We start from the raw sequence: 99708 nt of genomic DNA on the forward strand, positions 1-99708 counted from the left end.
ATGAGTTGTCGGAAAAATACCCTTCAACAAAGCCGGAATCACCAAAATCAGAATTATAAAAACTAAAATCACAAATCGTAAAATAAATAAAAATGGCAATAATCACCATATTAGGCGCCGGAGCCATGGGCTCCGGTTTATGTACACCGGTAAGTAAAGCCGGTTGGGAAGTTAGGTTATGGGGCACCTGGCTCGACGATCATTTATTGGATGCCTGTGAAGCAGGCAAACCTCATCCAAGAACTCAAATACCTCTTGCAAAAGGAGTTAAACTCTTTCGCTCCAAAGATTTACCAAACGCTTTGGAGGGAGCAGATGTCGTGGTGATGTCGGTTGCCTCAGTAGGAGTTCCTAAAGTTACCGAAATGGCATTAGAAGGAATATCCAAATCAAAAGCACTTTGGTTAACCTCTAAAGGATTTTGTCCCGATGAGAAAGGAAAAATCCAACTTCTCCCCGAAGCTATTCGCACTCTAGCTAAACAAAAAGGAATACAAATCCCTCCTATCGTTGCAATTGCCGGACCGGTAAAAGCCAACGAGTGTGCAGATGGTAAACCCACGGCTACCATTTTCGGATGCAAGGATATTGAAGTTTCACGAAAATATGCAAGAGAAGCCAGAACAGAGGTTTACTGTATTGAAGCAACCGATGATGAAATTGGAGTAGAAATCTGTGCACCCATGAAAAATGTGTACGCCATAGCTCTGGGAATTGCTGACGGACTCGAAGAAGGCACCGGGTTTCCTCATCATAATTTAAAAGCAGCTACTTTCAGTCGTGCTATTAAAGAGATGTCTTTATTGGGTCAAGCTTTGGGTGCTCGCATGGAAACAGCCTTCGGACTTCCCGGAGTGGGTGACTTGGAAGTTACCGGATTATCGGGAAGAAATAAAGTGTACGGAGTACGTATAGGAAGAGGTGAAAATGCAAAAGATGCCCTGAAAGAAATGGATCGTTTGGAGCAAACGGTGGAAGGAGTACCGGCAGCGGGTCTTGCGGCTAAATTAGTTGAGCAATCAGCACCTCAACTTAAAGAAGAACTGACTTTGTTGAAAGCTGTTAATGAGGTTTTAGCCGGAACTAGTCGACCTGTAGTGAATGTGCTATCAGAAGCAGTACTTCCTAAAAAGCCTTAAAGTTAATCTTTGAAAATTTCAATATACTTGTACTATTTAGTCAAAAAAGTTCCTGGTAATTCAGGAACTTTCTGTTTGCTATTCGTTTTGATTTTAATTAATAAAAAATATTATTCTAAGTTGGTTTAAAGGATATAATCAAAAGTAATTTAGTTATATGCATAACTATTTATTATTTTTCATATATATTTCTATATTGATTTTTTTAGTTTTTAATCTTAATTCTTAAACTTTAAAATAATTTAAAATCATCTTGATTTATCTGTTTTTAAATAAATTCTTATTTATCTTAAAAGCTTATTTTACATATTTTCAGGAATACAAATATTATCAAAATACAATTAAATAATATTTAAAAAGGCAAATATATGGTTTATGAGATAGCAATAAGATTATTTTATATGTATGTGTTTTTTAATCAAACACTCTAAAAAGTATAAAATTTAAATATAGTATAGGATCAATATTAGTTATTCTTTAATCAAAAAGTGAATTTCAAATCTTACTTCTTTAGGAATTATAAAAAAGAACTTGATGAATACAAAAAAATCGTGAGTCTCATTGAATCAATTTAAAAATGTAAAAAATAATTAAGAATAATAGTATTCCTGAAGATGAAAAACTTACCTAAAAAAAACATAAAAAATGAAAAAACCCGTTCTATAAACGGGTTAAAAAGTGGAGATGGAGGGATTCGAACCCTCGTCCAAACAAGCAATACGCAAGCTTTCTACATGCTTAGTGAATTATTAATTTTCGGCTGATTGCTGAGAATTCACACCCCACAAGCAGCTTATCATCTAAATTTTCGAACAAAACCCGATGCGTGTCCTGTTCTATCTCCGCATTCCCGTGCCTCTTAACCAAACGCCGCAGAGAAGGGCTTTTGAGAGACATTTAGCTTCCTTACCTGGTAAGGAGATCGCTTGGACTTACTATAATTCGGTCGTATTAAGCAGCTAAAGCGTATTCTTCGTTGCCAGTTATAAGTTTGTAACGGAATTTTAACGAGATTACCTTACGTGACTCGACATGCTTACTTACCCATTGATCTTGCTGTCAAAACCGGTCATCCCCAATGGATAATTCTTCAATTTAATTGGCAAATATAATCATTTTAACTTAATTATAAGTCAAAATGGACCCCGTATTCCTTTAAGCACTATATATATTCAATTATTATTTTTAAATAAAATCAAAGATTTTAAAACAAAATAAGATATAAAACCATAAATCTAAGCTTTAACTAAATCAATTAAAAACAGGGGGATCGGTTTAAAATTTCATCATAACAAAATTGACAGTAAAAAATAATTTTCTAAATATTTTTAAAAATAGAAATTATCTTTTTATTATAATTATAAAAATTTAAATCCTTAAAAATAAAACAATATATCATAAAGAATTTATAATTTATATATATTTCAAAATAGATAATATGATTTTTTCAATAAAAAATAAAAAAAAAGAGTTTGATTTAGAATGAAAAAAACTAATTTTGTAACTATTAAGAAAAAATTCATATATGAAATTCATAGTTTCAAGCGGAGAATTATTAAAAGCATTACAATTAATAAGTGGAGTTACCGGAGGAAACTCATCTTTACCTGTATTGGAAAATTTTTTATTCGATCTGGATTCTGATAAATTAACCATCTATGGATCTGATGGTGAAACAACCATGAAAACCAGTATTGAAGTTCAAAGTACAGATAAAGGAAAAATTGCGGTTCCTTCAAAACTGCTTACCGATACAGTAAAAACTTTTTCCGAACAGCCGCTTTCCTTTTCACAAGAAGGAAATCAACTAGAAATTGTGGATGAAAAAGACAACTATTTCATAGCATTGGATGATGTAGACCAGTACCCTACCTTACCCGAATTAGACACTGACAGGTCTATAACCATGAAAGCCTCCGTTTTAGGAGAAGCGGTTGCCAATACTATATTTTCAACCGGTAATGATGCCATGCGTCCCGTGATGACCGGGGTATTATTCCAATTTACCAATTCGGAATGTCGATTTGTAGCTACCGATGCTCATCGCTTGGTAAAATATACTCGTAAAGATGTTTCTGCGAATGGAGATATAGAATTCATCATGCCCAAAAAACCGCTTACTCTATTGAAAAATGCTTTGATTGCATATGATGATGAGGTTATTATTGAATTTAATGAAACCAATGCTAGGTTCACTCACAATGAAACTCAATGGGTTTGTAGGTTGATAGACGGTAAATATCCTAATTACGATGCCGTAATCCCTAAAGAGAATCCGAACGTTTTAACTATAAACAGGCAATTATTTTTAAGCTCTCTAAAAAGAGCCGCCCTTTTCTCTAATAAATCAACTTCGCAAGTACGTTTAGCTTTAAATGGAAATTTACTTAAGCTAAGCGCTGAAGACGTTGATTTTTCAAATAAAGCGGATATGAGCCTTCCTTGTGATTACAATGGGGAAGAATTGAAAATAGGATTTAATTCCAAATTCTTAAATGAAATGCTTAACAACATTTCATCGGAAGACATTACTCTTGAAATGTCCACGCCCAATCGTGCGGGAATTATTAAACCTGCAGACGGATTGGATGAGAACGAAGACATATTAATGTTGGTAATGCCTGTTATGCTTAATAACTAAATAAATTTTAAAATATAAACCACTTTTCTCGCTCTTATGTAAATAAATTATTTACATAAGATTTTTTTAATATAAATAGTTAAAATCAATGAAAATTTCTTATAATTGGTTATGTAAATATATTAAGACTGATTTATCTGTTGAAAAAATAGCTTCCATACTTACAGACACAGGTTTGGAAGTGGAAGATGTTGAAGAAATTGAATCTGTCAAAGGCAGTCTAAAAGGTGTAGTTGTCGGTGAAGTCATTGAATGTGAAAAGCACCCGAATGCAGACAAACTGAAACTAACTAAAGTGAACTTAGGGGATCAAACCGTTCAAATTGTTTGTGGGGCACCTAATGTTGAAAAAGGCCAAAAAGTACCCGTAGCCACTATTGGTACTACTTTATATTCCGAAGACGGAAGCGAATTTAAAATTAAGAAAAGTAAAATACGAGGGGAAGAATCTTTCGGAATGATTTGTGCCGAAGATGAATTGGGCTTAGGCAAAAGCCATGAGGGCATACTCGTACTTGATACTAATTTAAAAGTGGGTACTCCGCTCAATGAGGTGATCCATGTTTCTAAAGATTATTGTATTGAAATAGGGCTTACTCCTAACCGTACGGATGCTATGTCTCATTATGGGGTAGCTCGTGATTTATATGCGGCGCTTAAAAGCAGAAAAATCAAGGCTGAATTGCAACCAATCACTTTCGAAAATTTCAAATTGGATGAAGCAAAAGGAAATCCAATTAGTGTTGAGGTAGAAAATCAGCAACTCTGCCCTAGATATTCGGGTATATATTTAAAAAATATTGAAATTAAACCTTCTCCTGATTGGTTACAAAACCAATTAAGAATCATAGGATTATCTCCTATAAATAATGCAGTAGATATAACTAATTATATATTACATTCCTATGGACTTCCTCTTCATGCATTTGATGCCGATAAAATTGGCGGTCAAAAAATAAAAGTGGGAACGGTACCGGAAGGAACTACGTTTACTACATTAGACGGAGTAAAAAGAAATCTATCCGATTCCGAATTACTTATAAAGGACGCTCAGGATACTCCTTTATGCTTAGCCGGTGTGTATGGCGGATTAGAATCCGGAGTTTCCAATGAAACTAAAAATATTTTTTTAGAAGCTGCTTACTTTGATCCGGTTTCTATAAGAAAAACCTCTAAAAAAGAAGGATTAAATACCGATTCTTCTTTCCGTTTTGAAAGAGGTGTAGACCCTAATTATACCCTGATTGCTTTGAAAAAAGCCTGTGAGCTTTTTAAAGAGTTAACCCATGCAACCGTTGTTGGAGAAATGATAGATATATATCCCAATCCAATAAAAAACGTAAATACTATTTTAAGGTATCATAAAATCGATCGAATATTAGGAAAGAAAATCCATAGAGAACAGATTAAAGAAATCTTAAAATCATTAGAGTTTACGATCATAAGCGATACAAACGAAGTTTTGGATCTTATAGTACCGGCCTATCGTGTAGATGTGACGAGGGAAATAGATGTTATTGAAGAAATTGCACGAATCTATGGGTACAATCAAATTGATATTCCTGAAAAGTTTTCGTTTGCTTATGAAAATAAAAATGCCTTTGATGAAGAATTTCTTGAAAACACGATTGCTAATCAATTAAAATATAATGGTTTTAACGAAATCATCAATAATTCGTTAACGGCTCGTAGAGATGAAAACACCCAATACGTGGAACTGGTTAACCCTTTAAGCACAGATTTGTGTGTAATGAGGCAATCCCTGGTATATGGAGTATTACAAAGTATATCATTTAACAGCAATCGTAATCAGAAAGAAATTAAGTTTTATGAATTCGGTAAAACCTATTTTAAAAATTCCGCGGGAACTTATATTGAAAATAAAAAACTTTCGGTAGCTTTATTCGGAAATTTCCAGGAAAATAATTGGATTATTCCTCAAAATACCTCTACTTTTTTTCATTTAAAAGGAATTGTAAGCCAATTACTTACCGGTTTTAATATATCCATTGATGAAAAACCGTTAGAGTCTTCTTCTCTGTATAAAGACGGCATCGAACTTTTTGTAAATGGATCTTCTTTAGGTAAATTAGGAAGTATCAATCCTAAGCTTTTAAAAGAATTCGGATTAAAAGGTAATGTATTTTATGCAGAATTGGAATGGGAAAAATGGGTGGATCTTGCCTCTAAGAAAAAACCTTATAAATTAGCTGAAATCCCTAAATTTCCGGGCTCAACCCGAGATTTAGCTCTTTTACTGGATAAAGATATAAAATATTTTGACTTATATAAAGCAGCCTTTGAAACAGAAAAAAAATTGCTTCAATCCGTAAATCTTTTTGATGTTTATGAGGGCAAAAATCTACCTGAAGGCAAAAAATCATACGCATTGAATTTCTTCCTTCAAGATGAAAATAAAACCCTTACGGATCAAGACATTGATAAGGTTATGAAAAAGTTGTTAGATCGTTTTTCAACCCAGTTTCATGCCGAATTAAGAAATAATTAATGATGAAAATATGCATAAAAATGTTGTAATTCTAGGGGCCGGAAATGTTGCTTATCATTTAACCAGAGCCTTACTTGAAAATACGGTGAATGTCGTACAGATTTTCAACAGAACCCTGGATAAAGCACAAAATTTCGCAGAAGATTATAATATTAATTATACAGATAAAATTTCAGAAATTGTTAAGGCAGACATCTATATTATCTGCACTTCAGATAAGGCCATTTCCGAAATATCTTATTATGTACCATTTGAAGATTGTTTAGTTGTCCATACTTCCGGATCGATCCCCTTATCTGCGCTTAAGGGTAAATACAGAAAAGGAGTCTTTTATCCTTTGCAAACCTTTTCAAAAAAAAGAGCGTTGGAATATGATAAAATTCCTTTTTTTATTGAAGCAGAAAATAAAGACGATGAAACTATTCTTTTAAATTTGGCTAAAAGAATTTCTGATGAAGCCTATGTTGTTGATTCAGAAAAGCGATTGAAAATACATATGTCGGGGGTATGGGCCAACAATTTCACTAATCATCTACTTTACATAGCCAATGAAATTTGTCGTAAACAAGACATACCTTTTGAGATTTTAAAACCTTTGATAAAGGAAACTTTTGAAAAAATAAATGATGACATTTCTCCGTATGACGCTCAAACAGGACCGGCAAAAAGAAATGACCAAGTTGTTATCCAAAAACATTTATCTATCTTAGAGTCTGATTCGAATTTATACCAAATCTATTCTCTACTAACTAATTCCATTTTAGAAACTTACCATGATAAATTATAAAGAAAAGCTCAATCATATTAGCGCATTCGTTTTTGATGTAGACGGAGTTATGACCGACGGATCCATCATTCTCATTAATAACGAAATGATAAGAAATATGAATACTAAAGATGGGTTTGCCTTACAGTTTGCTGTAAAGAAAGGTTATAAAATTGCCGTAATTACCGGAGGAAAGGATGCCTCTGTAGTGAGCCGACTTAACTATTTAGGTATAACTGACATCTATCTTGATTCTAAAGATAAATGGGATGATTTGGAAGATTTTCTTTACAAATACGGATTGAAACCGCATGAAGTTTTATATATGGGAGACGACCTGCCCGATTATGAGGTGATGAACCAAGTGGGAATTGGAGCAGCTCCCAAAGATGCTTGTCCCGAAATTCTTTCTATTGCAGACTATATTTCACCTATTAAAGGCGGTAAAGGTTGTGTGAGAGATGTGATCGAACAAGTTTTAAGAGTAAAGAGCGATTGGGATTATCTCGAAACAAAAGATACTACCGCTTCTATATAAACAACTTATTTATATAATTTTTAGGATGTAAAATTTATTTAGATCCCTAAATAAAATAACCAATATTTTTACCTCTTTGATAGCAATGGATAAAATTATACGCTTTCAATCATGTTATTCAAATTTAATTTTCATCCTATCTCCAAAATTTTTACACCACCTACCATCTCCATCAACTATATTGTTTTAATATAATTATTTGCACAATAAATACGATTTATTATAAATAAATTAGTTTTTATCAAACATACAATCTATAAACTGCAAAATTTGAATTATAAATGTTAAAAATTATTAAATAATTATATTAATTAAATTTATAAGAAAATTTTTGTTTCAAAAATATGGATAAATTTATTGCATGGTTTAAATCTTTAAACTTTGAATATCTTTCAATACTAGGGGCTGTTCTTTATATACTTGTTATTATTTATACCATCTTTAAAATAATCAAAAATACGGAAAATCCATCCAAAGCAATCGGGTATTTACTTATAGTTATTATCCTTCCCATTATTGGGGTAATATTATATTTTTCGATTGGAATGAACTACCGATTGGAAAAATTGTATAAAAGAAAATATACACACGATCGAAACTTCTATCAGATACTCAGAAATCAAATAAATGAACATACCGAAAAGAGAATCAACAAATACAATAAATTACTGGAGGGTAAAACTCATTCAATAAGAATGTTACTAAAAGACACTTCTTCTGCCCTTTATGTAGCCGACAATACCAAGTTGCTTATCAATGGTGAAAATAAATTTAAAGAGGTTATTGAAGAATTAAAAAAAGCAACGAAACATATCCATATTGAATATTATATTTTTGCTGATGACCGTATTGGAAACGAAATTAAAGACATTTTAATACAAAAAGCCAAAGAAGGCGTAACCGTACGATTTATTTACGACGATTTTGGAAGCCATTCGTTGAACAAAAGAATGATAAAAGAATTGCGTGAAGGCGGAGTACAAGCCGCTGCTTTTTACAAAATTAAACTTTATGCTTTTGCCAACCGAATGAATTACCGCAATCACCGTAAAATAATAATCATTGATTCTAAAGTTGGTTTTATTGGCGGAATTAATGTTGACGACCGATATATCAATACCCCGAACAGCAAACTATTTTGGCGCGATACCCATTTTATGGTGAAAGGAGAAGCGGTGAACGGACTTCAATATAATTTCATAACCGATTGGAATTTTTGTTCCGGAAATGACGTCGATCCTTTTGACAAAGACTACTTTCACGCGTCTAAAGATATCACCACTAAAGACGAAAACCCCGAACTTCTTCAGATTGCTGCCAGTGGTCCGGATAGCGATCGAGCAACCATAATGCTTGTATACAACGGAATTATAATGTCCAGCCGAAAGAGGCTTTATTTAACGACGCCTTACTTGATCCCTAATGAAACTATTGTTAATGCTTTAAAGTACGCAGCTTTAAGCGGAGTGGACGTTCGGATTTTGGTTCCGTATAAATCGGACAGTATCATTGTGAATGCAGCTTCGTGCGCCTATTATAAAGAGTTATTAGCCTCGGGGGTTCGAATTTACAGGTATACGAAAGGATTTGTACATGCTAAAACCATAATTTCCGACACCAATCTTTCCGTTATAGGATCAGCTAATTTGGATATGCGGAGCTTTGATTTAAATTTTGAAATAAGCGCCTTAGTTTACAGCGAAACCATTAACCGGGAACTTTATGATGCTTTTATGGAAGACATTGAAAACAGTACGGAAGTTTCCTATAAGGAATGGTTAAAACGAAACCGATGGGTAGATTTAGGTAATTCCATAGCCAAACTTATATCACCCCTTTTATAAAAAAATGATTAGTTAATTCTTCAAGGTTAACAAATATTTTAGGGTATAGCAATCCCTATATAGGGTAATTTAATTGATCTGTATTTTTTAAAAATACGTTTTTTTTAAAAGTTATAAATCGCTGATTGTAATACAATAAATTAGTTTTACTATACAATTAAAGTCCATTTAAGATAGACTTTTTTTTCGTATATTCGCAAATCAATTTTTTTCGCATTTGTTTTAAAAGAAAATGAGCAATAAATTTCAAGAATATAAAGAATTAAATCTAAATAAATTTGCAGACGAAATTTTAGAATTTTGGAAAAAAAATAATATTTTCCAAGAGAGTATAAAATCTCGTGAGGGCAATCCCCAATTCGTATTTTTTGAAGGACCTCCTTCAGCTAACGGAATGCCGGGCATTCACCATGTAATGGCTCGTACCATTAAAGATATTTTCTGCCGATACCAAACATTAAAAGGAAAACAGGTCAATAGAAAAGCCGGTTGGGATACCCACGGTTTGCCCGTTGAACTTGGAGTTGAAAAGGAATTAGGTATTACCAAAGAAGATATTGGTAAAAAAATAACTGTGGAAGAATACAACAAGGCTTGTAAAGAAGCAGTTATGCGATATACCGGTGCTTGGAACGAACTAACTCAAAAAATAGGTTATTGGGTAGATTTAAATCATCCTTATATTACTTACGATCCCAAATATATGGAAAGTGTTTGGTGGTTGTTGAAACAAATTTACGATAAAAATTTACTTTATAAGGGCTATACTATTCAACCCTATTCTCCTAAAGCAGGTACAGGGCTTTCCAGTCATGAGTTGAGTTTACCCGGTGCATATAAAGATATTACAGACACTACCATTGTTGCTCAATTTAAAGCAATCAAGGAAAGCACCACTTTATTTAACGATATTCAGGGCGATGTATACTTCTTGGCTTGGACTACCACACCGTGGACCTTACCTTCCAATACGGCGTTGACTGTAGGAGGATCTATTGATTATGTATTGGTAAAAACATTTAATCAATATACTTTTGAACCCATCAACGTTATACTCGCTAAAGAATTAGTAGGAAGTCAGTTTTCAGGTAAATTCGTGCCTGCTGAGTCTGATGCCGATTTTCAAGAGTATACATCTGAAAATAAAAAAATACCTTATCGAATTCTTGCCGAATACAAGGGAAAAGATTTAGTTGGAATAAAATACGAACAACTTCTTTCTTGGACATTACCGTATGAAGATGCGGACCGGGCATTTGTAGTGATTGATGGAGACCATGTGACTACTGAAGACGGTACAGGTATTGTTCATACTGCTCCTACTTTTGGTGCAGACGATGCGAAAGTTGCAAAAGAACACGGGGTACCCGGTATGTTGGTTCTTGATGAAAATCAAAATCCTGTTCCTTTAGTGGATTTACAAGGTAAATTTATTTCAAGTTTACCTGAACCTTTTGCAGGAAAATATGTTCGCATTGAATATTATACCGATAACGAAGCTCCGGAACGTTCAACCGACGTTGAAATAGCCATACTTTTAAAGACCGAAAATAAGGCTTTTAAAGTAGAAAAATACAATCACAACTATCCTCATTGTTGGAGAACAGACAAACCTATTCTTTACTATCCTTTGGATTCTTGGTTTATAAAAATTACGGAAGTTCGTGATCGAATGACCGAATTAAATCAAAGTATCAATTGGAAACCTAAATCAACGGGAGAAGGTCGTTTCGGTAATTGGCTGGAAAATGCTAACGATTGGAATCTTTCCAGATCAAGATATTGGGGTACTCCCCTTCCTATTTGGAGAACTGAAGATGCTAAAGAAGAAATCATCATTGGTTCTATTCAGGAATTGATTGATGAAATGGAAAAATCCGTAAAAGCCGGATTTATGTCTAAAAATATTTTTGAAGATTTTATTGTAGGTGATTTTTCCGAGGAAAATTACAGTAAAATAGATCTTCATAAAAATATTGTAGATCAAATAGTTCTTGTTTCAGAGAGTGGAAAGCCCATGAAGCGAGAAAGTGATTTGATTGATGTATGGTTTGATTCAGGAGCTATGCCATACGCTCAATGGCACTATCCTTTTGAAAATAAGGAATTAATAGACGAACGAAAATACTATCCGGCAGATTTTATTGCTGAAGGGGTAGACCAAACTCGCGGTTGGTTCTATACTTTACATGCAATCGGAACCATGATTTTTGACAGCGTAACTTATAAAAATGTTGTTTCCAATGGGTTGGTTTTGGATAAAAAAGGAAATAAAATGTCCAAAAGTAAAGGAAATGCTGTTGAGCCTTTTGAAACCTTGGCTATGTATGGGCCGGATGCTACTCGATGGTATATGATTTCCAATGCCCAACCTTGGGATAATTTGAAATTTGATTTGGAGGGCATTGACGAAGTACGCCGTAAAATATTCGGAACTCTATATAATACCTATTCATTCTTTGCTTTATATGCCAACGTGGATGGATTCAGTTATAAAGAGGATGATATACCTTTTAAAGAAAGAAACGAATTAGATCAATGGATCCTATCCGAACTTAATCTTTTGATAGATGAAGTGGATTCTTTCTATACCGATTATGAGCCAACCAAAGCTTTACGAGCAATTAATACTTTTGTTATAGATAATTTAAGTAATTGGTATGTGCGATTATCAAGAAGACGTTTTTGGAAAGGAGAATATTCCAATGATAAGATTTCTGCTTACCAAACTCTTTATAAATGTTTGGATACTATTGCTAAGTTAATGTCTCCTGCAGCACCTTTCTATTCCGATAGATTGTATCAGGATTTAAACGCAGTTACGGGAAAAGAACCTTATGCATCGGTTCATTTAGCTTATTTCCCTGTTAAACAGGAAAATGAAATCGATTATTTATTGTTGGAAAGAACTCATTTAGCACAAAAAGTTACCACTATGGTATTTTCTTTGCGTAAAAAAGAAAATATAAAAGTTCGCCAACCGTTGCAAAAAATTATGATTCCTGTTTTAAGTAAAAATGACAGGGAAAATCTCGAATCCATAATACCTATAATAAAACAAGAGGTCAATGTAAAAGAAGTTCAATTATTGAACCCTGAAGAAGCTTCTGATATTATTTTAAAAGCCGTAAAACCTAATTTTAAAACGTTAGGACCTAAATTAGGCAAAGATCTTAAAGCCGTTAGTCAAGAGCTCCAACAATTATCTTCTTCTCAAATTGAAGAGTTGGAAAAGAACGGGGCTATAACTTTGTCCGGCTACGAACTAAACTTGGATGATGTTGAAATTCGCACACAAGATATTACGGGATGGTTGGTTGCCAACGACGGCAAATTAACCGTTGCGCTCGATATCACTATCACACCTGAATTAAAATCTGAAGGAATTGCTCGAGAATTGGTAAATAAAATTCAAAATCTCAGAAAAGAGAATGGATTGGAAGTTACCGATAAAATATCTTTAGAAATTCAGGCAAATGAGGAAATTGAAAAATCCGTTAACGAAAATATGGAATATATATGTTCTGAAACATTAACACAGAAATTAACTTTTGTAAGTAACACTACCGATGGGACGGAATTAGACATTAATGAAATTAAAATTAAAATCGTACTAAAAAAAGTGTAATTATGACTGAAGACAGACTTAGATATTCTGACGAAGAACTTGAAGAATTCAAGATACTTATTCTTGATAAAATTGAAAAAGCAGAAAATGATTTAACTATGCTGAAAGAAGCGTTTGTTAATGATTTAAATAACGGAACGGATGATACCTCTCCTACTTTTAAAGCTTTTGAAGAAGGTTCGGAAACCATGAGTAAAGAAAGTAACTCCCATTTGGCGGCTCGTCAAGAAAAATTTATCCGTGATTTGCGAAATGCTTTGATACGAATTGAGAACAAAACGTACGGAATTTGCAGAATTTCCGGAAAATTAATAGGTAAAGAAAGATTGAAAGCAGTTCCTCATGCTACCTTAAGTATTGAGGCTAAAAACAATCAATAGTAAGAATGAAGAAAGTCTTATGGATAACATTTTTTATCCTTTTATTAGATCAAGTATCAAAAATTTACATTAAAACGCATTTTCATCTTCATGAGGAAATAAAAGTTTTCGATTGGTTTTATCTTACGTATGTTGAAAATCCCGGTATGGCTTATGGAGTGCAACTTGGAGGATTTATAGGTAAAATAGGCCTGAGCTTATTGCGTTTGGTATTAATAGGCTTAATGGCTTTTTATATCAATAAATGGTCTAAGAAGGCTAATACTTGGTATTTTATCATTCCGGCAGGATTAATTTTTGCGGGTGCAATCGGGAATTTGATTGACAGTACTTTTTATGGAGTCCTTTTCGATTCGGGTACAACTTATAACTCGGTTGTGAAGGATTGGTACGGATATTCGGGAATTTCCAAGCTTAATTTTAAAGGATATGCTCCTCTATTTGGGGGATGTGTCGTGGATATGTTTCGTTTTCCTCTTATAGACACTTATTTGCCCGAATGGTTTCCTGTATGGGGAGGTGAAAGGATTCAATTTTTTAATTATATATTCAATGTTGCCGATTCTTCCATCACTCTCGGAGCGATATTTCTCATAGGTGTTTATTTCTTCAAACCCGGTATGTTTCCTAAAGAGTGGATGAAATAGTTTTGTATAAAAAAGTACTCCATTTTGTATTCTTATGCGGGTTCTAATCTTTATATGGTATAATAAAAATGCATAAGTTTTTGCACTTTATATTTTAAATGTAAATTTGCATTTTATCATATAAAATATACCATGAGAGTTTTAACAGGCATACAAAGTACGGGTACTCCACATTTAGGCAATATTTTAGGAGCCATTGCACCGGCTATTAAGTTAAGCAAGGATCCTTCTAATGAATCTTTTTTCTTTATTGCCAATTTGCATTCCATGACGCAAATTAAAGATGCTGAAGTCCTTAAACAAAATACGTATGAAATAGCGGCAACCTGGCTCGCATGTGGTTTGGATATTTCCAAAACTTATTTTTACAGACAATCAGACATCCCCGAAGTAACGGAACTTATGTGGTATTTGCTTTGTTATTTCCCCTATAGCCGTTTGGCTCTGGCGCATGGATTTAAAGATAAAGCCGATCGATTGGAAGATGTAAATTCCGGGCTGTTTACTTATCCTATGCTTATGGCTGCGGATATTCTTTTATACGATGCACAAATCGTTCCGGTAGGTAAAGATCAATTGCAGCATTTAGAGATGACTAGAGATGTCGCTCAAAAATTTAACCACGTACACGGCGATGTTTTGGTAGTCCCTGAAGCCAAAATTCAAGAAAATACGATGTATGTCCCCGGAACTGATGGAAATAAAATGAGTAAATCCAGAGGAAACACGATTCAAATTTTTGCTCCTGAAAAAGAGTTGAAAAAACAAATTATGTCTATTGTAACCGATTCTACTCCATTGGAAGAACCTAAAAATCCGGATACTTGTAATGCGTTTTCTATATTTAAATTGGTAGCCACTCCTGAAGAAGTGGAAAATATGAGAGAAAACTACTTAGCCGGTGGTTACGGATACGGACATGCTAAAAATGAATTATTTAAAGTTCTTCTACGTGAATTTAGTGAAGCCAGAGAAAAATATAATTACTATATGAATCATATTGATGAACTTGAGAATATTCTTAAAGAGGGAGCTGAAAAAACAAAAAGCATAGCATCTGAAACACTCAAAAGAGTTAGAAAGTCTTTACAATTTTAAAATTTTTCAAAAAAAATTGCAGCAAAAAGATCTTTTGCTACAATTTAAACTAAACTAATTAAACTAATATTTAAATTCTTGTGTAAAAGGATACAATTTTAGTTTAATTATTTTTTTCCTGCAATTCTTTATAATAGATTTTATCTATAGCTGTATTTAATATTTTTATATAAGCTATATTTAGTATATATTCACATAACCGCCCTCGATATCTTTTTTAACTACTTCCGCTCCTCCATAGACATTAATATCTCCCCCATCTTTTATTTTGGTTTCAACTAATCCATTAGAATAAACAGATGCTGTTCCTCCGGAAGTAACTGCTACTGCAATTTTATTTGAGCCCACTTCTTTTGCATCGTAGGTGCCCCCGGATGTAATTTTAATATTTTGATGGTTTGCCAATCCAGAAATTTTGATTTCTCCTCCGGATTTTAGCTTGGCATGTATTTTGTTTACTCCAACAAGAACGGTAATCTTCGAACCTTCAGTAGCTCCGATATTTAATAGATTTTCTTCTAATTTATCATGACCGGTTATGGTTGATCCTTCGTAAGCATGTATATTATTTAACTTTTTATAATATACCTTTACGTTTACCTCATCGTCGTTCTCTAATTTCAACGTATCCATTCTAACAATTAATTCTCCGCCTTTTTTAACGATTTTTACGTCATCTTTTTTTACTCCGCTGATCTCTACTTTTTCTTCCGGTGAGGAAAGTAACGTCACAGGAATTTTATCATAAACACGCAAAACGGTAAAACTTCTTAAATTTTTAACTATTGCCTGAGCAGAAACAATCTGTATAAAAATTATCGCAAATAAAACAAATAAAAATTTCTTCATATACTTTTTTGAGATAGAATTCAATAATTAAGCCATAACTTCATTATGATTACTATATTATCAATAAGTATATTCTTATAAGGGGTATTGATGATTAGTTTAGCCTAGTAGTGCTTTTTTCCATTCTTCTTCTTTAAATCCTACTAAAATAAGAGAATAACTTATCACTAAGGGACGTTTTACCAACATTCCGTCGGTAGATAGAAGTGATAAGAGCTCGTCTTCGCTGCTTTTTTTTACTTTTTCTTTAAGATTTAATTCTTTATACAGTTTGCCTGATGTATTAAAAAATTTGTTTATGGGCAATCCTGATCTTTGATACCATTCTTTTAATTCTTCTTTCGTTGGACATTCTTTTGCTATATTTCTTTCTTTAAATTCTATGGTATTATCTTGTAACCATTTGATTGCTTTTTTACATGTGCTGCATGTGGGATAGCATAAGATTGTTATTTTCATTTCTTATATTTTTATGAAGTCAAATTTACTTTTTTTATGTGTCTAAAGTCTATTAATAATAGTTTAAAAATTAGCAAAGGGGTAATTATTTAAATTTAACTGGATCATTAGCTTTCAATTAAACCGGCTTTAAATATTGCTGGATTGATCAAATTAAGTAAACCTTATTAAATGAGAATTACTACAATACATAATCGGTTTTTTGTAATGTGAACATTAATGATCCACGTTATAATTTTAAGGTAAAAAAGTTTATAAAAATTGAATGCAGGAACTTTCTTTTTAATTGAACATTTCAATAATTCACTTTTTTCTTATAACCTTTCTTCTTTTGAAAATGTTACTCAATTTACAATAGATAATTTATCAATATTTCCTTTACTTTGCCCAACTGCTCCTACATTCATTATCGTGGAATTCCAACTTATTTATTAAATTAATCTAATTCAACTACTTTCATTGATTTTACCCTTGTACTTCCTTCGTATAATTCTATTTTATATAAAAGATATTTAGGTTTTTCTTTAAAAGATTCATAAATAACAGGAATTACTACATTTGCTTTATTTAGTAAAACATTAGCTTTATAAATTTTCATCCAACTATCTAAAGGTTCTTGTATTTTGATAACATCAAAACTACTATCACATATATCCTTTTGTAAATTTCTTTTGGCATATAAACTCTACATTCTTTGCAATTGAGAAACAAGTTCATACCCTTGAATTGTAATTGAGAATTTATCTTCAATGAAATAAACCCTATAGTTTTTAGATAATGAATATCTCAAGTTTAATATTGATACACTATCCTTCTCTTTTTTTATATTAAAGAAAACTATTTGACTATTTAAACCCATATTAAGAGAAGTTGGTTGTACTATAACTATATGACATTTTTCATCACTTTGTAATTCTTTAGAGAAAAGAATTGATTTATAAACCTCTTCTTTAGCCTTATTTACATAAGATAATTTAAGTGTATCTATTTGCCCATATAAAAATATATTTATCAAAATAATACTAAGAAAAATTATAAATTTCATCTTTCCCATTATATTTTAGCTTTATAACGTAATTCATTTGAACTAATTTTAAGTAATTGTTTTCATTAATGATTCCTATACCTTGATTTTTTGGATATTTTTTAGGTGGACTAGGATAATTAGTATCTCGACTATCTATTTCAGATTTATATAATTCATCACTTCCATTTAAAAAACCAAATTTCATTTCAACATTTCCCGCCTGACTAACATTTACGGCACAACCAACATATGATTTTTTATCAGGAATTCCTATTTCTCTTCTTTTTACATTACACAATTTAGCTTATGTTTGTACTGGACCTAAAGTATTTTTTCTTTCTGTGTTAACATACCATATTGATCAGTTAACTTTAATAATATATGTTCAGTAAATTAATATTAATGGAAAAGCCGAAGTTATAGTATTTAGAAAATTTAACTTTCTTAATAAATCATTACATCAATCTAAAACATAATTAATCGAGCCTTTTATATTATTCGAATTTTAAAATTTATCCTACTACCTTTTCTTTTAATAAAATATGTTTCAGAAAAAATTAGTAAATACCACAAAGATTTCTTTACCTTAAAGAACTTGGATATAAAAATGAATTATAAATACAACAACTTTCATTATAAAAGTAATTGTGTAAAGCTTAAACTTTAAAACGATATATTTAAATTTGATAAATAATGCATAGAATATGGGGTTTATTATTCCAAATCGCTCAAGTCAAGTTCTGGATAATGTTCTTTTGCATATCTAACAAACTCATCAAGCGACCCTTGAAATCTTATAACAAACTCAATAAGTTCATCTTTCTGTTTTCTATATGCTTTGTAAATTTTCTTTACAATAGCTTTTTTAGTACCATCTTTCATCTGTGATATAAATTTAGCATCGGAAGGAAGTGGATTCTTATTATTCAGTATTTCAATTGAAAGATAATTTTTCGCTATAAACCAATTATATAAATTTGAATATTCACGTCCACCACTTATGATAAATTTAGGTAATAAAATAATGTATTTACCTTTGTAAAAAGGTAGATTAACACTTTTAACTTCCCATTTTTTAGTTATGGCATTATAGAATTCAATAGAAACAGAACTTACTGATATTTTATATTTTTTGCATATTTCAGAAGTGAAACTGGCAAAAATATCTCTACAAACATTTGCTATAATATCAGACATTATATCCTGTCCAATACCTTTTACTAAGAGTAGTACAAAATGAGCATCATTCGTAACGTTAACATTTTGTTTGGCAAATCGGTTATTTCTTAATGCATCAAAAATAGTGACTGCCCTTGTATTTGAAACTGCTTTTCCTTTGTTTGTTCCCGAATATCCTAAATGATATTCATTAGGCTCGTGTAAATGAGATAAGAACTCCTTACCCTCAATTGATTTATTTGGCTTTATAAAATCGCTATTTAGCTTGGATAAAAACTGGTGCATTTTCTCATAAATATCTAATGCTAATTTATTTCCTAACTTATTGTTTTCAATTAAGAAGGGACAAATAAATGCTGTTAAATCCTCATCTATTGGAATATTTACAAAATCAATATCTTGTTTCTTCAATTTTGTAAAATGACTGTTAAAAGTATTTTTCATATTAGTAATTCATTAAATTTAATTTTTATTAAAAAGGGGCGTTTCACCCCAATCGTTTTTTTATTTGTTCTTGATGATACTAATAATCCGATAAATAACAACATTACAAAATCTTTGATTGCTAATAATTTTGCATTTACAACTATCAAATAAATGTAACTATATTCATATCAAAAAATTACATCATCTTTAATTTATAAAAATTTCTGTATAAACAATAATTTTTAAATTTATCAATATGCTTTTCACTTCTGGTTGAAAAACTTAACCAAACACTTTCTAAGTTGTATCACTACTTTTCTTTACGGACAACATTGAATGGTTTGTTGTTAGAAGTTTTAACATCCATAAATCTACCCGTGTTTGTGTCACGTTTTACCCAAGAATTAGTTTTTGGGTTGTAGGTTTGTGAACGTTCTCTAACAGCTCCTTTTCTTGAATTGTCCCTTGGTGGATTTGTCGCCATCGTTTACATTCTTTTTGTTAGACAATCTCCATTCAGAGTCGTGGAGTTTCACTCATGATTTCTAATATATGATATTAAGTTATCTAAATAATTTTTATCAGTTTTATTTCTGTCTTTTTTCAAATATTCAGTTATACCCTCTTTAACATAATATACATTTGCTCCTCGTTGCCATTTAGGATTCCTCCCATAAAATGGTTTTTATAGAATATCCTATTTTTAATAAATAAATCACTTCTTCTTCAGTTCCTACGCTACCCGACGAAACTGTTTCTCCATAAACAATATGAGGTAAAACTTTCCTTACATTTCCATTTGAATCTCTATTTACGTGAGATATTAAATAATCAGCCCATATAGCCATAACAAATTCTTTTTTATTATGTTACATATTGTAATGCTATTTAATTTTCATAAATTGCCATATTATTGGAAATTTTTAAAGAACTTTTAGCATTATATTGTAAATGGGTATAAATAACCGAGAAATAGCTACTTCTAAAGAAATATGCGCTGCCATTGAGAAAGCTATGACAAAAGAGTTTTATGAGTTACTAGTAAAGTATTCTCTAAAAAGATTAAGTACTTTTTTCAACATTAAATATAATTTTGAAAAAGGAATAAGAGGAATTATGATTCAAGATATGATTCAAGAAACTTTAGAAAGATTAATAAAGGAAGGGGGTAGAAATTGGTATAAAGATAAATTTGAAGATATTAAATTGCAAATCATTAGTTCACTTGACAGCGTAATATCAAATACTGTTTCTACACATTTAGAGAAGGATAATAAAACATTTGAAATTTTTGAAAACGATGAAATAGAGATAATTGATAATGAAGAATATAACAATCTTCTTGAAATTTGTCACGAAGAACTTAAACGATTAAATTCAACAGACCATGAAATATTACTATTTGAACCTTACATAATTCAAGGAATGAAAAGACAAGTCATATCTGAATTATTAGGAATTTCATTAAATGAACTTACAAACATTAAAAAAAGGTTAGATAGAAAATTACCATTACTAAAAAATAAATTAAAGGGATTGGGATATGAAAAGTAATTTTATAAAAAAGATAGACAAAGTAATTATTAATCAAACTTTAGAAAATGATTTCACATCTTTAGATGCTGAATTAGAGTCATTGGAATATAATATAGATGAGATAAATAATTTTTCTGAAAAGATGTATAAAAGACAATCATTTTTATTGAAAGGAATGATTAACAAGCAAAAAGATATAAATCTTTTAGAAAAGGCTTCTCTAATGCTTCAACAAGCAATAGAAGAAAATATTGATAAACCTGTGAGTTATTTAAAAAATTTAATTCAAAATAATCAATTTCAAGTTCAATATAGGAACCTTGAAAGTTTAACTATTGATGAAATTAAGGAAATCATAAAAGACCAAAACTTATTAGAACTTTTAGAGAAATTAGAAAATGAAGACTAATAAAAGAGGAACTCTAAAAGCAAGAGAGTTACTTGAAGAAATTGGATGTGATGATATTTCTGATTTATCAATGGATATGCTGGTTTCGGGTCTTGGTGCAACTTTAATTATGGAACCACTAAAAAATTCTGATGGAAAAATAATAAGAGGGAATAGTAAAACTTTAATCAAAATTAATTCTGAAATCCCTTACGAAGAAAAGATTCGGTTTACTATAGCCCACGAAGTAGGTCATTTTTTACTTCATGACAAATTAGATTTAGAGGTTCACAACGATAACAATAATACATTAAACTGGTTTAAATCAACTGAACAACAAGCAAGAAACGGAATACAGGAATGGGAAGCTAATGATTTTGCATCAGAACTATTAATGCCCGAAAAAGTGTTTAGGAAATTTGTGGAAAATAAAAAATTTTCGCCATACCTAGTAAAAGAAATAGCTTCACATTTTAAGACAAGCCTTACTTCTGTTGTTTATAGATTAGTTTCTTTAAACATTTATCCGTTATTCATCGTTTCAACTCATAATGGGAAAGTATCTTATTGGAATAAATCTGAAAATTTCTGGATTCATGTTAAAGATATTACAAAATTAGCACCTCCTAAAAATTCGGTTACACAAGAATATATTGAAGCTGATTATGATTTTATTTACAAAGACACTGAAAAAGCACAACTCATTTCAAAATTTGTATGGTTTGAATTAAAATCTTTTGAAGAGGATTCTAATTTTTATGAATATTGCATTCCTAAAAAACAATACAAATCAATTATTAGTATAGTTTGGGAAGATTGATTACTTTACAGGTTTAATTTAGAATTTATCTTCTTCTCCTTCTATCTTAATTTCATTAGTACTGTTAACTAGTTCTGATAAAACTATAAATTCATATCTTTTTATGTATTTACCTAAAGTTGAATATTTCACCTTTAAATTCTCTTTTTTTAATCTTAATGTCCCATCATTTTTTATTTTCTTCTCTATCTCATCTAATTTATATCCATATTCAGACTTATCAACATAATATATTGAACAATAAACATCATTTTTTATCCCTATTCCTTGTGTGGTAGTTTCTCCTAAACCAAAACCAACTATATATTTATTTGTTACATCTACTTTATAATCTTCACATAATTCATATATCGCATTAATATTAGAATGCCCATCTAGTTGAATCACTCCTGTTAAATCACCATACTTTGTATTAACATATTTTTTTATTAAATCTAATTTATTAGAATCCATAATTTTACAATATTTAATTTTTAATAATTTACTATTAACAAGGTAAAAATATTATCTTATTTGAGCAAAATTTTTTTTATACTATAATATTTTATAAATTATAATTCATTCAGATTAGATGCTATCATTTTTCCTTCATAATTTTTGCCTGAATCATCGGAATAAACCATTTTTACCATAACAACAAGACTATTTCAAGAAATCACAAATTATTTCACCTTCCGATAACCTTAGAATTCTATTTATTAATTTAAAAAAGAACAAACTAAGAAAAAGTAAAGCTTTCTTATTGTACATCATTTTAATCCACAACTTTTACTGATTCAATCTTTCCCTTTTTTAGAAAATGTGTCCTTATTAAGCATATATTTTTTCTATTTCTTTATTTTTTTTATTAAAGTAAATAATCATAAGACTCACTTTCAATAAGTTTTAAAAAAAATAAAAATATTTAGCTTAAATTTATTAACAATTAATATAAATTATAATATATAATGAAAATGCTTTTTATCTTATTATATCTCTTTCCTCTTTTATACCACTTATTATTTCTTTGATTATTTCTAATTTACCTTTATCATTATATCCTATCTTAATTTTGAATAAATAATATTTTTCTTTTTCAAGAAACATATGCCCTTTTGATAACGATTCATATTTTACAGGAATTACAACCTCATAATTTTCATATTTATCATTGAGTTCGATAGGATGTTTACTATAATATTTCTGATATATCTTTATCCATTTATCTATGGGTTCGTATATTTTTATTATATCAAAACTACTTTCACATAAATCCGTTATAAAATCAATTTTCTGAGGAATATATAAACTATCTGTATTTAGAAGTGCAGAAATGTATTCTCGATCAAATTCAACACCCAAAAATTTTCTTGGATCCTCAAATATCAAGTATTTTTTTGGCAAATCTTTTCTTAATTCTTTCACTGATACACTATCTTTAGTTATATCTAGATTTGTATAATAAAAACCTAGAGAACCGCCTGTAGAATAGCCTTTAGGATAATAATCCATATTTAAAGAAACCGAATTAATTCCTACTACATGGCATTGCTTATTGCTTTTAAACTCTTTGGAAAGTATAATTGATTTATATACCTCAATTTTTAAATGATCAATTGGACTAACATCTACATTATTTATTTCTCGACTGCTTATTTGTCCTTGCAATATATAGATAAAGGAAAAATTAATTAAAATCGATAGTTTCTTCATATACATGATAATTTATAGTTGTTAGAAATCTTAAAATAAATAAGTTATCAATATTTCCTTTATTTTGCCCAACTGCTCCTACATTCATTATCGTGGAATTTCAACTTATTTATTAAATTAATCTAATTCAACTACTTTCATTGATTTTATCCTTATACTTCCTTCGTATAATTCTATTTTATATAAAAAATATTTAGTTTTTATACTATAAATAATTTTTTTGTACGATTAATATAATAAAATTTTTAGTTTTTGAATGGAAGTTTATTTATAACGTTATCAAATTGAAAGTAATAAGATATCTTCTGAAGTTAACTATTAATTATAAATATAAAAAACTATTATGAAGTTGTGTATTTTTTGAATTTGATTTCAAATTAAAATTAATTTTAATCATTTTCAATAAGTCAATAATTCAAACCCCTTAGTTGTGACTGGATATATTACTTTTTTATTTTATTGATTTAAATAATTTAAGATAAAAAGATAATAATTAACCATTAAGAATTTGGGAAGAAAAAGTATAGGATAAGAAACAATCAGAAAGAAAAATATTTCCGTAACCCGTATTTAGAAAAGGATTTATTTTATGATTGTTTCTCTTGGATTTTTTGATGCCCCAGCCTATTTCCCAATACAAAATTTACCAAAAATATTTCCTAGCAGTTCATCATTAGAAACTTGTCCCACGATTTCCCCGAGGGCTTCCAAGGCACGTCGCAAATCAATGGCAATCAATTCGCTGCTTAATCCGTTTTGTAAACCTTCTTTACATAAAAGTAAAGATTCTCGCGCACGAATCAAAGCATTCACATGACGTACATTAGTTACAATTGTTTGAGAAGTAGACTTTTGAGATTCTATATACGAATACATGTTTTCTTTAAGTTCTAAAAGATCTGGATTTTGCTTAACAGAAACCATCAGTACTGTATATCTATGTAAAATTTCATCGGGAATTTCAGAAACAGTAAATTTGCTATTCTTATCCAGCTTAGTTAAACATACAATGATAGATACGTCTTCTCTCTGAAATTTAATAAGATCAGATTTTATCTCTTCCCAATTTAACTCTGTTACATCTGCCAAATATAATATAATTGTGGCTTCCTTAGCCTTTTCCAAAGCCTTGGCTACCCCGATAGCTTCTATTTGATCTTCCGTTTCCCGTAATCCCGCCGTATCTATAAATCGAAATTGAATACCATTAATAACTAACGATTCTTCAATGGTATCTCGAGTAGTTCCCGCAATATCGCTGACGATGGCCCTTTCCTCCTGTAATAAAGCATTTAACAAGGTTGATTTTCCTGCATTTGGCTTACCTAGAATAGTAACCGGAACCCCGTTTTTAAGAGCATTCCCGTAAGAAAATGATTCGATTAATGGATTAATAACCCCTAAAATCTTATCCATCAATTGTACTAATTGAGAACGATCGGCAAATTCAACATCTTCCTCTGAAAAATCCAATTCCAGCTCTAAAAGTGAAGCTAAATCCAATAATTCAACTCGTAATTCCTTGAGAAGAGAGGAAAATCCTCCCCTCATTTGAGATAAGGCCATGTCGTGACTGGCTTTATTTTCGGCCGAAATTAAATCGGCAACTGCCTCGGCCTGACTTAAATCTATACGTCCATTAAGAAAAGCACGTTGTGTAAATTCACCTGCCAGAGCTAATCGACACCCTTTTTTAAGTAATAAGGAAAGAATTTGCTGTTCAATATATTGGGAACCGTGACATGTAATTTCCACCAAATTTTCTGCCGTAAAAGTTTTAGGAGCTAAAAAAACGGAAACCATCACTTCATCAATCGTTTCATTTTCATCTTTAATAAAGCCATAATGAACCGTATGAGAAGGTACCTCATTTAGATTTTTACCCTTAAAAACAGAATTAACTAAAGAAATTGAATTTTTACCGGAAACCCTGATAATTCCTAATGCCCCTGTTCCCGGTGGAGTAGCTAATGCACAAATAGTATCTTCAAACAACATTAATATAGATAATAAAAAAACTAGTTAGGTTTACAAAGTTTATCAATATAAAGCTTCCCTTGCAGGTGATCGAATTCATGTTGGAAAATAGTACCGGTATAATCTTCGGCGCGACTTCCACCTAAAAATTTATGAGTAACCTTTTTTTCATTTTGGTCCGTATATTCCACCTCAATCCAGGCATAACGTTGCGAAGTTCCATATCGGTTAGGTACGGATAAACATCCGTCATTCTGAAAACATAGTAATTCGGTGGAATGGGAAATAATCCGTGGATTAATAGCAACTTCTACCGTTTTTTCTTCCTTATCCAATCGATAAAATAAAAAAACATTTCGATTTACTCCAATTTGAGGTGCTGCAATTCCTACTCCGTTTTCTTCCAACATAGTTAAGTACAGCTTCTTTATCAGCTGCTCCAAGTCTTTATTATTGTGTATTTTTTTTATTCGTTTAGAAGGTTTTCTAACAATCAGTGAATCCTCTTTGTGATTTATCTTTAAAACTCTTGCCGGAGAATCGGGTGACTGATAAATAATTGCTTTCTCTGAAGAAGTAAAACAACTTCCGCAAGATGTTAGTATGACAAACAATGCCAGATATGCTATTTTATACATTTTTTAAGGTTTGAGTTTTTTTGGGTTGTTGATTTTTATCAGTATTTTATTTTTACTATCCAGAAGTGTAGAAAAAAACTCGCTCATCTTTTGATACTCTTCTGAATCCTGAGGATTTACAAATGAATATTCCTTACCGGAACATAAGACTATCTTGTATTTAGTATCTTTCCCATCATACAAACGTTTACTCTCACCGCTTTTAATTTTTTCAAGTAAATGAATATCTAAAGTAGATTCTAATTTTTCCCAAACAACTTCAGGCGTTTTTTCCAGCTCTTTTGCGCTTGTGTTCGTTCTTCTGATAATTGAATGATACGAACTATTCTCTTGAGTAATCATAAAAGATTCTTCCCAACCATTCATCCCTCCGTAATTAGAATACTCAACTTTGCAAAGCTTATCCTTGCTAACCGTTTTAGGTTGCTGAGATTTACAAGCAAAGCAAGTAACCAGCATGATAACTAAATAGATAATTCTTTTCACTTTAGAATGAAATGCTTAAACTTTTAATTTTTTTTGAAAAAGCTGTCTACAAACTCATATTTATTAAAGGGTTGGAGATCTTCCATTTTTTCGCCCACTCCAATATATTTTACCGGAATTTTAAACTGGTCGGATATACCGATCACTACTCCTCCTTTGGCTGTACCGTCTAATTTGGTAACCGCTAAAGCACTAACTTCGGTAGCTGCCGTGAATTGTTTGGCCTGTTCAAATGCATTTTGTCCGGTGGAACCATCTAATACCAATAATATTTCATGAGGAGCATCGGGAATTACTTTTTGCATAACCCTTTTTATTTTACTAAGCTCATTCATTAAATTAACCTTATTATGCAAACGTCCCGCAGTATCAATTAATACCACATCGGCACCTTGCGCTTTGGCAGATTGAACGGTATCAAAAGCCACAGACGCAGGATCTGATCCCATGCTTTGTTTAATTATTGGAACCCCTACCCTTTCAGACCATATGACTAATTGATCTACGGCTGCCGCTCGGAACGTATCCGCCGCTCCTAATATAACTTTCTTTCCTTGTTGTTTAAATTGATAAGCAAGTTTTCCTATAGTCGTTGTTTTTCCAACTCCATTAACTCCCACTACCATGATAACGTACGGTTTTTTATCCTCCGGAATTTCAAATTCAGAATCAGAACTTTTATTTTCTGCCAATAAATTCATAATTTCTTCTTTTAGAATTTGATCTAATTCTGAAGTATTCATAAATTTATCTCTGGCAACCCGTTCTTCTATTTTTTTTATTATTTTAAGTGTGGTTTCAATTCCTACATCCGAAGAAATCAGCACTTCTTCCAATTCATCAAGAACCTCATCATCGACTTTACTTTTTCCTGCAATAGCTCTCCCAATTTTATCAAAAAAAGATCGGCTAGATTTTTCCAATCCCTTGTCTAATGTTTCTTTTTTCTCTTTTCCGAAAATTTTCTTAAACCAACTCATATAGGATATATAATATAACAAAAATAAAAAAAAAATCATTCACAATGAAGTGAATGATTTTTTTAAAACCTTAAAAACCTATGTTATGAAAACTATTTCTGTTTTAAAAATGTGTCTACGTTATCCGCATTCACAACTTTTTCTTCAAAAACGTAAGCTCCGGATTTAGGAGACTTAACCATTTTGATCACTTTGGTCATTTTTTTAGATTCTGTACGTAATGTTGCTACAACCTTCTTTGCCATGACTAAAATTTATTATTTAATTTCTTTGTGTATAGTATATTTTTTTAACACCGGATTGAATTTTTTCAATTCAATTCGTTCCGGAGTATTCTTTTTGTTCTTAGTTGTTATATAACGAGACACTCCCGGCATTCCACTCTCTTTATGCTCAGTACATTCTAAAATTACTTGTACTCTATTACCTTTCTTTGCCATTTTAATTTTAATTTTTAGTAATTGATAAGACCTTGTTTACGAGCTCTTGCTACAGCTTCTTCAATTCCTATTTTATCTATAATTCTTAAACCATGTGCAGATACTTTTAAAAATACCCAAGCATCTTCTGATGGTAAATAGAATTTTTTCTCCATCAAATTTATTTCAAAACGTCTTTTTGTTTTGTTATTGGCGTGCGACACATTATTTCCTACCATTGCACGCTTTCCTGTTATTTGACAAATTCTAGCCATTATCTTAAATCTAAATAATATTCTTTTTCCTTGAATCGGGTTGCAAATTAACAAATTATTTTTGACTCTACCAACTTTTTTACTTTTTATTTTTTGATATTGTGTTTCCTTTTTAGGGCATTCTTATTTATTTTATTTAAAAAGGTTTTGGATATCGCATAAGCCAATAATATTCCCGCCAGCAGCAATGCCAATCTGGCGATTACATCGCCGTATTTTACATAAGTTGTAAGTGAAGTATTTAAATTAATGTCCCCCCTTAAAGCCCCCCGTTTTCCATAGTCTAATTTTTCTACGATATCTCCCCGTTGGTTTATAAATGCTGAAATTCCACTATTGGCTGAGCGACCTATATCTCTTCTGGTTTCAATGGCTCGTAATCGCGCATAAGCCAACAGCTGCTTATGTCCTTGCGAATCGCTCCACCAAGAGTCATTGGTCATTATAAATAATGCGTTAGCTCCTTTTTTCACGAATTCTCCAACGTATTCTCCATATATGCTTTCATAACATATTATGGGAGCGGCTTTTAATCGATTCTTCGAATTTGTGAATATAGTCGGCTGGTCTTGTACTCCTAAACTTTCCATAGATCCGCCAAAATTCATCATATACTCTCCTAGTATAGGCTTTAATACGGATGCATAGGGGAAATGCTCTACTCCTACCACTAATTTTGACTTATTATAATATTGAACCGGATCATTCAAATTTACCTGTACGGCAGAATTATAAAGATCAATCCATTGGTTATACTGTTTGAGATAACGGGCTGTAGGAGTTTGTTGTTGGGTAAAATATTCAGCTAACGATCCTCCCGACACCAAACTTAATTGAGGATAATTTTTCATCCATTGCTTTATTTGAGTTATGTAGATATCGTTTTCAAGATTGTTTACCATTACGAATCCATTTCCCGGAAAAGCAGTTTCAGGGGCAACTACAAATTGTGTAGCAGGGGTTATTTCTTTATCTACTGTTTGTAATAATTCTTGAAGAATTACAGTTCCGTCCAAACGATACTTATCGGCATATGGGTCAAGTGCCGGTTGGGCTAAAACCACTTCTATTTTCTCAGAAGCTTTTTCATGATACGATTGATATCTAAGGAGGGAAATAGCCAGGGGAATTCCTATAATGGCCAGGTTATAGCATAGAGATTTCCATATATAGGTTTTATTATGCGTAACTTGATAAGCTCGTAGGTAATAAAAGAATATCAGGTTTGATGTTAACACCCATAAAGTTCCGCCCAAAGTGCCGGTTACTTCATACCATTGAATGACTTCAGGATAATTAGCAAAGGCATTTCCTAAATTAAGCCAGGGCCAGGACATTTCCCAAGTTAGATGAAATTTTTCAAAACAGATCCAAAGGGTTGGAAAGAAAATAATCCCGAAGCGAGTACCTGTTTTTCTTTTTACAAAATGAAAAAAAGTAAAAACGAAAGCCATTAACAAACTGTTTACGAATAGAGGAAACAAAAATGCCATCCAAGAATGAGACCCGTCCGGATTTTGGGCGAAATGTAGCCATTGGGTTGCTCCCCAGTTCCAAAGGAAAAAGGCTAAATAGGAAAATCCAAAAACCTTCCAATCGGAGAATTTTTCTTTTTTTACAGTAATATCATGTTCAACCAATAAAAGGGGAACAAAAGCAATAAACAGCAAAAAGGGAAAGCCATATGCAGGCCAAGACAGAGCAAGAAGCAATCCACTGACTATTGCCGGAATAAATCTTTTCATATACTTGTAAAAATAGTTATTTTTGAGTTTTTAAACGCTTCAAATCTATGAATAAATTATTTTTTATAGTTCTGCTCTCCTTGATTTTACTTTCGTGTAAAACTCATTACAGGGAATCAGTAAATACCTATACTACCCCACCCGAAGTAGGAATCCTTACTTCCGATTTACCCAGATACAGCAAACCTCCGGCATCCGTAAATCCTGTTAAATTAGATGAGTCTCTTCCTTCTTTAAAAAAAGACAGCATAGTTACTTCTGAGGATACCGTTTCTTCTGCCTACCACACAATTAATAGAGAAAACCCTTTAATTCAAACAGTTCCGGTATCCACCTTTTCATGGGAAATAGGAATACGCCAAACGCAGATTGTTGATGTACGAACATTAGTAGAATACAAAAGTGGCCATATATATGATGCTGTTAATATGAGTGTAGACGATCCCAGTTTTGAAAACCAAATTCAAGAATTAGATAAAAACAGCCCGGTAGCCGTTTATTGTAAATCCGGAATACGAAGTTTTTATGCGGCTAATGTTTTAAAAGATCATGGGTTTCAAATCATTTATAATTTAGACGGCGGGCTTAACAGCTGGTTGAAAAATGGAAAGGAACTTGTAAAGTAAAAAATAATTTTAATCATAAAATATATGAAGTCTATCTCAAAAATCTTAATTCTATGTTATTCAATTGTTTTACTTATAAGTTGTTCCATACGTGAGGAAATTACGTTCAATCCTGAAGGCAATCTTACTTATTCTTATTTGATTGATGCCGGTGAATTTATGAAAATTATGCCCGATAGTCTGAATAAAGGCATTTATAAAGACACTCTAATTTCATTCAACAACTTACTTACTCAAAAAAAGGATAGCATATCAAAATTATCGCTCGAGAATCAAAAAAAGGTAGAAGCACTTAAGCCCCTATTTATCAAAGTGCACCAGGATGAAAAGAAAGGGGAATTTTATGTATTGATTTACGGGGATTTTACCAATAGTGCGTCTTTAAATTCCGCTCTCGCCGCTTTAAATTCTATTGATAATTCAAAAAACAACCCTTCCAAAAACATGGAATTTCTAACCAACTCAACTTTTCATTGGAAGGGCAACGTATTTAGTAAAAAGTCCGTGAAATCCGAAAGTTTAAAAAATGATTCTGTGGCTCAAAGCATTCTCCCCTTATTCACGGGTGGTACTTTTAAAACCATTTATACGTTTCCGAAAGAAATAAAGAAAGTAAACAATTCTTCGGCCGTAATTTCTCAAGACAAAAAAAGTCTTTCTATGGTATTTGATGCTTCCGAGTATTTGGCTGCTCCTCAAAAAACGGATTTAAAAGTGGAGTTGGTAAAATAATTACATAAAAAATTAGTACTTAGTACAATTTTTATTTTATACTTTTCGCAATGAAGCAACAAGATGCCGGTTTCAGTTGTAAAATCTAAAACAGCCTCCTAGTAACTCATTTACATTTATTTACATATTTTGTACCTTTGCGTTGTTAAATAGTAAATGTGTACTATGAATTCTCAAACTCAGATAAAATGCCCGAATTGTGGAAATGTAATTGATGTGAATGATATCCTTAAACATCAATTAGAAGAATCCATAAAGAAAGAATACCAAGAAAAATTTCTTTCTTCTCAAAAAGAGCTTCAAGAAAAAAACAATTTATTGGAGCGGCAAAAAGAAGAATTTGAGGCCAAGAAAAAGAAAGAGAATGAAATTTTTCAGGAAAGACTCTCGAAAATAACCAAAGAAAAGACTCTTGAAATTGAAAGTTATCTGAAAAAGAAAATTGAGGAAGAGAATCAAGAACGCATTTTTCTTTATGAAAAAGAATTAGCCGAAAAATCTGAAAAGCTTCAAGAATTAAATAAGATGCAAGCGGAGATTTTCAAATTAAGTAGAGAAAAAGAAGAGTTGAAAGCCGTTTTTGAAGCAGAAGCTCAAAAAAAATTAAATGATGAACTTCTACGAGAAAGAGAAAAAATTCGCAAACAAGAAAATGAAAAAAATGAGTTAAAGTTTAAGGAGTTACTTAAACAACTGGAAGATCAGAAAAGGCTCACCGAAGAAATGAAGCGAAAACAAGAACAAGGATCCATGCAATTGCAGGGAGAAGTTCAGGAATTAGCTATTGAAGAATGGTTAGCTCAAAATTTTCCTTTAGATACTATCAACGAAATAAAAAAAGGGGTCCGTGGTGCCGACTGCCTTCAAATTGTAAATACCCGTGAAATCCAAAATTGCGGCTCAATTTATTATGAAAGTAAAAGAACAAAAGATTTCCAAAACTCATGGATTGAAAAATTCAAAAATGATATCCGTGAGAAAAAAGCAAACACCGGAGTTCTTATTACTGAAGTAATGCCTTCAGACATGGACCGAATGGGAATGAAAGAGGGCATTTGGATTTGTACCTATAATGAATTTAAGGGGTTGAGTGCCGTTTTAAGACATTCCATCATTCAATTCAGCACCATTATTAAATCCCAAGAAAATAAAGGCGATAAGATGGAAATGCTCTACGATTTTCTTACCGGAAATGAATTCCGTTTACGTATTGAAGGTATTGTTGAAGGATTTACTCAAATGCAAGACGAGCTTAGTAAAGAAAAAAGGGCTATGATGAATATATGGTCCAAACGAGAAAAGCAAATCGAAAAGGTAATCGAAAATACAATTTCCATGTACGGCTCCATTAAAGGAATAGCAGGAAATGCAATTCAAAATATACAGGCTTTAGAATTAAATTCTGACGAAACCTTAGGCTTTGATGAATAAATAATATACACAATACTAAAAAATATACTTCTTTATATATAATTTAGAATTATATTTGCAGTACTCTTCAATAACATAACCTAAAAAAAAAGTCTATGGAAAAAAATATCTTTGAAGGCACTCCTATTGAAGATCTTCACCCAAATGACATCGCAGAACAACTTGAAGAGCTTTCCGAAAAAGATCGGATTTTAAACTTTTTTCTGCTTCCTCGTAATCAAAAAACGGATGTTTTTACGTATTTAGATCCTAAAATTCAACAAGAATTGTTGCATGGTTTAGGTAAAAAAGACATTGCCGATTTGTTAAACGAAATGGCTCCGGATGACCGTACAGAATTTTTTGTGGATCTGCCGGACGATCTTATTAAAAACACCATAAATTTATTAGACGAAAACGAGAGAAAAATTGCTTTACAGCTTTTAGGATATCCGGAAGACAGCGTAGGACGTTTAATGACGCCCAATTATATACAAGCTAAAAAATACTGGACAGTAAAACATACCTTACAACATATTAAAAAATATGGAAGGAAAGCAGAAACTCTAAATTTCATTTACATTGTCGATGAGAATGACAAGTTACTGGATGACATCAAAATAGGAAAGTTATTACTTGCCGATGATGACAGTAAATTGGAAGAATTAGGAGATGACAATTTCATTGCTTTAAAAAGCATGATGAACCAGGAGGATGCCATTCGCGTTTTTGAAGATTATGACCGAAGCACCCTTCCAGTTATTTCCGAAACCGGGGTATTGGTTGGTATAGTTACCGTGGATGATATCTTGGATATTGTTAAGGAACGTGATACGGAAGATATACAAAAATTTGGTGGTGTGGAAGCTTTGGATATTCCTTATCGTGATACTCCACTCTTAACTTTATTTAGAAAACGGGCCGGATGGTTAATCATACTTTTTCTTGGAGAAATGCTTACCGCCAGTGCTATGGTCCATTTTGAAGAGGAAATTGAAAAGGCCGTGGTTTTAGCCCTTTTTGTGCCTCTAATTATATCCAGTGGGGGAAATTCCGGATCTCAAGCGGCTACCCTGATTATACGGGCTATGGCTTTGCATGAAATCAAATTGAAAGACTGGTGGTACGTTATGAAAAAAGAAATTTTTTCGGGTCTATTATTAGGGATCACTTTAGGAGTAATTGGTTTCATCAGAATACTTATATGGCAAAATCTTAATTTTTACGATTATGGTCCTCATTGGTTGCTCATCGGAATTACGGTTGCTACTTCACTTATCGGAATCGTATTATGGGGAACTCTTTCCGGTTCTATGATTCCTTTCATTTTACGTTTATTTAAATTAGACCCTGCTACTTCCTCTGCTCCTTTTGTGGCAACGATGGTGGACGTAACCGGATTAATTATTTATTTTACTATCGCTTCTCTTATTTTAAGTGGTGTGTTACTCTAAATTTATTCTAATTTACGTAAATACGTTAATTGGTATTCAGGAACTAGTTCGGGATGTATGATTTTAATGAGATCCGATAATACTTTATCCGCATAAATGCTTCCGTACTCGTAGTAGTCATTAGCGAATGATTGGTTTTCTTTGTTATTTAATGCATATACGTTTCCTGATTGATATGCTTTAAACCATTCATAGTTTGTATTGGAATTTAACAAATCTCTTTTGGATTTAAAATTACTGGTTCCTATCCATAAATCGGCATTTTTAGCTTTACTTAGTACTTCTTCAAAAGTCATGGGAACAGATCCTGAATTTTTATTATCCTGCCATAAATAATGAGCTCCCGCATCTCTGAAAAGAGTAGCTAAAAAGCTTTTTCCTCCTGCCATATACCAGGAATCTCCATACATAATTCCGGTAAAAACGGTGGGTTTCGTACTAATATGAGCCGATTTTTCTTTTAATTTTAAATAGTTTTCTTTTACTATAGAAAAGATGCTGTCGGCCTTTGGGAGCTGTTTAAAAACTGTTCCGAATAATTTTAGATATTCTGTTTTTCCTAGTGGGTGTAATTCCATAAATTCTTCTACATAAAGAATTTTAATACCCTGTTTAGACAGTTGATTTAAAATTTTTTCATAATTGGGGTTATGTCCGGATATAATTAAATCTGGTTTTAAAGCTAAGATTTTTTCAAAATTCAACGTTCCGTCATTTCCTATATCTTCGATGGTATTGTTTTTAATTTTCTCTTTGATTTTTGGATTATAGAAATAATGGGGTGAACAAACACCTACAATGGAGTTAATCTCTCCCAATGCATCAATATACGCCGAGGCAGAAGTAGTAGTAATTACACATCGTTTACTTTTATAATGCTGGGGGAAAACTAAACGACTGCCCGCAGATGTTATAATTAGTTGATTATTTTCGTTTTGAATTGAAAAATTAGTCGCGTATTCGTTTTTAGAAGCAACGGATTTTTCAAAAGATTTTCTGCAAGAAAATAAGACAATTGCAAATACACAAAAAATGAATATTTTCCTCATAAACAATTCATGATTTTCGTTACAAAACTACTTAAAGTAAACATTTTTTTAATTTATAAATACACATATTTTTATTTTAGCAGTATATCGATTCAAATCTTATATATTATCCCAAAATTAAGACTTCCTATTTTGAACTTTTTTTGAACTTTCTATTATAATCGTTTTTTTATTCATTACTATTTTAAAATTTAAAATCTTTAGTTATATATAATATATAAGAATATAGATTTTAGGGATATATAAATATATCAATTATTATAAAATTTATAATTTTATTGTTTATCCTATATTTTTTTTGATATTTTTTTATTATATTTTAAATCTCGGGGAGAATTATCGCTCTCCCCGTGATATTTATTACTCATATTAAATTTATAATATTTTTTGAACTATTTTTATCTATGAAGAGAAAGATATATAAAATATATAATATGACTTAAAATGGATAGTTAAAATTTATTGAAATAGCTACGATAATTTTAAAATTAACTATAATAATTATTAAAAAACAAATGCCAAAAAAAGTATTTTTTTGGCATTTGAAATTTATTTACTCTTTTTGATTAAATAAATTATTACAAAATTTTAGTGTTAATAAACCCTGATTACGAATTTATTACATCAAATGTAAGAAATTTAACCTTTGGCTGTTACCGTAATTTAATAATTAAAATAATAATTTCAAAATAGATGAATTATTCACAATATATATCTTGTATTATATTTTATCTCTTAAAAAATAAGATGAAAAAATAATAATTATCAATAAGTATAAAATTTACATTATTTATATTAAATAAAAATTATGTTAAAAATTAATATTTTAAAAACAAACCCATTATTTTATCCATCATTTTATTGAAAATCATTGTTTTATATACCTAAACAAATTAAAATATGAGATATTGAGCTTAGTATTTCTTATATTTTTATGAAATTATATATTCATAAAATTTATAAAAACTAAAATTAATGTTTGATTCATTTTTATTTTTTATCTTAGATTAGCTATTATGTTTATAATTAATTATTTGTTTTCATTAAAAATTAATTTTATTGCTGTTTTAATAGAATGATAAAAGCAACAAAACAAGAAAAAGACATAGCTCTTGAAATATTACATTGTGCTTTCTTTAATGTACTTATTCCAAATTCAATTAACTTCACGATAAAAAAGATCATAAGAGGCATGAAAGATTAATAGCTCCAATGGATTATCAATTTCAAATGTCAATGAAATATGGAGAAGTTTTTATTTGTGATGACAAAAATGGCTATGTATTATATATCGATAAATATATTCCAGTTTACAAAAGATTAGTTGGGAAATTGAACTTCTTTTAAAATGTATAGGCATTGAGAATACTTTTAAAACCCTGAAAAAGAGAAAATATTTAAAAACTCCTACCCTTTTAACTTTTGATAAATTAAAGGAATTTATTAATTATCATATGGTTAAGTATCTTAATATAATCGGCTCATTACTCAAATCCGTTATTTTCAATGCTATATTTGTCTAATAATCAATAAATCACAAAATAATGCAGAAAAATTTAGATTACTATTCATGACTATATTAAAAGGAGGATAAATATTTAAAATGATTGTGGGAGAGATAATTCCCAAATAAAAAAACCGCTAATCTTTTGAATTTCAAAATGATTAACGGTCTTTGAGTACCCCAGACGGGACTTGAACCCGTACAGCCTAATGGCCACAGGATTTTAAGTCCTGCGTGTCTACCAATTCCACCACCGGGGCATTAGTATTTTTAGTATTTTAATTATCAAACCTGAGCGAAAAACGGGACTCGAACCCGCGACCCCGACCTTGGCAAGGTCGTGCTCTACCAGCTGAGCTATTTTCGCGCTTCAATTAACGTCTTTCTTGTAAATTGGTTTGCAAATATAGAATTGATTTTTCTTATCTGCAAACTTTTTTTTCATTTTTTAAACTATTTTTACTCTTACATGATTTATACCATTAGTATTCAATCTATTAAAAAATTACTAATTTAGTAACGCTTAGGCTAAAAAGGTTTCAAAACTTCTATTTATATCTGATTTATGCATCTTCAACTTAAAAAAAAGAATAGAATTTTTATTAATTGTTTATATTTGTCGAAAAGTTATTCAAAATTTAAAAGTGAAAGCAAGAAAGGAATTTACAGCGGGTATAATAGTAATTGTAACTTTATTAGCCTTTTGGTGGTTGTTTAAATTTTTAAAAGCGCAAAACGTTTTTACAAATCAAAACACCTATTATGTAAAATATAATAAAGTAGAAGGCTTATCTAAATCTAAAAATGTAAATATAAACGGCTTAAAAGTCGGAATGGTGGAATCTATCATTCCTGTACCAACCAAAACTAAAAATATAAGCTTTATTGTAGCAATAAATGTTGATAAAGATTATAAATTTTCTAAAAATTCTGTAGCTCAAATAGTTACCAGTTTTATGAATGGTGCAGAAATTAATTTGGTTTTAGCTGAAGATCAAGCAGAAATAGCAAAAACAGGAGATACTTTGAAAGGAAGTTTATTGCCGGGCCTAATGGATTTAGCCGAAGAAAAGATAAAACCAATTAGTGATAATGCCAATAAAGTTTTATTAAGACTGGATTCCACTCTAGCTTCAACTAATAAACTTCTTAATGAAAAAAACCGTCAAAATATAGAATCTTCTTTAGCAAATTTAAATCAAGCTATAGCAGAATTCAATAAATTAGGTAAAGGGGCTAACCAATTACTGGCTAATAATTCTTCAAAAATTAATTTAGCTATTGATAATGCCAATAAAATGATGGTAACAACCAATACTACGGTTGAAAAATATGGAATGATGGCTGATAAGATCAATAAAGCAGATTTAGATGTTGCCGTTAAAAAATTAGAATCAACGTTAAATAATCTTAACGAAATATCCGGTAAAATAAATTCGGGAGAAGGCTCAATGGGCAAACTAATAAATGATCCCGGTTTATATACTAACTTAACTCAAGCTTCGAAAAATTTAAGTGTTTTATTGGATGATTTAAAAACCAATCCAAAAAGATATGTTCACTTTTCAATTTTCGGAGGTGGCGGAAAAAAGAGTAAATAAGAAGGAACAGCCAAATAATATAGTATGTTATAAGGGTTGAATATCCACTAATACACTATTTATGGATTACATACAGAGCATCATATTCTTACTTCTTGCATTTGCAGGAATTGGATTGTTTGTTCGTAATATCCTTAAAATAAAAAGAAATATATTATTAGGTAAAGCAGAAAACCGTTCGGATAATCCCTCCAAAAGATGGAAATTAGTTTTACGTATTGCCATTGGGCAAGGGAAAATATTAGCCCGTCCGGTTGCCGGAATTTTACATCTTGTTGTATATATTGGATTTGTCATCATAAATATAGAATTAATTGAAATATTTGTTGATGGTATATGGGGAACCCATCGGTATTTCGGAAAAATTCTCCCCTCTCCTCTTTACAATTTGACAACCGGAACGGTAGATATTCTATCATTTTCTGTTTTAATTGCGGTAACCCTATTTTTTATACGGAGAAATATAATCAAAGTTCCAAGGCTTAATTCCAAAGATTTGCTGGGTTGGCCGCATATGGACGGAAATCTTATTTTGATTATTGAGTTCTTAATGATGCTTTCTTTGCTCATTATGAATGCTGCCGATTTTACTCTTCAAAAAAAAGGTATTTTATATTCATGCGGATTTTTTCCTATAAGCAATTTCATATTTAATAATGTATTTTCGACCTTTTCAGTTGAAAGTTTGTATATAATGCAAAAATCAGCCTGGTGGTTTCATTACCTCGGGGTTCTCTTTTTTTTAAATTACTTATATTTTTCCAAACACTTACATATCCTATTTGCTTTTCCAAATACTTATTTTGCTAACCTTCAAAAACAAGGTCAACTTAATGATTTGGACTCTGTAACTAAAGAAGTAAAATTATTATTAGATCCCAATGCTGATCCTTATCATGCATCAACGGAAGAATCATTACCTGAAAAATTCGGAGTCAGTGACGCTACTGATTTATCTTGGATTCAATTATTGAATGCATATACCTGCACTGAGTGTGGAAGGTGTACATCAAGTTGTCCGGCAAACTTAACCGGAAAAAAATTATCTCCAAGAAAAATCATGATGGATGTTCGAGATCGTATCGAGGAAATCGGTAGAAATATTGACAAGAACGGGAATTTTTTAGATGATGGAAAACAACTTTTAGGTAATTATATTACTCCTGAAGAGATTTGGGCTTGTACAACTTGTAATGCTTGTGTGGAGGCTTGTCCATTATTGATAAACCCACTTTCCATACTAATTGATTTGCGCAGATATTTAGTAATGGAGAAAACAGCTGCTCCTAGCGAATTAAATTCTATGATGAGCAATATAGAAAATAATAATGCCCCCTGGCAATTCAGTCAAAATGATAGAGCCAATTGGACTAAAGAATAATTTTAATTTATTTTTGTAAATAAACGTAAAATATGGATCGACCTATTAAAACTATGGCAGAATTTAAGGCAGAAGGAAAATCCCCTGAAATACTTTTTTGGGTGGGATGTGCCGGAAGTTTTGATGATCGAGCCAAAAAAATAACAAGATCATTTGCTTCTTTACTTCAAAAGGCCAATATTGAGTTTGCTATTTTAGGGCAGGAAGAAGGTTGTACCGGAGATCCGGCTAAAAGAGCCGGAAATGAATTTCTATTTCAAATGCAGGCCTTGATGAATATTGAAGTTTTAAATTCATATGAAATAAAAAAAATTGTTACCGCTTGTCCTCATTGTTTTAATACTCTAAAAAATGAATATCCTCAATTAGGAGGAACATATGAAGTTTTACATCATACACAGTTTTTAGTTTCTCTTTTAAATGAAGGTAGAATAAAAGTTAAGGGTGGAATTTATAAAGGAAAAAAGATAACTTTCCATGATCCCTGTTATTTGGGAAGAGCTAATGATGTGTATGAAGCTCCTCGTGAATTGTTGGCCCAATTGGAAGTTAATTTGTTAGAGATGAAAAGATGTAAAAAAAACGGTTTATGTTGCGGTGCGGGTGGAGCACAAATGTTTAAAGAACCGGAACCCGGTAACAAAGATATCAATGTTGAGCGAACAGAAGAGGCTTTACTACTTAATCCCGATATAATAGCAACGGGATGTCCTTTCTGCAATACGATGCTTACAGACGGTCTTCAATCAAAAAATAATAACTCTCAAATCTATGTTAAAGATTTAGCAGAGTTGTTAAATGAAAATTTAAGCTAATCTTATCCACCTCTCCTACTTATAAATCTTTTTTTATTATAACTGTATCTTATTCAGTTAAATATATCATAATCTGTCTTAAATATTTATTTTTTATTTTGAAATATTATTAGTTTATTTGCTTTAAAATAAAATATTTATTCCATTAATTACTATTTATATTATATATCAAATTAGAAAAAAACTATTATATTGTATTAAAATTATAGTTCTTGAATAGTAATCTTTAGTAGATCAATTTCTTTAAATTTATCATAAATCATTTAAAATTAATTACATACACCAAGCCAATAAAAACCACCTCATGAGAAAAACTAACCGAAAAATATATTTTGTTATCCTATATTTATTCACAGCGATAGGTATATATGCTCAACATATTAATGAAAAGAATAACATACACGAAGATTCCCTATTATCCAAAGAAAAAAAAGATTCGCTTAAGATTCAAGAACTTAAAATGCAAGTTCAGGAATTAAAATTAAGTCAAATTGCCCTTCTGAATGAAAAGAAAAATATGGGAAAAACCGATTCCCTAAAAAAAGCATTACAAAAAAAACAAATTGACTCATTACGGGCGATCACCAAAGGGTATCCTGTTGTAATCGATAATGACACTTTATTTAATTTATATGCTCGGAGAGGCGGCGTAATGCCCGCAGACCGGGCAAGTAAGGTAAAGGAAGTAATAATAGCAGAAGGAAAAAAACTTAAGCTTAAACCCGATTCTATATACATGTATGAAACCGAATACGTTACAGATATTATGTCCGGAGAAAAAGTTATAATTACTTTATCGGATCAAGATGGTTTATGGCAAAATACCACTCGTCAAGATCTTGCCAAAAAATATACAGCAATTATTTCTAAAAAAATATCTGAATTACACTCCAAATATGGTCTTCAACAAAAAATTAAGTCATTTTTAATTTTATTTTTAGTCATTATTGCTCAAATAATTGCCATATACTTTACCCAAAAATTATTTATAAAAATTAAGAGTCGCCTCAAGAAAATAATTAATGAGAAATTCAAAGCAAATAAATTTCTTACGAATGATCGACAGGAAGTTTTATTGGTTTCTATAACAAAAGTTACCAAATATTCATTTATCATTGTCCAATTAATTATATCTATTTTTATCATATTTTCGATTTTCCCTGAAACAGAAAAATATGTATATCACATGTTTACTTTTATGGGAAATCTTGCTAAAGATATGGGAAATACCATTATACATTATATTCCCAATTTAGTTAAGATAATTTTTATATATCTAATTTTCAAATACATAATAAAAATATTAAAGTATTTTTCAGGAGAAATAGCTGAAGAAAGAATTAAAATCAAAGGCTTCTATCCGGATTGGGCGCATTCAACGTTCAACATACTTCGATTTTTACTTTATTCTTTTATGTTTATTATGATTTGGCCTTTACTTCCTAATTCTAATTCTCCCGCCTTTCAAGGAATTTCCGTATTTATCGGTCTTATTATATCATTAGGATCTACTACCGTAATAGGAAACTTAATGTCCGGATTGGTTATTACTTATATGCGTGCATTTAAAATCGGAGATCAGATTAAGCTGAATGATACCATTGGTAATGTCGTAGAAAAAACACCTTTTGTAACGAGAGTTAGGACTTCAAAAAATGAATTAATTACTATTCCTAATTCTTTTATTCTTTCCTCTCAAACAGTTAATTATAGCGCTTCGGCAAGAAATTACGGGATTATAATATATTCAGATATTACGGTGGGTTATGATATTCCCCGCAAACAAGTGGAAGATTTACTTATTGAAGCAGCTACTAATGCAGAAGGAGTGTTAAAAAATCCTGCTCCATTTGTATTGGTGAAAGAATTGGAAGATTTCTATTGCTGTTATCAGATTAACGCCTATACGGATCGGGATTTGGCTATGCCTAAAGTTTATTCAAATCTTCATAAAAATATTATGGATCGTTTTCATGAAGAAGGAATTGAAATTTTATCGCCTCATTTTTATGCAGAACGCGATGGTAATGAAATTGTAATGCCCTCCCAATACAAACACCAATCCAATGATTGAATTGATACAATATAATAAAAAAGGCCTTAAAAAGGCCTTTTCTTCTTTTATTTTTATAGTTTAAATTGGGAATCGTCTAGTTTAGGGTTTATTTTATAGCTGGTTATCGTTTGAACCGCTGTTTGACCGGGTACTTTGGTTTTTATTTTGGTGGAGAACTTATATCCTTCAAAATCTTTGTAATCTGAATATTCTTTTGATACAACTTCATTTTCTTTTATAGTTTCTTCTTTTACTTTAAATCCCGTTTCAACATCGAAATAAAGAATAGTTTTAATGGGTCCTTCTGTAACCGTAATTTTATAAACTTCTTTACCGTCTAAGTTTTTCTTACCTTCTAACACCGCATTATCTTTGGTTATATACAATTCTGAAAAAATCCCTTTCTTAACTTTCATTTCATTTAATTCATCTTTTTCACCGGTTGCGGGTAAATTTGAAAATAATTTTTTTCCGTCAAAACCTTTAATAATAGTTTGACCCATGATTGATATTTTAGATACAAATTTATTAGGTGCTTTGTATTTAATTTCTAAATCAGCAGGTTCCGGCAACTGAGCAAATGTTATTTTGCCCTCAGAAATCAAAGTGGTTATTTGTTGTAATTTTTCTTTACTACCGGCCACAGCAACATAATAATGATTTAAAACGGATTCTAATGTTGGTTCTTTTTCAATCTCTTTGGATAAGACTGTACAATGAGTACCGGTTACTACATTTGCTTTCGCTATAAAAGAAATAACCAGTAATAAGGTAAGTATTTTTCTTTTCATTTTTTTATTATTTAAAAAATTAATATGTATTATTTAAAATTGATAATTTACAGAGTTATTAATAAAACAACCATTGAATTCAGCCGGTATATTTAACTGTTTTCTTATTCATAATTTCTTTTCAGAATTATTCATAAATAATGACCCTATTTTAAAATATTCTGAACATTTAGAGACTTAGGCTTCCAATGTATTATCTTTCCCTTTGTGCTATTACCTCCTTTAAAATATTTAAAACCCCATCTTCATCATTGGAATCTGTTTTAAATTTGGAAATTTCTTGTAATTTAGGATGTGCATTTTTCATTGCATAACTAAAATAACTTTCCTGCATCATTCCTATATCATTTAAAAAATCTCCAAAAGCCATAGTTTCTGCTTTAGATATGTTTAATATTTCTTGAACTTCTTTTAAAGCAAATCCTTTATCGGCATTTTTAACAGAAATATCCAGCCAAAATTTACCTGATACTACTACTTGGTAATTTTCGCTAAGGTGTTTTACATAAGGTAAAATATTTTCTTCCGAACCTACACTGTTGTATATCGCCATTTTAACTATCTGATCATCAATAGGCTCCTGAAAGCTCGGAATAATTTTCCTTTTAGGATAATAGGGAGCTATTTGTTTTTCAAATTCCGAAAATCCCTCTTCAATATATGCACTTTTTATACCGCATAAAAGCATTTGAGTATTAGGTAAGGGACGTATCAATTGGGCTACTTCATGGATAACATTTTGATCCAATTCATGGATAAATAACTGCTTTCCTCTGTGTACTACGTTTCCTCCATTTTCAGCAATAAAATATATTTCATTCTTAATTTTTTCAAAAACCCCTAAGAGACTGTCGTATTGTCTTCCACTTGCTACGACAAATTTTATATCCAACTTTTTCAGTTTTTCATATATTGTAAAGAACTCTTGATTGAGTGTATAATCTGAATGAAGCAGTGTTCCATCCATATCTGTAACTACCAGTTTTAACTTACTATAGTCCATATATTATTTTAGTTAGCTTTTAAATTATGTTTTATTGTTAATCCGTTTATAAAATCTGAAATCCCCATTCTTTTCTTTCCTTCTAATTGAACTTCAGTTAAAAAATAGAATCCATCGGCGGCTGCAATTTTAAATGTTTTTTTGCCTTCAATACATACAGTTCCAATATCTAGAATATGTTTTTCAATTTTATAATGCCCCTTATAAATTTTTAATATTTTAGACTCTCCATTTATCGACAAATGGGTAAAAGCAGCAGGATAAGGACTTAAACCTCTTATTAAATTGTGTATATTTTCTAAAGGTGCATCCCAATGTATTTGACAATCTTCTTTAAATAATTTAGGAGCATATTTGTATTCAACCCCCTCTTTTAAAATTTGTTTTTGAGGTTTTAATGTTCCTTCTGAAAGGCCTTCAAGAGTTTTTACTACTAATTGTTTTCCTAAATTTTTTAGTTTATCATGTAAAATTCCGGCGTCATCGGAATCTTTAATTTCTGTCTTAGCTTGCAACAAAATTTCACCGGTATCAATTTTATCATCAATAAAAAATGTGGTAACGCCCGATTCTTTATCTCCATTGATAATAGCAAAGTTAATAGGTGAAGCTCCTCTGTATTGAGGCAATAAGGATGCATGTAAATTAAAAGTTCCTAATTTTGGAATAGACCAAACTTCTTTAGGCAATAAACGAAAAGCTACAATAACGATTACATCCGGATTTAATTGTTGAAGCTGATTTATAAATTCGGGATCTTTCATTTTTGCGGGTTGGAACAAAGTCAAATCTTGACTTACTGCATATTTTTTAACGGCTGATTCAGCCACTTTTTGTCCTCTTCCCGCCGGTTTATCAGGGGTAGTTACTACTCCTACTACTTCATATCCGGATTTTATTATTTCTTCTAAAGGAGCTACAGCAAACTCCGGAGTTCCCATGTAGACTATTCTTAGAGCTTTTCTTGTCATGTAAAATTCGCGTATAAATTTTGTATAATACAAAGGTAAACATTGTATTTTTTGTATTATACATTTATCACTTTTTTATATTTATACATTTTACATTTTCGTTCTGAAAAAAATCATTATATTTGCAGTTCAAAAAACGAAAATTTTATGTATGCAATTGTAGAGATAGCAGGGCTTCAATACAAAGTTGAGCAAGACCAAAAATTGTTCGTAAACCGTTTAAAAGCAAATATTGACGATGAAGTTACTTTTGACAAAGTATTGCTTACCGATAACGGTTCTGTAACAGTTGGCGCCCCGGTTATTAATGGAGTGACAGTAGTCGCTAAAGTTTTAGATCAAGTAAAAGGAGACAAAGTAATTGTTTTCAAAAAGAAAAGAAGAAAAGGTTACAAAGTAAAAAACGGTCACAGACAACAATTTACTCAAATTCAAATCGTTTCCATAGGTGGTGCAGAAGCTCCTAAAAAGGCTGCAAAAAAAGCAGCTCCTAAAAAAGAAAAAGAAGCGGAAGTTAAAGAAGTAAAAGCAGAAGATTAATTTAAAAAAGTAATTAAAGCATGGCACACAAGAAGGGAGTTGGTAGCTCCAAAAACGGTAGAGAATCACATTCCAAAAGATTAGGAGTAAAGATTTTCGGTGGTCAAGACGCCAAAGCAGGTAACATCTTAGTGAGACAAAGAGGAACAACTCATCACCCAGGTGATAATGTTGGAATGGGAAAAGACCATACTTTGTTTGCTCTTACAGATGGTGTAGTAGTTTTTAGAAAAAAACAAAATAATCGTTCTTATGTTTCAATACAACCTAGTACTGAAGCTCAAGCTTAAAAAATTTAATACGATTATATTAAAAATATGAAAATCCGGTAATAACTACCGGATTTTTTTTATTTATTGATATTTAAATAAAAATCGACTTTATTGGTTTAAGTTTAAATCAACAACAACTAAAAAATATTAATAAATAACCCGTAGGATTGAATTTTTAATTAGTTATCTATGTACTATAATTTTTTTAAAATAATCTAATGGGGACATTATGAATTTAACAATTTTAAATGTTGCCAGATATAAACAAGTAATGACAATTAGAGCTGTAACACCTAAATTTAAGAGTAAGCTTGGGTTAAAATTCAATAGAGGAAATAAGCCAACATAAAAAAAATTTAATATAATGTGATGCATCAAGTAAATTTCCAACGTTTTAGAACCATATTTACCCAGGGTATCCGGTATTACATTTATAATTCCAATTGAAACCGTTATTGCTAAAACATACACTAAAATCCTATATAAGAATCCTTCATATCGGGTTTTATAATTTTTTATGTAAGGATCTTCCCCGAATAAAGAAATCAAAAATTCTTTATTTACAACGAAGTAAATACTAATAAATACTACAACCAAAAATAATATTGCATATAATTTATTAATATTCCTTATCCTTCCAATACTGACTTCCTTACAAAAGGCGCCAAGTAAAAAATAAGGAAAAAAGGTAAATATTCTGAACATGAATATTTCGGAATCTAAGAATCCTACGCCCAAAGGGAATAAAAAAGAGATTAGTAAAAAAGTTACTTTTGAAACCCTATCTTTTGCGATTAAAAATAAAAAACGCCATACTAATAATCCAATGATATACCATCCTTTGGGTTTAATAAAAAAAATTAACCAATTTTTAAATCCTGCAAAAATTAGAGGAAATGAATAAATAAATTGGAAAATGGTAAAAGTAATTATTAATGATATAAAAGATTTTTTATATTTTTCCCAAGTAATATTTTTTGAAAAATAACCGGATATAAAAATAAATAATGGCATATGAAAGGTATAAATAAAACCAAAGATTGTATCCCTTATATGCCCGTTATTAAATTGCAAGGTATGTCCATAAACCATTAAGAAAATTAATCCGAATTTTAACGAATCAAAGAGCTTATTTCTTTGCATAAGAACTATATTTCATTTCCGAAGAATGTTATTTATCTTTTAGTAACCAGAGCAAGTATTAGCTGTAGTTTTATTTATTATTATAATTTAAAAATTTTTCCGGCATTTTCAGAAGTTACAGCCCCTATTTTTTCAGGCAACATCTCATAGATATCCGAAAGTTTATCGGCAATAATTTTTAAATAGGATGATTCATTTCTTTTGCCACGAAAAGGAGAAGGTGCCAAATATGGAGAATCTGTTTCCAAAACAATCTTTTCAATAGGAATTTCTTTTAAAAATTGATCAATTTTTCCATTTTTAAAAGTAACAACTCCTCCGATTCCTAAATAAAAGCCTAAATCTACAAACTCTTTTGCCTGTTCTAAGTTACCCGTAAAACAATGAATTATGCCATACAAATTCGTATCTTTTTCTTTTCTTACTATTTCCAATACTTCATTAAAAGCTTCTCTAACATGAATAACGATCGGAAGTTTATATTGTTTAGCTAATTGAATTTGTTTTATAAAAGCATACTTTTGAATTTCCAAAGTTGAAGTATCCCAAAATAAATCCAATCCTATTTCTCCAACGGCTGCAAATTTTTCCTCGGAAAGTTTATTTTCAATAAAGGCTAATTCCTTTTCGTATGAATCTAATTTTACATCGCAAGGATGAAGCCCCATCATTAAAAACATGTTTTCAGGATATTTATTTTTAAGTTCTTCCATCTTAGGGTAATAAGATGAATTTATGGAAGGTAAGTAAAAACGTTGTACTCCATGATCCAGGGCTCTTTGAATCACTTCTTCTCTATCGTGATCAAATTGTTCGGAATATAAATGAGTATGACTATCTATTAATAGCATTGTTTAATTTGAGTATTTTTTAACTTATCTTAATAAGAATCATTCATTTTTTTTCTTAATTCCTGATATTCTTCTTTAAAAGCACCCGGTGGTAAAAGTGGCTCTAAATTCTGAATATTTTTTACAATACTATATAAAAATTTTTTATAGGCTATCGTATGGGTATTTTGAATTTTGTGTTGTAAAGAAGCGTTTACTTTTTTCACCATTTGCATGGTTGAAAATTCATCAGGTGAAATATGAGCGTTTTTAAATTTCTCCCATATATATTTTATGGCTACATCATTTGGATGAATTAAATCTTCTTTATAAAAACGATAATCCCGTAAATCATCCATCATAAATTCATACGATGGGAAATATTCACAATTATCGTACGATTCGACCACCGAATGGATGGCACATAAAAGCTTGGATTTACTTATATTATTTTCAACCAAACCATCTTTACTATGTCTTACCGGACTTAATGTAAAAAAAATTTTCATGTTTTTCTTTCCCATATCCGTCAACATTTCAATGATGTTTTTCAAAGAAGTTTTTATTTGATGTTCTGCCAATAATAATTTAGAAAAATGTGTATTCGGAATTTTATGACAATTAGCTACTATTATATCAAATTGATTTAATTTGTATACAAATGAAGTTCCTAAAGTAATTATAACCATATCGGTCTCTTGTAGAAACTTATTAGCTAAATTTATATTCTGATTGATATGAGATAACACCCTATCTTTAGATATATCATTAAAAGAAGAATGATGATCCCAACTTAAATATAATTCTTCATATTTGAAAAGTTCTGATGATTGATATTCTTCCTGGGAATAAATTCTCATGATTGCATTTTCAACAGCTAAAGGATGAAATATAACACCAAAAGGATTATGAAATACTGAAAACTTATACTGAGATAATTTATTGGAAATTTCGGTAGCGAAACAGGAACCTATAGTAAATATTTTACTTTTGTAATCAAGTTTAATTGAATTAGGATTATATGGTAATTCTGTTCTAAATATCATCTTTATTAACTTTCCCTAACTAATAAATAATCGATCAGTTTATAAAAAGCCTGTTTTTTGGTAGCATCTGCTGTAACTTTATCTAAATAGTTTCTTGCTTGATCTGAATAGGTTTTAATTAATTCTAAACAAGAATCTCCAACATTCAAATCATTAAAAATAGCTAAAACTTCGTTTACTTTGTCTATATTTTCTCCTGTAATTGTATACCAACGATTTAATTTTTGTCTCTGTTCATCATTTGCTTTTTGTCGAGCTAAGATGTATAAGATCGTTTTCTTATTTTCAACAATATCTCCTGCATGTTTTTTTCCTACGGATTCTTGATTTCCAAATAAATCCAAATAATCATCCATTAATTGAAAAGCAATTCCCAATGATTTGCCAAATTCATACATATTTTTTGAGTCCTCTTCATCTGCTTCTGCTAATAATGCGCCCATTTGAAAAGCACAAGCACACAATACAGCCGTTTTCCCGGTAATCATGTGTATGTATTCTTCATATGGCACATTCGATTGTTTTTCAAAATTCATATCATACTGCTGTCCTTCACAAACTTCTAAAGCAGTTTGGGAAAACAAATGAAAACATTTTTTAAATAATTGAGGTTCTAAGTCCTCTAACATTTGAAAAGACTTAACCATCAACGCATCCCCCGATAGAATTGCTACATTTTCATCATACTTAACATGAACGGTTTCTTTGCCTCTACGTAAAGTGGCTTTATCCATAATATCGTCATGCATCAAAGAGAAATTGTGAAAATACTCTATTCCCAAAGCGGGTTTTACAGCTCTTTCAATATTTCCTTTAAACAGATCACATGACATTAATAAAAATATAGGACGTAGTTGTTTTCCTCCTATTGATAAAATATAATTGATGGGGTCATAAAGTTGATGGGGAGGATTTGTTAATTTATGTTTATTTATAGCATCTCTAATGATTGATCTATATTTATCTAAAAAAGGCATTTTTTCGTATTTTCCTATATATATTGTTACAAAGATAAGGTTTTGTAAAATATTCTTCCTACCCTTGTGAATAAATTTACTATCAATATTTTACATTTGATAGGAATAATTATTTTTTTATAGATTATAAATATAAATAAAAAGGTATTTTTAAAATGAACACTATGGTAGAATTGGATAACATAATCCCACAAAAAGAATTTGCTAAATTTTCTACTCCTATAAATTGGAAAATAACACCTGCCCAACATTGGGCTGTCATTGGACCAAATGGAGCGGGAAAATCTTTATTAATTGATATTTTATTAGGCAAATATGCTTTACAAGAAGGTAAAATTAGTTATACTAAAAAATTTAATCATCTCTCTGATTTTATAAAAATAGTTGCTTTTAAGAATATTCATGCCCTTTCCAAGACTCAAAACAGCTATTACCAACAAAGGTGGAACAAAGGATTGGAAGATGAAACGCCCCAAGTTAAGGATCTATTATTCAAGAATACTGATTTACAATGGATGGAATATCTCATTTCCTTAGTAGGAATTGAAGACTTAATGGAGAAAAATATTGATCTCCTTTCGAGCGGAGAACTCAGAAAATTTTTAATTATTCAATCTTTATCCACTAAACCCGAGATTCTAATATTAGACAATCCGTATATTGGCTTAGATACTAAAGCCAGACAAGTTTTAGATCAGGTTTTACTCGACCTTAAAAATTTACAAAACTTACAGGTAATAGTACTCATCTCAAACATTGCTGATATTTCTCCAATCATTACTCACGTTTTACCCATTAACAACAAAACATTATTCCCAAGTAAAACCTCTCAAGAATTTTTTGAAGATAAAAAACTGCAAAATGAATTGTTTCCTCATTTTAATTATGAATTAAAAAAACTTCCATACCCTTCTAATCAACCAAAGGAAATTAGTTATAACTATGCTTTACAATTAAATAATATAAATATCCGATATGGCAACCGAACCATTTTGAAAAATATATCTTGGAAAGTTAAAAAAGGTGAAAAATGGGCATTATCCGGTCCTAATGGCTCCGGAAAATCAACTTTATTGAGTGTAATTGCTGCCGATAATCCTCAAGCATATGCCAATGACATTCTCCTTTTTGATAAAAAAAGAGGAACAGGAGAAAGTATTTGGGATATTAAAAAACATATGGGATATATATCACCGGAAATGCATTTATATTATCAAAAAAATGTAACATGCTTGGAAGTAGTTGGATCAGGATTTTTTGATACTATTGGTTTATACAGAAAATGTGATCAAGAGCAAATAAAAATATCCTTGCAATGGATGGAAATTTTGGGAATTGAAAAACTTAAAAATTCTTCTTTTCTCTCTATATCGACAGGAGAACAACATTTAGTTTTATTAGCTCGTGTATTTGTAAAAAATCCTTCGCTCGTTATTCTTGATGAACCCCTTCATGGACTGGATATGAATAATAAATTTCGTGTTTTGCAAATTATCGAAAAATTTTGTGATTCAAGAAAAGCTTTGATCTACGTGACCCACTATAAAGAAGAGCTACCTTCTTTAATAAATCATGAACTCTCCCTAACTAAAATACAATAAAATTCTATTTACAAAATCAAAAAGGTGTTTTATAGGCATGGTATGTATAAACTGTGTTGGGGACCAGTTCCCACCTAAGGGCAACCCTATAAATAAGATAATATATTAATTAGCAGAATATATTCTATTCGGTAATTAAAAATTTATTCTTGTAAAAAAACTATTAGATGATTTCACATAAATTAATGTAAATATAGTTATCATATTGGATAACCAAAACCTTCTAACATAATCAACAGCAATCAAGCATATCAAAAGAATAGCTATATATTGACATGTTAAAAATAAAAATATATTATTTGATTTTAAACGAAAAATTTTTTTCAAATAAATAAACATGCTAAAAAAATTAAACAAGTATTTAAAAAAAAGCCTAAGAGATAAATTGGATGTTTTTTAAAAATAGGGATTTTCCACATAATTACCTCATCTGTTGAATTAAAGACCCAATAAAGCTCTTTAATACTATTCAAATGATCTGTTCCAAATTTATTCCAACTGTTTATAATTATATTTATATCCCTATTGCTGCCATTAAAACAAATTCCTACTAATAAAAAAACGAAAAAAGAAGGGATTAATAATGAAATTTTCTTAATAGATACACTATTTAAATTAGTAATATTGAGACAATAAAGGATTGGAAAAAAAGTAAAAACAAAATAAGCTTCATGTATAAGAATCATAAATATGCTCATCAAATTACATATTACAATTTTTAAATTAAAAGATTTTATTTTGTTAGTAACATATAATTGGAAAAGAAAATAAACAATCAATAAAACATCTAATGTAAAAAACATTTTATATGCAATAACATTAATAAGCATAAAGCTTCCAAATAAAATATAAGGCTCTAACTTATTTAAGTAAAATTCTTTTATTATAAAAAACACCAAAAGAATTATAAGTATAATTTCAAAAATAGGTTGAAATTTAAAAGGTTCAATAGGTGTGTTATTAGCTAAAAAAAATAAAATACTTCCGAATAATCCCCTTCTAATAAAACCTGCTTCATAATTTATATAAGACCCTTTAATAATTAACCATTCATTGGAATAATAACCTATAAACTTTAGTTTAACTTCAATTAAAATAAAAAAATTTACTAATAAAGAGTTTTCTTTATCATATTCATATTTTTACATTAATTATATAAGTGAACAAAAAATAACAGTAGAAATAATTTATTTAAAATAAATTATAGTGATATTGATTTTTATTATTCATTAAAATATAATTACTAAATTAAAATATTATACGATTATTAGTTTAATAGTATTTTGAATAATGGATAAAACAATAAGATATGAACTCATTTTTTATTACATTTTGATAAATTTCAGATTTATAATTTCACAAACCCAAAAAGTAATGCCTTAAAAAAATACACAAATCAATATAAAGTAAAAATATTTTTTATTAAATTTATTTTGGCAATTAAAAAAATTATCATAATTTAGCGCCCAATTATAATTAATACAAAGAATGTCATTGTTTACTAACATAATTAGCATTATTCTGATTCTGGGTCAAGCTCAGGGTGAGTAATGCTTGTGTTGTAAATTATACAAAATATAAAAAGCCTTTCTCACTCTAAGGAGAAAGGCTTTTTAATGTTTTTTAATCACAAAAAGAAAACGATACCAAGGATGGATAAATTATTCATTTTCGACACTACTTTAAGGGATGGAGAACAGGTCCCGGGGTGTCAATTAAATACAATTGAAAAAATTGAAATTGCTAAAGCATTAGAAGAATTAGGGGTCGATGTTATTGAAGCCGGTTTTCCCATTTCGAGTCCGGGAGATTTCACTTCTGTAGAAGCTATTTCCAAAGCTGTAACAAACCCTACCATCTGCGCTCTAACCCGTGCTGTTGAAAAAGATATAGAAGTAGCTGCCGATGCTCTCAAATATGCCAAGAAAAAAAGAATACATACTGGAATCGGAACTTCTGATTTCCACATAAAATATAAATTTAACTCTACCAGAGAAGAAATCATAAAAAGAGCCGTTGCCGCAACTGCATATGCAAAAAAATTCGTTGAAGATGTTGAGTTCTATGCTGAAGATGCGGGAAGAACTGACAATGAATACTTAGCCCAAGTGGTCCAAGCAGTTGTAAATGCAGGAGCAACAGTTATCAATATCCCTGATACCACCGGATACTGTCTACCTACAGAATATGGCGAAAAAATAAAATACTTAATTGACCATGTAGATATGAAAAATGCCATCTTATCTACTCACTGCCATCAAGATTTAGGAATGGCAACAGCCAACTCACTTATGGGAGTTATCAATGGTGCCAGACAAGTAGAGGTAACGATTAATGGAATTGGAGAGAGAGCAGGAAATACATCACTTGAAGAAGTTGTTATGGCTATAAAAAGTCATAAAGAATTATCTATTGACACAAATATTAATACAAAGAAAATATACCCGGTAAGCAAAATGGTTTCCAGCTTAATGAATATGCCTGTTCAACCTAATAAGGCAATAGTTGGTAGAAATGCTTTTGCCCATTCTTCCGGAATTCATCAAGACGGAGTATTAAAAAATCTTTCAACTTACGAAATCATTGATCCTAAAGAAGTTGGAATAGATGACAATGCTATAGTGCTTACCGCCCGAAGTGGTCGTCATGCCCTTAAAAGCAGACTGAACTTACTAGGAATTAAAGTAGAAGCGAATGAATTAGCCAATATATACGAACGATTTTTAGAACTTGCTGATAAAAAGAAAGATATTAATGACGATGATCTTTTAATATTAGTAGGAAAAGAACCTAATGAAAGTAACCGTATAAAACTCGATTACTTACAAGTTACTTCCGGAAAAGGAATTAAAAATGCTGCAATTGTTACCCTAAATATAGCCGGCGAAAAATTCACTTCGACTTCTTTCGGAAACGGACCTGTAGATGCAGCAATTAACACCGTAAGAGACATTCTTAAAAAACAAATGACTATTCATGAGTTTTTAATTCAGGCTATTAACAAAGGAAGTGACGACTTAGGAAAAGTTCACATGCAAGTTGAATATAAGGGTAAAAATTATTACGGATTTTCAGCAAATACCGATATTGTGACTGCTTCCGTTGAAGCTTATCTTGATGCAATAAATAAATTTACCGTTTAACACTATATACAAAACCAATTAAAAAAGAGAATATACCATGAAAACACTTTTTGACAAAATTTGGGATGCTCATACGGTTACGTCTATACAAGATGGGCCCACCCAATTATATATAGATAGGCATTTTTGCCATGAAGTTACCAGTCCCCAAGCCTTCAACGGACTAAGAGAAAGAGGATTAAAAGTTTTTAGACCCTCTCAAACAACGTTAACTGCCGACCACAATACACCCACTTGTAATCAAGATCAACCGGTAAAAGATCCTGTATCAAAAAAACAATTAGATACCCTTTCTAAAAATGCGGAAGAATTTGGCCTTACCCTTTATGCTCTTGGAAATGAGAGAAATGGAGTGGTTCACATTATTGGTCCTGAAAATGGCTATACCCAACCGGGGATGACCATCGTTTGCGGAGATAGTCACACTTCTACACACGGTGCCTTCGGAGCTATTGCATTTGGAATAGGAACCAGTGAGGTTGAAATGGTTTTGGCTACTCAATGTATTCTTCAAAGCAGACCCAAAACAATGAGAATTAATTTTAACGGAGCCCTAAGTGAAGGAGTAACGGCTAAAGATTTAGCATTATATATGATATCTACCCTTACCACAGGAGGAGCTACCGGTTATTTTGTTGAATATGCAGGAGAAGCTATTCGAAATCTTAATATGGAACAACGAATGACTCTTTGTAATTTAAGTATTGAAATGGGCGCACGAGGCGGATTAATTGCACCGGATGAAACCACATTTGAATATCTTAAAGGTAAAGACTTTGCTCCTAAAGGAGATAAATGGAAGGAAGCAGTTGAATACTGGAAAACGTTGAAAACCGACGAAGGAGCCCAATTCGATAAAGAATATACTTTTGACGCTACTAAGATTGAACCTATGGTTACCTACGGTACTAACCCGGGTATGGGAATATCTATAACCGGATCCATACCTACTTTAGACGGATTGGATGAAACCGGTAAAATATCTTTCAAAAAATCATTGGATTACATGGGCTTTAATCCGGGAGAAAAAATGGAAGGAAAACCCATTGATTATGTATTTATTGGAAGTTGTACCAACGGAAGAATTGAAGATTTTAGAACTTTTGCAAATTTTGTAAAAGGCAAGAAAAAAGCAGAAAATGTAACCGCTTGGCTAGTTCCCGGAAGTCATCGTGTAGCTCAACAACTGATCGATGAAGGTTTATATAAAATATTAGAAGAAGCAGGATTCGAAATTCGTCAACCGGGTTGTTCCGCTTGTCTAGCTATGAATGATGATAAAGTTCCGGCAGGAAAATATGCCGTTTCCACCACTAACCGAAACTTTGAAGGAAGACAAGGTCCCGGAGCCAGAACAATTTTGGCCAGCCCTTTAGTAGCTGCTGCTGCTGCTGTAACCGGAAAAATAACCGATCCTAGAAAACTAAACTAATCCTCTAAAAAAACAAAATGGAAAAATTTAAAACAATAACATCAACCTATGTTCCACTACCAATTGAAAATGTGGATACAGACCAAATCATACCCGCACGTTTCTTAAAAGCTACTAATAAAGAAGGTTTCGGAGATAATTTATTCGCTGATTGGAGATATGATAAAACCGGAAATCCAAAACCGGATTTTGTATTGAATAATCCAACATACAGCGGGAACATATTAGTTGCAGGAAAGAATTTCGGAAGCGGTTCCAGTAGAGAACATGCTGCTTGGGCAGTTTCCGGATATGGCTTCCGTGCAGTGGTTTCCAGCTATTTTGCTGATATTTTTAAAAATAATTCCCTTAACAACGGATTACTTCCGGTAGTAGTAAGTCCTGAATTTTTATCGGATCTTTTCGAAAATGTACATTCAGATCCTAACAATACTATTACTATTGATCTGGAAAAGCAAACAATCACCAATAATAAAACGGGAAAAACGGAAATTTTTGACATTAACTCTTATAAAAAAGAGTGCCTTCTTCAAGGGCTTGATGATATAGATTACTTATTATCTAAAAAAGATAAAATTGAAGAATATGAAAAAAACCGTGTTTTTCAATACTAAATTAGATACGATTTTATCATCTCATTTTTCTAAGTAAAGGTCCCATTGGGTCTATCACGTATCATTAATAAAAACAACAGTATGATAGAAATTATGGATACCACTCTCCGTGATGGAGAGCAAACTTCCGGGGTTTCATTTTCCATGCAAGAAAAACTAAGCGTTGCCCGTCTACTCATAGATATGGGATTAAATAGATTGGAAATTGCTTCTGCTAAAGTTTCTGAAGGAGAATTTTTAACTGTTCAAAAAATAGCCTCTTGGGCAGAGAACGCCGGACACTTAGATAAGTTAGAAATATTAGGATTTGTTGACAAAGGGGTGTCCTTAGATTGGATAAAAAGAGCCGGGTGCAAAACAATCAATTTATTAACCAAAGGGTCTCTTAAACACGTAACAGAACAACTACGTAAAACACCCGAACAACATGTAAAAGATATCAAGCATGATATTTCACTTGCTGAATCCATGGGGATTTCGGTGAATATATATTTGGAAGATTGGTCTAATGGTATGATTCATTCAAAAGACTATGTTTTTTTTATGATAGATCAATTGAAAGACCTTCCTATCCAACGTTTTATGCTTCCTGATACTTTAGGAATTCTTAACCCCCTTAACACAAAACTTTTTTGTACGGAAATAGTTCATCGTTACCCGAATATTCACTTTGATTTTCATGCACACAATGATTACGATTTGGCTGTTGCCAATGTAATGGCCGCAGTAGATTCCGGAATTCAAGGAATTCATGTTACCATGAACGGATTAGGGGAAAGAGCAGGAAACGCACCATTACCCAGTGTAATTGCTGTTCTCCATGATCAGATGAAGATAAAGACTTCCGTAAAAGAATACATGTTAAATAAAGTAAGTCGAGTGGTAGAAACCTACTCAGGACTGAATATTTCATCCAATCAACCGGTAATCGGAGAAAATGTTTTTACCCAAACAGCCGGAATACATGCCGACGGGGACAACAAAAACAATTTGTATTACAATGATTTGCATCCGGATCGATTCGGTAGAGTTCGAGAATATGCCCTGGGTAAATTATCCGGAAAAGCTAATATTAAAAAAAATATTGAAGCTTTAGGAATCGAATTGGATGAAAAAGATATGGTTAAAGTAACCAACCGAGTTATTGAATTAGGAGACAGAAAAGAAATTATTACACAAGAAGACCTCCCATTCATCATTTCGGATGTTTTAAATACTAATGAAAATGAAAAGAAAGTAAAAATACTTTCTTATGCTTTAGTTTTAAGTAAAGGTTTGCATCCAACAGCATCCATTCGTATGGAAATTGACGGAAAAATGTATGAACAAACAGCTTCAGGTGATGGACAATATGATGCATTCTCTGAAGCTATCAGTCTCATTTATGAAAAATTGAACAAGGCTAAACCTATCCTTACTAACTATAAAGTAATTATTCCACCCGGGGGACAAACGGATGCGCTTGTACAAACGGTTATATCTTGGAAGTTAAATGATTACGAATTTAAAACCAGAGGACTGGATGCTGACCAAACAGAAGCTGCTATAAAAGCGACTGAAAAAATGCTGAATATAATTGAAAACCTTCATTAAAATTGGTAATTATTTGAGGAAATTAGGTTTTCAACTTATTTAATTTAAAAAATTTTAATCGTTTATATAATTTTGATGCGGAAATTATTTCCAAACTAAAATGTATTAACGCTTTAAATTTAGGTATGATGAAAATTTTTTAAACCTAAACCGGTATAAGGTTTAAAAATGCATAACAAATAAAGAATATAAATATAAAGAATATATAAAATGAAATTAAATATAGCCGTATTACCCGGAGACGGGATAGGCCCTGAAATCATAGCTCAAGCCTTAGAAGTAACTAAAGCTATATGCGCAAAATTTAATCATGAGCTTACTTATAAAGAAGCCTTAGTTGGAGCAATAGCTATAGACAAAACCGGAAATCCATACCCTCAGGAAACCCATGATTTATGTATGGATTCTGATGCCGTCTTATTTGGAGCTATCGGAGATCCTAAATATGACAACAATCCATCTGCTAAAGTTCGTCCGGAACAAGGTCTATTAAAAATGAGAAAAGAGCTTGGGTTATACGCAAACCTTCGTCCGATAAATACCTTTCCATCCTTACTACATAAATCTCCGCTTCGTCCTGATCTTGTGGATGGTGCAGATTTTATGTGCGTAAGAGAATTAACCGGAGGTTTATATTTTGGTCGTCCTCAAGGAAGAAGTGAAGATGGTAATACCGCTTACGACACTTGTGTATATACCAGAGAAGAAATTGAAAGAATTGTTAGGTTAGCTTATAAACTAGCAGGACAAAGAAATAAAAAACTGACTATAGTTGATAAAGCAAATGTACTTTGCTCTTCTCGTTTATGGAGACATGTATCTCAAGAAATAGAAAAAGAATTTCCAGATATCGAAACTGAATATATGTTTGTAGATAATGCTGCGATGCAGATTATTCAATGGCCTAAGCGTTTTGATGTTTTAGTTACAGAAAATCTTTTCGGAGATATCCTTACCGATGAAGCTTCCGTTATAACCGGATCTTTAGGAATGTTACCTTCTGCCTCAATCGGTATTCATACTTCCGTTTTTGAACCTATACATGGTTCCTACCCGCAAGCTGCCGGAAAAAATATAGCAAATCCACTAGCTACCATACTTTCTGCGGCATTAATGTTTGAATATGCTTTTGATTTAAAAGAAGAAGGAGCACTAATCAGAAAAGCGGTGGATGCTTCAATGGAACAAAAAATAGTTACCGAGGATATCGCATTCGATGGTAAAGCTTATTCAACTTCTGAAGTTGGTAATTGGATTGTAGAATATATTAAAAATTCATAGTTTAGTTAATAAAAGGGCTTTCATATAATGAGGTCCTTTTATTTCTTATTTGATTTATAAAACTTTAAAATCTAATTATAAGCAAAAGAAATTCTACTTTAAAGAATAACTGGCTTTTTCAATTAATAAATTACCTGTTTAAATTACTAATTAGATAAATAAAATTATTTAGGTTACTTGTTTTTTAATTAATTATTATAAAAAGATTCATAAATTTCAGAGTATATCCAAAATACAAAAAAAATCACCATTGAATAAATCAATACAATATAAATAGCAAACTTTAATTTATATTTTTAACATTAAATTATAATTTAATTTCATCAAATATTATTTTATTTACAAATAATATTTGGACATAACAAAAAACAATCTTAATTTTGTCCCATTATTATAAAATTTATACTTAAAACCAATGTATCAACATAACTACATACTATTACTTCTTCTCGTTCTGGTCAATATATATTAATCAGAGAAAGGGATATACGTAAAATCAATTGTAGTTATTAAAAATATTCATAAGCCCTTTCTCTTATTAAGGAAAGGGCTTAAATTTTATAAAAAATAAAATAAACTAAAAAATGAAATACCAGTTAAGAAGTCACACCAGTACACATGGTCGAAGAATGGCTGGAGCCCGAGCTCTATGGAGAGCTAACGGTATGCGCGAGGAACAAATGGGGAAGCCTTTAATCGCAATTGTAAATTCTTTTACCCAATTTGTACCCGGACACGTGCACTTGCATCAAATAGGTCAATTTGTAAAATCAGAAATAGAAGCTTTAGGCTGTTTTGCTGCCGAATTCAATACCATTGCCATAGACGACGGAATAGCCATGGGACACGATGGAATGTTATATTCTCTTCCTTCCAGAGACTTAATTGCCGATAGTGTTGAATATATGGTAAATGCGCATAAAGCAGATGCCATGATTTGCATAAGTAACTGTGATAAAATTACTCCGGGTATGCTTATGGCCTCCATGCGCCTTAACATACCGACTATATTTGTTTCCGGAGGTCCTATGGAAGCCGGTGAATTAAATAATCAACATTTAGATTTAATCGATGCCATGATTAAATCTGCAGACTCAACGGTTTCAGATAAAGAGGTGAATGCCATTGAACGATCTGCCTGTCCAACTTGCGGATCATGTTCCGGCATGTTTACGGCAAATTCCATGAATTGTTTAAACGAAGCAATTGGATTAGCACTTCCCGGAAATGGAACTATAGTAGCTACTCATGCTAACAGAAAAAAATTATTTAAGGATGCAGCTGCCCTAATTGTTAAAAACGCTTATAAATATTATCAAGAGGGAGACGAATCGGTTTTACCTAGAAATATTGCAACTAAACAAGCTTTTTTAAATTCAATGGCGCTAGATATAGCAATGGGTGGTTCAACAAACACTATTCTTCATTTATTAGCTATCGCCAATGAAGCTGAAGTAGATTTCACTATGGATGATATTGATGCATTATCAAGAAAAACACCATGTCTTTGTAAAGTTGCTCCTAATACAACTAAATATCATATACAAGATGTAAATAGAGCGGGAGGAATTATGGGTATTTTAGGAGAATTGGCTAAAGCTGATTTAATAGATACATCTACCCACCGTATCGATGGTTATACTTTAAAAGAAGCAATAGATGTATACGATATTACTAAATCAAACCCTACTAAAGAAGCATTAGATTTATACCAATCGGCACCGGGTAATAAATTTAATTTAGTAATGGGATCGCAAAATTCAACCTATTCTACATTGGATACCGATCGTTCCGAAGGATGTATTCGAGATTGGAATCATGCCTATACTAAAGATGGTGGTTTAGCTATATTAAAAGGAAACATAGCTCTAAACGGTTGTGTAGTTAAAACAGCAGGTGTGGACGAAAGTATATTTAAGTTTACAGGAACTGCCAAAGTATTTCAATCTCAAGATGCCGCTTGTGAGGGGATTTTATCGGGAAAAGTTCAATCAGGTGATGTAGTAATTATTACTTATGAAGGACCTAAAGGGGGACCCGGCATGCAAGAAATGCTCTATCCTACTTCATACATAAAATCTAAGCACTTAGGAAAAGAATGCGCCTTAATTACAGATGGTAGATTTTCTGGAGGAACTTCCGGTTTATCTATAGGGCACGTTTCGCCCGAAGCTGCAGCAGGAGGAGCCATTGGTTTGGTTGAAGACGGAGATATCATAGAAATCGATATTCCTAATCGAACCATTAATGTTAAAATATCCGATGAAGAATTGAAATTCCGAAGAGAACAAGAAATTTCCAAAGGATCAAATGCATTTAAACCGCAAAGAGATCGAAAAATTTCGAAAGCTTTAAAGGCTTATGCCAGTATGGTTAGCTCTGCTGATTTAGGAGCTGTAAGAATAATAAAATAAATGACTAAACAATAAGAGAATAAAGACTATGAATACTAATATTTCAGGAAGTGAGGCTTTAATACAATCCTTGCTTAAAGAAGGGGTAGATACCATATTCGGATATCCGGGAGGCGCTATTATGCCGGTATTCGATGCTTTATACGATTATAAAGATAAAATCAATCATATTCTTGTACGTCATGAACAGGCTGCGGCTCATGCTGCACAAGGCTATGCCCGTGCTAAAGGCAAACCCGGAATCGTTTTGGTAACTTCCGGTCCGGGTGCCACTAACACTGTAACCGGGATAGCAGATGCCATGATTGACAGTACTCCCCTGGTAGTAATTTCGGGACAAGTATTTTCCGGTTTACTGGGAAGTGATGCTTTTCAAGAAGCTGATGTAGTAGGAATAACTAAGCCGATCAGCAAATGGACGTATCAGATACGAAATGCAGAAGATATTCCCTGGGCTGTAGCCAGAGCTTTTTATATAGCCAGTAATGGTCGTAAAGGTCCGGTAGTTTTAGATATAACCAAAGATGCTTTGCAAGGACAAATCGAATATGCCCCTGCAAAAATCAATTTTATAAGAAGTTATCAACCCATTCCGGATTTAAAACCGGAAGAAATCCGTGAAGCTGCCAAACTTATCAATGAAGCTAAAAAACCGTTGGCATTAATCGGTCAAGGAGTTATCTTAAGCGGAGCGGAAGAAGAACTTAAAAAGTTTTTGGAAAAAGCTGATATTCCCGCCGCATCCACGATGTTAGGTTTATCGGCCATTCCTACTGACCACCCTTTAAATGTGGGACTTTTAGGTATGCATGGTAATGTTGCCCCAAATGTGAAAACTAATGAATGTGATGTTTTAATAGCTATAGGTATGCGATTTGATGATCGGGTAACCGGTGATTTAAAAACGTATGCTAAACAGGCAAAAATTATTCATTTTGATATTGATCCTTCTGAAATTGATAAAAACGTAAAAACTCATGTAAAAGTTTTAGGTGATGCTAAAGCAACTTTAGCTGAGGTAACCCAATTAGTAAACGAAAATAAACACACCGAATGGTTAGACAGTTTTAAAGAATATTACGAAAAAGAATACGATGCTGTAATTGAAAAAGAATTGTATCCTGAATCCGGAAGCTTAAAAATGGGAGAAGTCGTAAGAAAAGTATCGGAAGCTACCCATCATGAAGGTATTTTAGTTACCGATGTTGGACAAAACCAAATGATGGGCGTTCGGTATTTTAAATATAAACAAAGCCGAAGTGTTATTACTTCCGGAGGACTTGGTACTATGGGATTTGGTTTACCGGCTGCCATTGGTGCAAAAATTGGTGCTCCTGATCGAACCGTTTGTTTATTTGTGGGCGATGGCGGAATTCAAATGACGATTCAAGAATTGGGAACGATCATGCAATATGACATTGATGTAAAAATTATCATATTAAACAACCATTTTCTAGGTATGGTGCGTCAATGGCAAGAATTGTTTTTTGACAAAAGATATTCTGAAACTCTTATGAAAAATCCAAATTTTGAAGCTATTGCTAAGGCCTACAATATTAAATCTAAAACCATAAGCAAAAGAGAAGAGTTGGATCAGGCAATTGAAGAAATGATTAATCATAAGGGATCTTACTTATTAGATGTTCAGGTTGAAATTCAGGGTATGGTATATCCGATGATTCCGGCCGGTTCGTGTGTTACTAACATTTTATTAGGAGAAACTAACCAAATATAAATCTATGTTATGGAAACTATTGAAACTCAATTTAACTCTGTCGCCCAACAATACGATAAACAGCGAAGAAAATTAATTCCCTGTTTTCAAGATTTTTATAAAATAGCGGTTGAAAATATAAACCTTTCATCATCTTCTCCTAAAATTTTAGATTTAGGGGCCGGTACCGGATTATTATCCGAATTTGTTCTTCAAAAATATCCAAATGCTCAAATTACTTTGGTTGATCTGTCAGAAAAAATGTTAGAAGTTGCTAAAAATAGGTTTGAAACTAATACCTCTATCCATATTATTCGACAAGATTTTACCACATATACATCGACACAACCATTTGATGCCGTTGTGTCCTCATTGGCTATTCATCACTTGGAAGACTCGGATAAAATTAAACTATATAATTCCATTTTTTCTTATCTTAAAGAGGAGGGCACATTTATAAATGCAGAGCAAGTTAGCGGTGAAGATGATTATTTTTCAAAATTTTATGATACCCGTTGGAGATATCAAATTGAAAACAGCGGACTTACCGCTGATGAAATTAAGGCTTCATATGAAAGAATTAAATTAGACAAAAGAAGTCCCATACTTGCCCAATTAAAATGGCTGAAAGATGCGGGTTTTAAACATGTTGATTGTCTTTATAAATATTATGACTTTGCTGTTTTATATGCTAAAAAGTAGAAATAACCATGAAAAACAAAACGTTATATACTGTAACTATATTTTCTGAAAACACTGTAGGACTTTTAGGTCAAGTAACCAGTGTTTTTACCAGAAGATTTTTAAATATTGAAACTTTATCGGTATCGCCGTCAGCTATTGAAGGCATACATAAATTTACCATTACGGTACTTTGTGATAAAGAAATGATTGAAAAAGTAGTAAAACAAATCGACAAATGCGTGGATGTGTTGAAATCTTACTATAATACCGACGATGAATTAATTCATCAGGAAATTGCTTTGTATAAATTACCCACTCCTGAATTTTTAAAAATTGGTTCGGTGGAAAATTTAATTAGAAAATATAATGCTCAGATACTTGAAATTAACGAGATTTGTGTTGTCATTCAAAAAACAGGGCATTACACCGATACGCAAGCTTTGTTTCAAGAATTGAGTGAAAATATTAAAGTATTGCAATTTATTCGTTCTGGAAGAATAGCTGTAAATACTTCAAAAATAGAACGCTTAAGTGATATGTTAAGTGAATTAAAAATAAAAGAATCTTTAATAAAAAATTAAAAATACTAACAAGATGGCACAAATGAATTTTGGTGGAGTAATTGAAAATGTAATTACTCGTGATGAGTTTCCTTTAGAAAAAGCTAGGGAAACATTAAAAGATGAAACCATTGCTGTTATTGGATATGGAGTACAAGGTCCCGGACAAGCATTAAATTTAAGAGATAACGGCTTCAATGTAATCGTTGGACAACGTAAAGGAGGTAAAACCTGGGATAAGGCTATTGCAGACGGTTGGGTTCCGGGTGAAACTTTATTTGATATAGAAGAAGCAGCATCAAAAGGAACTATTATTCAATATTTATTGTCAGATGCCGCACAAATTGAGGTTTGGCCTAAATTAAAACCTCATTTAACTGCCGGTAAAGCTTTATATTTTTCTCATGGTTTCGGTATTACTTTTAATGACCGTACCGGAATTATACCTCCTAAAGATATTGATGTAATTTTAGTTGCCCCTAAAGGATCAGGAACCAGCCTTAGACGTATGTTCTTGGAAGGAAGAGGGTTAAACTCCAGTTATGCAATTTTCCAGGATGCAACCGGTAAAGCTAAAGACAGAACTATCGCTTTAGGTATTGGTGTTGGCTCAGGGTATTTATTTGAAACTGACTTTAAACGTGAAGTTTATTCTGATCTAACAGGAGAAAGAGGTACTTTAATGGGTGCTATTCAAGGAATTTTATTAGCTCAATATGAAGTGTTACGTGAAAACGGACATACTCCATCTGAAGCTTTCAATGAAACAGTAGAAGAACTTACACAATCTTTAATGCCTCTTTTTGCTGAAAAAGGTATGGACTGGATGTATGCAAACTGTTCTACTACTGCGCAAAGAGGTGCATTAGATTGGATGACTCCTTTTCATGATGCCACTAAACCTGTATTTGCTAAGTTATATGCAGAAGTAGCTTCAGGAAATGAAGCACAAAGATCAATCGACACCAACTCTAAGCCTGACTATCGCGAAAAATTAGAAGAAGAACTTAAGGCTCTTCGTGAAAGCGAAATGTGGAAGGCCGGAGCTGTTGTTAGAGAATTACGACCGGAAAATAATTAATTAGTATTATATAAAAAAAGGAATATGTATTTTGCATATTCCTTTTTTTATATTTACAAATTAAAATTACATTTAAATGTTTATAATTACTAAAAAATCTACTCTTCTAAATTCATCCGCATTAATTTTTCTTTTACTATCTCCCCTTTTCATAACATTATTTTTATCAAATCTATTATTTATATGTAAAATCAGCCTCTCTGGATTTACAATACTTTTTTCGTTTATATTATCTTATTTAGTTCTTTTTTTCTTAACAAGAAAAACTCATTGGTACGAATGGATTTTAACTCTTTTATTTTACCTTATATCATATTCACTTAGTATATTTTTCTATGATCTATCTGCCGATGGTCAATGGTATCATTTAGAAAGTATTATAAATCTAAAGAATGGATGGAATCCAATCTATGAAATATCAAAAACTAATGTTGCACAAATATATGTTCAATCCTATCCAAAAGGATATGAAATTATAGCCGCATCTATTTACTCTTTTACTCAAAAAGTAGAATCAGGAAAGCTTATCAATATAATTGTTCTGATAGCTTCTCTAATATATGTTTTTAAATTGCTTAAACAAACTCAATTAAGCAAGTTGAAGAGATATCTATATACATTTCTTATCTGTATAAATCCAATAGTAGTTACTGAACTATTTACCTATTATTTAGACGGTTTCATGTATTCTTGCTTAATCATACTATTTTGTTCTTTTAGTTGCCTATTGAGAAGATATAACAAAATTGATTTAGCGACTTTTATATTTACATTATCAATTTTCTCATCGCTGAAATTTACTTCTATTTTATTAGTTTTTATATTTGTATTATTTTCTTTTATATACTTATGGAAAGATCATAAATTTAAATTAAAATATATATTTCCATTTTTAATATCCGGAATAATCATCTTTCCAATAACCAATATAAATCCCTATTTCACCAATTTAAAAAATAATCATCACGTTTTTCATCCCGCATTTGGAAAAGAAAAAATAGAAAACTTACTATCCTCTCATGTAAGTTATGATTTTTACAAAAAAAACAGAATTGAAAAAGCTTTTATATCATATTTTTCTTATACCGGTGACAGTAAAAAAACAACTAACTTAAAAATACCTTTTTCATTAAAACTATCCGAAATTAAAGTTCTTAATGAAGTATCTATAACATATGGGGGATTTGGACCTTTCTTTGGAGGAATTGTTATTCTATCGACCCTTCTTTTCATTATTTCATTTTTTATTCCTTCTAAAGCTCCTTCTGGATTGTACTATCTAATCTTAGGGGTTATTGCAAGTATTTTATCATTTCCAGATTTTTGGTTTGCTAGAATGGTTCCGCAACTTTACTTATGCCCTGTTTTGATTCTTTTAATAATGGAATATAAATCAATAAATTCTAAATATCTAAAATTCGGAACTCTTATAACTCTATTATTTATTAGCACTAATACTTTAATGTTCATCATAATTTCGTTTACCTTAAATTTTTATCTTAGTCTAAATACCCATTATCAAATTTCTCAAATGAAAAAGCTTGGGAAAAAATCCCCTATTCTTATCGATTATTTTTTTAAATCAAACGTAACTAGATTGGAAGAAAATAATATTACTTATAAAGTGACCGAGATTCCTTATTCAGAAGATGATAAAAATCTACAATTCTTTGGTGCTAAAGGAAAAAATACGACCCGATTTATAGCTGAATTTAATGAAAAAGATAAAAGTAATTTATTACGATATTTAGATAATCAATATAATAAGATTTTCAATTACTATCAATCTTATAAAAAAATTAAGTGAAATTTAAGTTTCAATTCTCTATAATATATATTTTTTCTTTGTTACTTTTGCGTAGAAAAATATAGAAAATGTCAGAAATCAGAGTTCGATTTGCACCCAGTCCTACCGGATATTTACATATTGGAGGAGTAAGAACTGCTTTATATAATTATCTTTTCGCAAAAAAAAATAAGGGAAAATTTATCTTGCGCATTGAAGATACCGATCAAAACCGCTATGTTGAAGATGCCGAAAAATACATAAGTGAATCGTTGAAATGGTGTGGCTTAGAATTGGATGAAAGTCCCGAAAAAGGAGGACCCTATGCTCCATATAAACAATCTGAAAGAAAAGACATCTATAAAAAATATATCGAAGAAATACTTAAAACAGATTTCGCTTACCTGGCTTTTGACACGCCGGAAGAATTAGAAAAGTTACGAAAAGAATATGAGGAACAAGGCAAAGTATTTTCTTACAATCATGAAATCAGAAATCAACTCAATAACAGCCTCTCTCTATCGCCCGATGAAGTTCAAAAAAAATTAAATGAGGGAGTTCCTTATGTGATCCGATTTAAAATCCCGCCACACAGAACTTTGGTTTTAAAAGATATTATTCGAGGCAACTTTTCCATCGATACATCTATTTTAGATGATAAAGTGTTAGTTAAGACTGACGGAATGCCTACCTATCATTTTGCCAATATAGTAGATGACCATACCATGGAAATTACTCATGTGATAAGAGGAGAAGAATGGCTTCCTTCCTTGGCCTTACATGTATTGCTCTATGAAGCATTGGGGTGGAAATCACCGGAATTTGCCCATTTGCCTTTGATTTTAAAACCGGAAGGTAAGGGTAAATTGAGCAAACGAGATGGGGATAAATACGGATTTCCTGTATTTCCTCTTGCTTGGAAAAACGAAAAAGAAGGTACTTCTTCCATAGGATACAGAGAAGAAGGTTACCTGCCTGAAGCTTTTATAAATATGTTGGCATTACTAGGATGGTCACCGTCCAATGATAAGGAAATACTATCTCTGAACGAAATGATCCAAGAGTTTGAATTGGAGAAAATCCATAAAGCAGGAGCTCGTTTCAATCCTGATAAAGCAAAATGGTTTAATCATGAATATATTATTAAATCCAAAGCCTCTGACTTACTCCCTGAATTTCAAAAAATTTTGAAAGAAAAAGGTATTAAGACAGAAGATACTAAAGATATTCGAATCATCGAACTATTAAAAGAAAGAGTTAATTTTGTAAAAGAAATATGGGAAGTAGGTTCTTTTTTCTGGATTGCGCCTTCATCTTACCAAGAAAAAAGTTATAAAAAGGTTATTAAAGACGATACTAAAGCAATACTTACTCAATTAATTTCTAATCTGGAATCTGTTTCTTTTACCGAAAAAGAATTACATGACAAGATTCATGAATTTGTGGAAAACTCAGGATTGGGATTTGGAAAAGTTATGCAACCCTTACGTTTAGCTCTTGTTGGTGATCTTAAAGGACCGGATATTCCGGTTATTATGGAAATAATAGGAAAAACAGAAAGCTTACAACGTTTAAAAAATTTAGAATCAAAAATTTAAAAATTAGAGGTCATGAAAATCGCATTAGCTTCAGATCATGCAGGATTTGAATATAAAAATTATATATTTAAATATCTCACTGAAAAAGGAAACCAGGTACATGATTTTGGAACCTATTCGGGAGAAAGTGTAGACTATCCGGATTTTGTACATCCTTTAGCTATTGCTGTTGAGAAAAATGAATTTGATTTCGGCATACTTTTCTGCGGCAGTGGTGAAGGGGTATCCATAACCGCAAATAAACATTCCGGAATACGTTGTGCCCTTTGTTGGCAAACAGATATTGCCCGTTTAGCCAGACAACATAACAATGCGAATGTGCTTTCCATTCCTGCGCGTTTTATTGCCAAAGAATTAGCTCAGGATATAATTGATACTTTTTTATCCACTCAATTTGAAGGGGGAAGACATCAAATGCGTGTAGATAAGATATCCAAATGGTAAAGCGAATTTTATAAATATGACAAAATTTCATAAATAATCTTTGGAATAGATATTGACTTTTTATGTAATACAAAATATTGTATATTTGAAATAATAAATAACTAAGCAAATGGATTATAAAGATTACGGAAACACTCTTGAACCATCGTTTCAAAAAAATGCCATAGCTAAACAGCAAGCTACATTTATATCTAAAGTATATATGTGGATGAGCTTGGCTTTATTTATAAGTGGTTTTACTGCTTATTTCACAGCAAATTCTCCGGGATTATTAAGCTTAATGTTTGGTACTACCGGCCCTACTTTCTTATATTATGCTTTAATTTTAGGCGAATTAGGATTAGTATTTGCTTTAAGTGGAGCAATCCATAAAATGACTTTAGGATTAGCATCGGCAGTCTTTTTGTTTTATTCTTTTTTAAACGGAATGACTTTGGCTATGATTTTCTTGGCTTATACCTTTTCATCTATAGCTACCACATTTTTTATTACTGCCGGTACATTTGCTATAATGAGTTTATATGGTTATTTTACCAAAACAGATCTTACAAAATTTGGAAGAATTCTATCCATGGCTTTACTAGGTGTACTATTAGCCATAATTGTCAATATTTTCTTAAATAACTCCATGTTGGATTTAATTATTTCAGTAGTTGGAGTTTTAATATTTGTGGGATTAATTGCTTATGATACTCAAACTCTTAAAAATATAGGATCACAAATAAACTCTGAAGATGGAGAAAGTTATTCTAAAATTGCGATTCAAGGTGCCTTGTCTCTCTATTTAGATTTTATTAACCTTTTCTTATTTTTACTTAGATTTCTTGGTTCAAGAAGATAAATTTACTTTTTGAAAACGTCAAAATAGTTTATAGGTGAATAAAGTTTTTATTCACCTATTTATATATAATAAAATACCATTATTAAAACAAAATATAAATCTAATAGAAACTATAAAATTTGTAATTTTAAATTTATTTATAAATAAATATGGAGAACAATCCACAAGATAATAAAAATAATAAAAAAAAGCCCTTATTAAAAACAATCCTTGGTTTAGTTTTATTTAGCTTTTCCATCATCTTATTTATTTCATTCCTCTCATTTTACTTTAATTGGAAAGAAGATCAAAGCCAATTAACTTCTTATCTAAATAAAAATGTTACAGCACAAAATATAATCGGTAAAACGGGCGCTTACTTAGGGGAAATATTTATTTTTGATGGTGTAGGAGTTATTGCATTTTTTATTCCGTTCTTCTTATTTATTTTATCTTTTAAAGTATTATTTAATAAAGAAATTCTAAAAATATGGAAACTTCTCTCTCATGGAATTTTCTTTATTATTTGGACCCCTATATTTCTAGCTATGATTTTCGGATCTAAATGGTTGCTTTCCGGTTTGATAGGCTATGAAGTATATGACTATTTAAAATCATTATTGGGCAGTGTGGGTACAGGTATTATATTGTTACTGACCTTGTCAATATATTTTATCCTTGAATTTAATTTGAGCGTGGATCATGTAAAATCTAAATTGCATTCAACACCTTCTTTCAAACCGTCTAAAAAAGAAAAAGAAGAGGATGTTTTAAAAGAACCTTTTGAAGAAGACCAAATTTATGAGAAAATAAAAGATCCTAAAACCGTTCAATCTGAGACTGTTATCGCAAAAGTTCCAACAAAAAATGAAATTCAAGAAGAAAATTTAACAGGTACACAACAAGCCGAATCACTAATAGAAGAGGAAAGTAATCCTATAAATTTATCCAATACCAATATTCTGATAGAAGAATCTTCCCATCCTGACACAACCACTCATTCTACAGAATTAGAAATTGATATTCCTACTACTGAAGAAACGGTTGAAGATGATATTTCTCTGACTATAGAAGAAACTAAAAAAGAAGAAATTTTATCAGAAAATGAGCCTAATAAAAATATTTATGACCAATTCGGACCTTATGATCCTAAATTAGATTTACCTAAATATAAATACCCTACTCTTGATCTTTTAACTAATTATAATACGAATAATAATATAACAATAAACAGTGAAGAGTTAGAAGAAAATAAAAATAAAATTGTAACAACTCTTGCAAATTATGGCATTGGAATTTCAAGTATCAAAGCAACCGTCGGCCCAACAGTAACTTTATATGAAATTATTCCTGAAGCAGGTATCCGTATTTCCAAAATTAAAAATTTGGAAGATGATATAGCCCTTAGTCTTGCAGCTTTAGGAATTCGTATTATTGCTCCGATACCCGGAAAAGGAACTATTGGTATTGAAGTACCCAATAGCTCCGCAACGATGGTTTCCATGCGTTCGGTTATCGCTTCTCAAAAATTTCAAAAAATCGATATGGAATTACCTATTGTTTTTGGAAAAACCATATCTAATGAAACTTTCGTTACAGATTTAGCTAAAATGCCTCACATGCTCATGGCCGGGGCTACAGGACAGGGAAAATCGGTGGGATTAAACGCCATTATAACCTCTCTGTTATACAAAAAACATCCTAGTGAATTAAAATTCGTATTTGTAGACCCTAAAAAGGTGGAACTTACCTTATACAATAAAATTGAACGTCATTTTCTTGCAAAATTACCGGATACAGATGAAGCCATTATTACCGATACGACTAAAGTAATTAATACTTTGAACTCACTTTGTGTGGAAATGGATAATCGTTACAAGCTTCTCCAATCAGCTTATGTAAGAACCATCAAAGAATATAATCAAAAATTTAAGGAGCGTAAATTAAATCCTGAAAAAGGTCATCGATTCTTACCGTATATTGTTTTGGTTATTGATGAATTCGCTGATTTAATTATGACCGCCGGAAAAGAAGTAGAGCTTCCTATCGCCAGATTAGCTCAGTTGGCCAGAGCCATAGGAATTCATCTAATTATAGCTACACAAAGGCCTTCCGTAAATGTTATTACCGGAATGATTAAAGCCAACTTCCCCGCTCGTGTTGCATTCCGCGTAACTTCAAAAATAGATTCAAGAACTATTTTAGACGGAAATGGTGCCGATCAATTAATCGGGAAAGGAGATATGTTGTTTACCACCGGTAATGAACTGATACGTATGCAATGTGCCTTTGTTGATACACCCGAAGTTGATAAAATAACAGAATATATTGGTTCTCAACAAGGATATCCGGATGCTTATTTATTGCCGGAATTTTACGAAGAAAATTCAAGTGTAAGTTCAAACGATGCGGTTGAGGCAAAAAGAGATGAGCTTTTTAATGATGCTGCTCGAGTAATTGTAACCGCTCAACAAGGATCCACCTCTTTGATTCAACGTAAATTATCATTGGGTTATAATAGAGCCGGAAGAATTATGGACCAACTTGAAGCGTTCGGCATTGTTGGGGCTTTCGAAGGAAGTAAGGCACGTAAAGTTCTGGTTTCTGACCTGGTTAGTTTGGAACAATTATTGGAAAATTTAAACCCCTAAAAAAACATTACCTAATAATATGAAAAAGATATTTGCATTCTTATTTATTTGTTCTTCATTTTTAATATGGGCTCAAAAAATTGATCCGGAAGCAAAAAGACTTTTAGATACAGCTAGTGCGAAACTCAGCCAAAATTCAACATTTTACGTAAAATTCAATTATTTATATTCTATACCCGGACAAAAAAGTATATCTGAAATTGGACAGGTTTATGCCGCTAAAGAAAAGTATCATTTAATTCTGCCCAGTATTACCCAAATATATGACGGAAATAAGATTTACACTATTTCTAAGGAAGATAAAGAAATCACTTCTTCTGACAAAGAAGACGGTGAAAGCCTATCTCCTACCAATATTTTAAGTCTTTATAAAAGCGGTTTTAATATTACTTTTGAAGGAAATACAACTATTAATAATGTTAAATGTTCCGTTATTAAATTGGTTCCTATTGATACCAAAAAATCCAAATCTATACTTCTTGCTCTTTCTAATAATAAGATATTAAGAGTATCTGAAAATTATAATGACGGAAGTTCTTTAATTTTAATGATTATTGATTTTAAAGAAAATTTAATTGTAAATAAATCTTTACTTACATTTGATAAAAATAACTATAAAGATTACACACTAACAGAGTTATAAAAGATGATTAAAAAGTTAGACTGGTATATTATCCGCACTTTTTTTGGTCCTTTTTTATTTATATTTAGCGTTTTAATGTTCATCTTTGTAGTTCAGTTTGCCTTTAACCAAATGGATAAATTTTTAGGTAAAGGACTGAACTTATGGGACATATCTAAATTATTGTATTATCTGGGCTTGGATGTGATTCGTCTCGTTTTACCTTTAACTATCTTGTTGTCATCAATTATGACATTTGGTGGTTTCGGAGAGCGGTATGAACTAGCAGCAATGAAATCAGCAGGAATTTCATTAGCCCGAATAATGTATCCTCTTTTTAGTCTTGTAGTCTTACTGGCCATCTGGTTATTTTATTTCTGTAACACCACACTTCCCGAAAACCAACGTAGAGCGCGTAATATGCTCATCAATATTGCACAAACAAGACCTGCCCTTAATTTTGAAGAAGGACGATTTATTAAGGAAATGAATCCTTTAAGCATTAAAATTGGCAGAAAAAGTGGTGAAAATGATAGTGAATGGGATCAAGTATTTATTCATAAAAATGCTTCCCCTTTTGAAGATCAACAAACCATTATAGCAGATAAAGGAAATATAATTTCCAAAGATAACCATTACTTAAAAATTGAATTATATAACGGATATATATATCAAGATAACATTAAAGGTAAGAATTTAAATGAACTAAAAAAACAACCGGGTAATTCCATTAAGTTTGACACCTTAACTCAATATTACGATATTTCAGATATAATTAAAAAGTCACTAGATAAGCAATCCGAAGGGGATAATTTCAGATATAAATCGGTATCCGAATTAAGCACCTATATAGATTCTATCAAAACTTCTAATACTGTGTACTTTAAAGGGCTTGGAGAAAATGGCATGAAACTTTTGTTAGGAGAAACGAACTCGTTGGATTCCCTAGATTATAGTCATTATAATGAAGATTTTCCGTTTGAATGGTCCAACTTAGATGATAACACTAAATATAATTTAGTTAAAGCCGCCATAAATCAGGTTACTCTGTCTAAGTATGAATTAGGTTCAAAAGCCACTGAAATGAAAGCGGTTGAAAAATTTATTGCTAAAATGATTTTATGGCAGCAAAAAAATATCATTTCATATTCTGTTACCTGTATAGTATTTTTCTTGATAGGAGCTCCGCTAGGATCAATCATTAGAAAAGGGGGAGTCGGTTTGCCTGTAGTTGTAGCCATAATAATATTTATCATTTTTTATATTTTAGGGCTTTATATGGAAAATTTGGCAAAAAATCAGGTGATCAACGCCTATTGGGCTTCTTGGATTCCTAATGCAATATTTCTACCTGTTGGAATTTTTCTTACCATAAAATCCATGAGAGATTCTGAACTATTTGACGTGGATAATTATTTAAAACCTTTTAAAAGATTTATTAGTAAATTTATCAAACAAAAAAAATTAGAACACAGTAGATACCAATGATTATTACAGACTTAAAAATGAATACCATATCAGAAGCTCTTGAAGAATTAAGACAGGGAAAGGTAATTATAGTTGTTGATGATGAAGATCGTGAAAACGAGGGTGATTTTGTTGCTGCAGCTTCAACTATGACACCTGAAACTATAAATTTTATGACTAAGTACGGAAGGGGTTTGATTTGCACGCCATTAACTCAAAAAAGAGCTGAAGAACTGGACTTGGAATACATGGTCGGAAAAAATACTGATCCTAAGCAAACGGCTTTCACTGTTTCAGTAGATTTACTTGGACATGGGATTACTACAGGTATTTCCGCTTCTGATCGATCCAAAACCGTTAAAGCTCTTGTCGATGAAAATATCAAGCCAAGTGATTTTGCACGTCCGGGTCATATTTTTCCTTTAATTGCAAAAAAAGGAGGAGTACTTAAAAGAGACGGACATACTGAAGCTACAGTCGATTTATTACAATTAGCGGGACTTCCTTCTACCGGAGTTTTAGTTGAAATTATGAATGAGGATGGAACAATGGCTCGTTTGCCTCAATTAATGGAAGTTGCTAAGAAATTTGATTTAAAAATTATAACTATTAAAGACTTAATTTCATATCGTCTTAAAAATGATTCTTTGATTGAAAAAATCGACGATGAAATAATCAAAACCTATTATGGTGAATTACGATTTGTAACGTATAAAGATAAAACCAATGATCAAATCCATTTCGCTTTAGTGAAAGGTGATATTAATGAAGATGAAATCATACCCGTAAAAGTTTGTGCTAATAATGTATATTTGGATCTTTTCAAAACTCTTGCTCAAGGAGAAGAAACCATTGTAAATAGAGCTATTAATTTTATTAATGAAAATGGCAAAGGAGTAATTATTTTTATAAACAATCCTTCCAATACAGAAGTAATCGAAAATCATCTGAGCGAACTCAAAAAATACATATCGGGAGAAATAGCTGATTTTGGAATACAATCCGACGAAAGGGATTTAGGAATCGGTGCACAAATAATTAAAAATTTAGGAATAAAAAATATCAATGTATTAACAACCAATCCTAATAAAAATTTCCCTCTAAGTAGTGGATATGGAATTAAGATTGTAAATGAAATTAAAATTTAAATTTCATTCTCATAATTATAAATAAAGAAGCTATATAGTAGCTTCTTTATTTAACCAAGTATTGAATTATAAAATGATATTTTGGATCTGATTCGTTAATGACACGTAAAGGATCTTTCTTCTTATTTCTTGCTTCTATAATTTTATTTTTATACTTCCTTAAATAAATATGCTTGTGTAAATCTTCTTCTGAGGCTGTTTGTAAATTTATTTTAAGAAATTGGGATGTATCTAAAACGAAAGAATCAAAAATTTTTGAAACCATTTCAGAAGTTATATCATATACATCTTTAATTTGTTCCATCGACACAAAACCACCTAATCCTTTTCTAAAACTCAATATTCTTTTAGTTATGATTTCATTTTCAATTACGGAATTTATATCGTTAAAAGATGCTGTATTAATATCCTTTTTTTCATTGAAAATTTGAAGTACTTTTATATTTGATGTGTTTTCAATATTTTGAGAAGGAAGCTTAATGTACGATTCCAATTCTTGATATTTTACAGTTGATATCACATAACATTTTTTTAAATCCTCTTTGGATTTGAATTTTCTACCGATAGAATTTTTATATCTTATAATGCTTTCCGCTTGTTTTTCTGAAAAACCTATACGCATCCAATCGTTTACATTATATGTATTCGGGTCGAATGTTAATAACCGATACTTTTTAACTTTACTAGAATTAGTAGTTGTTTCATTAAAGCCGTTCTCCGGTAATAACAAAAAAGGATATATTTTTGCATACATTTCCTCGGAAATTACGTAGCAAGATTTAAGCTGTTCTTTAGAAGTAAATTTACCTCCAAGCATAGCCTTATAATTAATGATTACCTCTGCTTGTTTTTTAGAAAAACCTAAACTCTGCCAGTCTTCTGAATTATAATCAGTTGGATTAAAAGGTTCTATAAATTTATCTTTTTTATCCTTTACCTTAAAATTCTGTTCATTAATTTCTTCAACAAATTGTAAAGGGGTAGCATTATTATTCTCAAAGATTGAAGAAATTAAAGCATTCCTATGAATTAATAATTCTAAAATACATATAATTATGAGCAACAAAAGAACACCTATTCGTTGCTCTTTTATCATTTTAAGGCGTAAATTCATAAAAGTTAATATAAATATATAATTACAAGAGCTTAATTTTTAAAATGTTACCATTTATTATGGTAACGTAAAAAAATTATATTTTTATATTAAAAAAATGAAATACTATTTCTTTTAAACCGCTGTAAAATAATAACCTAAGATTTAAAATAGCTTAGAGGAAGTTAGCAATCCCTTTAAAATTGCGAACTCAATGGATACTTTACAAAACTATTATGTGAAAATTTAATTCAAAAATATTTAGCTATTTTTTCCTTTTTCTGCATAGCTCATATCATTAACCGATTCGATGATATATTTTCCATCTTCAAATACAACTTTACATACTGAAGCGTTTTCCAAATCCTTAACAAATAACCTTTTACCTCCCAGATTATGAAGCATTAGAGTTATACTTAATCCGTGAGACACGATCAGAACGTTTTTATTTTCCTTATTCTTACTTTCGATCTGTACAATATCCGATAAAGCTTTATGCGTTCTTTTTTCAACTGTATTAAAATCTTCTGCCATTTTCATAGGATCTAAAATACTTATGGTATTTACCGCTTCTTTATAAGTAATTTCTTTATTCTTGTCAAAGATATCATTGAATAAATCCTGAGCATTAGTGTAATGAAGATATAAAGCAACATCCTTAAACATTTCGGTAGCTAAGGCAGTTTCATACGCTCCAAAACAGATTTCTCTTAATTCAGGTTTTTCTGTAACCGGAAGTTCTTTTTGATCTGAATTTTTTAAAATTATATTGATAGTCTCTCTGGTTCTCCTTAAATCACTGCAAAAAGCTGAAGAAAATTTAACATCTTTCAATCCTTTACCCAAATTTTCTGCCACCTCAATCCCTTCTTTTGTTAACGGTGTATCACTCCAACCTTGAACTTTGTTTAATGTATTTAAAATTGTCTTACCATGACGTACTATGTAAAATGTAATCTTAGATCCCATATAAAAAATATTAGCATTTTAAATACAAAATTAGAAAATTTTGTTTGTTATAAGTATAGAATAATCATTATAGTTCACTAGTATTTCATACTGTTGATTTAATTAAACTTAAAATTAAAAAACAAAATATATCTGAAAAATAATTATTTTTAATCGTATAATTTTTAAAAAATTTTATTCGTATAAAAAAATAATTATTATTTTTGTTATGTTAATTTAGATTTTAAAAGTTAAAAATCTTAGTTATGTTATTACGCAATTTAACATTGCCGGTTAATAAAATTACCCTTTTATCTTACCCTATCTACTTCAGTAGGCAGGTTAGGCTTTGATTTTCAATTTTTCCAAAGCCGACACTTCCGTTTTTTATACAGTAATTTATCTACTACTGTTTTTTCAATTTATCCATTTACTATATTATTTATAAATAAGATGAATATTAATATTGTTGTTGCAACAGAAGAACATTATCAATACGCTGAAGAAATATGCGAAACTATTTACCAATCGGCTATTGTAAGGGGTACAGGTATTGCTAAAAGAACACCTGAATACATCCAAAAAAAAATGGATCAAAGACAAGCGATTTTAGCTCTTGATAATACAAAATTTGCAGGTTTTTGTTATATCGAAAAATGGCAGAACGGAGAATTTGTCGTCCATTCAGGATTAATTGTTCATCCTGACTACAGAGGAATAGGTTTAGCCAAAAAAATTAAACATTTTATTTTTGATTATACCCGCAAAAAATTTCCTGAAGCTAAAATTTTCGGTATAACTACCGGTTTGGCTGTAATGAAAATTAATTCGGAATTAGGATATAAGCCGGTACCCTTTTCTGAACTGACAGAAGATCCTGACTTTTGGAATGGCTGTAAAACGTGTACGAATTTTAATATTCTACAAAGTAAACAAAATAAAATGTGCTTATGTACCGGAATGTTATTCGATCCTAAAGATCAAAAAAAAGATAAGAATATATCCCATAAAAATAGTTTCGATAAAAAGGTCATTACTCATCTCAATAAAATAAAAGAAGTATTTCACTTAAAATCTAAAAAGGATTGTAATAATTCCCAAATTAAAACCATCTAAAAAAATCTTGATTATGAAAAAAGCAGTTTTAGCATATAGTGGAGGACTAGATACTTCCTATTCTTTGGTTAAACTAACTAAAGAACATGATATGGAAGTTCATACAGTTATAGTAAACAGCGGAGGATTTTCTGAAGAAGAATTAAAACAAATTGAAAAACGAGCATATGAGCTGGGTTCCAATCATCATATAACCATTGATATTACTGAAAAATTTTATAGAAATTGTTTAAGCTTTCTCATTTATGGAAACATTTTAAAAAACAATACTTATCCATTATCAGTTAGTGCAGAAAGAATATTTCAGTCACTGGCTATAGCGGAATACGCAAAAAAAATAAATGCGGAATATATAGTTCATGGAAGCACGGGAGCCGGTAATGATCAAATTCGATTTGATGTAGCCTTTGAAGTCATTTCCCCTAAATCACAAATAATTACACCGATTCGTGATGAAAATGTTTCTCGTCAAGAAGAAGTTGACTACTTACAAAAAAACGGAATAAACATGAATTGGGAAAAAGCAAAATATTCCATCAATAAAGGAATATGGGGAACTTCTGTGGGGGGTGTTGAAACACTTTCCTCTGATCTCCCTTTACCGGACGAGGCTTTCCCTACTCCCCTCTCTGAAACCACTCCTTCCATAATTGAACTTGAATTTTCTAAAGGAGAACCTATCGGATTAAATGGAGAAAAAATGAATCCGGTGCCATTAATTCAAAAACTGAATGAAATAGGAGGAAAATACGCCATTGGAAGAGATATACATGTGGGAGATACCATTTTAGGAATTAAAGGAAGAGTAGGTTTTGAAGCTCCTGCACCTATGTTACTAATTAAATCACACCATCTGCTGGAAAAACATACCCTATCCCGTTGGCAACTCTTACATAAAGATTCATTGGCCAATTGGTATGGTACTTTATTGCATGAAGCTCAGTATTTAGACCCTGTAATGCGCGACATTGAAGCATTTCTTACGTCCTCTCAAAAACGAGTTAGCGGAACCGTAAAGATTCAGTTGTATCCCTATTATTTCCGTATGATCGGTATAAAATCTCCTTACGATATGATGCAATCAAAAGTTGCCACTTACGGTGAAGAAAATGAAGCTTGGGACAGTAGAGATGCCCGAGGATTCATTAAAATTTTTGGAAATCAATTAAAAATTCATCATAGTTTCAATGATTTAGAATAATTTACGAACTTTATCTTGAATTAATGTAAATAAAAATTAAAAGTATAGTTTAGTTTAAAAAACCAATGAACAAAATAAAAGCTAGTATTGTGGGAGGGGCAGGATATACTGCGGGCGAATTATTGCGAATCCTCATTAATCATCCAAAAATAGAACTCACATCCGTTTACAGCACTTCCAATGCAGGAAACCCTGTCACAACGGTCCACGAAGACCTTATAGGAGAAACCGATTTAATTTTTTCTGATCGCATTGATCAAGAGGCAGATGTTGTTTTTTTATGTTTGGGACATGGTAAATCCAGGGATTTTTTGACAAAAAATATATATTCTAAAAACACAAAAATCATAGATTTAAGTAATGATTTCAGGGTTAAACCTCATCATGTGTTTCAAGACAGGACATATATTTACGGTCTTCCCGAATTACAAAAAGAAGAAATAAAAAAGGCAAAAAATATTGCTAATCCCGGATGTTTCGCAACCGTCATACAATTAGCTTTACTTCCCTTAGCAAAGAAAAGTTTATTGTCCCAAGATATTCATATCCACGCAGTAACCGGCTCTACCGGTGCGGGGCAATCACTTTCAACAACTGCTCATTTCAGTTGGAGAAATAATAATGTTTCCTTTTACAAAGAATTTAGTCATCAGCATGAGGCAGAAATTTCACAAAGTATTCATCAGTTAGGAACCAACCAACATCAACTCTATTTTTTACCCATGCGTGGCAATTTTACTCGAGGGATTCTTGCCGGCATATATTTAAAATGTGAAATTACAAAAGAGGAAGCTTTTTCTTTATATCGTGAATACTATCAGGATCATCCATTTACCTTTGTTTCTAACACTCCTCTATATGTAAAGCAGGTAGTCAACACAAATAAATGTATGTTAGAAATACAAAAACATAAAGATACCCTATTAATTACTTCGGTGATTGATAATTTAAGTAAAGGTGCTTCGGGTCAAGCCGTACAAAACATGAACCTTATTTTCGGATTTGAGGAATCGGAAGGTTTACATTTAAAACCGGTGGCTTTTTGATAAAATTAGAATTATGAATCCACTATTTTTCTTTTAATATGATTAACTAAAAAACTCAAAATACAATATCAGTTTCCTTAGTTTATTTAGAAAGTTCTTATGGTTCTTTTAGAGATGTTAACTAAAATAAGGATAAATTACTGATTTTAATGAATAATAAAAATTATATAATTAGTACAAAATTATAATATGAAAATAGCAATTATTGGAGCCGGAAATTTAGGATTGGCAATCGCAAAAGGAATTATTAACAGCAATTTTGCTGAATCATTATATATTACTAAGCGAAATATTAAAACCTTACATGAACTGGAAAATAAACAAAATATAGTTCTTACATCAGATAATAAAGAGGCAATTAAAAATTCAGAGATTATACTGTTTGCGGTTCAGCCTAATGTCTTAACCAATGTTTTACAAGAATGCCGGCATTTATTTACGGAACATCATACTTTACTATCAGTAGTTGCCGGATTTGATTTAAGTAAACTAGAAGAAATCATAGGCAATCATTTTCCAATTATTAAGGCCATGCCTAATACTGCTATATCGGTGAATAAATCCATGACCTGTCTTTGTTCCAATAAAAAAGGAAAGGATCGAATCAATATCGCGTTGGAAATCTTTAATCAACTGGGTCATGCTGTAGAAATTCCTGAAGAGCAAATGCAAGCGGCAACAATTATTTGTTCCAGCGGTATAGCTTTTTGGCTGAGGATCATTCGTGCACATATGTTGGGAGCTATAGAAATGGGACTGGAACCGCAAGAAGCTCTATCCATGATTACTCAAACTTGTATGGGAGCGGCACAATTAATTGAGTCTAAAAAAAGTCATCCCGAGCAAGAAATTGATAAGGTCACAACTCCGGGCGGATGCACCATAGCCGGAATTAATGAAATGGATCATCAAGGAGTTAACTCTGCCATTATTAAAGGGCTTTTAGCTTCCTATACTAAAATCAATCAGCTTACTAAGAAATAAATAGTAAAGTATCACATGAATACCACAAAAAAACAATAATAAAAATTTATAAAGGATACTAATATGAGTCTATTCAATGTATATCCTATTTACTCTGTAACCCCTGTTAAAGCATCAGGTTGTACCGTATGGGATGAAAAAGGAGATGCCTACCTTGACTTTTATGGTGGGCATGGGGTTATTTCCATCGGTCATTCACATCCAACGTATATAAAACATGTAACTGAACAAATCAATTCCATAGGATTTTATTCCAATTCAATTATCAATCCTGTTCAGAAAAAACTGGGTAATTTATTACCTCAAATTTGCGGATATCCCGACTATTCGTTATTCCTCTGCAATTCAGGAGCAGAAGCCAATGAAAATGCTTTAAAATTAGCCTCTTTTCATACCGGAAAATCAAAAGTTTTAGCCTTTAAAAACAGTTTCCACGGGCGTACTTCCGCAGCGGTTGCCGTGACCGATAATCCAAAAATTATTGCTCCTATCAACGCTCAACAGGAAGTGGTATTTTGCGAATTAAACGACATTGAAAGTGTTAAAAAAGAGATTGCTAAAGGGGAGGTATCTTCCGTAATTATCGAAGCTATTCAAGGAGTGGGTGGATTGGATGAAGGAAGCACTGAATTTTTTCGGGAATTGGAAAAGGTTTGTAAAAATAATAAGGTAGTTCTAATTTTGGATGAAATTCAATGTGGATATGGACGATCCGGTAAATTTTTTGCCCATCAACATCATGGAATCAAAGCAGATATTATATCGGTAGCGAAAGGGATGGGAAACGGATTTCCTATCGGGGGGATCTTAATTTCTCCTGAATTTACTTCTTCTTTTGGATTATTAGGAACTACTTTTGGCGGAAATCATCTCGCTTGTGCCGCAGCATTAGCGGTTTTAGAAGTTATGGAGGATGAAGATATTTTAAGCAATGTTCAAAAACAATATGAATATTTCATTAAAAAATTTTCTTCACTATCGAAAATTAAGAAAATTAAGGGTAAAGGATTAATGCTGGGATTAGAATTTGATTTCGAAGTCGCAAATCTCCGTAAAAAATTAATCTATGAAAAAAAGATTTTTACAGGTAATTCCAATAATAAAAATCTACTGCGTGTGCTTCCGCCGTTATCTATTTCCAAAAATGAAATTGATATGCTTTATGACAGTTTACAGTCTTGTCTTTAACAACCTTATAAAATAAGAAATAATGAAAAAGTATACTTCTGTCGATGATATTACAGACCTAAACGAGATGTTAAATTTGGCTAAGAAGATTAAAGCTGCTCCTTTAGCTAACCAAGTTTTGGGAAAAAATAAAATTTTAGGGCTTTTATTTTTTAATCCGAGCTTAAGAACGCGATTAAGCACACAAAAAGCAGCTCGCAATCTGGGTATGGATTGTATGGTTATGAATTTAAACACAGAAGGCTGGACATTAGAATTTGAAGATGGAACGGTAATGGATGGTTCTGCTTCCGAGCATATAAAAGAAGCTGCTAAAGTTATATCAGTTTATTGTGATATAATAGCCATTCGAAGCTTTCCTACTTTAAAAGATAAGGAAAAAGACGAAGCGGAAACAGTCATTTCTTCCTTCGTTAAATACGCCACCGTTCCGATCATCAGTTTAGAAGGGGCTACAGAACATCCTCTACAAGCTTTGGCTGATGCGTTGACCATTGAAGAATACAAAAAAACGGAACGTCCTAAAGTGGTATTGAGTTGGGCTCCACACCCAAAAGCCCTTCCTCAATCTGTTTCCAATTCATTCGTGAAAATGATGAAAAAAATGGAGGTGGATTTTATTATTACTCATCCGGAAGGATACGAGTTGAACCCTGAAATTACCAAAGGTGTTCTCATTGAATATAATCAAGAAAAAGCATTTATAAATGCTGATTTTATATATGCTAAAAATTGGAGTAATTACAACGATTATGGTAAAATATTAAATGAGGACCCTCATTGGACCATTGGAAAAAGACAAATGGAATTGACAAATCACGCTAAATTCATGCATTGTTTACCGGTACGAAGAAATATGATTGTAACTGATGACATATTGGACAGCGATGCATCGATTGTTATACCTGAAGCAAATAATCGAACGTATTCTGCTCAAACCATTCTTACTCGAATTCTGGAAGGGCTCACATAAATATTAATTATTTGATTTTTGGTAAAAAACAGATATTTAACTAATTACTAACAAACAACCCAATAAGTTGAATATGGAAAAGAAAAAATTAACCGTTATAAAAATAGGAGGAAATGTAATTGATAATCAAAAAGTCCTTACTCAATTTTTACAAGATTTTTCTAAATTGGAAACCCCAAAAATTTTAGTCCACGGAGGGGGAAAAGCAGCTACAAGATTAGCGGGTAAATTGGGAGTTGAATCGATCATGATTGAAGGACGAAGAGTAACCAACGAAGAAATGCTAGATGTGGCAATAATGACATATGCAGGACTTTGCAATAAAAAAATTGTAGCTCAACTTCAAAGTTTACAAACCTCTGCTATCGGGCTAACCGGTGCAGATGGAAATTCTATAGTTTCGAAAAGGAGAGAAAATAGCGCTTATGATTATGGATATGTAGGGGATATCATTGAAATTAACTCCGAATGGATTAAATTTTTACTCGATACCGATACGATTCCTGTATTCTGTGCAATTACCCACGATAAAAAAGGACAGTTGCTTAACACGAATGCTGATTCCATCGCTCAATTTTTGGCTGTGGCCCTATCCTCTTTTTATGAAACCACTTTATTGTATTGTTTTGAAAAAAAGGGTGTTTTACAAAATATTGAAGACGAAAATAGTATTATTAAAACGATAAATTACAGTTCCTATCAACAATTAAAAAAGGATAATATTATTCACTCGGGTATGATCCCAAAACTTGATAATTGTTTTGAAGCGCTGAAACAGGGAGTTAAAAATATTATTATTTCTAACCCTGAAATAATTAACAACTTTAATCATTCTCATACTTGTATTACCTTATAATTAAGTCTTATGAAAACCATTGAACAACTAACATATGAGGCAATTGACTTGTTAAAAAAATTAATTGCAACACCCTCTTTTTCCGGAGAAGAACATCATACCGCTTTATTGATTGAAGCTTGGTTCAGACATCATTCAATTCCTTATGAAAAAGAGAATAATAATATATGGGCATATAATAAATATGTAGATAAAAACAAACCTTATTTACTGCTGAATTCTCATCAAGACACTGTTTTTCCTAACAAAGACTATACTCATAATCCTTTTGATGCCATTGAAAAAGAAGGTAAAATATTCGGTTTAGGTTCTAATGATGCCGGAGGATGTTTGGTGTCTCTTTTAGCCACATTTACTTATTTTTATTTACATAAGAATATGAAATATAATTTAATTATGGTGGCTTCCGCTGAAGAAGAAAACAGTGGAAAAAAAGGTCTAAACAGTGTGTTGGCTCACTTGCCACCATTAGAATGTGCTATTATAGGTGAACCTACTCAAATGCAACTTGCCATTGCTGAAAAAGGCTTGCTTGTTTTAGACGTTCTCGTAAAAGGAACTGCCAGTCATGCAGCTCATAATAATCCTGATAATTCCATTTATAATGCTTTTGAGGTAATTGAATGGTTTAAAAATTTCTCATTTGAAAAAATATCAGAAGTTTTAGGACCTATGAAAATGACAGTTTCTCAAATTGAAGCAGGTAAACAACACAATCTTGTACCTGAAGAATGTCGCTTGGTGGTAGATATCCGTGTGAATGATTGTTATACAAACGAAGAGATACTATCAATAGTAAAGAAAAATTTATCATCTGAAAGGGTGATAATTACTCCCCGATCATTGAAACTTAAATCTTCTTCCATTCCCAAAACTCATCCGTTGGTTATATCCGGAATTGCTCTTGGGAGAGAAACTTATGGGTCTCCTACTCTTTCAGATCAAGCCGTCTTACAATGTCCTTCTTTAAAAATGGGGCCGGGAAATTCTTTACGATCTCACACTGCCGATGAATATATTTTTAGGGAGGAAATTGTAGAAGCAATTCCTCTGTATATAGAATTATTAAATCAAACGATCTTATAAAAGATAATTGAAACTATTAAATTTTAAAAAATGAAGCTTTGGGAAAAAGGTATACCGACTGATCAGAGAATTGATTTATTTACCGTAGGTAATGATCGGGAATTAGATATTGTTTTAGCTAAATATGACGTGTTAGGTTCATTAGCTCAAACTAAGATGTTGTATCAAGTAGGGCTTATTACGGAAAATGAAAAAAAAGAGTTATTACAAGCATTAAATGAAATACTTAAAGATATAGAAAATAATACTTTTAAAATTGAAGAGAATTTTGAAGATGTTCATTCTAAAATAGAATTTTTACTTACTGAAAAAGTGGGCGATGCCGGTAAAAAGATTCATACGGCACGTTCCCGCAATGATCAGGTTTTAGTTGATATGAACTTATATCTGAAAGATGAATTAAAAATGATTAAAGATCAAACTCGTAAACTTTTTGATCTTCTACTGGTTCTTGCAGAAAAAAATAAAAACATTTTATTGCCCGGATATACGCATTTTCAAATAGCTATGCCCTCTTCCTTCGGAATGTGGTTTTCTGCATATGCTGAAAGTTTGATTGATGATGTAATTTTACTTAATGCAGCTTTAAAAATAGTCGATCAAAACCCTTTAGGATCAGCAGCGGGATATGGTAGTTCTTTTCCTATAGATCGAACGTTTACTACTCGGGAATTGGATTTTAAAACATTAAAATTTAATTCCGTTGCCGCACAAATGAGTCGAGGCAAATCGGAAAAAAGCACGGCATATGCTCTTAGCAGCTTGGCCGGTACTTTATCCAAGTTAGCAATGGATGTAACTTTATATTTAAGTCAAAATTTTAACTTTCTTTCACTTCCCACCCATTTGACAACGGGTTCCAGCATTATGCCTCATAAAAAAAATCCCGATGTTTTTGAATTGATACGAGGAAAATGCAATAAAATACAAGCTTTGCCTTATGAGTTGACTTTGATAACCAATAATCTTCCTAGTGGATATCATAGAGATTTACAGTTATTAAAAGAAGGAATTATTCCGGGAATACAAAATTGTAAGGCATGTTTAGAAATGGCTCATTATTCCCTTCAAGATATACAAGTTAATAAACATATCCTCGATGATCCTAAATACGATTATTTATTTACCGTAGATGCTCTCAATGAATTGGTAGCTGAAGGAATTCCGTTTCGTGATGCTTATAAAATGATCGGTCAACAGGTGGAACTGGGAACGTTTCAATCTCCTAAAAAAACTACTCATACGCATGAAGGAAGCATAAACAATTTGTGTTTAGAGGAAATTAAAAAGAAAATGGATGATTATTGGATGGATTAATACATCCTATATACGAGTAAAATCAAAGTTAAAAAAGATACACTTGTCCATAAGATAACTCCCAAAAGTAAAGGTTTTATACCAATTTTTTTTAAGGTTTGCAAACTTAATCCTGCTCCTATTAAAAATAAGGTTACGGTTAGTCCTCGTTTAGCTGCCATAACCAACCCATGATCTAAAGTGCTAAATACAGGAAAGTATTGGGGTAAATAGGTATTACTTATCATGGCCGCAATAAATAAAAATATAAAGTAAGGTAGTTTTATTTTCTTATGTATATTTTCCTTATCTTCTTTAAAAGTCAATATAATCAGAAAAGATAAAGGAATGATCCATAAGGCTCTTTCCAGCTTAACCGTCGTTGCAATTTCTAAGGCTCTTGAACCATAGTGCTGTGCAGCGCCAACAACAGAACTTGTATCATGTATAGCCAACGCAGACCAATATCCGAATTGTTCTTGTGAAAGATGTATTAGATGTCCTATTGCCGGAAATATAAATAAAGCAATGGAATTTAAAATAAAAATAGTCGCTAAAGACAGGCTGGTTTCTTCTTCATCTGCATGGATAAGCGAGGCAATTGCAGCAATAGCACTTCCACCACATATGGCTGTTCCTGAAGATATCAACAAGGTTATTTTCCTATCAATTTTAAAAAATTTCCCTATCAATATTCCCAAGAATAAGGTAAGAAAAATTGATCCAACCGTTAATAACAATCCTTCTTTACCAACTTGAATTGCTGTATTTAAATTCATCCCAAATCCCAATCCTATAACAGAAAGTTGAAGAAGATAGCGCGTTATTTTTTTAGTATAGATGGGATAAGGATTACCGAAACTAAAGGAAAATAACATTCCCATCAATAACGCTAGAGGGGTGTCTATAGATACAACCAGGCAAAGTAAACCTAAAAGAATAAAAATTATTTTTTTTACCCGATCATTGGCGACTAATTTTTTCTTGGTTGTTGCTTGATTCATTGTACAAATATCCTTTAATGAATACAAATCTGCCAATGAAAAAATGTTATTCCTTATAACGATGGGTTATAATGTGAAGTAGCAAATTTTATAAAAAGATCTGAATTTCCTTCAGGAACTCCTTGCTTATAAACAAAATAAAACCAGCGTTTTATATTTATTCCCTCTATATCAATTATTTGAAATTCTCCTTTTTTTATATCTTTAGCTACTGCTGCTATGGATATAAAACCTATACTGTTGGTATGGGTAAGGTAGGACTTGATGCCTTCTGTACTGCCTAAATGCATAGCAATGTTCAGATCTTTAAGCTGTATATTGACAGCTTGGAAAGCATCTCGTATAATATCCAAACTTCCTGATCCTAATTCTCTCAAAACTAGGGGTACTTTTTGTAATTCATCTAAAGTCAAAATTTCTATTTTTGAAATTTCCTGTGAGGTGTGTGCAATGGCAACAATTTCATCTTTTAAAAAAGGAATGTATTTAAGTTGCTTATTTTTGGGTTTGCCTTCAACCATTCCTAACTCAATTTTTTTTTCAATCAGATATTTTTCAATTTCTTCTGTATTTGCGGTTATAAGAGACATTTTAATTTTCGGATATTTGGAATGAAATTGAGACATTAAAGCAGGAAGTAAATATTGTCCTAAAGTAGTACTTGCTCCTAGTTGAAAAGTTCCTGAAAAATTTTCTTTCAGTAAATCAAAATCATATTGTATTTGTTTATAAATATTCATGATTTTTTCTGAATGGATCAATAATATTTTACCGGCATCGGTAAGCTCTATTTTATTTCCTTTTCGAAGAAAAAGGGTTAAATCATATTCGGATTCCAACTCCTTTATATTTTTAGTCACAGCAGGTTGTGAAATATATAATTCCTCGGCAGCTTTGGTAAAACTTAAATTTTTAGCTACAGCATAAAATATTTTCAATCGGAAATCAGACATTATAATTTTTATTATTTCTTGCTAAGTAAATTACTATAAATATTTTATTAAATCATACAATTATTGACTTATAAAAAAAATTGAACCTATTCAAATTAACTTTTATCCTTAGATCCTGTTTTTTAACACAATAGTAAATCTATATATATGGAATAATTTTTGTTTTGGATGGGTATTAAACAATGTTAATTTTAAATAGACCTAAAAAACCAAATTATGAAACAATTAAAAAAAATTTTATGGGCTTTTGCATTAATGGGTACGCTGAGCTTTTCTTTGACATCATGTAAAAACGAGCCTAAAGATTCAGATTTAGTTACCAAAGCAAAATCCGTTATTCCTGAAGGAGTTACTATTGATGTTAAAAAAGGGGTGGCTACACTTACCGGAGAGTATAAAGATAATGACGCTAAACAAACAACTGAAAATGCTGTTAAAGCAATACCGGGTATAAAATCTGTTGAAGATAATGCAACGGTTAAATCAGAATCAGGTGATGTAGTGGTTTCTGTGGATTCCGTATTAAAATCTAAAGTAAATGATATTTTAAAAGGGTATACAGGTGTTACAGCGGATATAAATGATGGTGTGGTAACTCTTAACGGTGAATTAAATAGAAGCGAATTGCCTCGACTTATGCAAGCAATTAACACGCTCCAACCTAAAAAAATTGAACAAAAATTATTACTAAAATAGAAGTATGGCTTTACAAGATAAATACGCAGATTTAATAAATAAGGCGAAAAGTCTGGGAACAACAAATCTTTCTGTTAAAGAACAAAATAATGTTCTTTATATTGATGGAGAGGTTCCGAATGGAGAGTCTAAAGATCAGTTGTGGGCTGCTTATAATAAAATTGATCCTGATTTCAGATCCGCTGATTTAATTTTAAATATTAATGTATCACCCAATGCACCTTCTTCAAAATATAAAGTAACCACTCAAAGTTCTAATTTAAATATTAGAAAAGGTCCGGGTACGGATCAACCTATTTTAGGAAAAGCCGCACATCAATCTACGGTAACTTTTCTGAGCAAATATAACGATGATTGGTATTTAATACGTTCTGAAGATGGAACCGAAGGATATTGTAATACTGAATATTTAACGGCTATATAAAATTATTATACTTAAATATTTTTTGAGAGGGCTGGAATTAATTTTCTTGCCCTTTTTTTATCTAATCAAATATACCGGAATTATATTTATATCTTTTTAAGATTGCTTTACCTGTTGATATTATGACTTTTTAAAAAACATTTAAATTTTTTGTTTATTGTTGCATCTAATTAAATTTAGATAGAATTATAGTTTCTTAGGATTGATTTTTGCTAGTATCTTATCTAATATTTTTATTTAAACTGTTTTTATTTTTTTGTGTATAATTTTATTTTTTATTTACTATTGCCTTTGAATTTTGATCAACAGAGAACTAGTTTTATTTTAATACCTATATATTAAATGAATTTATTCGAAAAGCAATTTCAAGATATTATACATTTTTTACAGTTTGACGATTATTCTTTAGTTTTAAAGAGAATTATTGACTTAACGTTAGATACTGAAGAGATATCTTTTTATAAGAAAACAAGTGATTTACTTCAATGGGTTGATTATAATGAATCCAATGAAAAAGGAAAAAAGGAAAAATATTCTGTCATCTTAAATGAACTTTATCAATTTCTTTCTAAAAAAGAAATTCATGAACCGAAAAAACTTCTTGAAGCCGAAAAAGTTAAAAAATCATACAGTAAATCTTCTTTTTCTTTAGGTCCTATAAGCTTAAAAATTTCCGAAGGAGAAATTATTGGTTTAGTGGGAGAAAATGGAAATGGTAAAACTTCTTTGCTTAGACTTTTATGTGGAGAATTGGAAGCGACTGAGGGAAGTATATCTTATAAACTGGATTTTAAAGATCGGTATAACTTAAGAACTAAGTTGATTTATATTCCTCAAAGGCCGAATATATGGTACGGTTCTATATTAGATAATCTTCAATTTACTGCTTCTTCTTATAATATTAAGGGAGAAGAAAACGAGTTAATGGTTGATTTGATTACCTCCAGAATGGGATTGCGAAACTATCGGAAAATGAATTGGGCTAATCTTTCTTCAGGATATAAAATGAGATTTGAATTAGCCCGAATGTTACTTAGAAAACCTAAACTTTTATTGATTGATGAGCCTTTAGCTAATTTAGATATTCTTTCTCAACAAACGGTATTGGAAGATTTTAAAGCAATAGCAAAATCTCCATTCAGACCTTTGGGTATCGTTGTCAGCTCCCAACAATTGTATGAAGTGGAAAAAAATTCCGATCAAGTGCTATTCTTAAAACATGGGGAACAAAAAAATATAAAAAGTGAGAGTTCTGATAAAAAAGAATTGCCCGAATTGATTATTGAGTTTGAATCGGAATGGCCTCAGGAAAAACTTTATGCTTCTTTATCTAAAATCTCTTTACTAAGATTACAATATAATGGAGGTTCTTATATTGCGCATTTTCCTGAAACTATATCGGTGAATAATTTTTTAACTCTTTGTATTAAGGATCAGATACCCATTAAGTATTTTAGAAATATATCTGATTCAACTCGTAGATTTTTTATTTAATTCTTTTAAAAATCCGTGATCATGTTTACAAAAACACAAAAACGTTTGCTAGTAAATTACCCTATTTTATGGAATACAAAATTTGTTCCGATGGGTATAACAGTTCTATTTATTAATATTTTTTTCTTTATTACTGGTTATTTTTCCGGAGCTATTAATTTTTATGAAACGGATTATGATTTAAATAGCACCACTGTCATCTATCTTATTTCAGTTTTAGCTAGTTTATTAATTCTCATTATATGGTTAGTATTTTATTTAAAGAATAATGGCTTTAAGTCCTTTTACCCAAAACAATCTAATGCTCTATATGTGGAATGGCTATTGACTTTCATCTTACTCATCGGCAATCAATTATATCCTTACAGTTATTATCAAGGTATTACATATAAGGAAAGAGCCTTTGCTTCAAAACAACAAATCTATGAAGCTAAAAAAATATTGAATCAAATTCAAATATTAATACCTGATTCGTATAATTATTATCAATTCAATCCTATCGAGAAAACTATTGATTCTTTAGAAAAAGATCCTGATTCAACTCCCATGCACTTATCTCTTCTTAATTTTTATCCATATAATAAGGAGATTGAGCAGGTTAAAGATTGGTTAATTACCGAACAAAAGGATAGTATAAGAAATTTAATTCGGGAATATTTAGATCTTCAAAAAAAACATAGTCTTTCTACTAATCTTACTGTAAACAGTTGGATGAAAATAGTTTATAATCCACCCAATTATATTGTTACTGAATCAAATTATATTAGCAATGCAAAAAATCAAAATGATGATAACATAAAAAATTATGTGGAATTTAAAAAACTCGATTTTGCTTATCAAAAAATGTTTGACGCATATAATAATGGGAATTTTTCCAATGAGTTTATTTTAATCATTTTATATATTGCTTTAAGTTTATCTATAGCAATATTATCCTTTCGTACAACAAGTGGAAAAGCCTGGTTAATCGCATTTATAACATTTGGATTACTTATTTTTATTAACGGAATTATTTCTGTTTTATTCCGTCTATTTTCTTTTGAAATTAATGAGTATAATATCACTTATTTAATAACTATTTATTGGACATTGATACTCTTATTTATGAGCATTTACATTGTACTTAAACTCTATAAAAAAAGCGCAAAGAATAAATCAACTGTACTGATAAATTTAATTTTATGGATATTACCCTATATGCCTATACTTTATTTTACAACGTTTATGACGTTAAAGAATGAAATCGTATATTGTGAATATCTGAACCATTTTATCAGTACTATATACCTTTACTTTTTTAATCATTCTATCGTCTTTTTTTGGATTAATCTTATATTTGTAGGTATCATTTTATTCTTTATAGCTAAAATAATAAAAAACTGGAAAGCTTTGCCTGAAGAATAGATGAAATTAACCCTATTTTTTATTTTAAATGTACAAAAGATTCCCATTATCCTTGCGAATTTTTTTAGTGATGATCCTCGTTGTGGTCAGCACTATATTTGCCATGGGATTGATAACTTTTTATCAATATATAAGAATTGCGGAGGAATATAATAATAAAAGGCTAGAAAGAAAGGAACAATTAATTATAGAAACTTTCGATTATCTCATTTCCAATCGAAATACAAAACCGGAGGAGGTTAAAAATAAAATTGGCAATAAAATTTATGAAATTTCAGATATTAATAATATCGATATAAATTTTTATTCTCTGGATGGAAAATATATTTTAGGGAATAAATTACCCAATCCTAAGACTGAATTTGTTCCTAAAGAAATCTTAAAAAATCTGAATGTAAATAACGACCGTATAGAGGTTATAAACAAGCTTCCTAATTCAGAAGAAAGTTTTACGTCCGTATACAGATACCTTTACAACAATGATTATCAACCTATTACAATTATAAATTTTCCTTTTTTACATGATGAAGCATTTCTAAAAAAAGATTTTTATTCCTTATTATATAGATATTTAGTTATCATGCTTATCGTATTAATTGTAAGTGGTATTTTTTCATGGTTCTTTTCACTTACTTTAACCAGAAAAATTAAAGATATTGCTTATCGGCTTAGGGATACCGGCGCACTTACTCATAATAGACCCCTTTTATATAATTATATTGATGAAGTGAGTCCATTGGTTAAAGCTTACAATATTATGCTGAATAAATTTAGAGAGCAAACTGATGCACTGGTTAAAAAAGAAAAAGATAATGCTTGGCAGGAAATGGCAAGACAAGTGGCTCATGAAATTAAAAATCCGCTTACCCCTATGCGGCTCGAAATTCAAAGTTTTCAATTAAGATTTAATCCAGAAGATCCACAAATTCATGAAAAGTTAGATTCATTAACCCGTTCATTAATACAACAAATAGATACTATTGCCTCGATTGCCGGCGCATTTTCGGACTTTGCAAAAATGCCTGTAAAAAAGGATGAAAAGTTAAACGTAATTGAAGTTGCTAAAATTTCATTAGAAATATTTCCATCTCAACAAATTTCACTTGATACACTTGATGAATTGGTCATTTTAAATATTGATCCTAATTTATTGAACCGTATATTAACCAATTTAATAAAAAACGCTTTTCAATCGATACCAGAAGGAAGAACTCCCCATATTATTGTAAAAATCAGACAAGACATACGAATGGTTTATTTTTCTGTTATTGATAACGGAAATGGAATACCGGAAGAAATAAAAAGCAAAATTTTTACTCCTCAATTTTCGACTAAAACCAGTGGAAGTGGTTTAGGTTTAGCTATCATTAAAAAACTAATTGAAGAATATAATGGGTCTATAACCTTTATGTCTGAAGAAGGGAAAGGAACTATTTTCAAATTTGAAATCCCTAAAGGTGAATAATATTTTTAAGTTTAAAAAATTTAATATATTTCAAAATAATTCCGTATTCAAAGTAGGTACAGATAGTGTATTATTGGGTTGTTTTGCTGATATACATAATGCCTCCCACATTCTTGATATTGGTACCGGTACAGGGATACTTTCGTTAATGTGCGCGCAAAGAAATCCCATTTCTCATATTACAGCCATGGATTCTGAATACAATGCGTATTCTTTGGCCTTGGAAAATTTTAAAAATTCTTCTTTTTCTCAAAGGATCACAGGTATCCATTGCGATTTAGACCGTTTCTTTAGTGATATATTATTTGATTATATTATTTGTAACCCTCCTTATTTTAAAATTTCAGAAGTATTACATCGTAAACATCCTGTCGCCAGGCAGCAAATAAAACTTAATTATCATCTTCTTATTAAAAAATCGGCATCATTACTATCTCAAAATGGAAAAATTGGATACATTTTTCCTATAGAAAATGAGCAAGAAATACTTGAACTATCAAATAGATATAATTTATTTCCCAATCGCATTATATATATTTCAGGAATAAGAAATGGAAAAATTAAAAGAATTTTCCTTGAACTTAGCAGAGAAGATAAAAATCCTATAATTAAATACTTTGTTATAGAAGAAAAAAGCCGTATTTGGTCGGAAGAATATAAAAAATTAACATCAGATTTCTATTTATAATATCATAGAAAAGGCGTCTTTTATATGTTCAATTTGCCATCTGGAATCTTTTTTTATGATGGAAATAATATCGAACCTTACATTGACATCCATTTCTTTACAAAGCACATATTCATTTGCTGCTTTAATCAATAATTTTCTTTTTGATCTGGTTACTGCCTCTATAGGATCAATGATAGTTGTATAGTTTCTAGCCTTAACTTCTACTATTACCAACTCAGAAGCATTTTTAGCAATAATATCAATTTCCGCCTTATCATATTTCCAATTTCTATCTAATATTTCATATCCTATATCTAAAAGATAATAAAATGCTTTCATTTCTGCTTCTTTTCCAAATTCATTATGATAAGCCACACTATATTTTTTAGTTTATTAATTAAAATTATATTTATATGAAATACAAATATACTATATTTGAAAAAAAATCCTGTATGAGGAATAAGACCCTATTATTTTTTAGTTTTTTTAGTTTCTTCATTTTTTTCTCCTGTGGAGACGAAAATTTTGAACCCTATCCTAATCATGAATTTGATAACCATAAAGGCTTATTACCTTCAGAATATATAAAAACTGAAATAGATAAAAATACAGGGAATAAATTAACTGTAACTACTTCTATGCAATACGATAATTTGAATAGATTAATAAATATTAAATCGTCTATCTCAGATTCGATAATTAATATTCATATGATCACTTATAATGAAAGTAATGGTAAAGTTTATACCGTTACTACCGAGAATGCCGGAGGAACTTATTTGTATTCTTATGAATATACAGAACCCGGTATTATACTTGAGCATAGAAGTTTTAAAACAAATCCTCCTCCCGGATATCCTGAAATTGAACCTTATACAAGAACCTTAGCTGTTTCGGGCGATAAATTACTAAAAATAGAAGATCCAAAAGACGCACAAACCCATCTTTTCAAATACGACAAATACGGAAATTTAACTCAATTTGATACTACTATTTATACTTATGACATCTTAAAAGGCTTGATGAACAACGTAAAAACTCCTCATTGGTTATTTGCAGCATTCGAAGGAAATTTTCCATTCACTTACAATCTGGTTAATAATATTACCGGTGATAATAAGGGAACTGTTTATAATTATGAATATAATAAAGACTTACATCCTGATTATCCTACAAAAATTATTCTTAACAACACAGAAGAAATAATTATCAATTATATAGTTGCTAAATAAATCAAAATTTACCCTTTAAAAAATACACAAACTTTTAAATCTTAATACAATTAAATTTATTATTGAAAGTAATAAACAATAAATTATTATTCTCAAATCTATTGCATTAACTAACACTAAAAATGATTATATAATTACCTATGAGCTACATTTATAATGTAGCTTTTTGCATTTTATATCTACCTTATTAATCAATCTCAATTATAGTAACACATATAAATATCCGAATACATTACTTCAATTATTAGATTATTAAAACATATAATAGCTTAAATATTGAATCATATTTCTATTACTATTTATTTTTCTTACCCAATAAAGAATAAATTAATTATATTTGCCACTTAAATTAGATAAAATATACGATTATTTATTATTAAACTAACTTATTATTGAAAAATATAATCTTATGAATTTATTCGATAAAAAAAAAATGTTGATACCAATTTATAATGATTTCGCTATGTTTAAAGCTCCTTCTTTTTTTATTAATTATAGAATTTATCAGAATGTAAAAAAATTTATTATCCTAATTCCTTTTGAAATAAAAAAATTAAAAACTAATATTAGCAAATTATTATCTAAATGTTATTATACTTTCAAATATAATTTATTCAACTTTTCTAATTACTTGTTTTTTCCACAACCTTTCAAATTTAAAAAACAAACCTATCCATTGATTATTAAATTGTATAATTTATACGTTTCTCAAATTATTAGTAATCAATTTATATTTGCTATTTTAAGTATGAATATAATTCAATTGTATGATTATTTTGCTTTTTTTAACTACAAAATATTGAGCATCATACCATTATTTAAATTGCTAGATTTATTATCTAAAAACTTTAATAATAATATTTCAATATTTGGAAATAAAATAAAAAGAGATAATTTAGATTTACTTTTCGTACCATACTAAAGAATAGACCTTACACATACCAATTTATACTAAAAAAAGATATCTTATCTTAAATTTTATTTTTTTTACAATTATATAACTGTAAATCTAATCTTTATAGATTGATTTCAAAAGATCTATTTTATATTGTATTTATAAAAGGGGAAGATTTATTTAAATATAATATATATTATAAATACCAATAATTTTATTTTTTTGTTAAAAGTATCTTCAAAATAACAAATATTTTGTCTAATTATAAGTGATTGTAAAATAAAGAAAACTACAAAATATTATGAACAAAAAAAATTTAAAAAAAATAATAGAACAATGCATACACTATGAGGAATATGGAAAATTTACAGATTGTTTGACAATTTTACATCATTTAACTAAGCAATACCCTAAGGTTAGTTATTTTTATCATTTAGCCCAAGTATATTACAAAAACAAAAATCCGGATTTAACATTAAAATTTATAAATGAGGCAGTACTTACACAACCTAAACATAAAAAATCTTGGTTTTTAATAAAAGGTGTCTTTTATGAAGATCAAGGAAAGCTTAATGAAGCCGAACAAATGTATTTAAAAGCGTTAGATATTGATTACGATCATTTTGACTCTAGAATTCAATTAATAAGCCTATATTTTTATAAATACAAAGATTATCAGGAAACAATTAAACAATGTGAGTTCGTATTCTCCTATAAAAAATTTGAATATACAAAAAAAAAAAA

91 protein-coding genes, 2 tRNA genes and 1 other RNA gene (1 of these 94 cut by a window edge) are annotated in these 99708 nt (G+C 30.9%); 60 read left to right on the forward strand and 34 right to left on the reverse strand.

Features of this window, described 5'->3' with window-relative positions; translation table 11 throughout:
* Together GFU93_RS07370 and GFU93_RS07375 are read left to right on the forward strand one after the other, a co-directional pair.
* Positions 1–59 carry the end of an FGGY-family carbohydrate kinase gene (locus GFU93_RS07370; RefSeq protein WP_160568402.1) on the forward strand. 1513 nt of this gene lie to the left of the window's left edge, so only the last 59 of its 1572 coding nucleotides appear in the window; its start codon lies off the left edge, out of view; its stop codon occupies positions 57–59.
* A gap of 33 nt (positions 60–92) precedes the next feature.
* Positions 93–1139, forward strand: coding sequence for a glycerol-3-phosphate dehydrogenase (locus tag GFU93_RS07375; protein WP_160568404.1), 1047 nt, complete (start codon positions 93–95; stop codon positions 1137–1139).
* Positions 1140–1815: 676 nt separating this feature from the next.
* Here the strand turns inward: GFU93_RS07375 and ssrA are convergent.
* Positions 1816–2216: a transfer-messenger RNA gene (gene ssrA, locus GFU93_RS07380) on the reverse strand.
* 448 nt (positions 2217–2664) lie between these two features.
* Here ssrA and dnaN point away from each other — a divergent pair.
* The 9 genes from dnaN (at position 2665) to trpS (ending at position 15190) form a co-directional block, all read left to right on the forward strand.
* Positions 2665–3780, forward strand: a complete 1116-nt coding sequence (gene dnaN, locus GFU93_RS07385) for a DNA polymerase III subunit beta (RefSeq protein WP_160568406.1) — start codon at positions 2665–2667, stop codon at positions 3778–3780.
* Between the two features lie 88 nt (positions 3781–3868).
* Positions 3869–6289, forward strand: coding sequence for a phenylalanine--tRNA ligase subunit beta (gene pheT, locus GFU93_RS07390; RefSeq protein ID WP_160568417.1), 2421 nt, complete (start codon positions 3869–3871; stop codon positions 6287–6289).
* Between the two features lie 10 nt (positions 6290–6299).
* Positions 6300–7076, forward strand: a complete 777-nt coding sequence (locus GFU93_RS07395) for a Rossmann-like and DUF2520 domain-containing protein (protein WP_160568419.1) — start codon at positions 6300–6302, stop codon at positions 7074–7076.
* Positions 7066–7593 (forward strand): HAD family hydrolase, encoded by a 528-nt coding sequence (locus GFU93_RS07400; protein ID WP_160568544.1) that lies wholly within the window; start codon positions 7066–7068, stop codon positions 7591–7593. Before GFU93_RS07395 ends, GFU93_RS07400 begins: the two co-directional genes overlap by 11 nt.
* A 344-nt stretch (positions 7594–7937) precedes the next feature.
* A complete protein-coding gene (cls, locus tag GFU93_RS07405; RefSeq protein WP_160567042.1) occupies positions 7938–9437 on the forward strand; it encodes a cardiolipin synthase in 1500 nt (499 codons plus the stop codon).
* A 232-nt stretch (positions 9438–9669) separates the two neighbouring features.
* Positions 9670–13065: an isoleucine--tRNA ligase gene (gene ileS / locus GFU93_RS07410; RefSeq protein ID WP_160568421.1), complete on the forward strand. Its 3396-nt coding sequence runs from the start codon at positions 9670–9672 to the stop codon at positions 13063–13065.
* A 2-nt stretch (positions 13066–13067) separates the two neighbouring features.
* Positions 13068–13445: a TraR/DksA C4-type zinc finger protein gene (locus GFU93_RS07415; protein WP_105297303.1), complete on the forward strand. Its 378-nt coding sequence runs from the start codon at positions 13068–13070 to the stop codon at positions 13443–13445.
* A 5-nt stretch (positions 13446–13450) separates the two neighbouring features.
* Positions 13451–14092, forward strand: coding sequence for a lipoprotein signal peptidase (locus tag GFU93_RS07420; RefSeq protein ID WP_160568423.1), 642 nt, complete (start codon positions 13451–13453; stop codon positions 14090–14092).
* Between the two features lie 132 nt (positions 14093–14224).
* Positions 14225–15190, forward strand: a complete 966-nt coding sequence (gene trpS / locus GFU93_RS07425; RefSeq protein WP_160568425.1) for a tryptophan--tRNA ligase — start codon at positions 14225–14227, stop codon at positions 15188–15190.
* A 180-nt stretch (positions 15191–15370) separates the two neighbouring features.
* On the opposite strand, the gene GFU93_RS07430 is transcribed toward trpS, so the two are convergent.
* The 8 genes from GFU93_RS07430 to GFU93_RS07460 form a co-directional block, all read right to left on the reverse strand.
* On the reverse strand, positions 15371–16039 hold the full coding sequence (locus GFU93_RS07430) for a GIN domain-containing protein (protein WP_160568427.1): 669 nt from the start codon (positions 16037–16039) through the stop codon (positions 15371–15373).
* Positions 16040–16138: 99 nt separating this feature from the next.
* The gene (locus GFU93_RS07435; RefSeq protein ID WP_160568429.1) at positions 16139–16498 is read right to left on the reverse strand and encodes an arsenate reductase family protein; all 360 of its coding nucleotides are present in this window, start codon (positions 16496–16498) and stop codon (positions 16139–16141) included.
* Positions 16499–16934: 436 nt separating this feature from the next.
* Positions 16935–17096 (reverse strand): hypothetical protein, encoded by a 162-nt coding sequence (locus tag GFU93_RS07440; RefSeq protein ID WP_160568431.1) that lies wholly within the window; start codon positions 17094–17096, stop codon positions 16935–16937.
* Between the two features lie 87 nt (positions 17097–17183).
* The gene (locus tag GFU93_RS07445; RefSeq protein WP_160594148.1) at positions 17184–17543 is read right to left on the reverse strand and encodes a hypothetical protein; all 360 of its coding nucleotides are present in this window, start codon (positions 17541–17543) and stop codon (positions 17184–17186) included.
* Entirely contained in the window at positions 17521–17823 is a 303-nt protein-coding gene (locus GFU93_RS07450; RefSeq protein ID WP_160567060.1) for a hypothetical protein, read from the reverse strand. The genes GFU93_RS07445 and GFU93_RS07450 overlap by 23 nt, the downstream gene beginning before the upstream one ends.
* Before the next feature lie 416 nt (positions 17824–18239).
* Positions 18240–19148 (reverse strand): hypothetical protein, encoded by a 909-nt coding sequence (locus tag GFU93_RS07455; RefSeq protein WP_160568434.1) that lies wholly within the window; start codon positions 19146–19148, stop codon positions 18240–18242.
* 292 nt (positions 19149–19440) lie between these two features.
* Complete coding sequence (locus GFU93_RS10060; protein WP_185150464.1) at positions 19441–19614, reverse strand: hypothetical protein; 174 nt, start codon at positions 19612–19614, stop codon at positions 19441–19443.
* A 175-nt stretch (positions 19615–19789) separates the two neighbouring features.
* Entirely contained in the window at positions 19790–19978 is a 189-nt protein-coding gene (locus GFU93_RS07460; RefSeq protein WP_160568435.1) for a hypothetical protein, read from the reverse strand.
* A gap of 103 nt (positions 19979–20081) precedes the next feature.
* Here GFU93_RS07460 and GFU93_RS07465 point away from each other — a divergent pair, with 103 nt between their 5' ends.
* Genes GFU93_RS07465 through GFU93_RS07475 form a run of 3 tightly spaced genes read left to right on the forward strand, consistent with a single transcriptional unit; the run spans position 20082 to position 21874 of the window.
* Complete coding sequence (locus GFU93_RS07465) at positions 20082–20684, forward strand: sigma-70 family RNA polymerase sigma factor (protein ID WP_160568436.1); 603 nt, start codon at positions 20082–20084, stop codon at positions 20682–20684.
* A complete protein-coding gene (locus GFU93_RS07470; RefSeq protein ID WP_160568438.1) occupies positions 20674–21075 on the forward strand; it encodes a hypothetical protein in 402 nt (133 codons plus the stop codon). The genes GFU93_RS07465 and GFU93_RS07470 overlap by 11 nt, the downstream gene beginning before the upstream one ends.
* Entirely contained in the window at positions 21065–21874 is an 810-nt protein-coding gene (locus GFU93_RS07475; protein WP_160568440.1) for an ImmA/IrrE family metallo-endopeptidase, read from the forward strand. Before GFU93_RS07470 ends, GFU93_RS07475 begins: the two co-directional genes overlap by 11 nt.
* Positions 21875–21892: 18 nt before the next feature.
* On the opposite strand, the gene GFU93_RS07480 is transcribed toward GFU93_RS07475, so the two are convergent.
* From GFU93_RS07480 to lnt, 10 genes are all read right to left on the reverse strand, one after another.
* A complete protein-coding gene (locus GFU93_RS07480) occupies positions 21893–22327 on the reverse strand; it encodes a hypothetical protein (RefSeq protein WP_160568442.1) in 435 nt (144 codons plus the stop codon).
* A gap of 507 nt (positions 22328–22834) precedes the next feature.
* Positions 22835–23566, reverse strand: coding sequence for a hypothetical protein (locus GFU93_RS07485; RefSeq protein WP_160568444.1), 732 nt, complete (start codon positions 23564–23566; stop codon positions 22835–22837).
* Between the two features lie 624 nt (positions 23567–24190).
* Positions 24191–25564 (reverse strand): tRNA uridine-5-carboxymethylaminomethyl(34) synthesis GTPase MnmE, encoded by a 1374-nt coding sequence (gene mnmE / locus GFU93_RS07490; protein WP_160568446.1) that lies wholly within the window; start codon positions 25562–25564, stop codon positions 24191–24193.
* A gap of 20 nt (positions 25565–25584) precedes the next feature.
* Complete coding sequence (def, locus tag GFU93_RS07495; protein WP_160568448.1) at positions 25585–26181, reverse strand: peptide deformylase; 597 nt, start codon at positions 26179–26181, stop codon at positions 25585–25587.
* Between the two features lie 3 nt (positions 26182–26184).
* Positions 26185–26667, reverse strand: a complete 483-nt coding sequence (locus tag GFU93_RS07500; protein ID WP_160568450.1) for a hypothetical protein — start codon at positions 26665–26667, stop codon at positions 26185–26187.
* Positions 26668–26690: 23 nt separating this feature from the next.
* Positions 26691–27647: a signal recognition particle-docking protein FtsY gene (gene ftsY / locus GFU93_RS07505; RefSeq protein ID WP_105297294.1), complete on the reverse strand. Its 957-nt coding sequence runs from the start codon at positions 27645–27647 to the stop codon at positions 26691–26693.
* 92 nt (positions 27648–27739) lie between these two features.
* The gene (locus GFU93_RS07510) at positions 27740–27892 is read right to left on the reverse strand and encodes a DUF4295 domain-containing protein (protein WP_105297293.1); all 153 of its coding nucleotides are present in this window, start codon (positions 27890–27892) and stop codon (positions 27740–27742) included.
* Between the two features lie 12 nt (positions 27893–27904).
* Positions 27905–28087 carry a 50S ribosomal protein L33 gene (gene rpmG, locus GFU93_RS07515; RefSeq protein ID WP_055425117.1) on the reverse strand — a complete coding sequence of 61 codons (183 nt, stop codon included), beginning with the start codon at positions 28085–28087 and terminating at the stop codon, positions 27905–27907.
* Between the two features lie 14 nt (positions 28088–28101).
* The gene (gene rpmB, locus GFU93_RS07520; protein WP_055425116.1) at positions 28102–28341 is read right to left on the reverse strand and encodes a 50S ribosomal protein L28; all 240 of its coding nucleotides are present in this window, start codon (positions 28339–28341) and stop codon (positions 28102–28104) included.
* A gap of 86 nt (positions 28342–28427) precedes the next feature.
* Positions 28428–30086: an apolipoprotein N-acyltransferase gene (gene lnt / locus GFU93_RS07525; RefSeq protein ID WP_160568452.1), complete on the reverse strand. Its 1659-nt coding sequence runs from the start codon at positions 30084–30086 to the stop codon at positions 28428–28430.
* A 47-nt stretch (positions 30087–30133) separates the two neighbouring features.
* Between lnt and GFU93_RS07530 the strand changes: the two genes are divergently transcribed.
* The 4 genes from GFU93_RS07530 (at position 30134) to mgtE (ending at position 34308) form a co-directional block, all read left to right on the forward strand.
* Positions 30134–30712 (forward strand): rhodanese-like domain-containing protein, encoded by a 579-nt coding sequence (locus GFU93_RS07530; RefSeq protein WP_160568454.1) that lies wholly within the window; start codon positions 30134–30136, stop codon positions 30710–30712.
* A gap of 24 nt (positions 30713–30736) precedes the next feature.
* On the forward strand, positions 30737–31444 hold the full coding sequence (locus tag GFU93_RS07535; RefSeq protein WP_160568456.1) for a hypothetical protein: 708 nt from the start codon (positions 30737–30739) through the stop codon (positions 31442–31444).
* A 165-nt stretch (positions 31445–31609) separates the two neighbouring features.
* A complete protein-coding gene (locus GFU93_RS07540; protein WP_105297289.1) occupies positions 31610–32875 on the forward strand; it encodes a DUF2130 domain-containing protein in 1266 nt (421 codons plus the stop codon).
* A 95-nt stretch (positions 32876–32970) separates the two neighbouring features.
* Positions 32971–34308, forward strand: coding sequence for a magnesium transporter (gene mgtE / locus GFU93_RS07545; protein ID WP_160542736.1), 1338 nt, complete (start codon positions 32971–32973; stop codon positions 34306–34308).
* 2 nt (positions 34309–34310) lie between these two features.
* Here the strand turns inward: mgtE and GFU93_RS07550 are convergent, their stop codons facing one another.
* The 3 genes from GFU93_RS07550 to GFU93_RS07560 all read right to left on the reverse strand — a co-directional run bounded on the left by GFU93_RS07550 (position 34311) and on the right by GFU93_RS07560 (position 37228).
* Positions 34311–35357, reverse strand: coding sequence for an ABC transporter substrate-binding protein (locus tag GFU93_RS07550; RefSeq protein ID WP_160568458.1), 1047 nt, complete (start codon positions 35355–35357; stop codon positions 34311–34313).
* A 1680-nt stretch (positions 35358–37037) separates the two neighbouring features.
* Positions 37038–37121: transfer RNA gene (locus GFU93_RS07555), tRNA-Leu, on the reverse strand.
* Positions 37122–37155: 34 nt separating this feature from the next.
* A tRNA-Gly gene (locus GFU93_RS07560) sits at positions 37156–37228 on the reverse strand.
* A 277-nt stretch (positions 37229–37505) separates the two neighbouring features.
* On the opposite strand from GFU93_RS07560, the gene GFU93_RS07565 reads away from it, so the two are divergent.
* The 4 genes from GFU93_RS07565 to GFU93_RS07580 all read left to right on the forward strand — a co-directional run bounded on the left by GFU93_RS07565 (position 37506) and on the right by GFU93_RS07580 (position 42732).
* Entirely contained in the window at positions 37506–38462 is a 957-nt protein-coding gene (locus GFU93_RS07565) for an MlaD family protein (protein WP_160568460.1), read from the forward strand.
* A gap of 61 nt (positions 38463–38523) precedes the next feature.
* Positions 38524–39843 (forward strand): (Fe-S)-binding protein, encoded by a 1320-nt coding sequence (locus tag GFU93_RS07570; RefSeq protein ID WP_160568462.1) that lies wholly within the window; start codon positions 38524–38526, stop codon positions 39841–39843.
* Positions 39844–39875: 32 nt separating this feature from the next.
* On the forward strand, positions 39876–40658 hold the full coding sequence (locus tag GFU93_RS07575; protein WP_160568464.1) for a (Fe-S)-binding protein: 783 nt from the start codon (positions 39876–39878) through the stop codon (positions 40656–40658).
* Between the two features lie 304 nt (positions 40659–40962).
* Positions 40963–42732 (forward strand): mechanosensitive ion channel family protein, encoded by a 1770-nt coding sequence (locus tag GFU93_RS07580; RefSeq protein WP_160568466.1) that lies wholly within the window; start codon positions 40963–40965, stop codon positions 42730–42732.
* 53 nt (positions 42733–42785) lie between these two features.
* On the opposite strand, the gene GFU93_RS07585 is transcribed toward GFU93_RS07580, so the two are convergent.
* The 3 genes from GFU93_RS07585 to fmt form a co-directional block, all read right to left on the reverse strand.
* Entirely contained in the window at positions 42786–43505 is a 720-nt protein-coding gene (locus GFU93_RS07585; protein ID WP_160568468.1) for a hypothetical protein, read from the reverse strand.
* Positions 43506–43698: 193 nt separating this feature from the next.
* Positions 43699–44508 (reverse strand): HAD family hydrolase, encoded by an 810-nt coding sequence (locus tag GFU93_RS07590; protein ID WP_160568470.1) that lies wholly within the window; start codon positions 44506–44508, stop codon positions 43699–43701.
* 8 nt (positions 44509–44516) lie between these two features.
* Entirely contained in the window at positions 44517–45479 is a 963-nt protein-coding gene (gene fmt / locus GFU93_RS07595) for a methionyl-tRNA formyltransferase (RefSeq protein ID WP_160568472.1), read from the reverse strand.
* A gap of 147 nt (positions 45480–45626) precedes the next feature.
* Here fmt and rplU point away from each other — a divergent pair, with 147 nt between their 5' ends.
* A complete protein-coding gene (gene rplU, locus GFU93_RS07600; RefSeq protein WP_105297179.1) occupies positions 45627–46019 on the forward strand; it encodes a 50S ribosomal protein L21 in 393 nt (130 codons plus the stop codon).
* Between the two features lie 20 nt (positions 46020–46039).
* A complete protein-coding gene (gene rpmA, locus GFU93_RS07605; RefSeq protein ID WP_160542760.1) occupies positions 46040–46309 on the forward strand; it encodes a 50S ribosomal protein L27 in 270 nt (89 codons plus the stop codon).
* Between the two features lie 165 nt (positions 46310–46474).
* On the opposite strand, the gene GFU93_RS07610 is transcribed toward rpmA, so the two are convergent.
* The 4 genes from GFU93_RS07610 to GFU93_RS07625 form a co-directional block, all read right to left on the reverse strand.
* Positions 46475–47434 (reverse strand): acyltransferase family protein, encoded by a 960-nt coding sequence (locus GFU93_RS07610; protein ID WP_160568475.1) that lies wholly within the window; start codon positions 47432–47434, stop codon positions 46475–46477.
* A gap of 80 nt (positions 47435–47514) precedes the next feature.
* The gene (locus GFU93_RS07615; protein ID WP_160568477.1) at positions 47515–48285 is read right to left on the reverse strand and encodes a TatD family hydrolase; all 771 of its coding nucleotides are present in this window, start codon (positions 48283–48285) and stop codon (positions 47515–47517) included.
* Positions 48286–48314: 29 nt separating this feature from the next.
* The gene (locus GFU93_RS07620; RefSeq protein ID WP_160568479.1) at positions 48315–49310 is read right to left on the reverse strand and encodes a GSCFA domain-containing protein; all 996 of its coding nucleotides are present in this window, start codon (positions 49308–49310) and stop codon (positions 48315–48317) included.
* Positions 49311–49315: 5 nt separating this feature from the next.
* On the reverse strand, positions 49316–50287 hold the full coding sequence (locus GFU93_RS07625) for a polyprenyl synthetase family protein (RefSeq protein WP_160568481.1): 972 nt from the start codon (positions 50285–50287) through the stop codon (positions 49316–49318).
* A gap of 164 nt (positions 50288–50451) precedes the next feature.
* Between GFU93_RS07625 and GFU93_RS07630 the strand changes: the two genes are divergently transcribed.
* From GFU93_RS07630 to ribB, 19 genes are all read left to right on the forward strand, one after another.
* Positions 50452–51888, forward strand: coding sequence for an ATP-binding cassette domain-containing protein (locus tag GFU93_RS07630; RefSeq protein WP_221411561.1), 1437 nt, complete (start codon positions 50452–50454; stop codon positions 51886–51888).
* Positions 51889–53540: 1652 nt separating this feature from the next.
* Positions 53541–55031 carry a 2-isopropylmalate synthase gene (locus tag GFU93_RS07635; protein ID WP_105297171.1) on the forward strand — a complete coding sequence of 497 codons (1491 nt, stop codon included), beginning with the start codon at positions 53541–53543 and terminating at the stop codon, positions 55029–55031.
* A gap of 37 nt (positions 55032–55068) precedes the next feature.
* Positions 55069–56463 carry a 3-isopropylmalate dehydratase large subunit gene (gene leuC / locus GFU93_RS07640; RefSeq protein WP_160568485.1) on the forward strand — a complete coding sequence of 465 codons (1395 nt, stop codon included), beginning with the start codon at positions 55069–55071 and terminating at the stop codon, positions 56461–56463.
* 17 nt (positions 56464–56480) lie between these two features.
* The gene (gene leuD, locus GFU93_RS07645) at positions 56481–57077 is read left to right on the forward strand and encodes a 3-isopropylmalate dehydratase small subunit (protein WP_160542771.1); all 597 of its coding nucleotides are present in this window, start codon (positions 56481–56483) and stop codon (positions 57075–57077) included.
* An 81-nt stretch (positions 57078–57158) separates the two neighbouring features.
* Complete coding sequence (locus tag GFU93_RS07650; protein ID WP_160568488.1) at positions 57159–58670, forward strand: alpha-isopropylmalate synthase regulatory domain-containing protein; 1512 nt, start codon at positions 57159–57161, stop codon at positions 58668–58670.
* Between the two features lie 210 nt (positions 58671–58880).
* The gene (leuB, locus tag GFU93_RS07655) at positions 58881–59951 is read left to right on the forward strand and encodes a 3-isopropylmalate dehydrogenase (RefSeq protein WP_160568490.1); all 1071 of its coding nucleotides are present in this window, start codon (positions 58881–58883) and stop codon (positions 59949–59951) included.
* 584 nt (positions 59952–60535) lie between these two features.
* Positions 60536–62365, forward strand: a complete 1830-nt coding sequence (gene ilvD / locus GFU93_RS07660; protein ID WP_160568492.1) for a dihydroxy-acid dehydratase — start codon at positions 60536–60538, stop codon at positions 62363–62365.
* 28 nt (positions 62366–62393) lie between these two features.
* Positions 62394–64100, forward strand: a complete 1707-nt coding sequence (gene ilvB, locus GFU93_RS07665) for a biosynthetic-type acetolactate synthase large subunit (RefSeq protein ID WP_160542778.1) — start codon at positions 62394–62396, stop codon at positions 64098–64100.
* Positions 64101–64109: 9 nt separating this feature from the next.
* Positions 64110–64781, forward strand: a complete 672-nt coding sequence (locus GFU93_RS07670; protein ID WP_160568494.1) for a class I SAM-dependent methyltransferase — start codon at positions 64110–64112, stop codon at positions 64779–64781.
* 8 nt (positions 64782–64789) lie between these two features.
* Complete coding sequence (gene ilvN, locus GFU93_RS07675; RefSeq protein ID WP_105297163.1) at positions 64790–65344, forward strand: acetolactate synthase small subunit; 555 nt, start codon at positions 64790–64792, stop codon at positions 65342–65344.
* A gap of 13 nt (positions 65345–65357) precedes the next feature.
* On the forward strand, positions 65358–66404 hold the full coding sequence (gene ilvC, locus GFU93_RS07680; protein ID WP_105297162.1) for a ketol-acid reductoisomerase: 1047 nt from the start codon (positions 65358–65360) through the stop codon (positions 66402–66404).
* A 76-nt stretch (positions 66405–66480) separates the two neighbouring features.
* Positions 66481–68211, forward strand: coding sequence for a hypothetical protein (locus tag GFU93_RS07685; protein ID WP_160568496.1), 1731 nt, complete (start codon positions 66481–66483; stop codon positions 68209–68211).
* Between the two features lie 68 nt (positions 68212–68279).
* Positions 68280–69788, forward strand: coding sequence for a glutamate--tRNA ligase (gene gltX, locus GFU93_RS07690; RefSeq protein WP_160568498.1), 1509 nt, complete (start codon positions 68280–68282; stop codon positions 69786–69788).
* Between the two features lie 12 nt (positions 69789–69800).
* Positions 69801–70232 carry a ribose 5-phosphate isomerase B gene (gene rpiB, locus GFU93_RS07695; protein WP_105297159.1) on the forward strand — a complete coding sequence of 144 codons (432 nt, stop codon included), beginning with the start codon at positions 69801–69803 and terminating at the stop codon, positions 70230–70232.
* A gap of 109 nt (positions 70233–70341) precedes the next feature.
* A complete protein-coding gene (locus tag GFU93_RS07700; protein ID WP_160568501.1) occupies positions 70342–71073 on the forward strand; it encodes a Bax inhibitor-1/YccA family protein in 732 nt (243 codons plus the stop codon).
* Between the two features lie 149 nt (positions 71074–71222).
* Entirely contained in the window at positions 71223–73703 is a 2481-nt protein-coding gene (locus GFU93_RS07705) for a DNA translocase FtsK (RefSeq protein WP_160568503.1), read from the forward strand.
* A gap of 19 nt (positions 73704–73722) precedes the next feature.
* Positions 73723–74346 (forward strand): outer membrane lipoprotein carrier protein LolA, encoded by a 624-nt coding sequence (locus GFU93_RS07710; protein WP_160568505.1) that lies wholly within the window; start codon positions 73723–73725, stop codon positions 74344–74346.
* A gap of 3 nt (positions 74347–74349) precedes the next feature.
* Entirely contained in the window at positions 74350–75813 is a 1464-nt protein-coding gene (locus GFU93_RS07715; RefSeq protein WP_160557491.1) for an LptF/LptG family permease, read from the forward strand.
* Positions 75814–75815: 2 nt separating this feature from the next.
* Positions 75816–76940, forward strand: a complete 1125-nt coding sequence (gene ribB, locus GFU93_RS07720) for a 3,4-dihydroxy-2-butanone-4-phosphate synthase (RefSeq protein WP_160568546.1) — start codon at positions 75816–75818, stop codon at positions 76938–76940.
* 46 nt (positions 76941–76986) lie between these two features.
* Here ribB and GFU93_RS07725 read toward each other — a convergent pair whose 3' ends face one another.
* Together GFU93_RS07725 and GFU93_RS07730 are read right to left on the reverse strand one after the other, a co-directional pair.
* Positions 76987–78054 (reverse strand): helix-hairpin-helix domain-containing protein, encoded by a 1068-nt coding sequence (locus GFU93_RS07725; protein ID WP_160568507.1) that lies wholly within the window; start codon positions 78052–78054, stop codon positions 76987–76989.
* Positions 78055–78294: 240 nt separating this feature from the next.
* Positions 78295–79002, reverse strand: coding sequence for a histidine phosphatase family protein (locus GFU93_RS07730; protein ID WP_160542793.1), 708 nt, complete (start codon positions 79000–79002; stop codon positions 78295–78297).
* Positions 79003–79434: 432 nt separating this feature from the next.
* Between GFU93_RS07730 and GFU93_RS07735 the strand changes: the two genes are divergently transcribed.
* From GFU93_RS07735 to argH, 9 genes are all read left to right on the forward strand, one after another.
* Positions 79435–80097, forward strand: a complete 663-nt coding sequence (locus GFU93_RS07735; RefSeq protein ID WP_160565969.1) for a GNAT family N-acetyltransferase — start codon at positions 79435–79437, stop codon at positions 80095–80097.
* A 13-nt stretch (positions 80098–80110) separates the two neighbouring features.
* Entirely contained in the window at positions 80111–81298 is a 1188-nt protein-coding gene (argG, locus tag GFU93_RS07740) for an argininosuccinate synthase (RefSeq protein WP_185150462.1), read from the forward strand.
* A 65-nt stretch (positions 81299–81363) separates the two neighbouring features.
* Complete coding sequence (gene argC, locus GFU93_RS07745) at positions 81364–82344, forward strand: N-acetyl-gamma-glutamyl-phosphate reductase (RefSeq protein ID WP_160568509.1); 981 nt, start codon at positions 81364–81366, stop codon at positions 82342–82344.
* A gap of 189 nt (positions 82345–82533) precedes the next feature.
* Complete coding sequence (gene proC, locus GFU93_RS07750; protein WP_160568511.1) at positions 82534–83328, forward strand: pyrroline-5-carboxylate reductase; 795 nt, start codon at positions 82534–82536, stop codon at positions 83326–83328.
* Positions 83329–83391: 63 nt separating this feature from the next.
* Entirely contained in the window at positions 83392–84516 is a 1125-nt protein-coding gene (locus tag GFU93_RS07755; protein WP_160568513.1) for an aspartate aminotransferase family protein, read from the forward strand.
* Positions 84517–84538: 22 nt separating this feature from the next.
* Positions 84539–85489, forward strand: coding sequence for an N-acetylornithine carbamoyltransferase (locus tag GFU93_RS07760; RefSeq protein ID WP_160568515.1), 951 nt, complete (start codon positions 84539–84541; stop codon positions 85487–85489).
* A gap of 73 nt (positions 85490–85562) precedes the next feature.
* Complete coding sequence (gene argB, locus GFU93_RS07765; RefSeq protein ID WP_160568517.1) at positions 85563–86345, forward strand: acetylglutamate kinase; 783 nt, start codon at positions 85563–85565, stop codon at positions 86343–86345.
* A 9-nt stretch (positions 86346–86354) separates the two neighbouring features.
* Entirely contained in the window at positions 86355–87431 is a 1077-nt protein-coding gene (locus GFU93_RS07770) for a M20 family metallo-hydrolase (RefSeq protein WP_160568519.1), read from the forward strand.
* A 30-nt stretch (positions 87432–87461) separates the two neighbouring features.
* Entirely contained in the window at positions 87462–88748 is a 1287-nt protein-coding gene (gene argH, locus GFU93_RS07775; RefSeq protein ID WP_160568521.1) for an argininosuccinate lyase, read from the forward strand.
* On the opposite strand, the gene GFU93_RS07780 is transcribed toward argH, so the two are convergent.
* Entirely contained in the window at positions 88745–89731 is a 987-nt protein-coding gene (locus GFU93_RS07780; protein ID WP_160568550.1) for a YeiH family protein, read from the reverse strand. The genes argH and GFU93_RS07780 overlap by 4 nt on opposite strands.
* A gap of 53 nt (positions 89732–89784) precedes the next feature.
* Positions 89785–90684: a LysR family transcriptional regulator gene (locus GFU93_RS07785; protein ID WP_160568523.1), complete on the reverse strand. Its 900-nt coding sequence runs from the start codon at positions 90682–90684 to the stop codon at positions 89785–89787.
* Positions 90685–90900: 216 nt separating this feature from the next.
* Here GFU93_RS07785 and GFU93_RS07790 point away from each other — a divergent pair, with 216 nt between their 5' ends.
* The 6 genes from GFU93_RS07790 (at position 90901) to GFU93_RS07815 (ending at position 96855) form a co-directional block, all read left to right on the forward strand.
* Entirely contained in the window at positions 90901–91380 is a 480-nt protein-coding gene (locus tag GFU93_RS07790; RefSeq protein ID WP_160568525.1) for a BON domain-containing protein, read from the forward strand.
* Positions 91381–91384: 4 nt separating this feature from the next.
* Positions 91385–91804, forward strand: a complete 420-nt coding sequence (locus GFU93_RS07795) for an SH3 domain-containing protein (RefSeq protein WP_105297141.1) — start codon at positions 91385–91387, stop codon at positions 91802–91804.
* 342 nt (positions 91805–92146) lie between these two features.
* Positions 92147–93298, forward strand: a complete 1152-nt coding sequence (locus GFU93_RS07800; protein ID WP_160568527.1) for an ATP-binding cassette domain-containing protein — start codon at positions 92147–92149, stop codon at positions 93296–93298.
* Between the two features lie 21 nt (positions 93299–93319).
* Complete coding sequence (locus tag GFU93_RS07805; RefSeq protein WP_160568529.1) at positions 93320–94702, forward strand: hypothetical protein; 1383 nt, start codon at positions 93320–93322, stop codon at positions 94700–94702.
* Positions 94703–94730: 28 nt separating this feature from the next.
* Positions 94731–96167, forward strand: coding sequence for a HAMP domain-containing sensor histidine kinase (locus GFU93_RS07810; RefSeq protein WP_160568531.1), 1437 nt, complete (start codon positions 94731–94733; stop codon positions 96165–96167).
* Entirely contained in the window at positions 96160–96855 is a 696-nt protein-coding gene (locus GFU93_RS07815) for a tRNA1(Val) (adenine(37)-N6)-methyltransferase (protein ID WP_160568534.1), read from the forward strand. The genes GFU93_RS07810 and GFU93_RS07815 overlap by 8 nt, the downstream gene beginning before the upstream one ends.
* Here GFU93_RS07815 and GFU93_RS07820 read toward each other — a convergent pair.
* Positions 96850–97212, reverse strand: coding sequence for a YraN family protein (locus GFU93_RS07820; protein WP_160568536.1), 363 nt, complete (start codon positions 97210–97212; stop codon positions 96850–96852). The two genes, GFU93_RS07815 and GFU93_RS07820, sit on opposite strands and share 6 nt — an antisense overlap.
* Positions 97213–97289: 77 nt before the next feature.
* Between GFU93_RS07820 and GFU93_RS07825 the strand changes: the two genes are divergently transcribed.
* Both GFU93_RS07825 and GFU93_RS07830 read left to right on the forward strand, forming a co-directional pair.
* The gene (locus GFU93_RS07825) at positions 97290–98069 is read left to right on the forward strand and encodes a hypothetical protein (protein WP_221411562.1); all 780 of its coding nucleotides are present in this window, start codon (positions 97290–97292) and stop codon (positions 98067–98069) included.
* Positions 98070–99265: 1196 nt separating this feature from the next.
* Positions 99266–99708: M48 family metallopeptidase (locus GFU93_RS07830; RefSeq protein WP_160568540.1), on the forward strand; the 443-nt coding region annotated here is incomplete at its 3' end.

This window comes from Apibacter sp. B3546 (assembly GCF_009827885.1).
In the GTDB taxonomy this organism is placed as follows: Bacteria; Bacteroidota; Bacteroidia; order Flavobacteriales; family Weeksellaceae; genus Apibacter.

What these genes read in the sequence shown, in the direction of transcription:
- GFU93_RS07805 (WP_160568529.1), top strand. Translation starts at nt 93,320, where the DNA reads ATGTTTACAAAAACACAAAAACGTTTGCTAGTAAATTACCCTATTTTA.
- GFU93_RS07790 (WP_160568525.1), top strand. Translation starts at nt 90,901, where the DNA reads ATGAAACAATTAAAAAAAATTTTATGGGCTTTTGCATTAATGGGTACG.
- leuC (WP_160568485.1), top strand. Translation starts at nt 55,069, where the DNA reads ATGAAAACACTTTTTGACAAAATTTGGGATGCTCATACGGTTACGTCT.
- GFU93_RS07580 (WP_160568466.1), top strand. Translation starts at nt 40,963, where the DNA reads ATGAGAAAAACTAACCGAAAAATATATTTTGTTATCCTATATTTATTC.
- GFU93_RS07530 (WP_160568454.1), top strand. Translation starts at nt 30,134, where the DNA reads ATGAATAAATTATTTTTTATAGTTCTGCTCTCCTTGATTTTACTTTCG.
- argH (WP_160568521.1), top strand. Translation starts at nt 87,462, where the DNA reads ATGAAGCTTTGGGAAAAAGGTATACCGACTGATCAGAGAATTGATTTA.
- GFU93_RS07715 (WP_160557491.1), top strand. Translation starts at nt 74,350, where the DNA reads ATGATTAAAAAGTTAGACTGGTATATTATCCGCACTTTTTTTGGTCCT.
- GFU93_RS07710 (WP_160568505.1), top strand. Translation starts at nt 73,723, where the DNA reads ATGAAAAAGATATTTGCATTCTTATTTATTTGTTCTTCATTTTTAATA.
- GFU93_RS07540 (WP_105297289.1), top strand. Translation starts at nt 31,610, where the DNA reads ATGAATTCTCAAACTCAGATAAAATGCCCGAATTGTGGAAATGTAATT.
- GFU93_RS07735 (WP_160565969.1), top strand. Translation starts at nt 79,435, where the DNA reads ATGAATATTAATATTGTTGTTGCAACAGAAGAACATTATCAATACGCT.
- pheT (WP_160568417.1), top strand. Translation starts at nt 3,869, where the DNA reads ATGAAAATTTCTTATAATTGGTTATGTAAATATATTAAGACTGATTTA.
- rplU (WP_105297179.1), top strand. Translation starts at nt 45,627, where the DNA reads ATGTATGCAATTGTAGAGATAGCAGGGCTTCAATACAAAGTTGAGCAA.
- ftsY (WP_105297294.1), bottom strand. Translation starts at nt 27,647, where the DNA reads ATGAGTTGGTTTAAGAAAATTTTCGGAAAAGAGAAAAAAGAAACATTA.
- GFU93_RS07460 (WP_160568435.1), bottom strand. Translation starts at nt 19,978, where the DNA reads ATGGCTATATGGGCTGATTATTTAATATCTCACGTAAATAGAGATTCA.
- GFU93_RS10060 (WP_185150464.1), bottom strand. Translation starts at nt 19,614, where the DNA reads ATGGCGACAAATCCACCAAGGGACAATTCAAGAAAAGGAGCTGTTAGA.
- mnmE (WP_160568446.1), bottom strand. Translation starts at nt 25,564, where the DNA reads ATGTTGTTTGAAGATACTATTTGTGCATTAGCTACTCCACCGGGAACA.
- ilvB (WP_160542778.1), top strand. Translation starts at nt 62,394, where the DNA reads ATGAATACTAATATTTCAGGAAGTGAGGCTTTAATACAATCCTTGCTT.
- GFU93_RS07825 (WP_221411562.1), top strand. Translation starts at nt 97,290, where the DNA reads ATGAGGAATAAGACCCTATTATTTTTTAGTTTTTTTAGTTTCTTCATT.
- GFU93_RS07430 (WP_160568427.1), bottom strand. Translation starts at nt 16,039, where the DNA reads ATGAAGAAATTTTTATTTGTTTTATTTGCGATAATTTTTATACAGATT.
- GFU93_RS07440 (WP_160568431.1), bottom strand. Translation starts at nt 17,096, where the DNA reads ATGAAAATTTATAAAGCTAATGTTTTACTAAATAAAGCAAATGTAGTA.
- GFU93_RS07630 (WP_221411561.1), top strand. Translation starts at nt 50,452, where the DNA reads ATGGTAGAATTGGATAACATAATCCCACAAAAAGAATTTGCTAAATTT.
- GFU93_RS07625 (WP_160568481.1), bottom strand. Translation starts at nt 50,287, where the DNA reads ATGCCTTTTTTAGATAAATATAGATCAATCATTAGAGATGCTATAAAT.
- rpiB (WP_105297159.1), top strand. Translation starts at nt 69,801, where the DNA reads ATGAAAATCGCATTAGCTTCAGATCATGCAGGATTTGAATATAAAAAT.
- leuD (WP_160542771.1), top strand. Translation starts at nt 56,481, where the DNA reads ATGGAAAAATTTAAAACAATAACATCAACCTATGTTCCACTACCAATT.
- ilvD (WP_160568492.1), top strand. Translation starts at nt 60,536, where the DNA reads ATGAAATACCAGTTAAGAAGTCACACCAGTACACATGGTCGAAGAATG.
- GFU93_RS07810 (WP_160568531.1), top strand. Translation starts at nt 94,731, where the DNA reads ATGTACAAAAGATTCCCATTATCCTTGCGAATTTTTTTAGTGATGATC.
- GFU93_RS07795 (WP_105297141.1), top strand. Translation starts at nt 91,385, where the DNA reads ATGGCTTTACAAGATAAATACGCAGATTTAATAAATAAGGCGAAAAGT.
- argB (WP_160568517.1), top strand. Translation starts at nt 85,563, where the DNA reads ATGGAAAAGAAAAAATTAACCGTTATAAAAATAGGAGGAAATGTAATT.
- GFU93_RS07620 (WP_160568479.1), bottom strand. Translation starts at nt 49,310, where the DNA reads ATGATATTTAGAACAGAATTACCATATAATCCTAATTCAATTAAACTT.
- GFU93_RS07470 (WP_160568438.1), top strand. Translation starts at nt 20,674, where the DNA reads ATGAAAAGTAATTTTATAAAAAAGATAGACAAAGTAATTATTAATCAA.
- GFU93_RS07550 (WP_160568458.1), bottom strand. Translation starts at nt 35,357, where the DNA reads ATGAGGAAAATATTCATTTTTTGTGTATTTGCAATTGTCTTATTTTCT.
- GFU93_RS07465 (WP_160568436.1), top strand. Translation starts at nt 20,082, where the DNA reads ATGGGTATAAATAACCGAGAAATAGCTACTTCTAAAGAAATATGCGCT.
- GFU93_RS07635 (WP_105297171.1), top strand. Translation starts at nt 53,541, where the DNA reads ATGGATAAATTATTCATTTTCGACACTACTTTAAGGGATGGAGAACAG.
- rpmA (WP_160542760.1), top strand. Translation starts at nt 46,040, where the DNA reads ATGGCACACAAGAAGGGAGTTGGTAGCTCCAAAAACGGTAGAGAATCA.
- leuB (WP_160568490.1), top strand. Translation starts at nt 58,881, where the DNA reads ATGAAATTAAATATAGCCGTATTACCCGGAGACGGGATAGGCCCTGAA.
- GFU93_RS07670 (WP_160568494.1), top strand. Translation starts at nt 64,110, where the DNA reads ATGGAAACTATTGAAACTCAATTTAACTCTGTCGCCCAACAATACGAT.
- GFU93_RS07705 (WP_160568503.1), top strand. Translation starts at nt 71,223, where the DNA reads ATGGAGAACAATCCACAAGATAATAAAAATAATAAAAAAAAGCCCTTA.
- argC (WP_160568509.1), top strand. Translation starts at nt 81,364, where the DNA reads ATGAACAAAATAAAAGCTAGTATTGTGGGAGGGGCAGGATATACTGCG.
- GFU93_RS07685 (WP_160568496.1), top strand. Translation starts at nt 66,481, where the DNA reads ATGTTTATAATTACTAAAAAATCTACTCTTCTAAATTCATCCGCATTA.
- GFU93_RS07700 (WP_160568501.1), top strand. Translation starts at nt 70,342, where the DNA reads ATGGATTATAAAGATTACGGAAACACTCTTGAACCATCGTTTCAAAAA.
- GFU93_RS07395 (WP_160568419.1), top strand. Translation starts at nt 6,300, where the DNA reads ATGCATAAAAATGTTGTAATTCTAGGGGCCGGAAATGTTGCTTATCAT.
- argG (WP_185150462.1), top strand. Translation starts at nt 80,111, where the DNA reads ATGAAAAAAGCAGTTTTAGCATATAGTGGAGGACTAGATACTTCCTAT.
- GFU93_RS07435 (WP_160568429.1), bottom strand. Translation starts at nt 16,498, where the DNA reads ATGAAAATAACAATCTTATGCTATCCCACATGCAGCACATGTAAAAAA.
- GFU93_RS07475 (WP_160568440.1), top strand. Translation starts at nt 21,065, where the DNA reads ATGAAGACTAATAAAAGAGGAACTCTAAAAGCAAGAGAGTTACTTGAA.
- GFU93_RS07420 (WP_160568423.1), top strand. Translation starts at nt 13,451, where the DNA reads ATGAAGAAAGTCTTATGGATAACATTTTTTATCCTTTTATTAGATCAA.
- GFU93_RS07415 (WP_105297303.1), top strand. Translation starts at nt 13,068, where the DNA reads ATGACTGAAGACAGACTTAGATATTCTGACGAAGAACTTGAAGAATTC.
- GFU93_RS07445 (WP_160594148.1), bottom strand. Translation starts at nt 17,543, where the DNA reads ATGAAATTTATAATTTTTCTTAGTATTATTTTGATAAATATATTTTTA.
- GFU93_RS07725 (WP_160568507.1), bottom strand. Translation starts at nt 78,054, where the DNA reads ATGAATTTACGCCTTAAAATGATAAAAGAGCAACGAATAGGTGTTCTT.
- fmt (WP_160568472.1), bottom strand. Translation starts at nt 45,479, where the DNA reads ATGACAAGAAAAGCTCTAAGAATAGTCTACATGGGAACTCCGGAGTTT.
- GFU93_RS07785 (WP_160568523.1), bottom strand. Translation starts at nt 90,684, where the DNA reads ATGTCTGATTTCCGATTGAAAATATTTTATGCTGTAGCTAAAAATTTA.
- proC (WP_160568511.1), top strand. Translation starts at nt 82,534, where the DNA reads ATGAAAATAGCAATTATTGGAGCCGGAAATTTAGGATTGGCAATCGCA.
- GFU93_RS07770 (WP_160568519.1), top strand. Translation starts at nt 86,355, where the DNA reads ATGAAAACCATTGAACAACTAACATATGAGGCAATTGACTTGTTAAAA.
- GFU93_RS07755 (WP_160568513.1), top strand. Translation starts at nt 83,392, where the DNA reads ATGAGTCTATTCAATGTATATCCTATTTACTCTGTAACCCCTGTTAAA.
- dnaN (WP_160568406.1), top strand. Translation starts at nt 2,665, where the DNA reads ATGAAATTCATAGTTTCAAGCGGAGAATTATTAAAAGCATTACAATTA.
- GFU93_RS07455 (WP_160568434.1), bottom strand. Translation starts at nt 19,148, where the DNA reads ATGAAAAATACTTTTAACAGTCATTTTACAAAATTGAAGAAACAAGAT.
- GFU93_RS07780 (WP_160568550.1), bottom strand. Translation starts at nt 89,731, where the DNA reads ATGAATCAAGCAACAACCAAGAAAAAATTAGTCGCCAATGATCGGGTA.
- GFU93_RS07575 (WP_160568464.1), top strand. Translation starts at nt 39,876, where the DNA reads ATGGATCGACCTATTAAAACTATGGCAGAATTTAAGGCAGAAGGAAAA.
- GFU93_RS07585 (WP_160568468.1), bottom strand. Translation starts at nt 43,505, where the DNA reads ATGAAAAGAAAAATACTTACCTTATTACTGGTTATTTCTTTTATAGCG.
- GFU93_RS07730 (WP_160542793.1), bottom strand. Translation starts at nt 79,002, where the DNA reads ATGGGATCTAAGATTACATTTTACATAGTACGTCATGGTAAGACAATT.
- ileS (WP_160568421.1), top strand. Translation starts at nt 9,670, where the DNA reads ATGAGCAATAAATTTCAAGAATATAAAGAATTAAATCTAAATAAATTT.
- mgtE (WP_160542736.1), top strand. Translation starts at nt 32,971, where the DNA reads ATGGAAAAAAATATCTTTGAAGGCACTCCTATTGAAGATCTTCACCCA.
- GFU93_RS07610 (WP_160568475.1), bottom strand. Translation starts at nt 47,434, where the DNA reads ATGCAAAGAAATAAGCTCTTTGATTCGTTAAAATTCGGATTAATTTTC.
- rpmB (WP_055425116.1), bottom strand. Translation starts at nt 28,341, where the DNA reads ATGGCTAGAATTTGTCAAATAACAGGAAAGCGTGCAATGGTAGGAAAT.
- lnt (WP_160568452.1), bottom strand. Translation starts at nt 30,086, where the DNA reads ATGAAAAGATTTATTCCGGCAATAGTCAGTGGATTGCTTCTTGCTCTG.
- GFU93_RS07485 (WP_160568444.1), bottom strand. Translation starts at nt 23,566, where the DNA reads ATGAAGAAACTATCGATTTTAATTAATTTTTCCTTTATCTATATATTG.
- GFU93_RS07480 (WP_160568442.1), bottom strand. Translation starts at nt 22,327, where the DNA reads ATGGATTCTAATAAATTAGATTTAATAAAAAAATATGTTAATACAAAG.
- GFU93_RS07800 (WP_160568527.1), top strand. Translation starts at nt 92,147, where the DNA reads ATGAATTTATTCGAAAAGCAATTTCAAGATATTATACATTTTTTACAG.
- GFU93_RS07570 (WP_160568462.1), top strand. Translation starts at nt 38,524, where the DNA reads ATGGATTACATACAGAGCATCATATTCTTACTTCTTGCATTTGCAGGA.
- def (WP_160568448.1), bottom strand. Translation starts at nt 26,181, where the DNA reads ATGTATAAAATAGCATATCTGGCATTGTTTGTCATACTAACATCTTGC.
- gltX (WP_160568498.1), top strand. Translation starts at nt 68,280, where the DNA reads ATGTCAGAAATCAGAGTTCGATTTGCACCCAGTCCTACCGGATATTTA.
- ilvN (WP_105297163.1), top strand. Translation starts at nt 64,790, where the DNA reads ATGAAAAACAAAACGTTATATACTGTAACTATATTTTCTGAAAACACT.
- rpmG (WP_055425117.1), bottom strand. Translation starts at nt 28,087, where the DNA reads ATGGCAAAGAAAGGTAATAGAGTACAAGTAATTTTAGAATGTACTGAG.
- GFU93_RS07650 (WP_160568488.1), top strand. Translation starts at nt 57,159, where the DNA reads ATGATAGAAATTATGGATACCACTCTCCGTGATGGAGAGCAAACTTCC.
- cls (WP_160567042.1), top strand. Translation starts at nt 7,938, where the DNA reads ATGGATAAATTTATTGCATGGTTTAAATCTTTAAACTTTGAATATCTT.
- GFU93_RS07535 (WP_160568456.1), top strand. Translation starts at nt 30,737, where the DNA reads ATGAAGTCTATCTCAAAAATCTTAATTCTATGTTATTCAATTGTTTTA.
- trpS (WP_160568425.1), top strand. Translation starts at nt 14,225, where the DNA reads ATGAGAGTTTTAACAGGCATACAAAGTACGGGTACTCCACATTTAGGC.
- GFU93_RS07760 (WP_160568515.1), top strand. Translation starts at nt 84,539, where the DNA reads ATGAAAAAGTATACTTCTGTCGATGATATTACAGACCTAAACGAGATG.
- GFU93_RS07375 (WP_160568404.1), top strand. Translation starts at nt 93, where the DNA reads ATGGCAATAATCACCATATTAGGCGCCGGAGCCATGGGCTCCGGTTTA.
- GFU93_RS07510 (WP_105297293.1), bottom strand. Translation starts at nt 27,892, where the DNA reads ATGGCAAAGAAGGTTGTAGCAACATTACGTACAGAATCTAAAAAAATG.
- GFU93_RS07615 (WP_160568477.1), bottom strand. Translation starts at nt 48,285, where the DNA reads ATGCTATTAATAGATAGTCATACTCATTTATATTCCGAACAATTTGAT.
- GFU93_RS07590 (WP_160568470.1), bottom strand. Translation starts at nt 44,508, where the DNA reads ATGGACTATAGTAAGTTAAAACTGGTAGTTACAGATATGGATGGAACA.
- ilvC (WP_105297162.1), top strand. Translation starts at nt 65,358, where the DNA reads ATGGCACAAATGAATTTTGGTGGAGTAATTGAAAATGTAATTACTCGT.